Raw genomic sequence first — 115,343 nt, 5'->3', positions numbered from 1 at the left:
GCCAATTTGATTTTTTAAATGGCCTAAATCAACTCCTGTTTTTCCGCCAACTGATGCATCAACCATAGACAATAGCGTAGTTGGTACATTAATAAAAGTAATACCTCTCTTAAAAGTACAAGCAACAAAACCGCCTAAATCTGTAATAACACCACCTCCAATATTAATCATTAAACTTTTTCTGTCGGCATCTAATTCTGATAGAGTGTTCCAAACGCCTACACAAGTATCTATTGTTTTATTTATTTCGCCAGATTCAATTTCAATAATTTCAATTGTTAGTTCGGTTTCCAGCTTTTCTAAAAAAATTGGTAAACAATATTGATGTGTATTTTCATCAACAAGAATGAAAATCTTTGAAAAATTATTTTTATCAATATGCTGATTTAAAGAAGTATAACAATTATTATTAAAATGAATAATACTATTGTTAGCTTTAATGGAATCCATAAATGAATTATTTTTTTTAAGGCTGTGAAATTAAGGAGTTTTTATATAAAATGATAACTTCGCTATAATTATCTTTGAATAAATTTTTCAATTAATGAATACAGATTTAATTTTTGACAATACCGAAATCGCATTTTCGTTAAAAACCGATTCTGAATTAGAACGAGCGTACTTCTTGTTTAAAATGATTTCAATTGAGCCTTTGGTTCGTATTGGAACAGTTGCCACTAACTTCGCCATAAAAGCGCATTTACCCATTGAAGGTCTAATAAGATCTACCGTTTTCGATCATTTTTGCGGTGGTGTGAATGAAGAAGACTGCTTATCTGTGATTGATAAAATGTATGATAAAGGTGTGAGTTCTGTTTTGGATTATTCTGTTGAAGGAAAGGAAAATGAAAAGGAATTTGACTCTGCAAAAGATAAAATATTAAAAATTATTGACTTTGCTAAAGAACTTAACGCGATACCAATCGCTGTATTTAAGCCGACAGGGTTTGGACGTTTGTCGTTATATGAGAAGATAACAAAAGGGGATAAGTTAACTGTTAAAGAACAGAGTGAATGGGAAAATGTTGTTAATAGATTTGATGCGGTTTGCAGAAAAGCCAAAGCCAATGATGTTGCAGTTTTGATTGATGCAGAAGAAAGCTGGATGCAAGGTGCCGCAGATAGTTTAGTTACGCAAATGATGGAGAAGTATAATACTGAGAAGCCAATAGTATACAATACTTTACAGATGTACCGACATGATAGATTAGATTTTTTAAAGGTAGAACATAAAAAAGCTAAAATTGGTAAATATTTTCTAGGGTATAAACTGGTAAGGGGCGCATATATGGAGAAGGAGAATGAAAGGGCTGAAGAAAAAGGTTATAAATCGCCTATTTGTAAAAGTAAAGCTCTAACTGATGAAAATTTTAACGCTGGTCTTCGTTATATTTTAGATAATTTAGATTGCATGTCTGTTTTTGCAGGTACGCATAATGAAGACAGTTCGTATTTATTAATGAATCTCATGAAAGAAAAAGGTCTTCTTAATAACGACCCTAGAATTTGGTTTGGGCAATTATATGGCATGAGTGATCATATAAGTTTTAATTTAGCTAATAAAGGCTATAATGTGGCAAAATATATCCCATTTGGACCAGTAAAGGATGTTATGCCTTATTTAATAAGACGTGCTGAAGAGAATACATCGGTGGCAGGACAAACTGGTAGGGAATTAGCATTGTTAACCAAAGAAAAAAAGAGAAGAAAAACACTTTGATGTTAGAGGTACGATTTTAAAATACTTTTCACATCTATACTAGATGTTTCATAGTTGATTTCTAATAATCCAGAAAAATTAATATTTTTAGGCTGAATGGTTTTTTTTTGTTTTACTCCAAGAATTTCAGGGTGCTCTGTTTTAAAAAGTTCTTCATCTATAGAAATAATTTCTTCATGAAGTTTTTCACCTGGTCTTAATCCAATAATTTTTAATTCATGTGTTTTTGCTTCACTGTTGCAAATCAAATACATTCTTTCAATTAAATCTGATATTTTAACAGGATTACCCATATTGAAAGTATATAAATTGTAATCGAATTTTTCTAATGTGGCTAATTTTAAAATTAGGTTGCAAGCTTTTTGTTTACAGATAAAATATCGGGTTACATTAATATCAGTTAGTGTAATTGGTAGGCCTAACTCTATTTGTTTTTTTAATAATGGAACTATAGAGCCATTGGACCCTAGAATGTTGCCAAATCTTGTTGATACGAAAACCGTGTTAGTTTTAGAATTTAATAAGTTTAAATAATTTTCTGCTATTCTTTTTGTTAGGCCCATTATACTAATAGGATTTACAGCTTTATCAGTAGAAATAAAAAGGAATTTTTTAACTTTAAACTCACAGCTTAAATCTGCTAATAATTTTGTACCAAAAATATTCAATTCCAATGCCTTAATTGGGTTGCTCTCCATTAATGGCACATGCTTGTATGCTGCTGTGTGAAAAATAAGTGTAGGTTTATATTTTTCAAAAACTTGAGTAATCGAATTTTGGTTTGTAATATCAATTAATATAAATTCTACTTTGGATGTATCTTTGAACTCTAATGATTTAATGAGCTCATATAATGGTGATTCGGCATTATCAATTAAAATGAGTTTTTTGAATTTGCAATGAATCAGTTGTTTTGATAATCCACTACCAATCGAACCAGCAGCACCAGTAATTATAATAGTTTCATTAGTAAAATCGTAACTGGAAGAATTGGAATATTGCTTAGTTTTATCAGGAAAGAGATCAGAATCATATAATAATTTATCAATATAATTAGCCATTTCTTTATTCATATAAACCAGTAAAAGTTTTCAAGTAGAAATTAAGTTCGTTATTTAATCTATATGCAAATTATGAATAATAATGTTTAGCCACAAATTGACTATTCAATCCATTATTTAGTTATTACTTGAATTATTGTAAGACCAATAAGTTTTAAATCAAAAAAGAAATTTTGTCTTTTAATATATTCCTTATTATACTTTAATTTATCAGGGATAATAGTTTTTATGAAAAATTCTTCAGGATCATTCGCAGCTTTTAAAAGCTCAACTTCATTCCTATATTTAAGAGAAGCTAAACCCGTAATACCTGGTCTAACCTTAAATATAGTCATATCATCCTGAGAATAGAAATTAACATAATATCGTAACTCTGGTCTAGGACCCACAAAACTCATATCTCCTTTAAGGATATTAAGTAGTTGTGGAAACTCGTCTATTTTGTAACGTCTTAAAAAATATCCGATTTTGGTTATTCTAGAGTCGTGATTTCCTAATGTAAGTAATCCTTTTTTATCAGATTGAACCCGCATGGTTCTAAATTTATAAATATTGAAGTCTGTATTGTTTTTACCAACACGACCTTGAATAAAAAAAACAGGTCCTTTTGAATCTATTTTTATCAAAAGAGCGATTAGTAAAAGAAAAGGAAATAATACAATTAATCCAATAATTGAAAAAACAACATCAAAAAGTCGCTTTATCATTTTACTGAAGTGTTTTAAAGTCTAAAACCGTTGCAATACTATCACAGTTTTCAACAGTTAACAAAACGTCATTATCATTATAAGTACCTTCTACAACATATATTCCACAAGGTTCTTGTCTTGGATTACTTTCAGAAAAGTTTATATCTCCTTTTTTTAGAACGAAATTAATGCCAGTAGAATCTATTGTTTTGTTGATTAAAAGATTGGATAGTGTTTCACTATACTTTATTTTTTTAGAATTTATATTTTTTAAAACTCTTGCGTCAGGACCATAACTACATGATGTTTTTTTTCCATTTAGAAAGAAAGCTAAAATAATAAGTCCTAAAGAAAATCCTCCAAGATAATATCCAATTCGTTGAATAAGTTTCATTTAAAAATGTTTAATGAGGCAGAAAATAGATTTTAAAATATAAGTAAGTTTACATCACTATAATTTAAATCAAACCATTCGCCAACAGATTTACTGGTTAAAATACCGTGGTAAAAGTACAATCCATTTTTTAAACCTTTATCAAATCTTAAAGAATTTTCAATCCCGCCATCTTCGGCAATTTTCAACAAATATGGAGTAAAAATATTACTAATAGAAACAGTTGCTGTTCTAGGATATCTTGCCGGAATATTTGGTACGCAATAATGCACCACATCATGTTTTATAAAAGTAGGCTGCTTATGCGATGTAACTTCACTAGTTTCAAAGCATCCACCCATATCAATACTTACATCTATTATAATTGCTCCCTTTTTCATGGATTGAACCATAGCGTCTGAAACTACAATTGGTGATCTGTTAGAGCCTCTTACCGCACCAATAACAACATCGCAGCGTTTTAACGCTTTTAATAAGTTTTTAGGTTGAATGGTTGATGTAAATAAAGGCCTGCCAAGTTGCGATTGAATGCTTCTTAACTTTGTTATCGAATTATCAAACACTTTAACACCTGCTCCAAGGCCTATAGCACTTCTCGCAGCAAATTCGCCTACTGTGCCAGCACCTAAAATGACAACTTCTATTGGTGGTACGCCGCTAATATTTCCAAACATTAAGCCATTACCAGCGTTAGAGTTTGAAAGTAATTCTGAAGCAATTAAAACTGAAGCGGTTCCAGCAATTTCACTTAACGATTTTACGGCAGGATAACTGCCATCAGTATCTCTTATAAACTCAAAAGCTAAGGCTGTAATTCTTTTGGATGCTAAAGCTTCAAAATATTTTTTAGTTTGTGTTTTAATCTGAAGTGCTGAGATTAAAATAGTTTGCGGATTTAAAAGTTTTATTTGCTCTAGGGTAGGAGGTTCTACTTTCAATATCATGGGGCATGAAAATACTTTTGCGGTATCTTTTGTGATTTCGGCCCCAGCCTCACTATAATCTTTGTCGCTAAAATTGGCGCCTTTTCCGGCCCCAGATTCTATTAAAACGCGATGTCCATTATTTACTAAAGCGTAAACAGCATCAGGTGTTAAACATATTCGTTTTTCTTGAAAAGCGGTTTCTTTTGGAACTCCTATAAAAAGCTCTCCCTTTTTCTTAAATATTTCAAGGGTTTCTTCCTGTGGAAGTAGTTGTTGTTTTGTAAAAGGCGAAAGAGGTTGTTTCGACATGGTTAGGTTTAATTATAAAATTTCAAATTACAAATAAAAATTTTAATCATAATAAATTACGAAAGATAAATCCATTTGAAATTTTAAATATGTTTACTACCAATTTGCATGTTAAATATAAAAACAACTTTATATCTGCAAATTTGATGTGTAAATAAATTATTATAAGTTTGTTTTCATAAATTTGAGTATGCTTAGAAAATTTCTTCCCCACATTTTTATATTTTTCACTTCTTTATGCTTTGCTCAACAGTTTAATATTAGCGGTAACGTTGTTGAAACAAGTAATTTACCTGTTGCATTTGCTAATGTGGTACTATTCAATGCTGAAAACCCTGATTTTATAAAAGGTACAACAACAGATGATGATGGAGCTTTTAGGATTGATAATATAAGTGTCGGGACATACACTTTAAAAATTAGTTTTTTAGGATTTGAAGACTATTTGAAAGAAATAAACCTCAATGAAGATTTACATCTAAATCTTATTGTACTTAACGAATTAGTACAAAAACTTGATGATGTTACAATAGTTGCTAAAAGACCTACAGTAAAGAGAATGGTTGACAGGTTGGTGTTTAATGTTGAGAATTCAACCCTTTCTAATAATAATGTATTAGATGTTTTAAAGCATGCACCAGGTGTTTTGGTAAATAACGACAAAATTACCGTAAAGCAATCTACACCTACAATTTATATCAATGACAGGAGGGTGCATTTATCCTCTAGCGAAGTGCAACAACTTCTGGAAGGCACCTCAGCAAGTAATATAAAGTCTATTGAAGTTATTACGAGTCCTCCAGCAAAATACGAAGCCGAAGGTGGTTCGGTTTTAAATATAATTACATCAAAAAATATTGTTACTGGATATAATGGTAGTGTATTTGGAAATTATAAGAAAGGCATTGAATATCCAAAATATTCATTTGGAACAAGTCATTTTTTTAAAGCTAAAAAGCTAAATACATATTTAAATTATAATATTAGTCCAAGAAAAGATTATAGAAATGATGACGAGTTTGTAAATTTTATTGATGGAAACGACGACATAACTTCTAGTTGGGTAACCGATTTTAAACGAACTCGTGAAACATCAAACCATAATATTAATGCAAATATTGATTATGATTTAAATAAGAATAACAGTTTGGGGTTTTCAACAAATATCCTTATCTCACCAAGGGAGAACACGCAAACTGATGTGAATTCTATAACAGATGTTTTTAATAGTAATAAAGTTTTAGATTCTACATTTATAACTGATAATCGAAAAGTAGATGAAACGTTCAATCTGGCATTCACTTTAGATTATTTGCACAGGTTTAAAAAGCAAGGGGAGAAGCTTGCAGTAAGTGCCCATCATACCAATTACGATTTTTCAAGTTTTCAAAATGTCGATACAGATTATTTTTTTCCTGATGCGTCATTAATTAGAAATAATAGATTTCAAACTTTTGCAAGTCAAGAAATTAAGCTTTATACCGGTCAGTTAGATTATGAATTGCCTGCTGGCGATGGTGGTTTGTTTTTAGCAGGTATGAAAATCTCGAATATAAACTCTAAAAGTATTTTAACGCAATTCAATTTTGAAGATGATATTAGAGAACAAGATTTGCAAAATTCTGATACATTTTTTTATGATGAAACAAATTACGCCGTTTACTTTAGTTTCGCTCAAGATTGGGAATCTTGGAGTTTAAAATTGGGTTTGAGAACGGAACTGACAGATATCAAATCTAATTCTATTTCTACAAATACAAATAATGATAATGAATACGGAAAGTTTTTCCCGTCGCTTTATATTTTGCATAATTTAAATGAAAACAACGAAGTTTATTTTAATTATAACAGACGAATTTTCAGACCAAGATATAGTCAGTTAAACCCATTTAAATATTTTTTAAATGATAACACGTACATAACTGGAGACCCAAATTTGCAGCCTCAAATAGATGATGTTTTTACTTTAGGTTATACCTTTAACCAAAAATATACTTTTGAAGCTTATTATCGTTATGAAAGTAATCCAGCAATAGAAATATTGTTTCAGGATAACGACAATAATTTATTAAAGATTATAAATACGAATATTGATAGAAGTATTTCTTATGGATTAGATTTTACAACGTATACTTCAATTACTAATAATTGGGATTTATATTTATTATCCTCGCTATTCTACTATGATAATCAATTTTTTGCTATTGAAAGCGATAACGTGTTATCAAGTACTGATCAATGGAGTTTATATTCGCAAATTGTTAATTACTTATCTTTTTTAAGTGATAAAAGTTTGACCGCCGATATAGCGTATTTATACATTTCACCATTGGTAGAAGGCGCTTCTAGTTTTAATGAAAGATCTAGCCTTGATATTAATATTAAAAAAGCACTATGGAATAATAGGGCATCTGTGAGTGTTGGTGTAACAGATTTATTTAACACATTAAATGTTAATCAAACTACTAAATACTTGAATCAAGATCTTTTGTTAAAATCGAGGTTAGAAAACAGATTAATAACCTTTGGTTTTAATTATAAGTTTGGGAATTTTAGATTGAGTAATAATAAAAAAGAAATAGACCTTAATGAGCGAGAGCGCTTAGAATAACTTTTTTAAAAATAAGCTTTAATTTTTTCCCAAAAGTTTTTAGGTGATATTTTAAATTCTGCTTCTAGTTCTTCCAAGGATTTATTGGCATCATTTATTTTGTTGAAAATTCTAGCTCTAATCAGGTATATTGATGGAATAACAATAGCCATTACTGGAATTAAATATACCATTTGTAATTCATCCACATAAGATAAATCATCATTTAATATATTCATAATTTGAAATACATACATGGCAATAGGCACAAGTAATACATGGTACCACCAGTGTCTGCATGTAAAAAACCAAATAAATAATAAGTAAACAGGAACTAATTTACCTGTTAAAATCCAAACTGCAGTTTTAGCGTTTTCGTAGAAATTACTATTAAAAGTAAATAAAAAAGTGTCCCAAATTTGATTATCTGGAACACTTTCATATAAATAAAACAAGTAAGGAGTCACAGCAATTAAAGTTGCTACAACAGTACCTGTAACTAAGCTTCTTTTATCCTCTGGGAGCAAGCTTAATTTTACTTCTTTCGATTTTTGCGGTTGCTTGTGCATCAACATTATATGTGTTTGCAGCTTGAGCTAAAAATAACACGCCTCCGAAAATTGCAATTGCAACTAGATACTTTTTAGTCTTCATATTTATAAGGGATTTAATTAATTAATAACCCAAATGTAAATAAAGACTATCTTGAAGTTAATCACCAAATGTTAAAATTATGTTAAAAACATTGATTTTTAAAATTCGTGATGTGGGTTTCCCGTAAAACTTCAAAATCTAAAGGAAATATGCTATTTATGAGCCATATGCTAGTGGTTTATTTGGTTGTTTTCTATTATTTTAAACTTATAATTCTGTTGTTATTGTCGTCTAAAATTATTTCAATTTTATCCGCATCTTGGTGTAAAATGGCTTCTATTTTTTCAGGCCATTCAATGAGTTTCCAATGCTCGGAATCTAAATAATCTTCTATACCAAAATTATAAGCTTCTTCAATATCATTTATTCTATATAAATCAAAATGAAATATTTTTCCATCTTGCAATTTATATTCATTTATAATTGAAAATGTTGGGCTACTTACATCATCATTACTTCCTAAAACTTTTACTAAGGCTTTTATTAGGGTAGTTTTGCCAACGCCCATATGCCCATAGAATAATATCGTTTTTGTTTTTGTATTCTTTAAGAGGTTTTTAGCTACTTGTTCAACCTCATTTATGCCGTAGCTAATTTTCAATTGCTATTAAATTTATTGGCAATATTAATTAAAATAAATAAGATATCCTAAAAAAAATTGCATTTCATCGGTAATATATGCTTTTTATAGATTATTTTGGATTATAAACTACAAATGGAATTATCATTTCTTCAAGTGAGACACCTCCATGTTGATAGGTGTTTCTGTAATAACTAACATAATGATTATAGTTGTTAGGATACGCAAAAAACAAATCGCTTTTCGCAAATATATACGAGCTACTCATGTTTATAGAGGGTAGGTGAAGTTCTTTAGGATCTTTAGCGAATAGTACGTCTTTACTGTCATAGGTAAGACTTCTTCCAGTTTTATAACGTAGATTTAGGCTAGTTTCTCTATCGCCAATTACTTTTGATGGATTTTTCACATTTATAGTGCCATGATCGGTAGTTAAAATCAATTTAAACCCTAATTGTTGAGCTTGTTGTATCATTTCCAATAGTGGTGAATTTTTAAACCAACTTAATGTTAAAGATCTATACGCTTTATCATTCGATGCCAATTCTTTAACAACTTCCATTTCGGTTTTAGAATGCGAAAGCATATCAACAAAATTGTAAACCACAACGGTAAGATCATTATTTTTTAAAGACTTGAAATTCTCTGCTAATTTCTTACCCGTTTTCAGATTTGTAATTTTGTGATATTCATAAGATAAATCAGTTAAACCTAATCGTTTCATTTGACTGTTTAAAAAATCGGCTTCGTGCAAGTTTTTGCCACCATCATCAGTATCGTTTTTCCAATATTCAGGAAATAACTTTTCCATATCACTTGGCATGAGTCCAGAAAAAATAGCATTTCTTGCATATTGAGTTGCCGTTGGAAGAATACTAAAAAAGGCATCTTCTTTGTCTTTCTTAAAGTAATTATTAACTATCGGTTCAAAAACTTTCCATTGGTCGTAACGCAAATTATCTATTACCACCAAAAGTGTTGGTTGTTCCTTGCTTATTTCGGGTACTATTTTTTCTTTAAATAATGTATGCGACATTATAGGCGCATCGGTATTTGGCTTAAACCAATTGGCATAATTTTTTTCAATAAATTTTCCGAATTGAATGTTGGCTTCATTTTTTTGAGATTCTAAAATCTCAAACATGCCTGCATCTTCAATATCTTCTAGTTGAATTTCCCAATAAATTAATTTTTGATAAAGGCTAACCCATTCTTCATAGCTATTTACCATAGATAAATCCATGGCTATTTTTCTAAATTCTTGCTGGTAATTTGAAGTCGTTTTCTCTGAAACCAATCTAGAATGATCTAAATTCTTTTTTAAACTTAAAAGGATTTGGTTTGGGTTTACTGGTTTAATTAAATAATCGGCAATTTTGTTACCTATGGCCTCTTCCATTATATATTCTTCCTCACTTTTTGTGATCATAACTACAGGAAGATTGTCTTTTTTCTCTTTAATTTCATTCAATGTTTCAAGTCCTGTTAAACCTGGCATGTTTTCATCTAAAAATACAATGTCAAAACTATTTTCATCTAAAACGTCAATAGCTTCAGAGCCACTATTGCATGTAGTAACGTGATAGTTTTTCTTTTCTAGAAATAAAATATGAGGTTTTAGTAAATCTATTTCATCATCAACCCAAAGTATTTTTATCATATTCTTTTATTTATATTGTTAAGTCCATTATAGGCTCTTATGTTTATATTTGTATTGTAAAAAGTAAAAAGTTAAAGTTTGAACAAACTTAAAATATTAAACGACCCAATTTACGGATTTATTACTATTCCAAATTCGCTAATTTTCGATTTAATACAGCACAAATATTTTCAACGGTTACGTAGAATTACACAAATGGGCATGTCTTATTTGGTTTATCCAGGTGCTCATCATACAAGATTCCATCATGCTATAGGTTGCGTGCATTTAATGCAGCAAGCTGTTAATGTACTTCGTTTTAAGGGAGTTACGATTTCTGAAGAGGAGGAAACGGGACTTTACGTTGCTATTTTGTTGCATGATATTGGTCATGGTCCATTCTCTCATGCCATGGAACATTCTATAGTCAATAATGTATCTCATGAAGAAATTTCGTTGCTTTTTATGGAACAATTAAATGAAGAATTTAACGGAAGTTTAACGCTTGCAATCGAAATATTTAAAGGGATATATCCAAGAAAATTTATGTGTCAACTAATTTCGGGACAATTAGATATGGATCGGGCCGATTATTTAAAACGCGATAGTTTTTACACTGGTGTAGCCGAAGGTAATATAAATAGCGAACGCTTAATAACCATGTTGAATGTGGTTAATGACGAATTGGTTGTTGAGGAAAAAGGTATTTACAGCGTTGAAAAATTTATTATAGCAAGACGATTAATGTATTGGCAAGTGTACTTGCATAAAACAGGATTGGTTGCAGAACAATTATTAATTAGGGTGTTACAGCGAGCCAATGAGTTGCATGATTTGGGTTATAAACTCAATGCAAGTGATGCTTTAATTTATTTCTTAAAAAACGATGTTACTTTAGAAGAGTTTAATAGTGAAACGTTAAATATTTTTTCACAATTAGATGATTTCGATATTATTTCAGCCATGAAAGATTGGCAATATCATGAAGATTTTGTTTTAAGAAATTTGTGTGAAATGATTATAAATAGAAATCTGCTTAAAATTAAAATAAAGAATAATATCATTAAAGAAAATAGTTTAAAAAAGCATATTGATGCGATAATTAAAACTTACAACATATCAGAGCATGAAGCTAAATATTTTGTTTTTACTGGTAGTATTTCAAACCAAGCCTACCAGTTAGATACTAAACAAATTAATATTCTTCACAAGTCTGGAAAAATAGAAGATATTGTAAAAGCTTCAGACCAATTGAATCTTAAGGCTTTATCAAAACCAGTTACAAAACATTATATATGTTATCCAAAGGCTAAACTTTAGTACATTTTTCCTATTTTTGCGTCATTCAAACAAAAAACAACATCAAACTATCAAAGTGTGAAATTTACAGCACAACAAATAGCAGGAATATTAGAAGGTGATGTGGTTGGAAATCCAGATGTTGAAGTATCAAAACTTTCCAAAATCGAAGAAGGGTTTGAAGGGTCTTTAACATTTCTTGCAAATCCTAAATACACAAACTATATTTATACTACTAACGCTTCAGTTACTATTGTAAATAAATCGTTTGTTGCCGAAAACGAAATAAAAACGACTTTAATAAAAGTTGAAGATGCCTATGAGGCGTTTTCGAAACTATTGGAGTATTATAATCAAGTAAAGAATAATAAGGAAGGTATTGAGAGTCCTGTATATATTTCAGATTCCGCAAGGTATGGTGAATCAATTTATCTAGGTGCATTTGCTTACATAGGTGAGAACGTGGTTATTGGAGATCATGTGAAAATTTTTCCAAATGCCTACATAGGAGACAATGTGACTATAGACGACAATACTTCGGTTTTTTCAGGGGCTAAAATTTACTCTGAAACCATCATAGGTAAAAACTGTGTTATACATTCTGGAGCCATAATAGGAGCAGACGGTTTCGGTTTTGCGCCTAACGGCAATGGAGTATATAAAAAAGTACCACAAATAGGTAATGTTATTTTAGAAGATTTTGTAGATGTTGGCGCTGCAACAACTATTGATAGAGCTACTCTTGGATCAACTATTATAAGAAAAGGTGTAAAGCTTGATAATCAAATTCAAATTGCTCATAATGTTGAAATTGGTAAGAATACTGTAATTGCTGCTCAAACAGGAATTGCTGGCTCTACTAAAATAGGAGAGAATTGCCAAATTGGAGGACAAGTGGGTATTGTTGGTCATATTACAATAGGGAATAATGTTAAAATTCAGGCTCAATCAGGAATAGGAAGACATGTAAAAGACAATGAAGTACTTCAAGGTTCTCCTGCAATACCTTACGGAGACTATAATAAGTCTTATGTGCATTTTAAAAATTTGCCAACTATAGTTAAAAATATTAATGATTTAGAAAAGAACAAATGGGAATAGTTAATACTGAAATCAAGCAGAAAACTATAAAAAAAGAAGTTTCTCTTACAGGAGTAGGATTGCATACTGGTAAAGATGTAACCTTAACTTTTAAGCCTGCACCGGCAAACTCAGGATATACGTTTAAAAGAGTTGATTTAGAAGGTGAGCCTTCTATAGAAGCAGATGCTAATTATGTTACTAACACACAACGCGGTACTTGTTTAGAGAAAAACGGGGTATCTATTCAAACATCCGAGCACGTTTTAGCAGCTTTAGTTGGAATGGATATTGATAATGCTATTATTGAACTTAACGCTTCTGAACCTCCAATAATGGATGGGTCTTCTAAGTTTTTTGTGGAAGCCATTGAAAAAGCGGGTGTTGTTGAACTTGATGCGTTTAGAGAAGAGTTTGTAGTTACAGATATTGTGTCCTATGTTGATGAAGAATCTGGTAGCGAAATCTTAGTAATGCCTGCTAAGGAATATCAAATTACTACTATGGTAGATTTTGGAACCAAAGTTTTAGGGACTCAAAATGCAACTTTAAATCAGGTTTCAGATTTTAAAAAAGATATCGCCAACTCACGTACATTTAGTTTCTTGCATGAAATTGAAATGCTTTTAGAGCACGGTTTAATAAAAGGAGGCGATTTAAACAATGCTATTGTTTACGTTGATAAGGCATTATCTCCAGAAACCATGGAAAAACTAAGAGGAGCTTTCAAAAAAGATTCTATAAAAGTTAAACCAAACGGTATTCTAGATAATTTGACTTTACACCATCCAAATGAAGCTGCAAGACATAAGTTATTAGATGTTTTAGGAGATTTAGCTTTAGTAAGAACTAGGATTAGAGGTAAAGTTATAGCTAACAAACCAGGGCATTTTGTAAATACTCAATTTGCGAAAAAACTATCAAAAATTATTAAGAATGAGCGTCGTAATAACGTTCCAAATATAGATTTGAATCAACCTCCATTAATGGATGTTGTTCAAATTATGGATATGTTACCTCACAGACAACCATTCTTGCTAATAGATAAAGTATTTGAGCTTTCAGACCACCACGTTGTTGCAACAAAAAGTGTGACTATGAACGAGGAATTTTTTAAAGGCCATTTTCCGGGAGCTCCAGTAATGCCGGGTGTTTTAATTGTTGAAGCTATGGCTCAAACGGGAGGTGTTTTAGTTTTAAATACGGTTCCAGATCCTGAAAACTATTTAACGTTTTTCATGAAAATGGATAATGTAAAGTTTAAACAAAAAGTAATGCCTGGTGATACGTTAATATTTAATTGTTCGTTAATCACTCCAATACGTCGTGGAATTTGTCATATGCAAGGTTATGCGTATGCTAATGGTAAATTATGTGCCGAGGCGGAATTAATGGCTCAAATCTCTAAAGTAAAATAATTATGAACCAACCACTTGCTTATGTGCACCCAGGTGCGAAAATTGCAAAAAATGTAGTCATTGAACCATTTACAACCATACATAACAATGTAAAAATTGGGGAGGGTACATGGATTGGTAGTAATGTTACCATTATGGAAGGCGCTCGAATTGGTAAAAACTGTAATATATTTCCAGGGGCTGTAATTTCTGCGGTTCCTCAAGATTTGAAATATAACGACGAAGATACCACTGTTGAAATTGGCGATAACGTGACCATTAGAGAATGTGTGACTATAAATAGGGGAACAACCGACAGAATGAAAACCGTTATTGGTGATAATTGTTTGATTATGGCTTATTGCCATATCGCTCACGATTGTATTGTTGGAAATAATTGTATATTTTCAAATAACAGTACTTTGGCAGGGCATATTACTATTGGAGATTATGTAGTATTAGCTGGTATGACTGCTGTTCATCAATTTGTTTCGGTAGGAAATCATGCTTTTGTGACAGGTGGATCTCTTGTTAGAAAAGATGTGCCACCTTTTGTAAAAGCTGCAAGAGAACCTTTGTCATATGTTGGCATTAACTCCGTAGGATTAAGAAGAAGAGGCTTTTCAACAGAAAAAATCAGAGAAATTCAAGATATTTTCAGAATATTATATCAAAAAAATTACAATAATACCCAAGCAGCAGAAATTATCGAAGCTGAAATGGAAGCAACTCCAGAACGTGATGAAATTCTTCAGTTTATAAAAAATTCACATAGAGGTATTATGAAAGGTTATTTTAAATCAAACTAACCAAACAAACAAAAATAATTATTCAATAAGTAGTATTATGGCAAGCACAAGTGATATTAGAAACGGATTATGTATTAGATATAATCACGATATTTTTAAAATAATAGAGTTTTTACATGTAAAACCGGGTAAAGGACCGGCCTTTGTTAGAACTAAACTTAAAAGTGTAACAACAGGAAAAGTAATTGATAATACCTTTTCTGCAGGTCATAAAATTGAAGATGTTCGTGTTGAAACACACAAATTTCAGTATTTGTATAATGATGGTGAATTTTATCATTTTATGAATGAAGCTGATTATACGCAGATAAGACTTTTAGAAGCTGCTTTGGATAGACCAGATTTAATGAAAGAAGGGGAAGTGGTTACAGTATTAATCAATACTGAAGATAATATGCCACTTTCTGTTGAAATGCCAGCAAGTGTTATTTTAGAAGTCACTCATACCGAGCCTGGGGTTAAAGGTAATACCGCTACTAATGCAACAAAACCAGCAACGGTTGAAACTGGTGCTGAAGTAAATGTACCGTTGTTTATTAATGAAGGTGATAAAATAAAAATTGAAACTGAAAAAGGGACTTACAAAGAACGTATCAAAGACTAAGATTGAAATTTCCAAAACCACATACATTAAAGGAAGTAGCAGAATTAATAGACTGTAAGTTTGTTGGTGATGCTAATTTTCAGGTGCTTGGAATGAATGAAATTCATGTAGTAGAACGTGGAGATATAGTTTTTGTAGATCATCCTAAATATTACGATAAAGCCTTAAATTCAGCAGCCACCATAGTTTTAATTAACAAAGAAGTTGATTGTCCTGAAGGGAAAGCATTATTAGTTAGCGATGATCCTTTTAGAGATTTTAATAAACTTACAGACCATTTTAAACCCTTCCAGAGTTCAAGCAATTCAATTTCAGCCACTGCGAAAATTGGTGAGGGTACGGTTGTTCAACCTAATTGCTTTATTGGTCATAATGTGACTTTAGGAAAAAATTGCATTATTCATTCTAATGTTAGTATTTATGATGATGCAGTAATTGGTAATAATGTAACCATTCATTCAGGAACGGTTTTAGGAGCCAATGCTTTTTATTACAAAAATAGACCAGATGGCTATGATCGATTAAAGTCAGGCGGACGTGTTGTTATTGAAGATTATGTGGATATCGGTGCTTCGTGTACAATAGACAGAGGAGTTTCAGGAGATACAATTATTGGTGAAGGCTCAAAACTTGATAATTTAATTCAAGTTGGCCACGACACCGTAATTGGTAAAAAATGCTTAATAGCATCGCAAGTTGGTATTGCTGGCTGTGTGGTAATTGAAGATGAAGTTACACTATGGGGTCAAGTTGGTACTACAAGTGGTATTACCATTGGTAAAAAAGCAGTTGTTCAAGGACAATCAGGCGTTACTAAATCTATTGAGGGAGGAAAGGTATATTGGGGCACACCAGCCCAAGAAGTGCGTGCCCATCTTAAAGAAATGGCTTCAATAAAGCAAATTCCAAATATTTTAAAACAATTAAAAAATTAATATAATTAAGTGGTTACAAAAAATTATATTTGTGCAACAATATTCAAATAATATAAAATGAGCGTATTAGTTAATAAAGATTCAAAAATAATTGTTCAAGGTTTTACAGGTAGTGAAGGTACTTTTCACGCTAGTCAAATGATTGAATATGGTACCAACGTTGTAGGAGGTGTTACACCAGGTAAAGGTGGACAAACGCATTTAGATAAACCTGTTTTTAATACGGTTTTAGAAGCTGTTGAAAAAGTTGGTGCAGATACCACTATTATTTTTGTTCCACCAGCATTTGCTGCCGATGCAATTATGGAGGCTGCTGATGCAGGTATTAAAGTTATTATTACTATAACGGAAGGTATTCCTGTAGCAGACATGATTACAGCGTCTAGTTACATTAAAAATAAAGGATGTCGTTTAATTGGTCCTAACTGCCCTGGTGTTATTACACCTGGAGAAGCAAAAGTTGGAATTATGCCAGGTTTTGTATTCAAAAAAGGGAAGGTTGGTATCGTTTCAAAATCTGGTACTTTAACTTATGAAGCTGCAGATCAAGTTGTAAAACAGGGGTTAGGTATTACAACAGCTATTGGTATAGGTGGTGATCCAATTATTGGAACAACTACAAAGGAAGCTGTTGAGTTATTAATAAACGATCCAGAAACAGAAGCTGTTGTTATGATTGGTGAAATTGGCGGTCAGTTAGAAGCTGATGCAGCTAATTGGTATAAAACGAGTGGAAGTAAAAAGCCTATAGTTGGTTTCATAGCTGGAGAAACTGCACCTGCTGGACGTACCATGGGTCATGCTGGAGCTATTGTTGGAGGTAGTGACGATACTGCACAAGCTAAAAAGAAAATAATGAAAGCATGTGGTATTCACGTTGTGGATTCACCTGCGGAAATAGGAAAAAAGGTAGCAGAAGTTTTAGCTTAATTCTTAATACATATTTAAAAAAACCTTGCAATCTTGTGAGGTTTTTTTATTGGTTACCATTAGTATTTGTTATATTTGAAATACTATGATTATTAATAACTAACCAAACTTTATAAATGAAACTATTAGAAGGTAAAACAGCCATAGTTACTGGTGCTAGTCGTGGAATTGGAAAAGGAATTGCACAAGTTTTTGCTCAACAAGGTGCTAATGTAGCCTTTACATATAGCTCTTCTGTTGAAGCAGCAAACGAATTGGAAAAAGAACTTAATGCCTTGGGTGTAAAAGCCAAAGGTTTTAAAAGTAACGCGGCGAGCTTTGAAGAAGCTCAAAAGCTTGCTGAAGATGTTGCTGCAGAATTTGGAAGTATCGATATACTTGTTAATAATGCTGGAATCACTAAGGATAATTTATTAATGCGTATTACTGAAGAAGATTTTGATACGGTAATAGAAGTAAATCTAAAGTCGGTTTTCAATATGACCAAAGCTGTTCAAAGAACCATGCTAAAACAACGTAAAGGGTCTATTATTAATATGAGTTCTGTTGTTGGGGTTAAAGGTAACGCAGGACAAACTAATTATGCAGCATCAAAGGCTGGGATTATTGGTTTTTCTAAATCAGTGGCATTAGAATTAGGTTCAAGAAACATAAGAAGTAATGTAGTTGCTCCTGGTTTTATCGAAACAGAAATGACAGCTAAATTAGATGAAGAAGTTGTTAAAGGCTGGCGCGCAGGAATTCCTTTAAAACGTGGAGGTACTCCAGAAGATATTGCCAATGTTTGCGTGTTTTTAGCGAGTGATATGAGCGCATACATTACCGGACAAACTATAAATGTTGATGGCGGTATGTTAACATAATCGAAATGTTACCTTGAGCGTAGGCTCAAGGCTTATAAATGCAAACAGAAACTTTATTATACATTATACTTGCTGGAATTATAGCACTAAGTTTAGCGCTTTTTCAGTATTTCACAAATAGAAAAAGCATGTCTAAATTGAACATGCTTTTTTCTTTTTTAAGGTTTTTATCAGTCTTTGCTGTGTTACTACTAATTATTAATCCTAGTTTTAATCAAGTAAAAACATCTATTGAGAAACCAAATTTAGTTGTTGCTCTTGATAATTCATGTTCTATTGAACATTTAAAACAAGATAGTAATGTCAAAGATTTTATTGAAAAACTAAATAGCAATAAAGAAATTCAAGAAAAATTTAATTTGAGTGTTTATACCTTTGGTAAAGGTTTAAACCCACTAGACTCAATTTCTTTTTCAGAAACGCAAACTAATATCTCAAAAACTTTTCAGCAATTAGCTGAGGTATATAAATCTTCTACATCACCAACACTTATAATTACAGATGGAAATCAAACCTACGGCAACGATTATCAATTTTCATATAGAAATTATAAACAGCCTATTTTTCCAATAATTTTAGGGGATACTATTACGTACACTGATTTAAAAATTCAGCAATTCAACGTTAATAAGTACGCCTTTTTAAAAAATAAATTCCCAGTAGAAGCTATTTTGGTGTATAACGGAAACCAAACTGTAAATTCTAATTTTATTGTAAAAAATGGTAACGCTACGGTATTTTCAAAAGCAGTCAACTTTTCAAAAGCTGATAATTCAAAGGTTATCAATTTCACACTTCCAGCAAATAGAGTTGGCGTAAATAATTATATAGCAACTTTGGTACCTTTAGAAAATGAAAAAAATAAGGTTAATAATAATAAGAATTTTGCCGTTGAGGTGATAAATCAAAAAACAAAAATAGCTTTAGTTACTAATATGCTTCATCCCGACATAGGTGTCATCAAAAAAAGTATTGAAAGTAATGAGCAACGATCAGTTTCAATACTAAACTCATCCAATGTTATAAATCAAATAAATGATTTTCAATTATTTATAATATATCAGCCTAATAAAAACTTTAAGGATTTATATGGTATTTTAGTTTCAAAAAATCTAAATAAATTTGTAATAATAGGACCTAAAACAGACTTGAATTTTATAAATCAAGTGGCTCAAAATTATTCGCATGATGTCACCGAACAAACTGAATATTATATAGGCGAATTAAATATAAATTATTCGCCATTCATTATTGAAGATTTAGATTTTGAATCATTTCCACCTCTAATTTCGAATTATGGAGAGGTGAACTTCACAGTTCCTTTTCAATCTATATTAAATAAATCGGTAGGTGGTTTTTCAACTAACCTACCTCTTTTGGCTACGTTTGAGACAAACGGAAGGCGAGAAGCAGTCTTGTTTGGTGAAAATTTATGGCAGTGGCGTGCACAAAGTTATTTAAACGAAAAATCATTTCAAGCTTTTGATAATTTCTTTGGAAAAATCACTCAATACTTATCAAGTAATAAACAAAAAAGTAGGTTGAATATAGATTATGAATCGTTTTATAATGGAAGCAGTAATATAGTCATAAAAGCAGAGTACTTCGATAAAAATTATGTTTTTGATTCTCGTGAATCTCTTAATATTACTATAATTGATAAAGCTACAGATGTTAAAAAAACATTTCCTTTAATATTAAAAAACAATAATTATCAAGTAGATTTAAGTAGTTTACCGCCTTCAGAGTATAGTTTTGTTGTAAGTACTTCTAAAGAAAACTTGTCAAGATCGGGCAGTTTCCAAATTTTAAAATTTGATGTAGAACAGCAGTTTTTAAATGCTGATGTAACAAAACTGCAGCAATTAGCTACTAACAGTGGAGGGTCAAGTTATTTTATTGATGATGCTGAAAAGATTTTTGAAGATTTACTAGAAGACAAAAGATTTCTACCAATTCAAAAAAGCAGTAAAAATACCATACCTTTGATAGATTGGAAATATCTGCTCGCAATAATGGCTTTAAGCCTTGGTTTGGAGTGGTTTTTAAGAAAATATAACGGATTAATTTAAACAAAAAATAGAAATGGAAAGATTACCAAAAGTGGCTGTGCCAATAATTATTAGTGTATTTGTATTAATTGTGTTGCTTGCAAAATCTGCAGTAACCATAGGGTCTGGTGAAGCAGGTGTGCTTTTTGAAACCTTTGGAGATGGGGTTGTAGTAGATGAACCGCCTATGGGTGAAGGGTTTCATATCGTGGCACCTTGGAATAAGGTTTACATTTATGAAGTGCGTCAGCAAGAGTTGTTTGAAAAAATGAAAGTATTATCATCTAACGGATTAGAAATTCAAATTGATGCATCAGCATGGTACGAGCCTGTTTATAAGGATTTAGGGAATTTACACCAATCACTTGGTCAAAATTACCTGCAACGTGTTATTCAACCTGCTATTCGCAGTGCAGCTCGTAGTGTGGTAGGTCGTTACACGCCTGAGCAACTATATTCTAGTAAACGAGATGCGATTCAAGACGAAATTTTTGCTGAGACTAAAAAAATTCTTGACAAACAGTATGTACAATTAAATGAAGTACTTGTTAGAGACGTGACCTTACCAAATACTATTAAAGAAGCTATTGAACGTAAATTGCGTCAAGAACAAGAGTCTTTAGAGTACGAATTTAGATTAGTTACAGCAGCAAAAGAAGCTGAGAAAGTAATTATTGAAGCCAAAGGTAAAGCTGAGTCTAATAGAATTTTAAGTGCTTCATTAACTGATAAAATACTACAGGATAAAGGAATTGAAGCAACAGTAAAGCTCTCTGAATCTCCAAATAGTAAAGTAATTGTAATTGGTTCAGGTGATTCTGGAATGCCTATTATTCTAGGGAATCAGTAATATCTAAATAAAATAATTCAGCATTTATATCAATATTTTATAAAATATTAATTTTTTTATTGATAATTATTGATATTGTTTAATTGTTAGAATATTTACATTTATAATTTGGATTTAATCAGATAAAATGTAGATATTTGTACAAGTAAAAAAAAGACATGACTTTTATTCAAACACATCATCATTTTCATATTTGCTCTCAGGCGAAGTGAAAATGTATTGAGTAAAATCAACATATATTTTAAACCCGTTTGAGACAATCAAGCGGGTTTTTTAATTATGCCAACTAAAAGATTGTTTCAAACTCATATAAAAACAACAAAATGAGTAAACTAAGAATTGCAGTGCAGAAATCGGGTCGACTAAACGAAGACTCAATGAGTATTTTAAAAGATATTGGTATTTCCATTGATAACGGTAAAGACCAATTAAAAGCTTCAGCAAGAAATTTTCCTGTGGAAGTATTCTATCTAAGAAATGGCGACATCCCACAATATTTAAAGGATGGTGTGGTAGATGCAGCTATTATTGGCGAGAATGTATTAATAGAAAAAGGTCAAGGCATTAATATTGTTGAAAAACTTGGGTTTTCTTCATGTAGAGTATGTATTGCGGTACCAAAATCTGCCAAATACGGAAGTGTTAAAGATTTAGAAGGTAAGCGTATTGCTACATCTTACCCGAATACGGTTCAAATGTTTTTAGATAAAAATGGAGTTGAAGCCAACTTGCACATCATTAATGGTTCGGTTGAAATTGCACCAAACATTGGATTAGCCGATGCTATCTGCGACATTGTTTCTAGTGGAAGTACATTGTTTAAAAATAACTTGAAAGAGGTAGATACCATTTTAAAATCTGAAGCTGTTTTAGCTGTTTCTCCTGTTTTATCTGAGGAAAAACAAAAAATATTAGACACAATTCAGTTTAGAATTCAATCTGTTTTAAAAGGTAGAAATTCAAAGTATGTACTGTTGAATGCGCCTAACGATAAAATTCAAGACATCATTAACGTGCTGCCGGGAATGAAAAGTCCAACGGTTTTGCCACTTGCGGAAGAGGGTTGGAGCTCTGTGCATTCTGTAATTAGTAAAAACGAATTTTGGGATGTCATTGATGAACTAAAAGCCAACGGCGCTCAAGGTATTTTGGTGTGTCCAATCGAAAAAATGGTACTTTAACAACTTCTGTCATGCAAATTATAAATAGCCCAAAAAGAGGAGACTGGACGAATGTTTTAAAGCGCCCTACTCAAACGGTAGGCGATATCGAGGAGACGGTTAATAAAATATTCTCGGAGGTATCTGAAACTGGAGATCAAGCTATTAAGGACTATACTGCTAAGTTTGATGGTGTGACTTTAGATTCTAATAGTGTTTCCGTTGAAGAAATAGAGCTAGCGGCTAAAGAGGTGCCAGAAAAACTTCAAAAGGCCATTAAGTTGGCGAAACAAAATATTGAAGCGTTTCATAAGGCACAAAAAACAGATAAAGTAGTAATAGAGACTGTTAATGGTGTTTCGTGCTGGCAAGAAAAAAGACCAATTGAAAAGGTAGGTCTTTATATACCAGGAGGAACTGCGCCGCTTTTTTCAACAGTTTTAATGTTAGCAATTCCTGCACAAATTGCGGGTTGTAAAGAAATAGTGTTATGTTCACCACCTAATAAAGCTGGAAATTTAGCTCCTGAAATTTTGTTTGCAGCACAACTTTGTGGGGTTACTAAAATTATTAAAGTAGGAGGGATTCAGGCCATTGCAGGATTAACTTTTGGTACAGAAACCATTCCTCAAGTGTATAAGATTTTCGGACCAGGAAATCAATATGTTACTGTAGCGAAACAAATTGCTACAAAATATGGTGTTGCCATTGATATGCCTGCGGGACCTAGTGAATTGTTGGTAGTTGCTGATGATTATGCAAATGCATCTTATGTGGCATCAGATTTATTAAGTCAAGCAGAGCACGGTACCGATAGTCAAGTAATTTTGGTATCGACATCAAAACGTTTGATTGATGAAGTTTCAGATGAAGTTGAAAAGCAGTTGGAGGTGCTTCCGCGTAAAGCGATAGCAGAAAAAGCCATTGCGAATTCGAAGTTAATTTACATGGAAAATGACAATTTAGCTTTAGAATTAATAAACGATTACGGACCAGAACACTTTATAATTTGCTCTAAAAACGAAGATTTATATATTAATGGCATAACAAATGCAGGTTCTGTTTTTATAGGTGATTTCACTCCAGAGAGTGCGGGCGATTATGCTTCTGGAACCAATCATACCTTGCCAACTAATGGTTTTTCTAAAGCCTATTCTGGGGTTAATTTAGATAGCTTTTTGAAGAGTATGACCTTTCAGAAAATATCTAAAGAAGGCCTTTTAAATTTAGGACTGTCTATAGAATTGATGGCCGAAGCCGAAGGTTTACAAGCACATAAAAATGCCGTGAGTATACGTTTAAAGGATTTGAAAAAATGAGTATTCAAAAGTTAATAAGGCCAACAATAAAGGCACTCAAACCGTATTCATCTGCGAGAGATGAATTTCAAGGTAATAGTGATGATATGGTGTTTTTGGACGCGAATGAAAATCCGTTTGAAAATGGTGTCAATCGTTATCCAGACCCGCAACAGCGTTCGGTAAAGTCTTTGCTTTCAGAAATTAAAAATATTCCCGAAAACAATATACTATTAGGGAATGGAAGTGATGAAGTACTAGATCTTATTTTTAGAGCTTTCTGTGAGCCTAATCAAGATAACATCATTACTTTACCACCAACTTATGGCATGTACAGTGTTTTGGCCAATATTAATGCAGTAGAGATTAAAAGTGTTCAATTAGACGATAATTTCCAGCCAAAAGTTGATGAGATTTTAGAGGTGTCAAATGATAATTCGAAATTATTGTTTTTGTGTTCACCTAATAATCCAACAGGCAATAGTTTTGAGGCTAAATCAATTGAAGAATTAATTAAAAAATTTCAAGGTATCGTTGTGATTGACGAAGCCTATATCGATTTTTCAAATGAAGAAAGCTGGATAAGTAAATTGAGTGAGTTTCCTAATTTAATTGTGACGCAAACGCTTTCAAAAGCCTACGGAATGGCAGGAATCCGATTGGGTATATGTTATGCATCAAGTGAAATAATATCGGTTTTAAATAGAATTAAGCCGCCTTATAACGTTAATGAGTTAACGCAACAACGTGCAATTCAGCAATTAAAATTAAACGACTTGACTAAAAAACAAGTTGAAGATATATTATTAGAGCGCAAGAATTTAATCAATCAGTTAAATACAGTAAGTTATATCTCGAAAATATACCCAACCGATGCTAATTTTGTGTTAGTTGAAGTTGATGATGCCACAAAGCGTTATAACCAACTTATCGAGAAAGGTATTGTAATTAGGAACAGAACAACACAACCTGGTTGCGAAAACTGTGTACGACTTACAGTCGGGACTGCTAATGAGAATAAGAAACTAATAAAAGTAATGAAAGAAATATAGTTATTGCCTTTCGCTCATAACGAAATGTCAATAGCTAAAAGCTAGATTATGAAAAAAGTACTATTTATAGACCGAGACGGAACCTTAGTATTAGAGCCGCCAGTAGATTATCAATTAGATAGTTTAGAGAAGTTAGAGTTCTATCCAAAAGTGTTTCAATACATGGCTAAAATTGCCAATGAATTGGATTTTGAATTGGTAATGGTTACCAATCAAGATGGGTTGGGTACGGATTCTTTCCCAGAAGACACCTTTTGGCCCGCTCAAAATAAAATTATTAATGCTTTTGAAAAGGAAGGCGTGAAGTTTCAAGCAATCCATATTGATAAAACCTTTCCGCATGAAAATGCCGAAACTCGCAAACCTAGAACAGGTTTATTAACCAAGTACTTTTCTGAAGAATATGATTTAGCAAATTCTTTTGTTTTAGGAGATAGAATCACCGACATGGAACTAGCAAAAAATTTAGGAGCTAAGGGTATTTATTTATCTGAAGACCCTGAATTAGGTGCTGATGAAATTGAAACTTCGAAACAAGAAATTTTAGATGTTATAGCCTTGACAAGTACAGATTGGGCAGAAATTTATGAGTTTTTAAAACTTAAAGATAGAGTTGAAAAGATTACTCGTAATACTAATGAAACACAGATATATATAAAATTAAATTTAGATGGTTCTGGTAAGAACGATATCAATACTGGTCTGTCGTTTTTCGATCATATGTTAGATCAAATTGGTAGGCACGGCGCTATGGATTTAACCATTAAGGTAAATGGCGATTTAGAAGTTGATGAACACCATACCATCGAAGATACCATGATAGCTTTAGGCGAATTATTCAACAAAGCATTAGGTAATAAACTCGGGATTGAACGTTATGGTTTCTGCTTGCCAATGGACGATTGTTTAGCACAAGTTGCAGTAGATTTTGGAGGAAGAAACTGGCTAGAGTGGGATGCTGAGTTTAAACGTGAAAAAATCGGTGATATGCCAACAGAAATGTTTTATCATTTATTCAAATCGTTTACTGATGGTGCAAAATGTAATTTAAATATAAAAGCAGAAGGAGTAAACGAACATCATAAAATAGAAGGGATTTTTAAAGCCTTTGCAAAAGCAATGAAAATGGCTGTAAAAAGAGATGCTAATAAGATGTTTTTGCCATCAACAAAAGGAATGTTATAAATAAAGGCCATAGTTAAAAGCTTAAGAATGAAATTAATTATTATAAATTATGGCGCTGGTAACATTAAAAGCATTCAATTTGCTTTTAGACGTTTGGGTGTAGAGGCTATTTTGTCAAGTAATCCTGATGAAATTAAAAGCGCGGATAAAATTATATTCCCTGGTGTTGGAGAAGCAAGTTCAGCAATGAAAATGCTCAAGGAAAGTGGCTTAGATACGTTGATTCCAAATTTAAAACAACCTGTTTTGGGTATATGTTTAGGCATGCAATTGCTTTGTAAGTCTACTGAAGAAGGGAATACTAAAGGAATCGGTATCTTTCAAACAGATGTGAAACGATTTGCGAATGATGTGAAAGTGCCTCAAATGGGATGGAATGTTATAAAAGACTTGAAGTCTGATTTATTCAAAGGCATTAAAGAAAACGAATATATGTATTTAGTGCACAGTTATTATGCTGAACATTGCAATGAAACCATTGCGAAAACAGATTACGGTATTAATTATGCATCGGCATTACAACATGAAAATTTTTACGGGGTTCAGTTTCACCCTGAAAAAAGTAGTACAGCAGGAGCTAAAATATTACAGAACTTTTTAGAATTATAAGATGAGAATAATACCAGCAATAGATATTATAGACGGAAAATGTGTTAGGCTAACTAAAGGTGATTATGATACTAAAAAAGTATATAATGAAAACCCATTAGAAGTGGCCAAAATGTTCGAGGCTTCAGGTATTGAGTATTTGCATTTGGTAGACTTAGATGGTGCCAAAGCACAACATATTGTCAATTACAAAGTACTTGAACAAATCGCTTCAAAAACGAAATTAAAAATAGATTTTGGAGGCGGTTTAAAAACCAACGAAGACCTTCATATAGCCTTCAATTCTGGAGCCAGACAAATTACCGGGGGTAGTATTGCAGTAAAAGACCCTGAAACCTTTGAAGGCTGGATTAATAAATACGGTAGTGAAAAAATCATTCTTGGTGCCGATAGTAACAACGGAAAGATAGCCATTAGCGGTTGGTTAGAAGATAGTGTAGAAGAGGTTATTCCGTTTATAAAAGCCTACCAAAAAAAGAGTATCAAATATGTAATTTGTACCGATATCTCTAAAGATGGTATGCTTGAAGGTCCTTCATTTGATTTGTATAAAAAAATTATTGAGGAGTGTTCAAATAGTAGTAGCGGTCAATCCATAAAATTAATTGCCTCTGGTGGTATTTCGGAAATTGATGAATTACCTAAATTACAGGCCTTAGGTTGCGAAGGTGTAATAATCGGAAAGGCTATTTATGAGAATAGAATTAGTCTTCATCAACTTGAAAAATTCGTATAATGCTAACAAAAAGAATCATTCCTTGTTTAGATATTAAAAACGGACGCACAGTTAAAGGTGTTAATTTTGTGGATTTAAGAGATGCAGGAGACCCTGTAGAGCTCGCAAAACAATATGCCGATTATGGTGCTGATGAGCTTGTGTTTTTGGATATCTCTGCAACTTTAGAAGGACGAGCCACAACTTTAGATATGGTGTTGCATGTAGCAGAACAAGTAAATATACCATTTACTGTGGGCGGTGGAATATCTTCGGTTGAAGATGTTGATGCGCTCTTACAATGCGGTGCCGATAAAGTGTCTATAAACTCATCAGCAGTAAAACGACCAGAATTGGTTAATGAATTGGCAGATAAGTTTGGAAGTCAGTGCGTGGTTGTTGCTATTGATGCTAAAAAGATTGGAGACCATTGGAAAGTGCATTTGGCTGGTGGAAGTATTCCAACAGAAATCGATTTATTTGAATGGGCAAAAGAAGTGGAAGCTCGTGGTGCTGGTGAAATATTATTTACATCCATGAATCATGATGGCACAAAAAACGGATTTGCAAACGAAGCTTTGGCTAAATTATCGAGCGAATTAAATATTCCTATAATTGCATCTGGAGGCGCCGGTAATATCCAGCATTTTATTGACACTTTTAAAGAAGGGAAATCTGATGCGGCTTTGGCAGCAAGTGTTTTTCATTTTGGTGAAATTCCTATTCCAGTGCTGAAGAAAGCATTAAAAGAAAATAATATAGAAGTGCGTTTATAAAACGAACTAAAGTAATGCCGAATGTGTTTCGGCTTCATACAACATAAGAATATGAAAATAAAATACGACTCAAACGGATTAGTGCCTGCCATTATTCAAGATGCGACTACTAAAAATGTGTTGATGTTAGGCTATATGAATGAAGAGGCTTATCATAAAACAATAGAAACCAAACAAGTCACTTTTTTTAGTAGATCAAAACAACGATTATGGACAAAAGGCGAAGAAAGTGGTAATGTCTTAAACTTGGTTGATGTAAAAAACGATTGCGATAATGATACGTTGCTCATTCAGGTAAATCCTGTTGGTCCAACATGCCATAAAGGAACAGACAACTGTTGGGGTGAAGCAAATGAATCGTCTTATGGTTTCTTTTCTACCTTAGAAAATGTGATTACCGAACGTGTTGCCCATAAAGACACTAACAAATCTTATGTAGCTAGTTTATTTTCAAAAGGCATCAATAAAGTAGCGCAAAAAGTAGGAGAGGAGGCTATAGAAACTGTTATAGAGGCTATGGATAATAATGATGAACTCTTTTTGTATGAATCTGCAGATTTATTATTTCACTATTTAATGTTACTTCAAGCAAAAGGGTTTACTTTAAAAGATATTGAGGCAGAATTAAAATCAAGACACAAATAAAAATTAAAAAAGGCGTTAGAAATTAAACTAATGCCTTTTTTAATTACTTGTTTTATTTGTTTATGATAGCCATCCTTTAGCTTCAGACATTCTAGAAAACCACACAAAAAGGAAGGCAAATACAATTATCATAATGGTCATACCTAAACTGGATGCGTAGCCATTAATTAAAAGGTAGCCCATCTGTATGATAACTGCAATTAAAGAAAGTAGCCATAACTTAGACGACCAAGATTTTCTGAGTAACAATCCAATAGCGGCTAAAGCACCAGAAAAAACGGCTATAGCAAAAGCAGCGGTTACCCACATAGGCATGTTGGCTGCAATTTCTAATTGTTCTGCGCTATACATAGCACGGTAGCTTTCCGTATTGTAAGCTTGTTGTAAATATTGATTTACGCCCATGCCATTCCAAATAAGGGCTATAATGCTTATAATCCAGAACCAAATTGGTGGTTTGTTAGTTAAAACATTTGTCATAATTTTAAGTTTTTAGTTAGTTTATAAGCTACAATTTATAATTTTTTTGCCACAAATAATAAATTAAAGTAATTTCCCAGCCTTTAAAAATTCGAAATGAAGAAATATTTCTATGTCATTACCATTCAATATTTAGGGTATCGATTTCACGGTTGGCAAAAGCAACCTGATGTAAAAACCTTGCATTTAATGGTAGATAGAACCTTAAATTATATACTTGAAGGTAAATATTTCAAAAGTTTAAGTTCTGGACGAACTGATGCGATGGTTTCTGCTGAAAATGCAGCTTTCGAATTGTTTTTAAACGAACCATTAGAAGACCAAAATGCGTTTCTGGAATTATTTAATTATAATCTGCCGCAAGATATTCGTGCACTAAGTATCAAAGAAGTAGATGCTAAATTCAACATCATAAATAATTCAAAAATTAAAGAATACCTTTATTTGTTTACCTATGGTGATAAATGCCATCCCTTTTGTGCACCTATTATGACAACAATTCTGGATGATTTAGATATTGAACTCATGAAACATGGCGCTAAACTATTTGAAGGTGAACATTTTTTAAAGTCCTATTGTTTTAAACCCACCGATAATGGTATTTATACTCGAACCATATTAACTTGTGAAATTGTAGAGAACACGATTTATACTGCCAATTACTTTCCGAAGCAATCATATATTCTAAGAGTTAAGAGCGAAGGATTTATGAGAAATCAAATTAGATTAATGATGGGAACACTCATCGATTTAGGAAAAGGCAAACTAACTTTAGACGATATTCGTAATAGCTTGTTGCCGGAAAGCACCGTAAAAATGGATTATATAGCACCCGCATCTGGCTTAATTCTTAATAAAATAGACTTTCTGTAATAAAATGTATTACCCAAAAGCTGTTAATTATTTTAACAAAGCTCTAACATGTTAACATAATTTTATGTTAATACTTTGTGCTCAGGGTTAAAACCTGTTAAAGCCCTTGACATTTTTCATATATCACCTAGTTTATATAGTGTAATCAATAAAAAAAACAAAATATGAACTATTTAAATATGAATGATGAAGATGTACTACCTGTGGTGATGGAACTAAATATTTTGTTAGCTGATTACCACGTGTATTACCAAAAATTAAGAAGTAATCATTGGAATGTTAAGGGGAAAAATTTCTTCGACTTACACGAAAAATTTGAAACCTTATACAATGATGCTAAAGTGAAAATCGATGAAATTGCAGAACGCATTTTAACTTTAAGATTTCACCCCATGAGTAAAATGGAAGATTATCTTAAAACTGCAACCATCAGCGAAAATCAACCTATTAAATCTGATGAAGACATGGTAAACGATACTTTAAACGACCATAAACTTTTAATTAAGCAAATGGCAAAAGTTATTGAAAAAGCTACTGAAATCTCAGACGAAGGAACCATTGATTTAATTGGAGCATATGTTCGAGAGTTAGAAAAATCTAGCTGGATGCTCAATGCTTGGACTAAAAATTCTACAAAAAATATAAGTCCTGAAATGGCAAATGTTAAATAATGCTTTTTAATTAAATCGATTAGTTAGAATCATTATTAACCATTAAAGCCATAAAAAAAAATGAAAAATACATTAGGAACAGCATTTAACCAACTTATAGATAAGTTAGAAGGTTGGGTATCTGCAATAATTCAAAACATCCCAAATCTTATTTTAGCAATATTAGTTATGATAGCCTCATATTTTATTGCTAAATACATCAACAAAATTGTATCTAAAATAGTTGAAAAGCGCGTTAGCCAAAAGTCAATTAGTAACATGATAGCTAGAATATCTGCAGTTGTAGTCGTTGTAGCTGGATTATTTTTGGCCCTCGGGATTCTAAACCTAAGTAAAATGTTAACCTCTTTATTAGCCGGTGCTGGTGTAGCAGGTTTAGCCATAGGTTTAGCATTACAAGGTACATTATCTAATACGTTTGCTGGTGTGGTATTATCCTTTAGAAAGAAAATTCAAATAGGAAACTGGATTGAAACTAATGGATACTCAGGTGAAGTTATAGATATCAATTTGAAAGATTTTACCTTAAAGGAAGCCGATAATAACATGGTGGTGATACCCAATAAATTAATATTGGAAAATCCTTTAAAAAACTACTCTTTGACTACAAAAATGAGAATCGCTCTTACTTGTGGTGTTGGATATGAATCTGACTTAGAAGAAGTAGAAAAATTAACAAAAGAAACCATTGCAAACACATTCGATCAAGTTGAATCGATGGATGATGTTGAGTTTTATTTCACCGAATTTGGCGATAGCTCTATCAATTACTTATGCCGCTTCTGGATAGATGCAGAAAGTATGCTTGAGAAATTAAGAGCTAAGAACAAAGCCATTATTGAAATTAAAAAAGCTTATGATAAGGCTGGAATTAATATTCCTTTCCCTATCAGAACACTTCAATTCGACAATAAATTGAAGTTAGACAAAACATCTATAGACAAGCAATTCTCTAACAACTAGAGTAGATTTATCATCCTTGATAAATTATTAATTCAAACCTTAAAAATTTAAAACTATGTTACGTTGGACAATCACATTTGTAATAATCGCATTAATAGCTGGAGTATTAGGCTTCGGCGGAATAGCAGGGGCATCTGCAGGAATAGCTAAAATATTATTTTTCATATTCCTAGTATTATTTGTGCTCTCATTATTAAAAGGATTATTAAAGAAATAACAAGAAACCACATTAACTTAAAAACTAAAATTATGAAAAAAATCATATTAGCATTAGTCTTTTTATTTTCAATATCTGTAGCTTTTACAGGTTGTAGAGAAGAGAAAAGTACAGGAGATAAAATTGAAGAAGCAGTTGAAGAAGTAGGAGATGGTGCTGAAGATGCTGCCGATGAAATTGAAGACGAGTTTTAAGAAACAGTTGAAATCTATTTTATTAACCTTAAAAATTTAAAACGATGAAAAAATTAGTATTAGTATTAACCATGTTGTTTGCATTTACAATTGCTTTTACAAGCTGCAGGGACGAAAAGAAAACGCCTGAAGATAAAATTGAAGCGGCAATTGAAGATGTGAAAACAGAGATAAAAGAAAGCTCTGAAGAGATATCAGATGATGTTGAAGATGCATTAGAAGATGTTGAAGACGAAATTGAAGAAATAAAAGAAGAAGCTAAAAAGGACAAATAATCCTATTTAGGTCTTGCTTATAAAACGAATAATTAATCTTAAAAATTTAAATAAAACAATGAAAAATATAATCTATCTGCTTGCTGTTTTTATATGTACCACAGCAATGACACAAGAAAAAGCAACAGAAATAAAACAAGAAACAAAAGTTAAAACTGTAAAGTATAAAAACGCTGATAGCGTAAAAGAGGATAAGGTAAAAGTAATTACCCGCGAAACTTCTAATGTCGAATTAGATGAAAAAGACAAAAACAAAGTGAATCAAGATCGTGTAGATGCTACTAAAAAAGTAGAGAAAATGGTAATGATTGATAATGATGCCGATAACGATTACGATATACTATCTAAAGAAACCTATTTTATAATTGGCGAACAAAACTATAAGTTCACACCGAATGACAATGGTTTTGATATGGCTTTCGATAATAACAACAATAAGTTTGTTGGCGTTGGAAATGCTTGGAAATCGCTTAATGCCGGAAGTTATGTAGTTAAAGGCGACAATTATAACGGTATTGGTTTCTTTAATAAAAATGGAGATTTTGTAGTTCAATACTATGATGAAGCTTCAGGAAGTTTAAAAACCATAACATTTGAAGAAAACAAAGAAGTTTTAAAATAAAAGTTGATTAAGAAAAATTTAAAAGTCCCGATTCATTCGGGACTTTTTGTATTTTAGAGTTTTAATAAATAATCCAATATTATGAGTGTTATTGTACCAAATGCTGTTTTTACGTTTCTTTCAAAATTAGAAAAAAATAACAATCGCGATTGGTTTAACGAGCACAAGACAGAGTTTAAAGCTATTGAAAAAGAGGTAAAAGCATTTTACAATTCAGTTTTTGAAAACCTTAATAAACACGACGATATTGATAAAGTAAAGCTGTTTCGAATTTATCGGGATGTACGATTTTCTAAAAATAAATTGCCTTACAAAACACATTTTGGAGGTTCGTTTCACAGAACAAAACCAAGATTAAGAGGCGGTTATTATTTGCATATGCAACCTAATAATGAAAGTTTTATTGCTACTGGCTTTTGGGAACCTGCTCCTGCGGATTTGTTGCGAATTCGTAAAGAATTCGAAATGGACGATTCAGAGATTCGAGATATACTTGCAGATAAAAAATTTAACAAGGTTTGGGGAAACACCTTTGTAGGTGATGAAGTAAAAACAGCGCCAAAAGGATTCAGTAAAGATCATAAGGCAATCGATTTAATCAAAAAGAAACAATATATATTCACTAAGAAATTTACAGATAAAGAGGTGCAAAGTGATCAGTTTATCAACGAAATTGATGCTGCATTTAAAGCGGTTCGCCCATATTTTAATTACATGAGCGACGTCTTAACCACAGACCTCAATGGGGTTTCTTTAGTTGATTAAATTTATACAGCTTGCATCAATTCTGGTTTTTCAAGAAGTTGAATATGGCTAAGTATTCGTTCTTTAGTAATATTCATCATACGCTTATTTAATGCTGAAGAATTTTCAATATAGATAAGATACTCTTCCACAGTAAAACAACCTATAATCATGCCCTTCATTGAATTACGAAGTTTCATATCTTTTTGGATGGCATTTTCAATATACAAAAGGCGTTTTTCTAAAGATAAATCATAAAATACAGATTTGTGTTTCCTGATGTAGTTTCTAAAAACTTCAAGTAATAAATCATTTTGAAATTTAATAATTGGTCGCAGTACCAAATTCTGAAACCGCTCGTCGGCACTCATGTTATCGTTAATTGTAGCACTGGAAATTTCTGGGCGAATGTTCTTTAAATCGAACTGTCGTGTGTTCATAGGAGTAGATTTTGAATAAAAATATTGAATTAAGTAGCCCTTTTTATTTCTTGACTTTATAATTGTTAACGAGGTTATTAACAGTTACGATTTTTCTATCTTTATCTAGTATTTAATTTCGCCTTTTATTTCATCAAATTTCAGATGAATTAATTTAAAAATGATTAAAAACCTTAAATTTTAAATATTATACTTTACCAATGAGATTTCATACCAGAAAATGGATAAAACCAGAAGATTTAAATGCTAACGGCACATTATTTGGCGGCCGATTATTAGAGTGGATAGACGAAGAAGCTGCCCTTTATAGTATTGTTCAATTAGAAAACCAGAAAGTAGTAACAAAGTACATCAGCGAAATAGATTTTAAATCGTCTGCTAAACAAGGTGATGTTATCGAAATTGGCATTAAAGCCATAAAATTTGGTAAAGCTTCTTTAACATTATCTTGCGAAGTTAGAAACATGCGAACCCGAGAAACCATAATTACAATTTCAAATATTGTCATGGTAAATATTGGTCCAGATGGTAAGGTTTTACCGCATGGAAAAACAGAAGTAGAATATGTAAAAGATAGATTATAGCCCATTATAATAAAATGTCTTTAAAAATTACAATCAAATTTTTGATTTTGTTGCATAAAATGCAAATTATAAAGCATCCATTGTATTTTTTATAAAAATAAAATAACAATGTGCTTTAAAGTTCCGATTAACTGTAATAAAAATTAACTTTGTAACCCTTTTAAAAATTAAATTATTTATGAGTAAGACATTGTTTGACAAAGTATGGGATTCGCATGTGGTGCGTAAGATTAAAGGCGGACCAGATGTATTTTTTATAGATCGTCATTTTATACATGAAGTAACAAGTCCGGTGGCATTTGTTGGATTAAAAGAACGAGGAATTGGTGTAATGTATCCAGAGCGCACATTTGCAACTGCAGATCATAATACACCAACTTGGAATCAGCATTTACCAGTGGCAGATCCTTTATCGGCTAATCAGCTGGAAGCTTTAGCTAATAACGCTGCAGAATATGGTATTTCGCATTGGGGATTAGGTCATAGAAATAATGGTATCGTTCATATTGTGGGTCCAGAAAACGGAATCACATTACCAGGAGCTACTATTGTTTGTGGCGATTCGCACACTTCTACGCACGGTGCCTTTGGTGCTATTGCTTTTGGTATTGGGACTTCGGAAGTTGAAATGGTATTGTCTACACAATGTATTATGCAGCCTAAACCTAAGAAAATGCGTATTAACGTGAATGGTAAATTAGGTTTTGGAGTAACGCCTAAAGATGTGGCGCTTTATATTATATCTAAACAAACCACTTCTGGGGCTACAGGATATTTTGTAGAATATGCCGGTGATGTTTTTGAAAACATGACTATGGAAGGCCGTATGACGGTTTGTAACTTATCAATAGAGATGGGTGCTCGTGGAGGTATGATTGCTCCAGATGAAAAAACATTTGAATACATAAAAGGAAGAAAGCATACGCCAAAAGGTGCCGATTGGGATACAGCCATGGCTTATTGGAAAACGTTGAAAACTGATGATGACGCTGAGTTTGATGTAGAGTTTAACTACGATGCTGCCGATATAGAACCAATGATTACTTACGGAACAAATCCAGGAATGGGTATGGGCGTAACCAAATCAATTCCTTTAGCTGAAGATGTTCAAGGTGGAATTGCTACATACAAAAAATCATTAGGCTACATGAAGTTTAATGAAGGTGATGACATGATTGGAAAACAAGTTGATTATGTGTTTTTAGGATCTTGTACTAATGGGCGTATTGAAGATTTTAGAGCGTTCTGTTCTATAATTGAAGGCAGACAAAAAGCAGATAATATTACCGCTTGGTTGGTACCAGGATCTCATAAAGTTGTAGATCAAATAAAAGCAGAAGGATTAGATAAAATAATTGAAGCAGCTGGTTTTGTACTAAGAGAACCAGGATGTTCGGCTTGTTTGGCTATGAACGATGATAAGGTGCCTGCTGGAAAATTAGCAGTGTCTACGTCTAATCGTAATTTTGAAGGTCGTCAAGGACCAGGGTCAAGAACATTATTAGCATCGCCATTAGTGGCAGCTGCTACTGCTGTAACCGGAGTTGTTAGCGATCCTAGAGAACTTTTACAAGCTGCAAGCGTATAATTCAATAAATTAAAAAATTGCCAAAAGCGTTAGCTAATGGCCAAAAGTAAAATATATTATGGCTTACGATAAATTTGAAGTATTAACAAGCACCGCATATCCATTACCAATTGAGAATGTAGATACCGATCAAATTATACCAGCACGTTTCTTAAAAGCAACGAAGCGTGAAGGATTTGGAGATAACTTTTTCCGTGATTGGAGATACGATTCTGAAGGCAATCCAATTGCAGATTTCCCTTTAAATGATGCGAAGTACGCAGGATCTAAAATTTTAGTAGGAGGGAAGAACTTTGGTTCGGGATCTTCTAGAGAGCACGCCGCTTGGTCTGTTTACGATTTTGGTTTACGTTGTGTTATTTCATCATTTTTTGCTGATATTTTTAGAAACAACTGTTTGAATGTTGGTGTGTTGCCAGTGCAAGTTTCGGCTGATTTTGCTCAAAAGATATTTGATGCTATTGAAGCAGATCCGAAAACAGAAATTAAAGTAGATTTACCTAACCAGAAAGTAACTTTGGTAGCAACAGGAGAGTCTGAATCGTTTGAAATTAACGATTATAAAAAAGACAATATGCTTAATGGTTTTGATGATATTGATTATTTACAAAACATGAAAGATGAAGTGCTTGCTTTTGGGGAAACAAGACCGTTTTAAATAATCATTGGTGTTTAAAGTCAATTTTAACATATAGATTTAAAATGTAAAGAAGCATTTCATAATTAAATGAAATGCTTTTTGCGAATTATAATATGAGTAAAAGAAGAATAGAAATAATGGATACCACGTTACGTGACGGTGAACAAACATCGACCGTATCGTTTTCTGCTTCAGAGAAATTAACTATTGCTAAACTTTTACTTGAAGAATTAAAAGTAGATCGTATTGAAATTGCTTCGGCTAGAGTTTCCGAAGGTGAATTTCAAGCGGTAAAAGACATCACCGATTGGGCTGCTGAGCATGGTTATTTAAACCAGGTAGAAGTACTCACTTTTGTTGATAAAGGAGTTTCTATAGATTGGATGATTGAGGCCGGTGCTAAGGTTCAAAACCTACTCACAAAGGGTTCATTAAATCATTTAACTCATCAACTCAAAAAGACTTCTAGTCAGCATTTTAGTGATGTATCAGAGGCTATAAAATTAGCAACAGAAAAAGGCATTATAACCAATGTGTATTTGGAAGATTGGAGTAACGGAATGCGAAATTCTAAAGCTTATGTTTACGAGTTTTTAGACTTTTTAAAAACGCAAAATGTGGCTCGTATTATGCTTCCCGATACTTTAGGCGTATTGACTCCTCGTGAGTCTTACGATTTTATAAAAGAAATAAAAGATAAGTATCCAGATTTACATATTGATTTTCATGCGCACAACGATTACGATTTAGGCGTATCGAATGCTATGGAAGGATTAAGAGCTGGAGCTGATGGTTTACACTTAACGGTAAACGGCATGGGTGAACGTGCAGGAAATGCACCTATGTCTAGTACGATTGCCGTAATTAACGATTTTATGCCAGATGTTGAAATTGGTGTGAATGAAAAAGTATTATACACAGTAAGTAAATTGGTTGAGAATTTTTCTGGCGTGATGATTCCTGCGAATAAACCAATAATTGGCGCCAATGTTTTTACACAAACGGCCGGCATTCATGCGGATGGCGACAATAAAAAGAACCTGTATTTTAGTGATTTGATGCCAGAGCGTTTTGGTAGAACACGCCAATATGCCTTAGGGAAAGCCTCTGGAAAAGCCAATATACAGAAGAATTTACAGCAATTAGGATTGCAGTTGAATGATGAAGACCTAAAGAAGGTAACCCAGCGTATTATTGAATTAGGTGATAAGAAGCAGGTGGTTACCAAAGAGGACTTGCCGTACATTATTTCGGATGTATTAGATAGAACTTACGAAGAGAAGGTAACGGTTAATGCTTATGTATTAACACACTCGAAAGGTTTAAAGCCTTCTACAACGGTTTCTATTACTATTGAAGATGAAACTTTTGAAGAGCAGGCACAGGGCGACGGACAGTTCGATGCCTTTATGAATGCTTTGAAAAATATATTTAAAAAGAAAAAAGTAATCTTGCCTAACTTGATTGATTATGCAGTAAGAATACCTCCAGGAAGTAACTCGGATGCGTTATGCGAAACAATTATTACTTGGAAAAATGACGAAAAAGAGTTTAAAACAAGAGGTTTAGATAGCGACCAAACAGTTTCGGCAATAAAAGCCACTGAGAAGATGCTGAATATTATTGTGAGTTAAATAAACCCGCGTTAGGGATTGCAGTGAAACATTTATGTTCATGAATTCATTTATTTAAAATAGAAAAGCATGAATAAAAGCCCGACCCTTGTGGAAACTTGCCTACCGGCAGACAGGCGCCCAAAACGATTTAAAACTGAATATTAAATACATTAAAATACATAAAGAATGAAATTAAATATAGCGCTTTTAGCGGGAGATGGTATTGGACCAGAAGTTATTGATCAGGCAGTGAAAGTGAGTGATGCTGTGGCTGCGAAATTTGGACATGAAATTACGTGGAAGCCAGCTTTAACTGGTGCTGCGGCCATTGATGCTGTTGGTGAACCTTACCCAGATGAAACGCATGAGATTTGTAAAAATAGTGATGCGGTATTGTTTGGTGCTATTGGGCACCCACGTTTTGATAACGACCCGTCTGCAAAAGTGCGCCCAGAGCAAGGTTTATTAAAAATGCGTAAGGCTTTAGGTTTATTTGCTAATGTGAGACCGACGTTTACATTCCCATCGTTATTAGATAAATCGCCTTTGAAAAAAGAGCGTATTGAAGGTACCGATTTGGTGTTTTTACGTGAGTTAACTGGTGGTATTTACTTTGGTGAAAAGGGTAGAAGAGACGACGGTGAAACGGCTTATGATAACTGTGTGTATACCAGAGCAGAAGTGCAGCGTTTAGCTAAAAAAGGTTTTGAATTAGCCATGACACGTGGTAAAAAATTATGTTGTGTAGATAAAGCGAATGTATTGGAAACCTCTAGATTATGGAGAGAAACGGTTCAGGCTATGGAAAAGGATTATCCTGAGGTTGAAGTAAGTTACGAGTTTGTTGATGCTGTGGCGATGCGTTTGGTGCAATGGCCAAATAGCTACGATGTATTGATAACGGAAAACTTATTTGGCGATATTTTAACGGATGAAGCTTCAGTGATTTCAGGATCGATGGGATTAATGCCATCGGCATCTTTAGGATCTGATATTGGGTTGTTTGAGCCTATTCACGGGTCGTACCCACAGGCTACAGGATTAAATATTGCAAACCCTATGGCAACGGTTTTATCGGCAGCTATGATGTTTGAGAACTTTGGTTTGCTAGATGAAGGTAAAGCGATAAGAACCGTTGTAAACGAGGCTTTAAATAAAGGTATAGTTACTGAAGATTTAGCCGACGGAGGTAAAGCTTACGGTACAAAAGAGGTTGGAGATTGGCTTGCTGCTAATATCTAATCTGAATTATAGATATTTAAAAAGCCTGAAGCATTTGTATCAGGCTTTTTTATTTATGTATTTCTGAATATGATTCAGAATTAATAATAGTTATTTTTTTGAATTTGCCACGAAACTAGTACTACTCGGTAATTCGAAAATCTCCAAATCGAAATAGGGAAGTGCCGCTATTAAATGATCGAAGATATCGGACATGATATACTCGTAATTTTCCCAACGTTTATCGCTACTGAAGGCGTAAATCTCTAAAGGAATACCGTGCGTTGTTGGTGCTAGTTGGCGCGCCATTATCATCATATCTTTATTGATGGCCGAATGTTTTTGCAAGTAGCTATCAATATATTTTCTGAAAACACCAAGGTTAGTTAGGTTCCTTCCGTTAAGAAGCAATTCTTTATTGATGTTGTTAGACGTGTTATACTCTTTAATATCTTGCTGTCTGGTTTCTAAATAAGCTGTGATGAGCTGAATGTCTTTGAGTTTATTCACTTCAGATTCGCTCAAGTATTTTACACCGTCTTGTTTGATATATAGCGCGCGTTTAATACGTCGACCATCAGAATTCGTCATACCGCGCCAGTTCTTAAAAGAATCTGAAATTAAGGCGTAAGTTGGAATGGTAGTAATGGTTTTATCGAAATTCTGAACTTTAACCGTGGCTAATGTAATTTCGGTAACATCACCATCGGCACCATATTTCTCGAAGGTTATCCAATCGCCAATGCGTACCATATCGTTGATAGACACTTGAATGCTCGCTACAAAGCCCATAATAGTATCTTTAAATACTAAAATAATGACCGCAGAAATAGCTCCAAGTCCTGTAACAAACGACCAAAACGGAATGCCTGTAATTATGGCTATAGCCGACATAAAGCCTCCAACCCAAGCAAAAATCATAAATACTTGTATGTAGCTGGATATCGGTTTGTCTTTAAAACGCGGTAAGGTTTTTAAATGATCTCGAAGCGTGTTTAGTAAACTTCTAACCACCCAAAGTGTAAGTACGATTGCAAATACGATTAGTCCTTTTTCAATGATGTTTTCAAAATTGTAAAAATCGATAAATACATCTGGCACAAACTCAATAGCGATAAGCAATGGAATGATATGCGCTATGTTTCTCGGGACTTTATTAGCTATTAATAGGTCGTCGAAATTTGTTTTAGTCTGTGATGCAAATTGAGCAAAAGCACCAATTAGTATTTTCCTGATAATAAGGTCTACAATCACAATAATAATCAGTAAACCTATCAGTAAAATAAGCATATTCAGGTATTCTGCCACTTGACTGGACAACCCTTTATTAACTAAAAAATCGTAAACTAAATGTTTAAATTGATCCATTATTAATGACTTGGTTTAAGGTATTTTCTATCGATATAAAACGTTCCGAAAGGTATGATAGAGGCTAATAACACGATTAATAAGGTGTTATTAGACCAAGAGAATTCTTTTTTGAACAATAGCGCTAATGCCACATAAGCAACGAACAACAAACCATGCGGCATGCCTAATAGTTTGACGTATTGTGGCTCTTGTAATAGATATTTGATAGGTGTTGCTATAAATAATAATAGGATATATGAAACACCCTCTAAAAGGGCTACAAGTCTAAATATATTTAATGAAGAAAACATATGCGTTAATTTTTGTGCAAAAGTAGTTCACACAGCCATAATAACGGTACGTTTTAAGTTTTTTTTATAAGACGTTGAAAATAATGAGTCCGTAGATGGCAAAACGCACCAAACGCAGTGATCCGTACAACATCACATTTTTAAACGGAAACTCTATAATACCAGCGGCAATACAAGAAATTGAAAAGGGCAGTGGCAATAAAGCACCAACCACAATTAAAAATCCGCCCCATTTTTTAGAGTTTTTAAGCTGTTTTTCCATTTTGGTTTCTAGGTAATTGTGTACCGCAGGCATTTTGGTAATGCTGCGTCCCATCCAATACGATACTAAACCGCCACCATAAGATAATATGGCTAAAAGGCTCAAATAAAACCACGGACTGTACATTTTTCCTGCCCAGGCAATGAAAATTTCTGGTGGAATTAATCCTAAAAGTGTTTCTGAAACAAAAAAGAAACTCAAAACACCATAAGAAGGCAATATTTCGGTTAAACGAATTAAGGCATTATTGATGTCCCAAAAATGATTAAGCGTATATACAGCAATAACAATAGCAATGATATATGGTAAAGCTTTTTTAACGGCTTGCCAAACAAAATTGTAAAATCCGGTATAGGAATAATATTGGTGTAATAGCTGCCAACGTGTTTTTGCAGCTTTTGGCTTAGATTTTTGTTTCATATGTCATAACAGATAAAGGGACGCAAATATAACATAAGAATTTTAGTATGAGAAGGAATTAAGAATTTTTAACATGGTGTTAAATGAAATGATTTAAAATCGATTTATTTCAAGCAGAGGGAAGTAATGCATGTTTTTAGAATTTCTATTTTACATAATATAAATTATAGTACATTTTACAACAATTAGCGTAATAGCCATTTTTATGGCTATTTGACATAATTACTGATATAATGTCTTTAGACTTATATCTATCGTAATTATGTACAAGCAAATTGTGTCAATGAATATTTATACATTATTGAGTTGTTATAAATTGAATATCTTGAACCATTGTACAGAAATATTTAAATACGCGATTCTCCGCAGTTGGCTTTTATTTTGAAACTGAAATTATTAAGTAATTGTATTTTAAAAATTGATACTCAATCAATTCTTTAAAATAATGTCTTGAAACAAAAGAAAAAAAAATACAAGTTAGGTATTCTCAATATTGATACTCAATCAATATCTCAAATAGTATATAATTTTGGAAACAATTACGGCTCATTCGCTATATTTGAGACTATTTGGCGTTAAGAAAATGTACCCAAAGTACATTTTTAGCTAAATACTATTTGAAACGAGCTTTAGTTAAGTATTGTATCCAAATACAATCATCCACTGGATAATTGCATTTGTATAGCCTAAAATATGGACGCTCACTTCACCTTATTGTTTTGCCAAAATTTTATGAGGCCAAGTTTAACATTAAGATTCTATTTTACATAAAAATTAATTATCAACCTGTCTATTTTATTATTTTAAAATATCCATTTGAAACAGTGTATTTCAATTCATGTTCTTCCGTATCATCGTTATATTCAGAAACTGTAAAACTAAAATTTCCTTCAATTTCACTTTCTCGAATGGATGTAATATTTAAAATTTGCGAATCAATACCTTCAACGGCTTTTTTTATAGCAGTAGTTCTATTCTGCCCAACGCTTATGGATAATGATAATACACTACCTGTGTTAAATGAGTATGATCCAAGGGCAAACTCATAGGGTTGTGATCTATCTCCGAGATCTAAATTAACTTGGGCAACACTGCCAATAGCTGCATAGTTGATTCTACCATATATCGCCTGAGAATAACTGATAACATTGTTTAAGTGGCTTTGCGAAGAACTAATGCTACCAATTTCTGCTTCCCATAAATTGCCATTTATGGTAGCTGTAAAAACACTGCTACACTCATCAACATTATTGCTTTTTAGTCTATAACATTTATTGACAATTGCCTCATCGGTAAACCATTGGAATGCCGCAACGGAATAATTACCTGTAAACCCGATAATTCCTATATACCTTAGCCAACTAATTTTTTTATTAATTGACTCTAAATAGTCGGTAACAGAATCACTTGGTGGAGTGCAACCAAAGAAAACTGTTTTAGATGAAGAAATGAAAGCCTGTATTTTGTTATACACAAATGTAAGTAAGTCTTGAACCGAATTAATATTTTTAAAGTCGTCCACACTACCTAAAAATGTGCTGAAGTCTCTTACAATAGTTTGGGCACAAGACGCTGTTGACCCTTTCTCAAAAGATAGTAAATCAAGAAAAATATCCATTGCGATATTTTTAATATTAGCTGCAAGTGCAAGTCCAGCTTCATGATTCCCGTCAAGACTAAATTCTCGCCCAGTTCTAATTCTAATTTCATAATCACCCTCTTCATTTGGCAGGGTATAACTTTGTTCAACGATATCTACATTGCCAGAAACGTTATTGTTAGCAAACGTAATTATTTCCAATATGGAAGTTGGTACAAAATTTACCCTATCAATTAGAAAGGATTCTAGTCTTTGGTTATTCTTATATACGCCAACATAAGATGCATAAGACTTACCAGGATTCTGAAAAATAAACTCTTTACCTTGTTGATATATTTGAACTGGTTGATCACTTTTATTATTTAAACTTCTTTTATTTGTATTTTCACTAAAAAAAGAAACTAGGTTCATAGCAAAATCGTCCTGTTCTGTACTTACAGGCGAAATGCCTAGTTTGATTATTTCTTCAAGTTGATTTTTGAGAGATCCAAATTGTGGGTCTTTTTTAAAAGAGTTTATTAAATTGATTTTTCCTTCAATAGATAAAGATTGAGAACCAGGTAGGGACATTAACAAGGTAATTAAAGTTGATTCAGAGTTAATGGTAAAGTCGGTTTGAGTAGGATAATTATATCCCATGAGAATAATTTTGCCATTTTGATCTGCGACGTAAATATTGCTGGTTCTATCCTCAAGATACTTTAGACTATACACATTTTCATCAATACCACTGGAACCAAATAGTGATTGAACAGTCAAAGCGTTTAAATCAATCGGAGTACCCTTTGGTAATTGAACAAACCCGCTACCTAAAGGAAATATCGAATTCTCTTCTTCTTGTTCTTCTTCTTCAATTTCAATGAAATCATCAGGTTCTAGAGCCCCATCATCTTTACCACCGCAGGCTAAGATTAAAATTATAATTAGAAAACAAAATGCTATTTTTTTCATTAGACTGATTTATTGGTGTTTACAAATTTAAAATAAATTAATAACCTTATCAATACCTACTTATGGGCATTTGACGAGTATTATTGCCTTTTAACCATTTCACACATATTACGCTTCCCTCCTACGTCGTCGCATAATAAGTGTTTACTCGCACCTTTCCTATTTGATAAATAGGTGCTCTTGAACTGCAAGCAGTTTCATTAACATCGCAGAAGAAACATTTGAGAACACACTTTAACGGTTCTTATTTTTACGCAATATCTTTACCACACGACTATGTGTTATTTGTAACAAATTCCATTGATAGCCTTCAAAATCGGTGGTATTCATAAATTGTACAACAACTGCATCTATATCTTTATGGTATTCTGCTAGACATTGGTAACCTGGAGCTAATCCGCCATGGTTAAATTCATAAAGCGAGCTGTAGATTTCCATTTCTTTTTCGTTAAGTAATGACCCATCATTTAAAGCCCTTAAAAAGATGCCAACATCTTGTGCGGTAGCTATCATCATGCCACTATTCTCATTTTTGAAGTCTTTTTCAATACCTACATAATAACCGCTCATAACATCGTCTAGATTGACCTCATCAATTGAGCCATAAGTGTTTTTCAACCCAAGAGGTATTAAAATTTCTTTTTTGAAATAGTCTTGTCGAGGACCTCCTGTAACTTGTTCAATAACTCTTGAAAGCAATAAATAATTCGTGTTTGAATATCCATAATCCTTGTTGGGCTGGAAGTTAGCCGGTAAATCGAGTGCATATTCAAGTACATCTGTATTGGTGTTGGGTTGGTTTTTCCAAAACTCAGGATTGTCTGTAAAATTTGGAATACCGCTTCTGTGTTGCACTAGCATGCGTAAGGTGATGTCATCGGCATTTTCTATTCTTCCTGCAAGTTCAGGAAAGTAATCAGTTACAGTTTTATCTAAAGACAATTGCTTGTTATGCGCTAATTTAGTGATAGCAACTGCCACATAAAGCTTGCTGATACTTGCAATTTTGAATAATGCGTTTGGTTTAGCTGGTATTTTTTCTTCTTTATTATGATAACCTGCTGTATAGAAAGCTGGTGGTTTGCCGGCTTCGTCTACATAGACAATAACACCATCAAAGCCATAGCTTAACGTTTGGTCCACTTGCTCTTGTACTGTATCTGGTAAAGGTAATATCCATGCTTTTACCAGAATCCAAGGTACAAACCATAAGGAAATAAAAGTTCCAGCAAATAATATGATTCTGAAAATTTGCTTCCCTTTACTGATTTTATGCTTAGTAGTTTTCATTTATCTGTACAATAAATTAAAGTTTATGATACAAATATATTTTAGATGGTCATAATAATGAATTTCGAATTACTGAACTGTTATTTGTTAGGTATGAATTGGTTTTTATATCCTAAATTTATTTTATGGCACTCCAATTATAAAAAATATCGCAGATACATTTAGTAATAAAAGAATACGCTATGGTATTGTTTTAAGAATGACGGGACTTTGAGAGCCTTTGTTAATCTCGATTCTGAAATATAATGACTATATTTATAGATATTCGAAAATCTCAATTAAATCCATACTAATCCCATGAAAATTAGATCTTGTCTTATTATAGTCTTTTGTTTTACAGTTCTTTCAATGAGTGCACAACGTGATACCATTAGAAGTGTAAATGATGTTCCCAGATTCACATATAAAATAGATAATCTTGCATCTGTTGTCTATAAAGATCACGATCAATTTAGGAAGCTTTATCTAGAAGTAGAAAAAAACTACTTATCGCTTAAAGATAGTTACGTTATAGAAGATCTTACTTTAAAGAAAAGTATTTTATCTACATTAAAATCTATTGACTTTTTTGAGAATAAGTTTAACGAAGGAAGAGCTAAAATTGAAATGATTAAATCTTTACAGATTAAACCATCACAAAAACAAACTTCTGGGATTTTATCTTTTGCGTTTTTAAATACTATGGAAAAGCATAATACAACTGATGCAAACGAATTTAATAGCGCTTATGAAACTGAATTACAGCAATTAGTGAATCCTCTAGATTATGAGATTGTAGGAGATGATATAAAATCTAGTAAATCGTCCATGCAGATATTTTCTGAAAACCTAATAGAAGGATTGATTGTTGAAAATATTGATATTGCATCTCAAAATGGTGAGTTAAGTGGTGATTTTGCTGACCTTTTGATTAATTACAAATACCTGTCAAGTTATATTTTACCATATAAAGATATTGTTGCCAGCGTTTTTAAAACCTATTTAGATGCTAACCATATTGAAAAAAAGGATATATGGAAAGAACGCAATGTAGATTTATCAAATCGTAATAATTTAAGCCCTGTAACAATTGCAATTTGGGACAGTGGTATAGACGACACTCTATTTCCTGATAATATGTATATAAATAAATTGGAAAAAATAGATAATATTGATAATGATGGTAATGGGTATGTTGATGATGTTAATGGTATTGCTCATGATTTACATTCCAATAAAATAACTGGTAACTTGATACAGCTTACTGATGAACAGAAAGTTGCTGTACCACAAACATTACAACTATACAAAGGGTTAAAAGATTTACAATCTAATATTGAAAGTGAAGAAGCGGATAGATTAAAACAAATAATGTCAGAGTTAAAGCCTGATGAAGTGAAACCTTTTATTGAAAACCTTAATTTTTTCGGGAATTTTGCTCACGGAACACATGTTGCTGGAATTGCTGTTCTTGATAACCCCGCAGTAGATTTATTAGTAGCTCGAATAACTTTTGGATATAAATTAATGCCTGAACTGCCAACCATCGAGAAGGCTAAAAAAGGTGCAAAGGAGACCATTGAAACCATTAATTATTTTAAAACCAATGGGGTTCGTATAGTAAACATGAGTTTTGGCGGTTCACCTCAAGGTATTGAAACCGCTTTAGAAAAGCATGGTGTTGGTGAGGATAGTGAAGAACGAAAAAAAATGGCTCTAGAAATATTTAATATTGGAAAAACAGCTTTCTATAATGCTATTAAAGATGCTGAAGATATTTTGTTTATTACGTCTTCAGGGAACTCTGATGAAGACAGTGAATTTTATGAGGCCATTCCCTCCTCTTTTGATTTACCCAATATACTTACCGTAGGTGCTGTAGATCAAACTGGTGAAGAAACAAGTTTTTCTAGCTTTGGAAAAAATGTAGATGTGCATGCTAATGGTTTTGATGTAGAAAGTTATGTACCTGGAGGTGAAAGGTTAAAAATGTCAGGAACATCTATGTCATCTCCTAATACAGCAAATTTGGCTGGAAAAATATGGGCAATAAACCCAGATTTAAGTGTTGAAGATGTAAAAAACTATATTATTTCTTATAGCGATGTTAGTGAAGATGGACGTATTATATTAATGAATCCTAAAGCATCAATAGATGCCGTTGATAATAAAAAGCCTCCTATTAGAAAGTCGATTAAAATGAAAAAAGTAAAAGGCTAACTCGAGGTTTCAAGTAATTTATAAGTTTTTTTAAGTACTAAATTTATACATTCTCTGCAATTGTCGGAATTGTGCTCACGGGCAATATTTGTTATAACTGTAGATATAATGACACCCTTTTTTTATATCGATAATTGTTATGTCTATTTTTAAGTTTCGCCAGAAGTAAACATTCTAAATAACTCTTTTTAATATCTTGTTTTTCAAATAGATACACTATAAATTTGAGGTTTAAAACTCGGAAAATTCCTAAAAAAAACGTATCTTTAGAATGATCCATATTCATCGCTACATCTAATATTAAGTGGTTTAGTAAACAACTTAGAATAATATGGGGATGAAAGCAATTAATAGTCATTCTGAATGGGTTTAAAGCCTTTTCAATTGAGTAATCATTATAAATTTTAATAGATATATTATGAACAGGTTAGTCTTAATAGGTATAATTTTTGGGCTGTTTCTATTTGGTGGTATTCGAATTGTATTTGAATATAAAAGAGCTCTTAAATTTAGATTTGGAAAATATATAAAAACTTTGAAGCCTGGTTTTCGTTGGATTATTCCATTTATAGAAACGATTCAAGTAGTTGATATAAGAGTAATTACTTTCAATATTGATTCACAAGAAGTTATGACTGAAGATAACGTACCATGTAGTATAGATGGTGTTGTTTTTTTTAGAATTGATAATCCAGAAAAAGCAGTTTTAGAAGTCGAAGAATACAAATTTGCAATAACGCAACTTGCACAAGCAGCGCTAAGGGATGTTTGTGGAAAAGTAGAGTTAGATACCATTCTTTCAAAGCGGGAAGAAATGGGTAAAAACATTAAAGAAATTGTTGAAGAAGAAACTAAAGAATGGGGTATAATAATTAATGATGTTAAGATAAAAGATATACAATTACCGGAGAATATGCGCCGAATGATGGCTAATCAAGCAGAGGCTGAACGTTCTCGTAGAGCAAGAATTATACTGGCCTTAGCAGAAGAGCAAGCAGCAAGTAAATTACTTGAGGCAGGAAAACTTATCGATCAGTCGCCATCTGCCATAAAATTGCGTTTATATCAAACCTTATCTAATATAGCGGCAGAAAAAAATTCAACCATACTTTTCCCTTTCCCAGAAGAAGTACTTCCTGTGAAAAAAAGAAAATCGAAAAAAACGAAAAAAATAATTCAATAATATTGAAATATTACAAATTTGAAACTAACAATATAATGGAAAGTATACTAATTAACCTTGACGCTTTTATGTTTGAATTCATTAAAGACAATAATTTTTTGTATTTCAAATCATGAACAAATATCTAAAAAGTTTGCGTATAAATTGTTTTTTAAAATAAAAGAGTTGTGAGTTGAAATAAACTAATTTCCTATGCTGTCATATAAAAAGGACTATGATAACTTATAAAAAGAAATTTCTAGTGTTAAACACTCTATCGTTTTAAAGTAAAATGACCGTTCATTTGCTTGCCATTCTTCAATTTAATGATGTACCAATAATCGTTTACAGGCATCAACTCGTTATTAAAAAGTCCGTTCCAACCTTGTTGTATTTGGTTTAGTGTTTTAAGGAGTTTGCCATATCGGTTATAGATAGAAACAACTTCAATTTCATTTAGCGGGTCGTTAATAAACCAAGTATCATTTTGTCCGTCATTATTTGGGGTAAAGAATTTTGGAACCGTTAGTGATTCGACATTAGCAGTTGTGGTAAAGCTTTCTTCAATACAACCCATGCTATTCTCGGTGTCGTTATACGGAACTACAGTTACAAAAATCATTGTATTTTCAGGTAAATTCTCGGTTAATGTATAAGTGGTTTTATCGGTAACATCTATTTGGTTTGCAATATCTGTTGCTCCCGGAGTTGTGCCAATACTTATTTTATATCCGGCGGCCCCAAATACAGATTCCCAGCTAAAAATAGTATTTACAGGAACATTGGTTGTATTATTACGAGGTTGCAGAAGATGAGTGCATCCAAGGGGAATGTTTACCGTGGAAAAGCTTTCTTCTATACAGCAGGTCGCTTGAACATTATTTGAATAAGGTTTTATTTTTACGAATATGGTGCTGTCCTCTGGTAGTGCATTTGGCAAATTGTAAGTTGTGACATTGCCAACATCTACATTATAGGCTATTTGAGCACCTTCGGGTGATGTGCCTATGGAAATTAAATAACCTGTGGCAGCAGGTATGGCATTCCAAGTTATATCAGTGTTCAAATCTACATCAATATCACCAGCTAATGGTTGTGTTAAACTGGTGCACGATATACCCTGAAACGCTGTGCAATTGGAAGTTTCTATTTCTGCTTCAGATTCACAACCAGCTAAATTATTTGATATGTTTGTAAGTCCAGTTACGCCATTTGAAGACAACAATTGACATAAAGCATTACAATCTGATAATTGCGGATTATTTAGAACCTCAAGCACCACTATTGTTTCGTAACCTGTTGAAGCTATTGTAGTTAAATTTTGAAGGCCGTTTAAAGAAGATAATGCGTCATTATTTCTAATGGTTACTATTTGGTCTACAAGTTCTAAATTAGACAAACCTATAATGCTTTCCAATAATGGGTTATCTTGAATTAACAAATCGAATGCAATACGTTCTAAACAATTAAACCCTGAAATAGTTATTAAATTTTGATTGTTGGAAATGTTTAAACCCAACGTCGGATTGATGCCTCCTCCTATGGTGGTTAAGTTATCAAAGCCTGTAATTTCAGATAATCCTGTATTGTAAAATTGAATAAACCAGTTCATTAAAATGATATTATTAAAGCTTGGGATACTGTTTAAAACAGGACTGTCGTTTATAGCCATGGCGTTGTGAATAGCGGCTAATCGGGTAAAGCCAGAAATAGTTTCCAATGCCGTATTACCGTTTAATATGAAATTTCCAAAAACATCGGTTGCTCTATTAAAGCCATCTAGGATAACCAACCTGGGGTTGTTTTCGACGCTAAACAAAAAACTTAAATCTAATAACCTGTTAAAACCAATAATTTCAGTTAGTCTCGCATTATCTGAAATTTCAATGTTATTTAAAACGGCATTTAAATTGTTGAAATTTGATATCGTAACGAGCTGTGTGTTGTTTATTATTAAACTTCCTTCAATTGATCGAATATTATTTAAGGAGGCTAAATTGTTCACTGAACCCGTAATTATAAAATCACCGCTGATACTGTTGCAATCGGGATAATTAGAAAGAAACTGTTCAACATCTCCCTGCGAATTAAACGTAACATCTCCATCAGGGCATTGACTATAAAGACATGTTGTGAATAAAAGGCAAAAAAATAATGTCGTTTTCAATTCTCTAAATAGTTTGTCAATTAAAATATCTATTCGTTTTTCATGGATTTCATCTGTTGAAATAATTCCTTAAATAATCCGCGGGCAATTAGTATTTTCATGATTTCATTAGTACCCGCATAAATTCTGGCAACTCTGTTATCTGCATACATGCGTGCAATAGGATAATCCCACATATAGCCATACCCTCCAAAGAGTTGCAGACATTCGTCCACGACTTTACCGTGCATTTCTGTTGCGGAATATTTGGAGATTGAGGCGCTTTCGGTAGTGAGTTGATGTGTTGCTAACAATTGTGTACAGCGGTCTAAAAAAGCTTGGTGAAGCTGTAATTGTGAAGCACATTCTGCCAGTTTAAATTGTGTGTTTTGAAAATTGGCAATGGGTTGTTTAAAAGCGGTTCTGGAGGAGGTATAGGCAATGGTTTTTTCAATAGCTCCTTCTGCCCCACCAATAGCGTTGAGTGCAACAGTTAAGCGTTCTCTTGCCAATTCTGTCATCATTATTTTGAAACCCAGACCCTCTTCGCCCAATAAATTTTCTTTCGGCACTTTTACATTATCGAAAAATAATTCGCAGGTGTCTTGGGCTTTCATGCCGACTTTTTGAAAAGGAACTCCTTTTTCGAAACCTTCAGATTCACTTTCCATTATTAGTAATGACACCCCTTCATTTTCGGTGCCCACATTGGTTTTTACTGCAACAATAGACATATCACTCATATATCCATTGGTAATAAAGGTTTTTTGTCCGTTTACCACATAATGGTCGCCTTTGTCGGTTGCTGATGTTTTTATGGCTTTAAGATCACTACCACAGTTGGGCTCGGTCATACCCAGAGATGTAATTATTTCTCCGGTTGCCATTTTAGGCAAATACTTTTGTTTTTGTTCCTCTGTGCCATACTTTAAAAGATAAGGAGCTACAATATCTGAGTGCAATGAAAATCCTGGTCCGTTAATGCCCTCTTTAGCCAATTCTTCAATAAACAAAGCACTAAAGCTAAAATCTAAACCACTGCCGCCGTATTGTTCTGGCATATCAATGCACAATAACCCTAAGGCTCCGGCGCGTTCCCAAATGTCGCGACTTACCATCCCTTTTTTTTCCCATGCTTCTATGTTATCGATAATTTCATTTTTAATGAAATCCTGAATCATGTCGCGCATCATTTGGTGTTCTTCTGATGCATATATTTCGCGTTTTATTAAAACATCTTGTAACATAAACTTGGATTTTTGATGTATTCCGATTGAAATACTAAAGATAACTATAAATCCTAAGCTTCATCAAGAAGGTGTTATGAAGTTGTTTATATTTTTCTATTAATAATGTCTTAAAGATAATGGTGATAAGTGGTGTTTTAAAGCATTAATTTTTATTTTCAATTTGCTTCATTAATTCATTAAATACAACGTTATTTTTTAAGACATTTTCCATTCTATCTGATAGCATTAAATGAAAATTATGATTGGTTTCTATAATTACTGGGCCATCTGGATGAATAGCAACATCCCAACCCAACAATGGGAAATTCAATAGTTTAGTAGCTTTAGTTACTATTTGTTTTACTTGTTGGTAATGAGGGATTTGTATACCTTCGAAAACCACTCCTGAGTCGGGGTGTTTATAAAATATCCCTCCACCATTATCTATTAACTGTAAGCCTTCTGAACGTATTTCACCTGTTTCTTTGTTTAGGGCTATAACTATGCCTCCGGCATGGGCATTATCTACAATTGCTCCTTTTCTTCCAATTCGAATAAAGCCTGATAAAATTTCTACCTTGTTTGATTTTGTTTTGTAGGTAACAATTCGCAACGTATTTAAACTAGTATCATTAATTTTTTTTAAGACTTCATGTTGTAAAATTAATTCCTGAAATATAAAGGATTTGGAAATAAATAAATGAATTAAATTATCATCTAAATCACAGAGGTTGAGTTTGTCTAAAATGAAAATATTTTTACCCAACCCTGAATCAATTGGTTTGCAAAGAATGTGCGATATATTTTCGGCAATAAATATGTTTTCAAAGAATACTAATAAGTCATTTTTAGAATTTATTTGAAAAACATCATTATTATATGTGAATTCTGTTTTGGAGTTATGACAATATATTTTGGGTGTGGGAATGTTATTTTTTATAAGAAACTCTCCAAACAGTAATTTATTTTGCACAAGGTTAATTTGCGAATTGGCTTGCGATTGAGACCAAATGAGCAATTTTCTATTTTCTTTAAAGCTTAGATACTTTTTATAGTTATGAACGTTTTTGCGGTAAAGCAAATTAGTAATGTAATATTTTGGAAGTTCTTTTTTAGAAAATAAGAGCATTATAAATTCTCTTATAATGACAATCCAACTTTTTTTGTTTGGGTCTTTGATTAAAAAGAGTAGAATTTGTTTATCTCTATTTAAATTCATAGCCTAAAAATTTCGCTTTTTACCCACCAATTAATTCTTTATAGTCTAAATATAAAGGAAATTATTGTTTGTTTCTTATTCAGTCGAAGATTTACAAGGCCAAATCAAGTTTACAACTGTTGTTATTTAGCATTTGTTCCAGTTTAAAAAAGCTCTTAAAAAATTCTCTTTTTTACGCGAAGATACTGGTATTTTTTTGCCATTTTTAAGATAAATGACTCCAGACTTGTCGTATTTATCTATGAATTTAAGGTTGACCATAAACGATTGATGCGGACGAATAAAGGTAGCATTGGTAAGTCGTTCTTCGAATTCCTTTAATGTTTTAGAAACCATATATTTCTTATTTTCCAAACAGTAAAATGTAGTGTAACCTTTATCAGACTCACAATAAATAAGCTCATTTAAATCTACCACCTGAAAACTGTCATGCAGCGATAGAATTAAATTCGAGTCTTCCTCTTTCCAAACTTTTTTTACGGTATTAATATGTTGTTTATGTTCGCTTAAAGGCGTGTTAACTACTTTTTGAAGCGCCACTTCAAGATCGTTAATATCAACAGGTTTTAACAAATAATCTACCGCGCCAATTTTTAAAGCTTTTAGTGCATATTCTTCATAGGCGGTAATGAAAATAATCTTAAAATCGAGCTGTTCTGTTTGTTCTAAAAAATCAAAAGCATTACCGTCGGTAAGATTAATATCTAAAAAAACCAGTTCAGGTTTACAGGCTTTTGTGACGATTACCGCTTCTTTTACAGATTCACATTCGCCAATAATGTCTACTTCAAAATCAATTAATTGTAATAAATTAATTAAACCTTGCCTGATATATGCTTTATCTTCTACTATTAAGACTTTCATGTACTTAAATTATTTTATGCGGAATTTGAAGCGTTACTATGGTTCCTTGTTCACCATAAACTTGTCGGTCTTCAACCATTACAAAACCTTCCATTTTTAAATCTTTTGAAAGTATTTTTAATCGTTCTGAAGTTATGGTTGTTGCTAAAGACTTTTTGTCTTTGCGTTTATTACCATTTTCATAGTTACATCCAACACCATTATCACTAATTGTGCAAATTAGTTTATCACCTGTAAATGATAAGTGAATATTGATTTTTCTGTTCTTTTTTTGATTGATGAAAGCATGTTCAATGGCGTTTTCAACAAAAGGCTGAATAAGCATGGGTGGGATTTCAAAAGCTTCGGTATTAATGTTTTCGTCTACTAAAACTGAATATTGATAAGCTTCATTTTCTAAATTCTGAAGTGCTAAATAGTTTTCTATGGCCAGTAATTCTTGAGAAAGTAATACGAGTTTGTCTCTTGAGTTTTCTAAGGTTATTCGCATTAATTTTGAAAACTTAGATAGATAACTAATCGATTTTTTATCTTCTTTATTTAATATCATGCCTTGTAAGACCGATAAGGAGTTAAATATAAAATGTGGAGTCATTTGGCTACGTAATAATTTTTGTTCTGTGGTAATATTTTGGGTTCTAGCTTTTGCATTCTTTAATTTTTGATAGAAAATTATTGAACCCAATAACATAGAAATCAGGAGAACCCCAATAATAGCCCATAAATAGTTTCGTTGTGTTTTTACTAAGTCTTTATTGGTTGCTGTAACAGTTTTTGTTAATTGCAACTCTCTTATACTTGCAGAATCTAGTGCTTTTTGATATTTGAATTCATATTCTAATTCTGCCATTTTCTGAATATTTTCAATATTGTACAGGCTATCGTGCAAAATTTTGAATTGTTCGTGGCTAGATAAAGCTTTACTGTACTGACCTGTATTTCTATAAATCTTTGAAAGTAATTGTTCAGCACTTTTTTGATAATTTAAAAGCCCTAATTCATCAGATATTTCTTTACTTTTTAAAACATTAACTAGCGCCCTATTATATTTCTGTTGCTGAACATAACAATCTGCAAGACCTAAATACGAATAACTTAGGCTTTTTTTATTTTTAATTTTTTGATTAATATTTTTTGACTCTGTAAAGTATGTGAAGGCGGCAGTATAGTTTTTAATTTTAAAATGAATGTTTCCAAGGTTATTGAGATAGTCAGCAATATCATTCTCAGCTTTAATTTGCCTACCTATGGTTAAAGCTTCTTCAAAAAGCTTAATAGCAGAATCATAGTCTTTTTTGTATTTATATAAATTACCTATGCTAATTTTTACTTTAGCGATGTTTTTCTTGTTTTTTTTGATCTCTTGGATTGATAGCGCCTTTTTAAAATACTCTAAAGCCTCGTCATCCCGCGACTGACTCCTGAGTATATTTCCCAAACCGGAATATGCCCTAGCTATTCCTATGGAATCATTTATTTTCTCATATATAGATAGTGATTTTTGGTAATTTTCTAATGCACTTGGGTAATTACCCAAATCTTTATATACATTGGCAATGCTGTTCAATACATTTCCTTCAGCTTTTTTATCATTGTTTTCTCTATATAATTTTAAGGTTTCATTATAATTGATGAGCCCTTCTTTGTACTTGCCCATTGCCACATAAACAGTACCTATGTTGTAGGTATTGGTAATTATATTCTTTTTAATCCCCCATTTTTCATCAATTTGCTGTGCTTTTATGTAGTTTATTAAAGTTTTCTCATTATATCCTTGATAATAATAAACAATGCCTAATGCCATGTAACATACACCTATGTCATTCATATAATTAATATCTAAATATATTTGTATAGCACTTTCTAAATGTTGAATAGCCTCGTTATAGTTTGATTGCATTAATTCAGCAACACCTCTCACGTAAAAGCTCCTCGCCTTGCCTTTTTGAAAATTTATAATATTGGTAATACTGTCTGATTCTTTTAAATAATCTAAAGTTTTACTTAAATCTTTTCTACGATAACTGAAGGCTATCTTGTTTAATAGGTTAACTCTTGTGGAATCTATTTCTTTGTGTTTCAGCAACTCCATTTTAAGGCTATCTATGTCTTTAACCTGACCTAAAACAGAAACTGTAATGAACAAGAAAAAGATAAAAATAGAATAAGTAGTTTTGATGATTTTCATATAAATAATGACAGATTCTTAATGTTAAAAAACAACTTATAAAGTTTCTATTAAAATCTACTCGCAAAAAATATTACAAGTATAATCATATAATTAACAACAAACCGCAAGTGTTTTCATTAAAAAACGCTTACGGTTTGTTCAAAAAATAAATGGTTTATATATTTTAATTAAGCAATTGTAAAAGCATTATTTACTTCGCAAACTTTTTTAAAAGTTTACCTTCATCAAAATTTAGTTCTAATATATATATACCATTTGAAAAATTATCAATAGCTATAATACTTTCTTTACCATCTTTTATTTTAGCACCAGTAATTGCGTAAATGTTGTATCTCTTAAGTTTTACATTTCCTGAAGATATAACTCTTAGTTCATCTTTAGTATTAATAACTTTTATATTATTAGTTAACTCAAAATCAGTAACGCCTAATGATGCATCTTCAGTAACGGGATTAAATCCTGTCCATAAAGCACCAGAGTCTGTAACATAAGCTCCCATAGTGCCAGCAGGTATGTGAAGGTGGATATCGCTACGGTCATTATTAAAAGAATCTATAACAACTGGGAAATCAGATGAAGTTGTAATAGTTGGAGGTACATTCGCCAATGAAGTTACATCTGTTAATGGGTTACTAACAAACGCCCTTTCACCAATAAATGTAACATTTTCAGGTATAGTAACAGCTGTTAATTGATTCAACCGAAAAGCTAGAATTCCAATACTTGTAACACTATTTGGGATTGTAACATTAGTTATAACATTTTGTGAAAAAGCGCCAAGTTCAAGTGTTGTAACGCCATCAGGAATAGTAACAGTAGCAAAATTATTACTTCTAAAAGCATTTTCACCAATAACGGTAACAGTGCTTGGTATTGTTATACTAGATAAGCTATTAAAATCAAAAGTTCCTTCAGGTATTGTAGTTAAACTATTTGGAAGAGTAGCATTAGAAATATTATTGTTTGCAAACGCATAAATTCCAATACTTGAAACAGTATCAGGAATATTTATACTTGTTAAATTATTAAAACGAAAAGCATAGCTTCCAATACTTGTAATATTACTTGGAATAGTGACACTAGTTATGTTATTGCTTACAAAAGTACCATCTTCAATAGTAACCATACTAGTTGGGATATTGACACTATTTAGAGCACAATTATTAAATGCATTATGCCCAATACTAGTAATGCCATTATGCAATGGTGCACTTGTTAAATTAGCATTGTTTGCAAAAGCTTGAAATCCAATACTTGTAACACTAGTAGGTATAGTAACACTGGTTAAATTATTCTGAGCAAAAGAATTTACTCCAATTTCTGTAACACTATATGTAGTACAAGCTCTTGTAACTGTTGAAGGTATATTAACAACCGTTCCACCTGCAGTATTGTAGTCTGAGGTTTTTACAGTATTATTTGTAGTTGATGTAACTTGATACGTTATATGATCAACCACAAAATTACTAGAAAATCCTTCAGCAACGCTATTAAAGCCTGTCCATGTTTCAGCAGCATAAGCAGTTGCTGTACCTAATGGTATGGTTAAATTGATATTGCTTCGGCTTCCTCCAAAAGAATCAGTTGTAGAGCCTGAAGCAATTGTGGCAGGTGTGGTGCCTTCTGATATTACACATGTTAAAGGATTATTACTAAACACACTATTCCCAATAGCTGTGATACTACTCGGAATTGTAACAGTACTTAAATTATTATTAGCAAAAGTAGCCAGACCAAGACTTGAAAGGCTATTTGAGATCGTTACACTAGTTAAAGCATTGCTATCAAAAGCACTATCTCCCAAACTAGTTACACTATCTGGTATAATAACACTTGTAATAGAATTGACCCCAAAAGCAGCGTACCCAATACTTGATACACTATTGGGAATTGTAATACTTGTTAAAGCGTTATTTGTAAATGCCGTATCATCTATATTTACTAAACTGTTTGGAAGTGTGACAGACGTTAAATTTTTACTAGCAAAAGTTTGGGTACCTATACTAGTAACGGTATATGTATTACCACTATTTATAACTGAAGCGGGAACATTAACTATAGGTCCACCAGACACAACATACCCTATGGTTTTAACCTCATTAGGTGTAAGTGAAGTAATTTCGAAGGTTATAAAATTATCAAAGAAGGTATCTCCAACGCTTTGCGAATACCCTATTACAGACATAAATAAGGTAAATAAAATAAGTAATGTTTTTTTCATGATTTTGGGTTTATTAGGTTAAATAAAACACCAAAATAGAGACATTAGTTACAGCTGAAAATAGAGAATCTTTTTTTGCTACGTTTCAAGTTATATCCGTTGGGTTTGACTCAAAATGCGTCAATACATAGAAAAAATTAAATCTGAAATATGATTATTTTGAAAGTCAAATATTAATGAGGAATCTGCTGACTCAAACAATGTAAGGTCCCGAAGCCCCAAATAAGATCGATAGCGCTTATGCCTATAACTTCTTTGTCTGGGAAGCATTCAGCTAAAGTATTTAAAGCTATTCTATCAGAAACATCATTAAATGTTGGCACTAAAACAACTTTGTTTGTAATAAGAAAATTGACATAACTTGATGGTAACGTTAAATTGTCGAATACGATGTCTTTTGGCATAGGAACAGTTACAATGTTTAACGCTTTTCCGTTCTCGAGCTTTGCTTGTTGCAAACGCTTTAAATTGTCCTGAAGGGGTTTGTAGTTTTTATGTTTTTTATCGGTTTCAATAATGGTAACCACGGTATCAGCATTTACAAAACGACATAAATCATCAATATGCCCGTGAGTGTCATCGCCAATAATACCATCACCTAACCAAATGGTATTTGTGACTCCTAAATATTCTTTAAAAACAGCCTCATAATCATCTTTTGTGAAAAGAGCATTGCGCACTTGAATTGTTGGATGTAACAGACATTCTTCAGTAGTTATAAGCGTACCTTTACCGTTAACTTCTAAAGCACCACCTTCTAAAACCACTGGTTTGCCTTTATATTGCACTTGGGTTAATGGCACGTTTAAAGTTTTTGCTACAACTTCTGGAGTATTTTTATCGAGTTGGTAATTTTTATATTTAGCCCAAGCGTTGAAATTGAAATTTAGGGCTTCCCTCCTGCTTCCGTTTTTAACGATTATAGGTCCAGAGTCGCGCATCCAACTGCGGTTGGTTTTGTGAATAATAAAACGAACGTTTTGAATATTTACAGTAGCCGTTTTAAGCATATCGCTCACTTTGGCTTGCTGTTTTGAATTGACAACAATTAAAAATACAGTTTCGTAGGTTGCAATTTTTTTTATGAATTCGACAAATGCCCATTGAATAGCCTGAAATTTCCCTGGCCAATCTTTACCGTTATGCGGGAAACATAATAAAATACCTTCTTGTTTTTCCCATTCTGCCGGAAATCGTCTCATCATTAATCGATTGCGCGTTTGGTTAAATCATGAAAAGCATCAATACGTCGGTCTCTGAAAAATGGCCAATTCTGACGTACATTTTCTTGTAAATTTAAATCTACTTCAGCCATTATAATTTCTTCTTTATCATGAGAAGCTTGTGCTAAAATTTCACCTTGAGGACCTGCAATAAATGAAGCGCCCCAGAATTCAATACCAGCCGTATTAGGAACATATTTTTCTAAACCAATGCGGTTTGCTGCAGCGACATAAATGCCATTAGCTACAGCATGACCTTTCATAACATTCATCCATGCGCCATATTGATTTTTACCATATTCTGCTTTTTCAGCTGGATGCCAACCAATTGCCGTAGGGTAAAATAGCACTTCAGATCCTTTTAAAGCAGTAAGTCTTGCAGCTTCAGGATACCATTGATCCCAACAGATTAAAGTACCTATGTTTCCTTTTTTAGTGACGTTGTTTTTAAATCCCAAATCACCAGGCGTGAAATAGAATTTTTCGTAAAAATGCGGATCGTCTGGAATATGCATTTTTCTATACAAACCTGCTTCAGTACCGTCGGTATCGATGATGTAGGCGCTATTATGATAAATACCAGCCATACGTTTTTCAAAGAATGGTACGATAATAACAACTCCAAGTTCTTTAGCTAAGGCACTAAACGCTGTAAATGAAGTACTGTATAAAGGTTCTGCTATTGAAAAATTTTCAACATCTTCGGTTTGGCAGAAATAATGACTGCTATAAAGCTCTGGTAAGCAAATAACTTCTGCGCCTTTTTGGGCAGCTTCACGTACCCAATGCAAACACTTTTTTAGGTTGTTTGCCGCAATATCATTAAGATTGAGCTGAATTACAGCGATATTATATTTTCTCATTGTTTTATTAAAAAATGCGCGATAAAAGTACTAAATAAATTAAAACACAAAGGATTCCTTAATTAAATAATCATTGAATACTTTTTTTAGATTTTTTAAAATTAAAAAGAGGTTGACTAGTTGTATTCAACCTCTTAATTTGAGTAAAGAAACGTAGTTATTTCTTAAACTTTAAAATTCTATCATTTTTGAAAATTTAATTTGAATTAATGGTCTGATAAAATCAATTTTGTAGATTCCAAAAGGTTTTCAATTTTTAGTTGATCATAAGCATCTGGATGTGCATTTCTGTAAATACCTTTATCATTGTCAAAATAATGCCCAGATTTATCGACATGACTTGAATGCATCGCTAATGCATATAAAATCTCGACACCTTTTTCTGCAGGGGACCAATGCTGTCCATAAGCTTCGTTAGCCATTTTAGTATTTAATAACGATCCTGGATTTACAGCTATTATGGTAATATTTGGCTCTTGTTTTGCTAAATCGAAACTCCACATGGTTAATGCTAATTTACTTTGTGCATAAGCTTCGCTAGAGTTAACCGCAGTTGCACCGATTAAAACACCTTTTTTAACTGCAGACTGTGCAGCAGAACTCAAATTAATAATTCTAGGAGATTCTGTGTTTTTTAAATTTGAAAGTAGTGCATTAGTTAATATAAACGGGGCCAAATAATTCACTGCTATTCTATAATCCAATTTGTTTTTTGCAAAAGTGTCTTTGGTTTTGAATATTCCTGCATTATTGATTAAAATATCTAATTTAGGAATGTCGTTTTTTACACGTTCGGCCATTATTTTAACAGCGTTTAAATCTGAAAAATCCGCAACATATCCTTTTATATTTGGGTTTTTTGAAACTTCTTTAAACTCTGAAACAACAGCGTTTAGTTTTGCTTCATTTCTTCCATGTAAATACATAAAATGGCCTTCTTTAGCCAGTTTTAAAGCGGTTAAATTGCCTATACCATCTGTACTTCCTGTAATTAAAATATGTTTATGCATGGTGTTTTATATTTTGTGTATTATTATGAAATTCTGGCAAAACATGTTTTGCAATAAGTTCTAAAGAATCATTTATATCCTTTGAATTAAATCGAAGGTTTAAAGCTAAATGATTCACCCCTATGCTTCTTAATTTATCTAAATAATCAGCTAGATAATTAATGCCTAATCTAAATCCTAATTGAATGGGTTGTGGCTTTGCATTTGGGTCTTCCGTTAAATCTATATACATAGGTTGCATAAAAGGCTTGTTATATTTCGAGGATTCTGCCACTAATTCTCTGTATTGCCTAATGGTGTTATTTTGGTTGTATAAATCTCTAGGATAATTCATCCAACCATCCGCATGTAGTGCATTCCATTCTAAACTTTGCCTGCTACTTCCTGTCATAAGCATCGGAATTTTGCCTGAAGTTGGTTTTGGCAACATATCAATATTACCTTGTAATCTTCCAAAGTTTTTAGTTTCAAACGTTGGGAAATTATTTTGAGCATTTCTAATATAATTGAATGACTCTCTAAACAATTCACTTCGGTTTTCATAATCAATTCCCATGGCTGGATATTCATCAAATCTATCTCCAGATGCCACACCTAAAAGCAATCTTCCACCAGATAATTGGTCGATACTTGTAGCTGCTTTAGCAACGTTTAAAGGATGGTGTAAAGGTAACGCAATACTAGAAACACCTAAAGCTATTTCTGAAGTTTGACCAGCCAAAAAGCCTAAATATGTAAACGGATCGAAAGTCTGACCAGCATCACCAAAATTTGGTACATTAAACGGAATGTCTCGAATCCATATCGATTTAAAACCTAAATTTTCAACTTGTTGTACACGTTTTACATGATCTTGCATTGTTGGTATAGGGCCAGTTGCGTACCTTTCAATGGGCACTACCACCCCAACGCTTAATTCGTTTGGTTTAAAAACAGAATTGTATGCTTTATTTATATTTTCGAATGGTTTCATACTTATAATTCTTTTAATTGAAGAAGCTACTCTTTGAACAATTTACGTTCGGGAGCTTTTTCTGCTATAAATCAATCAATCAAAATAAACTTTAAAACAATTGCGTTTAAAGTATTTTACACTATTTATTTTACTTTAAAATCGCCATTAGAACGAATGTAAATAATCGTATCGATAGTTGTATTTAGGTGTATTGAAGCATTTTCTTTTAACCCAAAATATGAACCTGGTTCTAATTGGTGTTTTATGCCTGTTTTAGAAAATTGATGTGTTACACCACCAGATATAACCACAACTCTAAAATTTGTACTTAAATTTTTTAATTCACCTTTAAAATTAGCAGGTAGTTTTAAAAGTGATGCGCGTAATTGTCCGTCTTCAAGTGTTCCCCATAAAAATGCAGTTTCTACATTACTATTACTCGAAACCCAACTAATATCTTCAGGGTTTAACCAAACCAAATTCGAAGTGTCCAAATTCAATGGGCGTTCCTCACTATCAAAAGCATCTGTGGTTGGCTTTACCAAATACGGGCCTTTTTGAATTTCTATATAGGCTAAATTATCTTCTCCTAAAGCCGCAGTGATGTGCACCTCGCCTGCTGGTTGTTGCCAAAAAGAACCTGTGGGTAACCATTGTTTTTTTGCATTTTCATCGTCGTTATGCAACAAACCTTTTATAACTACACCTCGATAGGTTACATTATGAATATGTGGTGGTGAGGAAAATCCTTTTTTAAATTTTACTAAAAACCCTGAAGCTAAAGTATCCGTTCGGTCTCCCCAAAGTTGTCCAGCCGCAGGACTTTTATCACCACGCAAGGGATTTAACCAACCCCATTTCACATCGCTTGCAACTACCACTTCATTTTTAGAAATAGTATTGTCCGTTGTAAGTGTTTGTGCAATGACAAACTCGTTAAATACAATTACAACAAGAAATAATACTAGCTTTTTCATATTAATTTATTTCCAGGTGACAATCTCTTCAAAAGCTCTTCTAGATTTCGGGAATTCTGGATCTGCTTTTCTGTAACCAAAAGCCACCATAAATGACAATCCGTATTTATCAGTATCTACTCCAAATTTTTCTCTAAGCAAAGCTTCTGCTTGTTCTTGATGAAATCCTTCAATCGGGCAAGAATCAATACCTGCCAAGGCTGCTGAAGTCATCATATTACCTAAGGCAATGTAAGTTTGTTTAGATGACCAATCGAATAATTTTTTGTCTGTATCTAAATTAAAATCGCGCTCTTGAAACTCTCTATAAAATTTAGAGTACATTTCAATTACATCTGAAGGCATTTGCTTTACATCTTTCAACATATGCTCTATGTATTTAGCATCATGTTTTACCATAGGCGCTTTCATACTTAAACCTAACACAAAATGACTTGCGGTATCGAGTTTCAAAGGTGCGCCCCAAGCTACTGGTTTTAATAATTCGCGTAGTTCTTGATCTTGAACAATTACAAAATGCCAAGGTTCAAAACCAAAAGAACTTGGTGAAAGATTTGCTGTTTTTAGGATGAAATTAATATCGTCTTCCGTTAATTTTTTAGTCGCATCAAACTCTTTAGTTGCATGTCTAAAATTAAATGCTTCAATAATGTCCTCTCTTGAGATGGTTTCGGTATTCATATTTTAATTTTTTATTATTATTAATTCTACTATCAAAAGTATAGTGCAAAAGTAAAGGTAGTTTATGAATCTCACAATAACGGTCAAATATGATAGTATGTAATTTTGATAAAAATTTTCTTTTATTATATTGATTATCAGTATAATAAAAAATAGTAAATATACTATAAAAAGTATAGTTGTATAATAAATGATAGTGTTGTACCTTTGCATGGTATTATAAATGAATTATGGAAATTGAACATAAAAAGCGATTAATAAAGTATAACGACAAAATGTTTTCTTGCACTACGAGTATTGCCATGGAACTCATTGGTGGAAAATGGAAAAGTGTAATTCTTATATACCTTGTTGACGGCAAAAAAAGATATAATGAATTGTATAAATTAATTTCAACCATTACCGAACGTACTTTAAGTTTACAACTAAAGCAATTGGAAAGTGATGGATTAATTACAAGGAAGGTTTACACCAAAAAACCACCTTTAAAAGTAGAATATGCCTTAACGCCTTTTGGTGAAAGTTTAGCGCCTGTATTGATGGCAATTGCTAATTGGGGGAAAATTGTTGCTGAAGAAAAAGGTGAAATTATAGAATAGTTAGTTTAACTTTTTAATCGCAATTCGATATCTGACCATATTGTTCTTGATATACCAGGCGTTGCCTTTACTTATTAAAAAAAAGACATGCTTAAAAATAAACATGTCTCATTTATATAATTTTTTATGTGTTTAAAACGAAGGTTCTCCTTCTTGACCCAATACAATATCTCTTGTGGCTTCAAATAAGCCTTCTTTTTTGTTCAGTTTAAGAATTCGGTTAGGATTTGTTTCCTCAACTTTGGTTCTACATTTTCCAGTTAATAACGGATCGTCATCAAACAGAAAGGTTTCAATTTTATATTCAGGTTTATTAGGCTCTTTAACAATAGGTAATATTTGTTTTAGCTCGTTACTGTAAATATAATTCCCTGGAATAAAAGTGTAAAAGGTGTATTTGCCATCAGCATCTGTTTTTACCCAGCCTCTGTGGTGTACGTAGCGTTTTTTATTTTGTCTTTTTAATTCGAAATTTCCATTTTCATCGGTATGATGAATGAATAAAAGCACATTTTTTGCAGGTGTTACGCCATCACTTTCATAAATCGTACCTGTAATTTTTAACTTCTGAGATTTAGCTTCAAAATCTGGAATGGTATCTACATTGTTCAGCTTTTTTTCTGAATAATCGTAAATCGGACTTCGCTTTTTGAAATTTTCTGGAAGATTAGCGGTTTCTTGCGCTTGCAGTAGGCTAAAAGCGGCAAAAGTAAGTAGTGTTATTAATTTTTTCATTTGGGGAAATTTTTAATCTCCTCAAAACTAAATGACTACAGGTGGTTTTAAACAAAAAACTCGATTGAACTATAAAATTTTACGATGAATAGATGAAACGCATGCATTTTTAACACCGAATGAGCTTTTATGGGTTTATGGCTTCTACGCGGCCAGAATAAGCAATTGGAAACCTGGATGAACTCTGTATGCGCAAAGCACTTTTTAAATTTGGGAATATCAGAATGATCACATTAAAGCGCTCCGTTTTACTTTTAGCATCGAATTTAACGATGTAATTATTTCGCTTTCCTTTTGAGACTTCATAGTTTTCAATTAAACCTTGCAACTCAATAGCACCAGAATCACCATAAGCGGCACCCATTTGGCGCTCTCCAAAATAAGGCAAATACGATGTGACACTGTCATTTTTAATAGTTAAATGATTGGGGTTTCCTATTAAACTAATAGCATTTGGGGAGCTACCACGTTGCATGAGCCCAGAGTTTAAAACCTGTTGCATGGCATAGGTAACTTGCGGATTTGCCCAATCGGACTCTATTGTATAATGTTTACTTTCAATTAAAGTTTCTAAGGCGTTTATTTCGGCATCTGTGAATTTAGATTTTGATGATTTACATGAAAATGCCAAAACAAGAAAAGCACAAATAACCAACCAATAATTTTTCATAGCTCAAGGAATAAAGATTCCTTCTAAATTATAAAAATTTAAGATAATTGTAACTTAAAAACCTGTTAAAATACAGCGTGTTAGCCTTTTAAATGAAATTTACTATAATAAGATTTAGGAGTATCTAATTTTTCGTGACTTATTTGTAATTAATTAAACAGCTACTGCAAGTATTTATGAATGTAACATAGAAATAATAGTGTTTTAAATAATTGTTAGGTTTAGGTAAAAAGCTAAAATCAATGGGTTTAGATATGTGAATTTATACAAATTCTTAAAAGATTAAGAATGTTGTGGATTTTTAACTTTTAAAGCAGCGATAATTAAAAATATAAGAAACCCTAAAGTAATATAAGTTATATAACTATAAGAGCCAAAAGTAGTAAAACAATAGCTAAACAAACTAGGTGCAATAGCACTAGCTATAACTATAAAACTCATTACTTTACCTGTGATGGAACCTAAATATTTTCTTCCATAATATCGAGGCCATGTTACCGCATTTACAACAGCAAACAAACCACTAAGTAAACCTAATCCTATTATTAAAAGGTAAATCCCAATAGTATGCGACAAAAACAACAACCCAAATGAGGCCAAAATCCCACTAATAATCATAATGTAAATGTATATTTTGTGTTGAATATAGTCGCTTAAAACATTACATAATGTAGATACTGCAATCGCTATAATAGATATGGGTAAAAACACTGCAATAGCTTGCGATTTGGTGTAATCCTGACTAGCAAAAATAGAAACCACATGAAATGTAAAACCTGTTATAAAAAAACTATTAAATGCTAAAATAAATCCTATCATCCAAAAAGCTCGGGTTTGTTTTGCTTCTTGTAGAGTAAAACTTGTTTCTTCTTTTTTAACCTCAAAGATTTTGATTTTATCATCAAAACCATCAGGCTTCAAATTAAAATCTTCTGGCTTATTTCTATAAAACTGCAGGATACAAAAACTAAAAATAAACAAACAAATGGCTATAATTTGCCAGCTAATTTCCCACCCATGATTGTCTATAAGTTTATTTATAAAAATTGGTGAACTAGAAAACCCTAGCGATACACCTATACTACTTATGGAGTTTACTTTACCTCTATTTTTATCAAACCAAATCATTATCATATTACGTGATGACATGGTCAGCACACCTTGACCGCAGAACCTAATGAAAAAAAATAATATGGAGATAAGTGCAAAGGGCACTACCCAAGAATCCATTTGTAAAAATTGTTTTATATTATTGCTAATAGTAACTGCAATTGAAAATAAAAGTAACGATATCCCTAAAAAAATGGCAGCGAAAAAGGCAACAAATCTGGCGCCGTATCTATCAAATAATACCCCTGCTCTGGTAACGAAAAAAGCACTTAATAACGTGCCAATCATATACGCATTGCTAAATTGATTTCTTGTTAAACCTAGTGCATCTTTAACAGGATCTGTAAAAACCGACACTCCAACGGTTTGACCTGGTATACTTGCTAAAACGCCTATACTTCCAACAACCAGCACAACATAACCATAGAAAAAAGGAAATTTATTTGGATTAATAAACGAATACTGGTTATGTTTTGACATGAATTAAATTAACTATAAGAGGTCTTAATTAAGAATGTTACCAATAGCCTTAAACCAATCATCAATGTTGGTTTCATTCGTATTAAGCGCTACACTATCATTACCATAAGAACCATAGATTTTGGTATTGGTTCTGGAGAAAAATCCAACCACGGGGACTAAAGAGGCGCTGGCTAAATGCATCACGCCGTTATCGGCAGAAATAAAAATACTGGTATTTCTAATAATGGCACCCATTTCGCGAATATCCTGACTGTAAAAATGTGGCGCTTTAAAATTTATCTTCGAAATGTTTTCTATTGGTAACATTTCTATGATGTTATAATCCGGATATTCTTTTAATAATCGAGAATATACATTCTCCCACCATGCTTCAGAATAACATTTGTTTCCCGTTGCATTGGTGTAAATACAGATGGTTTTCTTACCGTTATTCTTAATAATATCGTTTAGTATGGTTTTGCCATTCGCAATTTCTTCATCGCTCAATTTTATATCTAAAACAGGCATTTCAGCTTCTGGTTTATCTAAACCTAGTTTGGTTAAATAAAATCTTAAGTTGTAAACGGGATATTTAGAAATATGCTCGTGGTCTGCATAAGTTTCTTTAATGCTTTCATCAATATCGCCAAAAACTTTAATTTTTGCCTTAGCTAGTTGGGTTAGTAATTTCCCTGAAGACGAATTCCTATCGGCATTAATAACCAAATCGTAAGATTGCTTTTTAATAGACAACCAGCTTTTAGCATACTTAAAAACATTATCAAAAGGCTTTCGAGGTAATTTTATGATGTTATTGATTTGCGTGTAATTTTCAAACACCGGATGCGCAACTCCGCCTTTTACAAATAAATCGATAGTACAGCCTTCAAAAGTGTTAATTACTTCTTGAACCAATGGTGTTAATAACAACTGATTTCCTAAACGATGATTAGGCCTAATGATAAGTACCGATTTAATTTCTGAAACAGCTATATCACCCTTTTTTGGTTCAGAATAAGAACTTCCAATGTTTTTGGTAATGCTTCGCATAATGCTTCGCCTTACTTTATTTACGCGGGTTTTAAATTTCATTAAGCAGCTGTTTAAATTTTAATCGGTGCAAAATTACAAAATAAGATAGCATAATTAAACTATGATTTACTTGGTTTTCCTTTATACACGGCATTAAGTACCAAACCTGAAATTATTAAGGCAATAGCTAAAAGACTGTATAGAGTATATACTTCGCTAAACAGTATCACACCTAATAAAAGCGTAAAAATCACTTCTAGATATTTTAATGGTGCTACTTGGTTGGTTGCTGCAATTTGAAAAGCCTTCGTCATGTAAACCTGTCCGAAATACCCAAAAAGACCTAAACCAATAAGCATCAACCATTCAATTCCCACCGGGTTTATCCAATTGTTTATTGAAAACGCGAGACCTACAATGGTAGATATCACCATAAAATAATTCACCACCACAACTGGATGATCGCCTTTCCCTATTTTACTAATTACAATGTAAACTAAGCCACTAAAAATAGCCGACACAATGATTAATAGTAATCCGTAGCTATCTAATTCGGTATCAAAACCTTTCAAAATTAAAACCCCGGCAAATGCCATAAAGAAGAATATCCATTGCATTGGTTTTATCCGTTCTTTTAAAAAGTAAATCGCAAATACGGCCGCAAAAATAGGCGCCATATAACGTAAAGATACCGCGGTGCCTATAGGTAAATATTTGGTAGACATAAAAAACAGACTCATAGAAATAACACCAACAATACCTCTTAAAACTAAAAGTTTACGGTTATTACCAAGAATAGGAATCTTATTTTTTATTAAAAAACCAAAGGTAAAAAACAATGAACTTACCGATCTGAAAAATACAATTTGGAAGGCGCCAATATCGGTTAAATGTTTCACAATGGCATTCATACAAGCAAAGGCCAAGGTGCTAATTATCATGAATTTTATAGCTTGTTTAACGTCCAATATATCGTGGTTTAAATTTGCGTTTCGTATTAATAAAATAAACGCCAGTTAGTAAAATAACAGCTGCAATTATCGATTGCATAGTAATGACTTCGTTGAGTATCCACCAACCTAAAATTAAAGCTATAATCGGGTTTACATAGGTTGAGGTGGCTACTTTATCTGGAGATACTTCTTTTAGCAAATAATTAAAAGCTGTAAAGGCTATAATACTTCCAAATAAAATAAGCCCAAACATAGACCACTGCACATCGGCTTGCCAATCTTGAGGCATAGACCAAGGCTCATTCAGCACCAAACTGGTTAATCCCAATAAAATGCCTCCAGTAAGCATCTGGTAGCCTGTGTTTACAAAATGGTTTTTAGGTAATTCGGCATTGCCAACAAATAAGCTGGCATAAGCCCAACATAGCATACAGGCAAAAATTAAAACCATACCTAAAACTTGACCTTCTTTAGTAATTAATTCTTTTTGGCTTACCAGTAAAAATATCCCAATAAAACCCAGAACCACACCAATGTAAGACATCAGTTGAATGCGTTTCCCTTGTAAAACCCGCATCATAATAAGTACCACAAGAGGTTGTGCCGATATTTCTAACGCCGCAAAGCCACTATCAATATACTTTAATGCTAAAACCGCAAGCCCGTTACCTAAGGTTAAAAACAACAAGCCTGCAATGGTGGTATTTAAAAGTTGTTTTTTCGAAATAGCAAGACTAATCCCTAAAACCTTGGCAATAATAAAAATAATGATACTGGCTGTAAGAAACCGTATAGACGCTAAAAAGAATGGTGGTAATTGCGAAACCGCAATTTTATTAAGTAAGTAAGTAGAACCCCAAATAACATAAATAGCAAAAAAGGCTAAAATGATAAGAATCGTTTTTCGCGATGCACTCATACTGGCCTTTCTTGTTAAAAGTTATTAAGTATTTAAAAAGTAATTAGATTTTCTTAACCCTAACGGCATTCATGCCCTTTTGTCCACGCTCTAATTCGTAAGTTACCTTATCGTTTTCCTCAATAGGCTCAAGCGTACCGCTTACATGCACAAAATATTTCTCTTGGTTAATGCTGTCTATAATAAAACCAAAACCTTTAGAGTGGTCAAAGAAAGACACTTTACCCTCTTTTGCGGCAGGTTCTTCCTCTTCTCTATCCTCTTTTTTAGGAATTCCAAGTTCTATACTTTCAGCTTCAATTTTTTCTCGCAATGCAGGATCTGGTGGCGTATCGGTTAAATTTCCATTAAAATCAACATAAGCAAACTGGATGCCCTGTGGGTTTTCCTTAGCTTCAGCTCTTCTAGCTTCTTTCTTTTTTTGCTTTTCCTCTCTCTTCTTTAAACGTTTTTTCTCTTTTTCAATTTTGTTAAATGTAACTTGCGATTTTGCCATAGTTTAATACTCCTACTCGGTTTTAAAATTTATAAGTTGTAAAGATACGCTTAAAATTCCTGATGCTATAATATTCAGCCCATTAATAGTTTATTCACTTAATAATCAGTTATACCGTATCGTTAAGTGTTTTTTAGGTCGCCTGTCTGCCGGCAGGCAGGTTACCGCAAGGGTCGGGCTTTCACTACTCGCTTCCTCCTGCGTCGGTGAGCTCAAACAAGCCGTTCAATCCCTAACGCGGATGCCAGATGTATTTTTTAAGAATTATAAATTATTGACACAAGTTATCACTCAAACCGCTATAACTTACAAATAATGTTAATTGTAACTATTTTTTGGTTTCATTTTCTATATCAATCATCTGCAATTCTTTATGGTATTTTTCCATTCTTGCATATGCTGTTCCGTCAATTAATAAGATTACAATTAACATGGCAATTGTTGTAATGCTAATGGCTCTCCATGTTATTGAATTAAAAAATAGAATGAGTAAAGCTGCTACAATAATTAAAATAGGAATAACCTTAAATACAACGGTGTATTCCTTTAAAGTGCTTTCTGTACGTTCAATTTCAGACTGGTAAAAAGCAGGTACATCAGTATTATAGTCTTTTTCAAATTGTTTCACTCTTTGAATATTCGTGTAGTTTAAACCGCTACCAATAATTAAAAGTAATATACCAGCCACCAATGTAGGTATGATGTATGCTTTTGCTAAATCCGTTTTTCCTAACTGCCAAAATCCAATGCTAGCGATTATAAATATAATGGCAAAAAGGATAAAAAAACGTGTTGAGAAGACTTCCGCTTTTGCCCATTCTGTGGCTAATTTCAATAGTTCCATAGTTAATTTAATTTATATTTTTCTCTGTATTCGGTTGGGCTTATACCTGCTTTCTTTTTAAATAATCTCGAAAAATATTGTGGATATTCAAACCCTAATTCATAAGCCACTTCAGATATGCTCTTATTTGGTTGTAATAATATATTTTTTGCTTCATCAACTAAAAGCAATTGTAAATGCTCTGATGTGGTTTTACCAGTTTCTTTTTTCAAAGTATCACTTAAGTAACGTTTAGAAATAGACATGTTATCAGCGATTTTTTCAATACTCGGAATGCCTTTTTCTTGCAATTGTCCCGATTCAAAGTACTCTGTTATATACCCATTAAATTGCTCTAACAAGTCGTTAGATAGTTCTTTCCTATTTAAAAACTGTCTTTCGTAAAACCGATTGGCATATTTCAGCAAGGTATCCAATTGAGAAATGATAATATCCTTACTAAATTCATCTTGGTTATTCTGATATTCGATTTCAATATTTTCTACAATAGACTCCATTTGCTTCTCTTCTTTAGGCGAAAGATGTAACGCCTCATTTACAGAATATGAAAAGAAACCGTATTTCTTTATTTGTTGGGCTAATGCTGTTCCTTTTAGGAAATCTTCATGAAAGTTTATTGAGAATCCTTTTTGTTCAAAAACGATACTACTGTCCCATTGTAACACTTGTTTTGGAGCAATAAAAATCAAAGCACCATTGGTAAAATCATATTTTGTACGTCCGTAGTTTAAATTTCCCTTTACATATTTTTTAAAACTAATGGAATAACAATCATTTGTAATTGGTGGTGAACTTTCTCTTGGACATGGCAAAAAGCCATCTTCTTTTGAGTTGAAAATGCTTAACATAGGATGCTCTGGTCGAGGTAGCCCTAAATAATCTAAATATGATGATAATGTTTTAAAATGTTGCATATTTTAATCGTTTATAACAGTTTGGTTAATGTCACTTCCAGACAAAATTTTCATTTGTTGCTGATTATTGATTAATTCTATCATGGCTTTTCCCAATTTTTCTGTTGTTGTTACTGACTTCATTTTTTGTAATAAAGGAAATATTGGACGCGTAATCAGATAGAAAACATTGTACAATTTAGTTTTAGATGTAATGCCGCGTTTTGGTAAAATAACTCCTGGCCTGAACATGTAAGCATCTTTAAAACCTTTATTTAAAATTAAATTTTCTGTTTTACCTTTTACTCTTGCCCACATAGATTTACCTTTTTCAGTGCTGTCCGTTCCTTCCCCTGAAACATAAATAAAAATTGAATTAGGGTTGGTATTGTAAACGGCATTAACTAAAGCTTCCGTAATGGTATAAGTAAATTTATAATATTGTTCTTCTGTTATTCCTACTGAAGAAACTCCCATACAGTGAAAACAAGCGTTATACTCTTTAAATTCCTGTTGAACTGAGCTAAAATCTGTAAAGTCTTGATGAATAATTTCTTTTATTTTCGGATGCTTAAGGTCAATATCAGATCTATTAATAAGAAGAATTTGTTCAATTCTATCATCATCTAAACATTCTAATAAAACACCTTTGCCTACCATTCCGGTGGCACCTGTTATGATTACTTTCATTTAATTTGTTCTAAATGTTCCATGTTACTCCTGTTTCTTTTTCTGAAAGTTCCCAAAGTTTTTTAGCTACAGTTTCGTCTTTGGCGTGAGGCTCTAATTTATGTGCTCCAACCGGACCAGTCCAATTACTTCTACCTGTAGGACCATAAAAACCACTTTGGTCTAAATTTGGTTCTGTGGCACACATCAATTGCGGATAAGCCCCTTTTTCTGCCGATTGTACTAATGGCGACAATTTCATCAGTTGCCAAACAAAGCGAGTCATTAAACTACCACTGGTTTTAATCAATGAAGTTCTAGAAGCTCCTGGATGACAAGCATATGCTTTTACATCTGACTTATTTGCTTCATTTAGACGATCTTGCAATTCGTAAACACACATGATTTGTGCTAACTTACTTTGGCTATATACACCGTTTGGATTGTAGTTTTTATCCCAGTTCAAATCGTCAAACTGTATGGTTTTAATACCCATATTATAACCCATACTTCCTACGGTTACTATGCGTCCTTTAGATTTTTCTATCAATGGAAATAATAATCCTTGAAGCGTGAAATTTCCGAAGTGGTTCGTCCCCATTTGGCTTTCCCAGCCATCTTCAGTAAGCGTTTGTTTAGGTACCTGGGCAATTGCAGCATTACAGATAAGTGCATCAATTTTTGGCACAGTTTTAATAACTTCTTCAGCAGCTTTTTTTACTGAATTTTGTACTGCTAAATCCATTTGTATGGATGATACTTCAATATCATTTCCGAGTTCTAGTTTTAAAGCAGTAATAGTGTCTGCAGATTTTTTAGGATTTCTATTCAACATAACCACTTTTGCTCCCTTTGATAACAATATTTTTGATGCTTCAAAACCTGTTCCGCTTGTTGTTCCGGTTATAACATATGTTTTGCCATTCAGATTTTCAATTCTATCAGGTGTCCAACCGTTTTTACCAAATTGATTTATATTCATTGTGTCTATTTTTTATTATTTAAAAGAATAAGACAAAGGTCGGACATAAATAGGCAGAAGTCCTTATACAGAATTTCGAAAGTTGTATACTTTTTGACTGGATTTAATTTCATAGATTTCAAGTGCATATGAAAATGATATCATGTTTTATTTCCGTCGTTATTTAAATAACGATTAACTAAGTAAACAAATTTAGTAGATTTTACATCACTTGGTTGAGAATTTATGTATTAGATTTATGTTTATTAATAATAAATTAAACAACAAACATTTTTTTATCTTGGATAAGTTGTTCATCAATAATTCGAAAACGAAACCATGAAAAAACCGTTCATAATTTTAGCTATCCTGCTCCCCTTTTTTATTTTTGCTCAAAATGCCAATTATCAAATAAGTTCATATTTAAGTGAAGGTATTAAAGCCCCAAACACACATCATATTGGTGATGCTTGGTTGAATTTTTTAGTAGAAGGGGACGACGATTTCAATCAAAATATTACACAAGCTACTTTTAGCGCCAACTCCACTTTAGATTGGCACAAACACACAACAACCCAAATTATTATTGTTGTTGATGGTGTAGGTTACTATCAAGAAAAGGGTAAAGAACCCATTATCATAAAAAAAGGCGATGTGGTAAACTGTAAGAAAGATACCGAACATTGGCATACAGCTTCAGCCAAAAATTCTGTTTCCTATATCGCAATTTATGGTAAGCAACCAACCATATGGACCGAGAAACTAACCCAAGACTATTACGATAGTGTTGCCCTGAGATTGGAGGGTGAATGAAAATAAAATTCAGGAAACCTTAATCTTCTGGTGGATAACCATGAATTTGTTCAAAAACTTCATCGAAGTTTGAACGTAAATACGAGTTGAGTTTCTTGCGGTAATCGCCTTTTAGCCATTCCACAAAGTTAAATGTACTTTTACTAATACACTTGGTATAACGCTGGATTCTAAAGTCGATATCGTCGCCCAACTGTTTCGCTAAGGCAATAGCATCGTAAACGTCTTCGCTGTTTTCAATACATATTTTACCATGTTGCTCAATAGAACGTTCCAACACTACTTTTGATGATTCACCGGCTCTAATAGAATCGACATACACTTTCTGGATATCAAAATGTACGTCTTCAGATTTTGCGAACTGTGCACGCAACTCATCGGGCATTTCATATCTAAAATTGCTTTCTAACTCTTCATCACTTAAAATAGCATCTAAGTAATAGTTAGGCGATTTAAAGATGCGTTGCCAATCCAGATTATCGCCCCAAGGCCCAAACCTATGGAAATTGTTTCCTAAATCGACAACCGTAAACGATTTTTTATCTTTTAAAATACGCGACCCACGACCAATCATTTGGTAATACAAGGTTAACGATTTGGTTGCTCGGTTTAAAATGATACTTTCAACAGTTGGTTCATCAAAACCAGTGGTTAAAATACTAACCGATGTTAAAATGGCATCTGGGGTTTTCTTAAACCATTTTAGTATCATGGCGCGCTCTTTTTTAGTATTGGTATTATCTAAATGCGCTACAGGATAACCTGCTCTTCTAAAGGTATCGTAAACATGTAAAGAGGTGTTGATACCGTTATTAAATATTAATGTTTTTTTACCTTTCGAACGTTCTTCATAAGCTTGTAACAACTTGGATAGCATGTCGTTATCGGTATACAAGTCTTCCGATGATTTAACGGTGTAATCACCATTGGCTCCAACAACTAAAGAAGTTAATCCCACGTTATAAGTGTACATTTCGGCGCGTGCTAAAAAGCCATTTTCAATCAACGATTCTATGCTTTCACCAACAATTAACTCATCGTAATTATCGGTCATTGGCAATTCAATACTCGAACTTAAAGGTGTTGCAGTAACTCCTAAAATAAACGACTGACTAAAAAACTTAAAGAGTTTGGTAAATGAATTGTAGTGTGCCTCATCAATAATAACCAATCCAATATCAGAAATATCAAGCTTATCATCATTCAATCGGTTGTTTAAGGTTTCTACCATAGCCACAAAACAACTGTAATCTGCTTGATCGCTTAAATCGGCTTTACTATCTACAACCTTGTTATGTACACCAAATTCTGTGAGCATGTTTGAGGTTTGCTTACACAATTCTATACGATGTGTCATCACCAATACTTTCTTTTGATGATGCTTTAAATATTGTCTAACGATTTCTGAAAAAATTACCGTTTTACCACCACCTGTTGGTAATTGATACAGTAAGTGATAATCTTCTGGTGATTCTTCAAAAGCGGTAAAAATTTTATCAATGGCACCTTTTTGGTAGCTGTATAAACTTTTGCCTTCTGCTCTTTCTTCTAATTCTAATTCTGCTTTCGTTATCGACATACTTAATTTTTTGCAACGTGCAAAAATAACACCTTTTAAGCGTTTATTGAGCATGTTTAACGGGAAATTATCAAACTAATGTTAACAGTTATTGATTTTTTGTATTCAATTTTTTAAAAGTTTTTTTAATATAATTGGGCTAAACTATTGACGTACAATTCGTTTTAGATTTATCTTGTAGAACTCATAAAAATCTTTAGGCTTTAAAAAAGGAATTAATACATTTGTTTAAATTAAATCGATAGGCATGCAAAATCAAGACAAATCTCAAGAAAATAGCTATGTAGCTAATGAAAGCAGATACGATACTATGACGTACAAACGTACTGGAAAAAGTGGTGTACTTTTACCTGCTATTTCGCTTGGTTTATGGCATAACTTTGGTTTTGTGGATGATATTGAAAATGGAAGAGACATTTTAAGAACCGCTTTCGATTTAGGTATCACGCATATTGATTTAGCCAATAACTACGGTCCGCCTCCAGGATCTGCCGAAACTAATTTTGGAACCATTTTAAAGCAAGATTTTAAAGCATATCGCGATGAATTGTTTATAGCCACAAAAGCTGGTTATGGTATGTGGTCTGGGCCTTATGGCGATTTCGGGTCTAGAAAATATTTAATTTCGAGTTTAGACCAAAGTTTAAAACGCATGGGATTAGATTATGTTGATGTGTTCTATCATCACCGTTACGATCCTGATACACCACTAGAGGAATCTATGGGTGCGCTTGCTGATATTGTGCGACAAGGAAAAGCGTTGTACGCGGGTATTTCTAATTATGGTCTTGATGAAACCCAACGAGCTGCAAAGCTTTTAAAGGACATGAATGTGCCATTTATTTTAAATCAAGCCAGATACTCCATGTTTGACCGTTGGGTTGAAGACGGACTTCTAGATACGTTAAACACGCATGGTGTTGGTTGCATTGCGTATTCGCCTTTAGCACAAGGGATGCTTACTGATAAGTACTTAAACGGGATACCTAAAAACTCTCGTGCAGGAAATGATTCTATCTTTTTGAATGCTGATATTGTGCAATCTAACCTTAGTAAAATTCAAAGTCTGAATGAAATCGCTCAAAAACGCGGACAAAAATTATCGCAAATGGCCATTGCTTGGATTTTAAGACAACCTGAAGTTGCTTCGGTATTAGTGGGCGCAAGTTCTTCAAAACAATTGAAAGAAAATGTAAAATCTTTAGACTGTTTAGACTTTTCTCAAGAAGAATTGCAAAAGATTGAAGAGATCGTTACATAGTAACTATTATTCCTTTATAATTCGAATAGTCACTTTAACGCCTGCAGAAAGCGGCCATATTTTACCTGTGATAAGGTTTCTCTTATCATCGATAATTTTATACTCAGCAGTATTAGGTATTGAAAATCCCTCATTAATGGCTAAAAACTGAATTTTATTAACGCCTTGGTTTAATTTAAGCTTAAAACCTTGAAAACCTGAAGTAAGTAAAACTCTAGGTTTGTAAAAATCGCCATCAATTAAAATACCTATAACATCAGCATCTTCGGCACCCCAATCTCGGTAATAGATTTCAATAAAATCAGAATCTGTTCTGTAATCTCCCCAATTCGCATCTTCATTTAAGCCTGCATAAAGTCCGTGACCTTCGGGCTTTACTTCATTTTCAATTTTTTTAAGATTTTTAGAGTACAATTCCCCAGGATTACCAAATTCTTCTTTCGGGAACATCGAAAATTCCTTTTTAGGCATATCGAGCGTTGGAGATACTTTTGGATTGTTCATCCCTAAAGTCGTATTGTTTTCTATGGGTTTTGATGGTGTTAATGGACTCGCATCTGTAGAATCTTTTTCAGCTTCAATAGCAGGTATGGCAATAGATTTTTTTCTAGAATCTATTTGAGCCTGCACAGCTATTGAAAAAAATAGCATAACAATACATAAAACATAAGGTTTCATCAATGGTAAAATATTTAATCTGTTGTTCATGCCGCTTCAAAGATATTATTAATCTTTTACGAATTACTTGATACATTCAATTTTCTAAATCGGTAAAAGCAAAAACTATTCCTAAATGACTTTAGATGCAAAAATATTAAATTACTTGTGCCCTATTTCTTTGTAAAAACGTTAAATCTTGTTAATTTATTACTTTGTTATACATAGTACTGTAACAAAATAATATTATGCTCGTCTACTTGGTATAATCATTAAAATAATTATTCATCAATTAAAAATCAAAAATCATGAGAACTTTAAACAACAATCAAATTACAGGAACATTACAAGGATCAAAAAGCCACGAATGGAACACAAAAAGACGTTACAGATAAGTAACGTCTTTTTAAACCAAAGACCTTCATCAGCATGTGCTGAACCTGTTTCAGTATTAATTATTAAAATCAATCCAATGAAAACTTTAGTAAAAATATCTAGAAGATTAAATGCCTTGACTCAGCAAGACTTAATGCGTGGTAAAAAGATTGAAGACTTTCAGTCGTATTATTCGGGCATCTGGAAAGGTACCAAGCGGTATGCACATTAACTAAGGAGCTCATAATTACGGTATTATTATTGTGATTCATTTTTCACATTAACATTTAATTCTATAATCATGAGACACTCAAAATTAGTACCTGAAGTAAATGCGGGGTCTATGGCAGACATCGCATTTTTATTGCTTATTTTCTTTTTAGTTACTGCTACAATCTCTTCAGATGAAGGTATTAACAGACTTTTGCCTAGAGAATGTCCTCCGGGAATGGATTGTTCATCAGACATTAACGAGCGTAATATTTTACGAATTCTAGTTAATAATAGCGATGATATTATGATTGAAAATCAGATAGTTCCTATTGAAAACCTGAAAGACCTCACCAAGATTTTTTTAGATAATAATGGCGATGGTAGCTGTAACTATTGCCAAGGCTTAAAAAACATTACCCTTTCAGATAATCCTAAAACAGCTGTGGTTTCGTTGCTAAACGGACAACGAACAACTTATAAAACTTATGTTGCTGTACAGAATGAATTAACAAAAGCCTACTACGAATTAAGGAAAGATTACAGCATGAAGGTATTTAGAAAGCCTGCAGATAAACTAACTAAGACGGAACTACAACAAGTAAAAGAGGCTTATCCTTTTATTTTGTCGGAAGCTGAATCGAAGTAAGTACAGTTGCTTTAGGAATGCCATATTCAATACAAACCCGTTTTTTGCCCCATTGTTTGGCAGCTTTCACGTCTACGCCCATATATATATCAATGCGTTTTTGCCATTTTGAATGCATTTTATCTTTAACTAAATATATTCCATCAAGACCATCAATCTTGATTGGGGTATTGTGTTTTAAACCCATTTTAAGTAAGTCTCTAGAAACAGCAATGTATTTTAATCCAGGTTTTAAACTATCTCCAAATGCGGTGATATTTGGATTTGAATTGGTTTGATAAGCTAAAGAGTTGTATGCGGTTGCGGTAACATGAATGGCATCCCAAATGTATTCATCATCAGCAGAAGTTTCAGATTTTTTACAACTGAAACACATTAAAACACAAAGAAATACAAGAATTCTCATGGCTTATCAGTATCGTTTTATTAAAGATAGGTAATTAAATTTAAAAAGCTAAAAGAGCCTTCAATTCGGCTTCAAATCTGTTTTTCGGTAAATATTGATCTTCAAGCTGTTTTGCAAAAGGAATAGGGGTTTCAATGCTAGCCACACGTTTTACAGGGGCATCCAAATACTCAAAGCAATTTTCCATAATACCTGCTGAAATATCACTTGCAATGCCTCCAAAAAGAGAGTCTTCTTGAAGCATTATGGCACGTCCTGTTTTCTTCACAGAATCATAAATGGTTTGCGTATCTAAAGGCTGAAGCGTTCTTAAATCGATAAGGTCTGCTGAAATTTCTGGATTGTTACTTAAAGTTTCTAAAGCCCAATGAATCGCTCCACCATAAGAAATAATGGTTACATCTTGCCCCGTTTTTATAACAGAAGCTTTACCAAAAGGCAATGTGTAGTAGTCGACAGGAACTTCTTGACGAATGCTTCTATACAAGCCTTTGTGCTCGAAAAATAATATAGGGTTAGGGTCATTAATTGCAGTATTTAGCAAGCCTTTGGCATCATATGGAAAGGCAGGATATACTACTTTTAAACCTGGTGTTTTAGTAAACCAAGCTTCGTTAGTTTGTGAATGAAACGGACCTGCAGCAACACCGCCACCGCAAGGCATTCTTATAACAACATCAGCTTCTTGTTGCCAGCGATAAAAAGATTTTGCCAAATAGTTGACTATCGGATTGAAACCAGAACTTACAAAATCTGCAAATTGCATTTCAACAATGCTTTTAATCCCAGCTATGGATAATCCCATCGCAGTCTCAACAATTGCCGATTCGCAAATGGGTGTATTTCTCACTCTATCCTTTCCAAAAAGATTTATAAAGCCTTCGGTAATTTTAAATGCACCTCCATATTCTGCAATATCTTGACCCATAATGACTAGGTCTTCATGACGTTCCATGTTCTGTTTTAAACTATCGGAAATGGCATCAATAAAGCGTATTTCTTTTAACTCTGAATTTTCATTATCTACTTGGTAATCAAAAGGTTTATAAACATCATTTAATTCATTGGTTTCATCAGGAATAATAGCTTCTTCATTAAACGCAACATCCAAATGTTCATTTATTTCATGTACAATAGTTTCCTTTATTTTTACTTCCTCAGTTTCGCTTAAAATCTTTTGTTCTTTTAAAAACGCTTGAAAATTTAAGATGGGGTCTTTTGCTGCCCAAGTATCCATAAGCTCCTGTGGCACATATTTGGTACCACTCGCCTCTTCGTGTCCGCGCATTCTAAACGTTTTAAATTCTATTAAAACAGGTCTTGGATTTTGTCTTACAGAAGCGTTTATTTCACACATTTTAGTATAGACTTCAACAATATTGTTGCCGTCTATAATATGTGATTCCATGCCGTAGCCTAAACCTCTATCCGCAATATCTTTACAATTATACTGTTCGTTTGTGGGTGTTGATAATCCATAACCGTTATTTTCAACACAAAATAAAACGGGCAATTGCCATACCGAAGCCACATTTAAAGCTTCATGGAAATCGCCTTCGCTGGTGGCGCCTTCACCCGTGAAAACAGCTGTAACTTGATTTTTGTTTTTTAATTTTGAGGCTAATGCTATTCCATCGGCAACACCTAACTGCGGACCCAAATGCGAAATCATACCCACAATTTTGTATTGCTGAGTCCCAAAATGAAAAGAGCGATCTCTCCCCTTTGTGAACCCTGAAGCTTTTCCTTGCCATTGGGCAAATAATCGGTATAATGGAATGCCTCTGGTTGTAAAAACACCTAAATTTCGATGCATTGGTAAAATATATTCATCTTCTTCCATCGCCATAGTTACACCTACAGCTATGGCTTCCTGCCCTATACCTGAAAACCACTTACTTATTTTACCTTGCCTTAACAGAATCAACATTTTTTCTTCTATCAATCTGGGTTTCAGCATATTTTTATATAATGCTAAAAGCAAATGGGCATCAAGTTTTCCTTTTTTGTAATTGATTTGCGATGTAGATTTTATCACTTTCATAAAAAAATGCTTAATTCACTATCAAATATACCATAATTCAACATTAATAATTCAAAAAATTGCACATTACTCAGTATCTATAACTTTGAATGTTTTTGTACATTTGTGTATATCACATTTTAAAATCACATTTTATGAATATCATCCCAAGTGTTAATTTAAAAGATTTTTTGTCTGACGACCCCGTTAAAAAACAAAACTTTGTGGACGCCATTGGTAAAGCCTACGAAGAAATTGGCTTTGTAGCGCTAAAAGGTCATTTTTTAGACGAAGCTTTAGTAGAAAATCTTTATAAAGAGGTTAAAAACTTTTTTAGTTTACCAACAGAAACCAAACAGAAATACGAAATTCCTGGAATTGGAGGACAGCGCGGGTATGTGTCTTTTGGAAAAGAAAGTGCAAAAGGCAAGAAAGAAGGCGATTTAAAAGAATTTTGGCATTTTGGACAGTATGTTGAAAATAACGATAAGTTAAAAGAGGAATACCCAGATAACGTTTATGTTAAGGAGCTGCCAGAATTCAATAAAGTTGGTAAGGAAACCTATAAAATGCTTGAAAAAACAGCAAAATTTGTGTTAAGAGCATTGGCATTACACTTAGGACTTGAAGAAAATTATTTTGATGAGTATATCTATAATGGTAATTCTATTTTAAGACCAATACATTATCCACCAATTACCGAAGAACCTAAAGAAGCGGTTAGAGCTGCAGCACATGGTGATATTAACTTAATCACGCTATTAATGGGTGCTCAAGGAAGAGGGTTACAAGTGCAAAACCATAAAGGTGAATGGATTGATGCCATTGCTGAGCCTGATGAGTTGATGATTAACGTTGGCGATATGCTTTCGAGACATACCAACAATAAACTGAAATCGACTATACACCGCGTAATTAACCCACCAAAAGAGCTTTGGGGTACTTCACGTTACTCTATTCCGTTTTTTATGCACCCTATTAGCGAAATGAAACTTGATGTTTTACCTGGTTGTATTGATGAAAATAATCCTAAAGCCTTTGATGATATTACTGCTGGCGAGTTTTTAACGGAACGATTAATTGAATTAGGGCTGATAAAAAAATAGCCTAAATAATCCTAAGTTAGGAATACTTTTTGTTCGCTTAAACTGAGGATAATTACTTAAAATAATGGATTTACAAGACCAGCTAAAAAACTTATTTCCCGAGCATATTCAAGAAGAACAGACTTCTGAAAACAAAGCTAGTGATATTTGGATGCAAGACGATCCCATAATATGCAAATACGAAAAGCGAAAAGGCAAACCTATTACCATTCTTGAAGGTTATACTGGAGCTACCGAAGATTTTAAAAAATTAGCCAAAGAAATTAAAACAAAGCTGAGTGTTGGTGGAAGTTTTAAAGATGATAAAATTATTATTCAAGGCGATTATCGCGATAAAATCATGCAAATGTTAAAAGACAAGGGTTTTAATGTTAAGCGTGTTGGAGGATAAATTATGAAAAATAAACCTTTGCATATCACCAATGGTAGTAGTTTAACTAACTTCCTTAACGAATTAAATGTTGAAGGTGAAAAATTAACATGGCAAGAAATGTTATGTGAAGGCCCGACGACAAGAAAAGTGGTTTCAGAATTATTTATAAATGAACGCATCAAATTTTTTAGTGAGTTTTATGATATTGATTTAGACCTTGATCAAATAAACGCTGAAATAGATAAACTAAATAACCCTGAAAACTATTCAGAAATTATTCTTTGGTTTGAGTATGATTTGTTTTGCCATTTAAATATGGTTGCTGTAATTAGTTTACTTCAGCAAAGAAAAATAGACTTGCCTATTTACTTAGTTTGTAGCGGTCGTATTGAAGGGAGTAAGAGTCTAAAAGGACTTCCAGAACTAACTCCAGAGCAGCTTATGGACCATTATAATAATAAAGTTCTTCTCAACAAGGAAGATATCGAAATGGCAACTACCGTTTGGGGTATTTATTGCGGTATTGATCATAATTTATTAAAACCATTTATTGTAAAAAGTTCGTCTTTCAAATATCTAAGTAATTGTTTAAAAGCGCATTTAAAGCGTTTTCCAGATTCTATAACTGGTTTGAATATTCTAGAAACCAATATTCTTAAAATTATTAATGAACAAAATATCACATCTAAAAATCATCTATTAGGTTATGCCTTAAATTATCAAGGGTACTATGGTTATGGTGATATACAATTTGAAAGAATTATTGAATATTTAAGCATCTTTTATACCGTTTCTGAACATAAAATAGAATTGAATCGAAAAGGTCACGAAGCCTTACTAGGACAGAAAAATTTCGCTGCTAATATTAATGATCGCATGATTTTTGGTGGCGTTGAAAAAAATAGTTTTCAGTTTAATATCGCTGAAAATAAACTTGTAAAATCTATATTAAATGCCAATTAAAGAGTCTGAGCTCATTTTAAACCCAGATGGAAGTGTTTATCATTTAAATTTAAAACCAGAGCATGTTGCCCATACCGTCATTTTTGTTGGCGATCAAAATAGAGTAAGTAGAATATCAAAGTATTTTGACTCCATTGAATTTGAAACACAAAAGCGAGAATTCAAAACCCATACCGGATATTATAAAAAGAAGCGTATAACGGTAATTTCAACCGGCATAGGTCCTGATAATATTGATATTGTTTTAAATGAACTGGACGCACTAGTGAATATCGATTTTAAAACAAGACAAATAAAAGACAAGCTTACAAGTCTTAAAATTGTACGAGTTGGAACTTCAGGTGCATTGCAAGATGATATTCCAGTAGATTCGATTGTTTTAAGTACCCATGGATTAGACCTAAACGGGATGCTCCACGCTTATAAGATTGATGGTATTAGGTCTCCCGATATTGAAAAAGCCTTTGTAGAACAGACCAATTGGCATTCAGAAAAAGCAAGTCCAATTGTTGTAAAAGGCAGCGAGTCTCTTCAAAAAACTTTAGATAGCGACACTATATATAAAGGTTTAACAGCAACAGCTGGAGGTTTTTATGGTCCGCAAGGGCGTGTATTGCGTCTAGCCGTTCAAGATGCAGAGTTGAATTCTAAAATGGATAATTTCAATTTTAATGGTACCAAAATCACTAATCTAGAAATGGAAACATCGGCAATTTATGGCTTGTCAAAATTATTAGGTCATGATGCAATCTCGTTAAACGCCATTATTGCCAATAGGGTTTTAGGTACTTTTAGTAAAGACCCAGGAGCGGCAGTCGAAAATTTAATAACATATACACTTAATAAACTTACAGAGTAAACCCAATTGATTTCATGAAGCAAGTAAATATTGGCGGCGTGCCAGAACATTTTAATTTGGCCTGGTATTTAACGCTAAAAGATGGCGAATATAAGGAACAAGGTATCAATTTACGTTGGCAAGATTACTATGGCGGTACTGGTGCGATGTGTAAAGGTTTAAGAAATGGTGATATTGATATTGCTGTGATTTTAACCGAAGGTATTATAAAAGATATTATTGACGGAAACCCAAGCAAAATTGTGCAAACTTTTGTGCAAACGCCACTTAATTGGGGTATTCATGTGGCTAACGATTCTAAATATCAGACTATTGAAGATTTAAAAGGAACCAAAGCAGCTATTAGTCGATATGGTTCGGGCTCTCATTTAATGGCTTACATCAATGCTGAGAACAACAATTGGGATTTAGAGAAAGACCTAAATTTTGAGGTTATCAAAAACCTAGATGGTGCCGTTGAAGGTTTAACCAATGGCGTTGCCGATTATTTTTTATGGGAAAAATTTACAACGAAACCCATTGTAGATGATGGCGTTTTTAGACGAATTGGCAACTGCCCATCACCATGGCCTTGTTTTGTAATAGCTGTAAGAGAAGAGTTTATAGAACATCATGCCGAAGACTTAAAAACAATTCTGAACATTATCAATAACACCACTGAAGATTTTAAAAACATACCAAGCATCGATAAAACGATTGCCAACCGTTATGAGCAAAAGTTAGACGATGTACAGGAATGGTTAAGTATTACAGAATGGTCTCAAGAATTAATTGACAAAAAAACCGTTATGAATGTGCAAAAGGAATTGTTTGCACTAAATATTATTCCAGAAATTGTTGAATACGAATCATTGATTTATAAAATTTAAATATAGAACTTTTAAAAAATCATATTTAGGGTCAAGTACATTTATACTTGTTTTAAAATGTTAATGTTTAACAAAATAAAGTGAATAGGCTGTGTATTTTCCTATTTTTGAACCTCAAATAATATAACACATGAAAAAACTACTTTTTATTGCTTTTGCAATAGCCATTATCGGATGTAAAAAAGAAGATAAGTCAGGTATTGCGATAATTTCTGGTGAAATAACTAACAGACCTGTTGGAGAGTTAACCATTAATAGTGAAGACCGTTCGTTTAAAGAAACTATAGCGGTATCTCCAGTTGGAGCCTTTACAGATACACTGAGTACTGATATTAATTCTTATGTGTTATACGACGGTTCAAATCCTATTTTTTTAAATATCGAATCTGGATATAATCTACATATCACATATGATGCGAACGATTTTGATAACACAATTAAAATTACAGGTGTTGGCTCTGAAATAAACAACTATTTAGTTGCTAAAAGAAAGCAAGAAAAAGAGATGTTTAAAAATAATAAAGAAGTGTATTCTTTGGATGAAGCCCAGTATAAAGAGCGCATGCTAGCCTTTAAAAATACGCAAGAAGAATTATTAAATAATACTGAAGGTGTATCAAGTGAATTTGCTTCAAAAGAGAAAAAAAACCTATTTTATGGTTATTTAGGAAGTTTAAATAATTACGAGAGAGCCCATAAATACTTCACAAAAAAAGAAAATTTTAAAGTTTCTGAAGATTTCTTAAATGAGCTAAAAGAAGTGGATTATAATAATGCCGAAGATTTCAATTTCTCAAGCAATTACAAGGATATTGTAAATGATTATTATGGTGATAAGGCACAAAAATTAAAGGAAAAAGATTCTATTCGATACGATATGGCTTTTTTAAAGACCGTTGGTGCGATTGATAACGAAAACATTAAAAATGCTTTGCTTTTCGATTTTGCTAGCTTTAATATAACGTATTCAGAAGATATTGATGCGTTTTACAATACGTTTATAAAAAATTCTACTGACGAGAAGAACAACCAAATTATTAAAGATAAATACAACGAATTAATGAGGTTAACCGAAGGAAAACCTTCACCAAAATTTGTTGATTATGAAAATCATGCAGGAGGTAAAACCTCTTTAGAAGATTTAAAAGGTAAATACGTTTATGTAGATGTTTGGGCAACTTGGTGTGGACCTTGTGTTCGTGAAATCCCTTTCTTAAAGGAGGTTGAAGCACAATATCATGACAAAAATATCGAATTCGTGAGTATCTCTATTGATAAACTAAGAGACCATGAAAAATGGAAAACCATGGTTAATGATAGAGAGTTAGGTGGTGTGCAGTTATTTGCAGATAACGATTGGAATTCGGCTTTTGTAAAAGCTTATCAAATTGAGGGTATTCCAAGATTTATTTTAATTGATGACGAAGGAAATATTGTAACCGCCAATGCACCGCGTCCGTCTAGTAAAAAGTTAATAGAGTTGTTTGACGCTCAAGAATTATAAAATTAATATAGTGATAAAAAAAAGCCGCTTTTTGCGGCTTTTTTTATGTTTGATTTTGTTCTTGAGCTTCACCTTCTTCTTGCGATGCTTCTTGTTGCGGAGGTTGTTCAGGTTGCTTAAATAAATCTATAAACGCTTCACCTAAATACTCAATAACATGACTCGCAATTAAACTTTGGTAGCCAAAATCTTCAACAGCAATATCAGCAGACCTTCCGTGTAAATACACGCCAATTATGGTTGCTACTAAAGGGTTGTAACCTTGGGAAATTAACCCTACAATAATTCCTGTTAATACATCACCACTACCGGCAGTTGAAAGTCCAGGATTTCCGGTGGTATTTATATATAATTTGTCTTCAAAAACAGTTATGGTGTTAGCACCTTTTATAACAACTATTACTTGATGCTTTTTTGTAAAGGCTTTAACTTTATCAAGTTTATCAAAATCATCTTTCCATTTCCCAATCAAACGTTCTAGCTCCTTTGGATGCGGTGTTAATACCGTCATTTCTGGTAATAACTTCAAAAGTGTTTTCTTTTTAGATAGCATATTCAATCCATCAGCATCTATTACTAATGGTACTTTATTCGTTTTTAGAAATGCTTCAAATGCTTTGGCAGTTTTAGTTTCAGTACCTGCTCCAATTCCAAAGCCTATAACTGTAGGTTCTATATCAAATGAAATGGCTGTTATTATTTCGTCATCCACATCGGTAATCACCATTGCTTCAGGAAAAGAGGCTTGTACGGCATGATAGCCACATTTTGGCATATAGGCTGTAACCAATCCTGCTCCTGCTGTTAATGTCGCTCTACTGGCTAGTGTAACCGCTCCTATTTTACCATAACTTCCGCCAATAATTAAAGCATGGCCAAATTGTCCTTTATGCGAATATTTTTCTCGAGGCACGTAATTGGGTAGCACTTCATTTTTACCAATCAATACAACATGAGTTTCAGTGGTGTATAAAAATTCAGGATCTAATCCAATATCTAAAACTTCCCATTGTACCGTAAATTTTGCGGTTTCGGGTAAAAAGAACACCAATTTTGGAGAAGCAAAACTTAAAGTAAATCCAGCCCAAACTACGGCATCTTCATCTTTAACTGGTTGGTCTGGATATAACCCTGACGGAATATCTATAGCTAGAGTAAAAGCTTTACTTTTTCTAAAATGTATAAAAAGTTGTTTGACCCATAGATCAATTGGTCTATTTAATCCTATGCCAAAAACTGCATCAACAATGATGTCTTCCGGAGCAATCTCGGGAAAATCTTGAGCACAATTTAATAGCACCGGCCACTTTTTAGTCACATTTTTTATGCGGTCGTAATTAATTAAAAAATCTTTCGATCGTTTGTCGCTACAATTAATAATATAGGTGAATACATTATAGCCATGAGTTATTAAATGCCTCGATAAAACTAGACCATCTCCCCCATTATTTCCAATACCACAAAACACATGAATAGGCACTTGAGCCCCTTGTATGCGCATATGCATCCAATTAAAAATTTGAGTACCTGCACGCTCCATTAAGTCGGTAGAGGTAATGTTTTGTCTTTCTGCAGTTAGCTTATCGCCTTCGTAAATTTGTTCTTTAGAAAATAGCTTCATCTATATGTAATTATCATTTTTTCATTTCTTATAACAATTAGTCGTTTTTTTTAAACGAATACCGATTGAAGATAAGAATATTGTAAAAAAAATATTTTAGTTTTTTTATTAGGTTAAATGTAATACTTTTGGAGGGTATTATATAACAATAATGAATCATTTCAGCCAGAATACGCTTACTTTAGTTTCTTTTTTCGCAAAAGGAACAACGTGTGCTTTTGGTACAACTACAAATATTACAACCCTTTGGGGTTGCTAGTTATATATATTCCGCAGACTCATTTTGTAATTTCAAAAAATTACAACATTTCAAGCATTATTTTTAATTATCAAGACATTAAAACATGAAGGTTTTAAAATTCGGTGGAACTTCAGTGGGTTCTTCACAAAATATAAATAACGTCATCAATATTTTAGTTAACCACAGCAAAACGGATACTTTGGTTTGTGTGGTTTCGGCAGTTGGTGGCATTACAGACAAATTACTTTTAGCTGGAAAGCAAGCGCAAAATAAGGAGGAAGCATTTATAGAAACCTTCAATACCATAAAAACACGTCATTTTGAAATCGTTAAGGAATTAAATCCAAACAAAAGTGATAACATTTTAAGTTTTGTAGAAGATAAATTAAACGCTCTAAGAAGTTTATTAGATGGCATTTTTTTAATCAATGAATTATCGCCAAAAACATCTGATAAACTGGTAAGTTTTGGTGAGTTATTATCATCCTTTATCATTGCTGAAACAATGAAAAATAGAGGGCTTTCCGCAGATGTTAAAAATTCGCAGGAGCTTATTGTTACCAATTCAAATTTCACGAAAGCGGAAGTGGATTACAGTATTACGAATCAAAATATTCGCGATTATTTTAAATCGGCTAAACAAAAAATAACCATACTTCCTGGATTTATTTCTAAATCTAGAATAGGTGAAATTACAACGCTTGGTCGTGGTGGTTCAGATTTTACAGCTGCTATTGTTGCCGCAGCCTTACATGTTGAGACCTTAGAGATATGGACCGACGTTAGTGGTATGTATACCACGAATCCTAAATTGGTAAAACAGGCCTACCCTATTGAAAGAATCTCGTATCAGGAGGCAATGGAATTATCGCATTTTGGTGCGAAGGTTTTATATCCACCTACGGTGCAACCTGTTTTGAGTTTAGATATTCCAATTCACATTAAAAACACCTTAGAACCTGATGCTTTTGGAACCGTAATTTCTAATGAAGAAATTAAATCGACCTCTCCAGTAAGAGGGATTAGTAACATCGGCAATATTGCATTATTGACATTAGAAGGTAGTGGAATGGTTGGGATTCCAGGATTTTCAAAACGCTTGTTTGAAACGTTATCACAAGAGAAAATTAATGTGATTATGATTACGCAAGCCTCGTCTGAACATTCTATTTGTCTGGGAATTGAAGATAAAGAAGCAGAAAATGCAAAAGCGGCAATTGATGTCGTTTTTGAAAATGAAATTGCTTTAGGTAAAATTGAGCCTATCATTATTGAAACAGGATTGTCAATTATTGCCTTAGTAGGAGATAATATGAAGAACCACCAAGGTATTAGTGGTAAAATGTTTAGTAGTTTAGGTAAAAATAACATCAATATAAGAGCCATTGCGCAGGGTGCTTCAGAAAAGAATATTACTGCCGTTATTGATGAAAAGGATGTTAAAAAAGCATTAAACACGCTTCACGAGCAGTTTTTTGAGACAAAAACTAAACAAATAAATGTTTTTATTACAGGTGTTGGAAATGTTGGCGAACGCTTAGTTGAACAAATAAAACAACAAAAGAAATACTTAAAGGACAATCTTAAGATTAAATTACGTGTTGTTGGATTATCAAATTCTAGGCACATGATTTTTGATGAAGACGGTATCGGTTTAAATAACTGGAAAGAACAATTGGCATCTGGAGAAAAGGCAAGCTTACAAGGCTTCTTTGAAAAAACAAAAGCACTCAATTTACGCAACAGCATTTTTGTTGATGTTACAGCAAATAAAGATGTTGCCGATTTATATGCACAGTATTTAAGACAAAGTATTGCCATTGTAGCGTGTAATAAAATAGCTTGTTCTAGTGATTACAATAATTATAAAGACTTAAAACGATTATCATTGAAGTACAACGCGCCTTTCTTGTTTGAAACTAACGTCGGTGCGGGATTACCAATAATTGATACTTTAGGAAATTTAATTGCTTCCGGCGATAAGGTAAACTCCATTCAAGCAGTTTTATCTGGGAGTTTAAATTTTGTTTTTAATAATTTCAATGATAAAACCAAGTTCTATGATGTTGTAAAACAAGCTGGTGCTGAGGGTTATACTGAACCAGACCCGAGAATAGATTTAAGCGGTGTTGATGTAGCGCGTAAAATTTTAATTCTGGCCAGAGAAAGTGGTGTAGCATTGAATTTAGAAGATATAGATAATACATCGTTTCTTTCAGAAGCTGGTTTAAAAAGTGATTCGGTTGATGATTTCTATCAAACGTTAATTGCAGACGAAGCACATTATCAAAGTTTATACGCTTCCGCGAAAGCGAACAACTGTCAATTAAAATATGTTGCTAAATTTGAAAATGGAAAAGCCAGTGTAGGGTTGCAAGAAATACCCGAAGGACATCCGTTTTATAATTTAGAGGGAAGCGACAATATCGTTATGTTTTATACCGAGCGTTATCCTCAACAACCTATGATAATAAAAGGTGCTGGGGCTGGTGCAGATGTGACTGCTTCTGGTCTATTTGCTGATATTATTAGACTAGGAAACGATTAATTTGAACAGTGGCAGTTTACAGACACTGAAAGCTAATAATGATTTTTGTCCGTTCGAGCGCAATCAAGAACTATTAAAAAAAAGATGAACGAAATAAAAATATTTTCTCCAGCAACCGTTGCGAATGTCGCCTGTGGGTTCGATGTGTTAGGGTTTTGTTTGGATAGCGTTGGAGATGACATGGTAATTAGAAAAACTGCTAAAAAAGGCATTCATATTGCCAATATAGAAGGATTCGATTTGCCTTACGAAGCAGAATTAAATGTTGCCGGTGTTTCGGCATTGGCGATGTATGAGGCTATAGATGTCGATTTTGGTTTTGAAATTGAAATCTATAAAAACATAAAACCAGGAAGCGGCATTGGTAGTAGTGCAGCAAGTGCAGTTGGAAGCGTTTTTGGAATGAATGAATTGTTAGGAAAACCATTTAATAAAACAGAGCTTACTGCCTTTGCCATAAAAGGTGAAGCTTTAGCTAGTAAATGCGAACATGCCGATAACCTCGCTCCTGCACTTTTTGGCGGATTTACGCTGGTGAAAAGTTTATCGCCATTGAAGATATTAGAAATACCAACGCCTAATGATTTGTACGCTACTATTGTTCATCCTCAAATAGAAATTAAGACTTCAGAGTCTCGGGCTTTACTTCCAAAAGAAGTGCCTTTAAGCGATGCTATTACACAATGGGCAAATTTAGGAAGTTTGGTACACGCTTTACATACAAATGATTACGAGTTAATTGGAAAATCCTTAAATGATGTGATTGTTGAACCTTACAGAAGTCAATTGATTCCTTATTTTAATGAAGTGAAACAAGCGGCTTTAAAAGCCAATGCTTTAGGTGTTGGTATTTCAGGATCAGGACCTTCAATTTTCACGTTATGTAAAGGTTCAGAAACAGCCAATAAAATAAAACAAGCCATACAAGATGTATATTCAAAAACAGGAATCGATTTTGAAATACATGTGACTAAAATAAACACTGAAGGTGTTAAAATAATTGAATAAATAATGAATTACTATTCACTCAATCATAAAGCTCCAAATACAACATTCGAAAATGCAGTGGTTAAAGGTTTAGCGCCTGATAAAGGTTTGTATTTTCCAGAAAGTATCACACCTTTACCTCAATCTTTTTGGGATAATTTTGATAATCTGACTTATTCTGAAATCGCTTTTGAAGCCATAAAACAATTTGTGTCTCCTGAAATCCCTGAAGCAATTTTAAAAACAATTGTTGAAGAAACACTTTCTTTTGATTTTCCTGTTGTTAACTTAAATGAAAATATTTCTACCTTGGAATTATTTCACGGTCCTACCATGGCATTTAAAGATGTAGGAGCTCGTTTTATGGCACGTTGCTTAGGGTATTTCAATCAAAATAATACGAATGAAGTCACTGTGTTAGTAGCTACTTCAGGCGATACTGGCGGTGCCGTGGCGAATGGTTTTTTAGGCGTAAAAGGCGTTAATGTGGTTATACTTTACCCTAGCGGGAAAGTGAGCGATATTCAAGAAATGCAACTTACAACTTTAGGTCAGAATATTAAAGCATTAGAAGTTAATGGTACGTTTGACGATTGTCAAGCCATGGTAAAAACCGCTTTTTTAGATGAAAGTTTAACAAGCAAAATGCAATTAACCTCTGCCAACTCAATCAATGTAGCGCGGTGGTTGCCACAGTTATTTTATTTTATGTTTGCTTATAAGCAATTAAATAATAAGTATAAAGACATTGTGTTCTCTGTTCCGAGTGGAAATTTTGGAAATATTTGCGCTGGTATGATGGCACAACAATTGGGTTTACCAGTTAAACATTTTGTGGCTTCAAACAACGCTAATAATGTTGTGACTAGGTATTTAATTTCGAAGCTTTACGAACCAAAACCTTCGGTTCAAACCATTTCGAACGCTATGGATGTTGGTGCGCCAAGTAATTTTATTCGTATTCAAGAAATTTATAAGAATCAATTTGAGGACTTAAAAAACAATCTGTCTTCTTTTAGTTTTTCTGACGATGAAACTAAAGAAGCTATGTTAGAAATTTATAACAAGTATAACTACGTTGCAGACCCACATGGGGCTGTTGGTTATTTGGGATGTAAATCTTATTTGAATAACCATCCAAACGCGCATTGTGTGTTTTTAGAAACGGCGCATCCAACTAAGTTTTTAGATGTTGTTGAAGATGTAATTAAAGAAAAACAACCGTTACCTGAACAAATACAATCGGTTATGGGTAAAGAAAAAGAAGCAGTTGTAATATCGACATATAACGAACTGAAGGATTTTCTTTTAAAATAAAATTGTTTATCTGAAGTCATTAGGCATCCAATTTAAACTAAATATGTATTATGAGTGTAGCAGATTGGATTGGGTTTTTAGGTGTTTCTCAAATATTATTGGCTTACGCATTGAGCGTTTTGGGGAAGATATCCCCAAATAGTTTACTTTTTATACTGCTTAATATTATAGGTGCCGCTATGGCTTGTTTAGCATCTGTTCTTATCAATTATTGGCCATTTATTATCTTGGAAGCTGTTTGGACTTTGGTGTCGGTGTATTCGTTACTAAAGTTTAGTAAGCATTCTATTTGACTTTATTATAAAAACAGAAGCTTTTCATCAATCTCTGATTAGCATAACTTTAAATGCTTTTTTCTCCAATTCTATTTAGGGTAACTTTATACAGGACACCTCATGATGGTTTTCATTATTACTTTTATGAAATTGCACTCAGAAAAAATCTTAGCGATGAAAAAAACGGCCTTCTCAACAATTTACCTAATTGTAATTTCAATGTTTTCATTTCCATTATTTGCTCAAACAGCAGAATGTGATGGAACGCTCCCTTTTGAAGAACAAAATGGATACGTAACTATCGAAATGGAATCTGGTAATTTACCCGCTGGCACTAATTGGCAAACAGGCAGTGAAGCTGATCCTAATTTACCAGGGTCAACCATTAATTATATCTATTGGGATGGTCCAGAGTCATTTAACGCTTTAACAGGTGCTTCTATAACTTATAATATAAAAATAAATAATCCTGGTACATACAGGTTAGTTTGGCGAGGTCGCATTGGTACTGGCACCTCTGGAGGCGAGCATAACGATGCTTGGTTACGTATTGTTGCCGATGATTTTTATGCTACAAAACAAAGTAGTTTTACTTCTACCGAAGCGTTAGAGCCAAGACCTGATTGTAATAGTAACCCAAATAGAGACTGTCCTGTAGGATCTAGCGTTGGTGGTTTTTTTAAGGCATTTATGAATAGACACCCTGTAAACCTGCCTGTAGATCAGCGTTGGGGTTTTGTTACTAATACAAATGATGGAAATTCTTTTCGATTTATATGGGCCACTTTTAATACAGCCGGCCTCTATTCTGTTATTGTTGATGCAAGATCTAGCTTTTTTTTTATGGATAAAATGGTTTTATATAGAAATGATGTGAGCAGTAGTACAGCTTTAGATCTTTCTAATAGCGAATCAATGTGCGCTACCTTATCAATTAATAAGCATAATAAATTCAATGGTTTTGACCTATTTCCTAACCCTTCTAATGGGCAAATTAAGCTGAATAATTTATTACCAAACGGAAAACTGTTTATAAAGAATATACATGGCGTAACGGTGCGTGTAATAAATTATAATTTATCTCAAAAAACCATAGATGTTTCAGATTTAAAAAGTGGCGTCTATTTTATTTCAAATTCAGATAATTATAATGCTTTTGTGAAAAAGTTAGTTAAAATTTAAGTTTAGTAACAAAACTTAAAATTTGTATTAAGCTATACTTTCATATTTCTCAAGATTCACATTTTTTCATATCTTAAAATCTTTAACTAAAAGTTAATACTAATTTTCTATACATTTGTTTTCGTTATTATGGAAGACATATTAGTTGGAATATTGAAATTTTTAGCTAATATTATTGATAGTTTTTCAAGCTATTTTAATATTCGAACATCATTGATGATTACCTATTCCATCTTAATTATTAGCTTAATAATAGTTTATATTTTAATTAAAGATTTCTAAATGAAAAACACAGCCTTATCAGAAACTCATAGTGCTTTAGGTGCAAAAATGGTCCCTTTTGCTGGGTATAATATGCCTGTACAATACGAGGGAGTAAATGTTGAACATGAAACCGTACGAAACGCAGTTGGCGTGTTTGATGTTTCACATATGGGTGAGTTTTTAATTGAAGGTGAGCATGCATTAGAACTTGTACAAAAAGTGACAAGTAACGATGCTTCTAAACTCATAATAGGTAAAGCACAATACAGTTGCTTACCTAATGATGACGGTGGTATTGTAGACGATTTAATTGTATATCGTGTCAAAGAAGACACCTATTTATTGGTTGTAAATGCGAGTAATATTGAAAAAGATTGGAATTGGATTCAATCAAAAAATGATGTTGGCGCCACAATGCGCGATTTAAGTGAAGACTACTCATTATTGGCTATTCAAGGACCAAAAGCGATTGAAGCGATGCAAAGTTTAACCAGCGAAGATTTATCGGCTATAAAATTCTACAATTTTGTGGTTGGTGATTTTGCAGGTATAGAGCATGTTATTATTTCGGCAACAGGTTACACTGGCAGTGGCGGCTTTGAAATATATTGTAAAAACACGGAGGTAAAACAAATTTGGGATAAGGTTTTAGAAGCTGGTGCAGATTACGGGATTAAACCCATTGGCCTTGCAGCCCGTGATACTTTGCGTTTAGAAATGGGTTATTGCCTATACGGAAATGATATTGATGACACTACTTCGCCTATTGAAGCTGGCTTAGGATGGATAACAAAATTCACCAAAGACTTTACTAATTCTGAAGCTTTAAAAGCTGAAAAAGAACGCGGACCAGAACGTAAACTCATTGCTTTTGAGTTGGACGAAAGAGGGATTCCACGCCACGGATATGATATTGTGGATGGAAATGGAAATAAAATTGGTGTGGTGACTTCAGGAACAATGAGTCCGTCGCTTGGTAAAGGTATTGGCTTAGGCTATGTTCCGCCTGTTTTCGCAGATGTTAACAGTAAAATAAATATTCAAATTCGTAAAAATGCGATACCAGCAACAGTCGTAAAATTACCGTTTTACAAAGGTTAATATGTTAGACTTTCAAGCTATTTTAAATGCTATATATAACAAAGGAATTGCGGCTAAGAACAAAGGTATAATTGCGACGTACATTCCTGAATTGGCAGAAGTAGATATCAATAATTTTGGCATTCATTTAAGAACTGCGCAAGGTGAAGAATTTGGTGTTGGCGATGATAATAAATTATTTTCCATACAAAGTATCTCTAAAGTATTGGCTTTGTCTAAAGCTATGGCGTTAATTGGTGAAGACATTTGGAAACGTGTAGATGTTGAGCCTAGTGGCGATCCTTTCAACCATTTATCGCAATTAGAATTAGAGAATGGCATTCCTAGAAACCCACTAATCAATTCGGGTGCAATTGTTATTTCAGATATATTAATTTCTAATTTAAAGAACCCAAAAGAAGATTTTCTATCTTATATAAGGGATCTTGCAGGCGATGAAAGTATCCAATATAATTTAGATGTTGCCAACTCCGAAAAAGCAACAGGGTTTAAAAATTATGCAGCTGCATATCTTTTAAAATCATTTAAAAATTTACAGAATCCTGTTGAAGAGGTTTTAGATTTCTATTTCCATCAATGTGCCATCGAAATGACCTGTAGTCAATTAACCAAAACTTTTTTCTTTTTATCGAATCAAGGCAAATGTATTTTAAATAAAGTGCATTTAAGAAAATCGCAAGCAAAACGAATTAACGCCATTATGCTTACTTGCGGTTTTTATGATGAAGCTGGTGAGTTTGCCTTTGAAGTGGGATTACCCGGTAAATCTGGTGTTGGTGGTGGTATTGTGGCACTTTTACCTGATCAATTTGTAATTACCTGCTGGTCGCCTGGATTGAACGCCAAAGGAAATTCGAAATTAGGGATGTTGGCCTTGGAGGAATTCACAACACAAACGAAACTTTCAATTTTTTAATATGATCCTTTTTAAGAAGTGTGAACTATGAGAAAAATGGAAGGCAAACATAGAATTTTAATTTTAGGCGCAAGTGGTTTCTTAGGAAACGCTATTTATAAAGAACTTTGCCCCTACTTTAAAACATACGGAACCTATATGGTTTCTAATAAATCGTTTGAAAAAAACAATCACTTTTTTCAGTACAACATTGAAGAAGATGATATTTTTGAAATTCTAGATATTGTAAAACCAACCATCATCATTTCTGCTTTGCGCGGTGATTTTTCAAAACAAGTATTAGCACATCAACATTTAACAGAATACGTTTTTGCAAAAAAAATTAAGATCCTTTTTATATCATCGGCCAATGTTTTTGATGGTTATATAAAATACCCTAGTTACGAGCAAGATAAAACCTATAGTAATAGTGTTTACGGACATTTTAAGATAAAAATTGAAAACATGCTGTTGCGCTTACCTAAGCAGCAAGTAGCTGTTTTAAGATTACCAATGGTGTTTGGAGCACAATCGCCTCGAGTTCAAGAATTAATTCAGTTTATTAATGATAAAGAACCCATTGAAGTGTTTCCAAATTTAATAATGAATGTTACCACCGATTCTAAAGTTACCCAACAAATTCATTACATTATCAACCGAAACAAATACGGTATTTTTCATCTTGGAAGCGACGATTTGGTGCATCATGATGATTTTATAAAAGAAATAATATCCACTCTAGAATTAAAAAACCAGCCAATCTATAAACGTGTTTATACAACAAACGACGATCGTTATTTGGCTGTACTTTCAAAATTTAATAAACTTCCTAAACACCTTCAATTACTAAGTCAGGATATATTAACAGAGTTAAAAATATAGTTGACATTAAGCCTTTAAATCCTTAATTTCATAAAAAAATAATCATGGGTAAATTAACAGAACAAGAAATTGAAGCGAAACTGCTTCGTTTCCCAGATTGGGAATACTACGACAATGCCATTCATGCCGAATTTGAATTCGAAAATTTTAAAGATTGTTTTAGTGCCATGAGCAGAATTGCTTTTGAGTGCGAAGCTTTAAATCACCATCCAAATTGGAGTAATGTGTACAATGTACTTTCTATTTCATTATCCACACATGATGACGGAGGTGTTACAAACAAAGACTTTAAATTGGCCGAAGCTATTGAATTTATTGTAGAACCAGATGAGGAATAATTCTTGTTAAATTAAGTAAACAAGAGGTATTCAGATTGACAGAATTTTATAAATTTGCTAGCAATAGAAAATGTTAACTAAAATGTTCCGTTTTCGCGGAAATAAAAAATAACTATTCAATTATGGGAAGAGCTTTTGAGTTTAGAAAAGCAAGAAAAATGAAACGTTGGTCTGCCATGAGTAAAGCCTTTACACGTATTGGTAAAGATATTGTAATGGCAGTAAAAGAAGGTGGTCCAGACCCAGACAGTAATGCGCGCCTTAGAGCCGTAATACAAAATGCCAAGTCTGTAAACATGCCCAAAGACAACGTTGAGAGAGCCATAAAAAGAGCTAGCGATAAAAACCAAGGCGATTATAAAGAAGTTATTTTTGAAGGCTATGCACCTCACGGAATTGCCATTTTAGTAGAAACAGCAACCGATAATAATACCAGAACAGTAGCGAATGTACGCAGTTATTTTAATAAATGCGATGGTAGTTTAGGCACTTCGGGCTCTGTGGTATTTATGTTCGATCATACCTGTAATTTCAGAATAAATGGCGAAGGTTTAGACCCAGAAGAATTAGAATTAGAATTTATTGATTTTGGTGCAGAAGAAGTTTTTGTTGATGATGACGGTATTCTAATCTACGCTCCTTTTGAAAGTTTTGGAGCCATTCAAGCAGAATTAGAACGTCGCGAGATTGAAATTTTATCATCAGGATTCGAGCGTATTCCGCAGGTTACAAAAAATCTAACGCCAGAACAAGCTGCTGATGTTGAGAAGCTTCTAGAAAAATTAGAAGAAGATGATGATGTACAAAACGTATATCACACCATGGAAGAAACTGAAGATTAAAAAGAGTATAACATATTAAAAGAGAGCCTTTGGTTCTCTTTTTTCGTTTAAAGAAACATTGAGAATAATGAATTGGGGTTTTATTGGTTGTGGCAGTGTTACCGAGATAAAAAGCGGACCAGCATATCAACTAACAGACGGTTTTAATGTTGTTGCTGTTATGCGTCGCGATGTAGATAAACTAAAAGATTATGCGAAACGCCATAATATTCAAACCACATATACCTGTGCAGACGATTTAATAAACGATGCAAATGTAGATGCCGTTTATATTGCAACACCTCCAGATACGCATAAATATTACGCATTAAAAGTAGCCCAAGCCGGAAAACCCTGTTGTATAGAAAAACCACTTTCACCAAGTTATTCAGAGAGTTTAGATATTGTAAATGCCTTTAAAGCCAAAAACATCCCTTTATTTGTGGCATATTACAGACGCTCACTGCCTCGTTTTCAAAAAGTAAAAGAATGGCTAGAACAAGGCTATATTGGCGATATAAGACACATAAGTACACATTTAAACAAACCAGCTAGCGATTTAGATATTTCTAAAAGCCATAACTGGCGAACCGATGCCAACATTGCACCTGCAGGATATTTTGACGATCTAGCAAGTCACGGCTTAGATTTGTTCACCTTCTTTTTAGGCGATATCTCACATGCTACAGGCTTCAGTTTAAATCAACAAGGTCTTTATACAGCACACGATGCCGCAACCGCTTCTTGGTTGCATCAAAATGGAATTACTGGCAATGGAACCTGGAATTTTGGCTGCCACGGTCATAAAGACGAAACCATCATATATGGAAACAAAGGCAGCATCCAATTTTCGGTTTTTCACGACAACCCCATCATCCTAAAAAGCGACACTAACAACGAAGTACTTTTTATTGAAAACCCAAAGCATATTCAACAATATCACGTTCAAAATATGCGCAATTATTTCCAAAATCAAATCCCACATCCTTCCACAGGTCAAACGGCATTGCATACCAGTTGGGTCATGTCAAAAATATTAGGTGAAATTTAATTTAGGGCGCAACCCAAAAAGGTCGGGCTTTTTCGCTCATAGTTTTGGCTCGATGCACGCCTCGCCAAAAGCTGCCGCTTCAATCCCTTGCGCGGGTTCAAACGACTTGGAAAATTCACAAATTACTCTTTGTTTTTTACGTAAATTAACTTAAAACGTCCGTTAGTTTGGTCGCGTTGCTCCATTTCAAACTGTGGTAACGATTTAAAAAGTGGTGTTAATTTTTGAAACCCGAAGTTCCTAGAATCAAAATTAGGTTGTTTCTTAATAATTAATGATCCAACATCACCCAGAAATGCCCAACCATCTTCATCGGCAGCATCAGCAACCGAGTTTTTAAGAAGTTTAATCACCTTCGGTGTGATGTTGTATAAATTGGTTTTCTTCGTTTTCTTGCCTTGTTCGTCTTTGGTATTTTCATCATCATCGTTCGCCAGAATTTCCAAATAAATAAACTTATCGCAAGCTACAATAAACGGATTTGGAGTTTTCTTCTCACCCATGCCATAAACAACCATAGCTGCTTCGCGTAATCGGGTTGCTAATTTTGTAAAATCACTATCAGAAGAAACCAAACAGAAACTATTCACTTTTTCAGAATATAAAATATCCATAGCGTCAATAATCATTGCCGAATCTGTAGCATTTTTACCAGTAGTATAACCGTATTGTTGTATTGGTGTTATTGCGTTTTCAAGTAGTATATTTTTCCATTTAGATAAGTGTGGCTTGGTCCAATCCCCATAAATACGCTTTATGGTTGGCGTACCATACTTGGTAATCTCCTCCATCATTTCAGAAATATACTTCGATGGAATGTTATCACCATCAATTAAAACCGCAATTTTTGTGTCTTTTATCATATTCGTTAAAGATAAAAAATTAAACCGACCACAACATATTTTAACTTTTATTTAGACACTTATCCTTCTTTTTATTTCTACATTTAACCGACTAATTTAAAAACTGGGATTTTTATCCTAAAATAATTGTATTGAAAATGATTGTATCAAAAAATGTATTCAGGCGCTCCTGCGCCTTTATTGTTTTGTTTCTTATTTTAATTCCTCAAAATTTTGAAGCTCAAAACACTAAAAAAGGAAAGAGAAAGAAAAAAACAGAAGTAGTTGCACAAGTAAAAAAAGCTCCTAAAAAAACCATTGCAAGCTTAACCAAATCAAGCAAAAAAATAGATGGTCTTTTTACTATTTATCAAGACACACTAACAGGTGTTATGCAAATGGTAATTAAAGAAGATCAACTCAATCAAGAATATATTCATTTTGCTCAAATAGCCGATGGTGTATTGGATGCTGGCCGAATCAATAGGGGCTCTTATCAAGGTTCAAAAGTGTTTAAAATTGAAAAGTTTTTTGATAAAATAGATTTTATAATTCAAAATACTTCGTTTTATTTCGACCCTGATAATCCGCTTGCAAGATCTAAAGACGCTAACATTAGTAATGGTGTTTTAATGAGTTTAAAAATTGAATTGCATGACGATAAAGAAGGGTTATATCTCATAAAAGCGAACGATTTGTTTCTTAAAGAAACATTCAATCAAATAAAACCTGTGCGTCAACCTGGAAGTTCACCAACAGCATTTAAACTGGGTAGTTTAGATAAAACGAAAAGCAAAATCAGATCGATTAAAAACTACCCTGAAAACACAAATATTCAAGTTGAATATGTGTATTCTTCGCCATCGGTTTTAAATATTGGTTCTAATGCCGTATCAGATGGAAGAAATGTCAGTATAAAAGTATTTCACAGTTTAATTAAAATTCCAGAAAATAATTATGAAATTAGGTTAGACGACCCACGTGTTGGATTTTTTATTACAGAAGTTAATGATCAAACGTCTACTTCTTCGGCACCATACAGAGATTTAGTTAATAGATGGCATTTGGAAAAGAAAAATCCTAACGAAGCTATTTCAGAACCCGTAGAACCCATAACGTGGTGGATTGAAAATTCTACGCCATTGGAATGGAGAGAAACTATAAAAGAAGCTGTTTTACAATGGAATGTCGCTTTTGAGCAAGCTGGATTTAAAAATGCCATGCAGGTTAAAATACAACCCGATGATGCCAATTGGGATGCTGGTGATATTCGCTATAACGTTTTACGATGGACCTCTTCACCCACTCCACCATTTGGAGGTTATGGCCCAAGGTTAGTCAATCCTAAAACAGGACAAATTTTAGGTTCCGATATCATGCTTGAATATGCACATTTTACCAATCGTGTGTTTTATGATAAATTATATTCTTTAGCGACTTTAGAAGCACCATTTGATGAAAACGATACAAATCTAAATTCACATGAAACGTGCACGTTCGGGAAAACAATGCATCAAGATATTATGTTTGCACATGCCGTAGCGAGTGTTTCAGGAGCATCAGATTTAGAGATGGAGCGCATAAAAAAGGAATCCATGACCGCATTGATTATGCATGAAGTTGGACATACCCTTGGTTTAAATCATAACATGAAAGCAAGTCAATTATTTTCTCCAGAAGAATTAGCAAACCCAGAATTTATTAAAGGTAAATGTTTAACGGCATCGGTTATGGATTATGCCACTTTAAATATTACCAAAGACAGAAGCAAACAAGGCCAATATGATGATGTAACCGTTGGTCCATACGATATTTGGGCGATCCAATTTGGATATACACCTTTCAAAACAGGTAAAGAACGTTATGATTTATTAAATCAATCCACAAAACCAGAACTTATTTTTGGTAATGATGCTGATGATATGCGCTCTCCTGGAAAAGCAATTGACCCTAGAGTTATGACAGGTGATCAATCAAACGATGCCATTCAATATGCGATAGATAGGATAGAATTATCGAACAATTTAATGAATTCCGTTAAAGATAAGTTTATTAAGAATGATGACACATATCAAGAATTAAGAAGAGCGTATTATGTTTTAAGCGGACAACAAGCATCGGCAGCTAATATCATTTCTAGATATATAGGTGGTGTTTACGTAAATAGAGCTGTGGCAGGTCAAGAAGGCGGAAAACAACCCTATACTCCTGTAAGTTACGAAGACCAAAAACGTGCAATGAATGCACTAAAAAGGTATGTGTTCGCACCAAATGCTTTCGATGCGCCAAATGATTTATATAATTATTTAGCAATGCAGCGTCGTGGTTTTAATTTCTTTTCGGGTACTGAAGACCCTAAAATTCATGCTCAAGTACTCACCTATCAAAAGAATGTTTTAAACCACATTTTGCATTATAATACCTTACAGCGTATTACAGATTCAGAGTTATACGGAAATACGTATAGTTTATCTACTTTCATGACCGATTTGAATCATGCTATTTTTAAAGCAGATATTTACAGTTCTGTAAACTCCTTTAGACAAAATTTGCAGTTAGAATATACTAATATGCTTATTGATATGATTACTGGAAAACAAAGTAGTCGATACACGAACAATGCAAAATCTATGGCGCTTTATAATTTAAAAGCCGTTAGGACAATGGCTGCACCTTCCGGAAATATTTCTTCTAGAGCACATAAACAGCATTTAAGAACTTTAATTGATAATGCTTTAAAGGAAATTAAATAATGATTAATAGGATGTAAAATATAAAAAAAAGCTACTTCAATAATCGGAGTAGCTTTTTATTATTTGTTAGCTCATGTTTCTTTTTAGGAACAAATAATTGTTTACTTTATGTTTCATGCGCTTGTATTTTAAGAAATACAATTTTTATGCCAAAATCTGGAACGTATTTATGAATATGCCGCAACCTTACCTTTCACGCCTTTATAAAAATCATACATGTACTCAAAATCGGCTTCCATATCATCTGTAGGATAAAAAGGTTCTGATACTTTATTTTGTTTGTTCTCAAAGTCAAGCGTAAACATAATAATAGGCACATTGGCTTGTTTTGCAATAAAATAGAAACCCGTTCTCCATGAAGTTACTTTTTTTCTGGTCCCTTCTGGGGCTAAAGTCATTCGAAACTCGTCATGCTGATTAAATAATTTGGCAATAGCATCAACCTTGTTTTCATTGGATTGTCTATTGATTGGAGCGCCGCCTAGTTTTCTAAAAAACCACCCTAACGGAAAAACAAATAATTCTTTCTTTCCGATAAAGTTTGTTTTAACACCAACAACTGCGCGTAACAATATGCCAATATAGAAATCGTGCCAACTGGTATGAGGAGCAGCAATTATTACCGCTTTTTTTATAGTGTCTTTTGAAAAATTAGTATTACCAATAATTCGCCAACCAATAATTTTAAAATAAATAAATTTGGCTAGCCTTTTCATATTACATTTTTTGGTATAAAGCTTTTAATTTGGCTCTAGTAATTGTTTTTTTCCATGATTTCCCTAGAGCATTTTCCCAAAGTGGTTCAAGGCTAAAAGCTACATTTATCATGGTATCGAAATCTTTATCACTCAAATCTGCACAAATGCCTTGTGGCAATTCTATATTGTGTTTTGCTTTCATTTTCTTAAAAAGCTTCACGCCTTCTGGATAATAATCTTCTAAATGATCGAAAACAATACAGTTGCCAATTCCGTGTTTGGTTCCTAATAGATAAGATAAACCGTAACTCATAGCATGCGCAATTCCCACCTGCGAATAGGCTATACTCATACCTCCGTGCCACGAGGCCATCATTAGTTTTTCTTGCATCTCTTCATCAGAAAGATTATCCTCCATGAAAATTTCTTTGCATAAATCTAATGCCATAGTACCATAGGTTTCGCTAAAGGTATTTAAATAAGTTCCTGTTAGTGACTCAATACAGTGGATATAACAGTCCATACCCGTATAAAACCATTGATTTTGTGGTACATCCTTAGTGAGTTCAGAATCTAATATCACTTGATCAAATGGGGTAAAATCAGAATTAATACCTAATTTTTTTTCGGGTCCGGTAAGTACCGTGGTTCTAGAAACTTCGGCACCAGTACCGGAGATTGTTGGAATACCTACATGATAAATGGCTGGGTTTTTTACTAAATCCCATCCTTGATAATCTTTGGCTTCACCTTCATTGGTTAACATAATAGAAACTGCCTTAGCTAAATCTAGCAAAGTACCCCCACCAATACCAATAATACCAGATGGCAATGCTTTAGATTCTAAGATGATATTTTCAACAAGTTGATCCACTTGTGAAGTTTTAGGCTCTTCTTTTGCTGAAACAAAAACAATTCTATCCTCATAAGACAATGAAATTCTAGATAATAGCCATGTATTATTTTTAAACACATCATCAATAAAATAAATAAATGGAGCATTGATGCTTAAGCGCTTTGGGGCTAAAACTTCATTAATTTGATTGAAACTACCTCTGCCAAAAATGACTCTTGGCACCATTGGAAAGTTCTTATAACTCATTTAATATGTTTTCTTTTACAAAATGTAAAAATAGTTTAAATAAAATTTTATGCGTTTAAAAATTCTTGGAATTTTTCCGAGAACAAACTTATATGATAACCGTCTACTAATGCGTGATTTACCTGAATGGCCACATTCATTTGTAAACTATTATTTGATTTCACTGCTTTTGAAAAAGCAAATTTTGGCACCGAATCCACACTCCCCGACTTTGGCTCCTTTTGGCTAGAAAAATTAAGCCATGGCATTGCAGAACAATGTATACAATCTAATCCATTCACAGGTGGGTATAAATCTTTAGAATTCTGAATTCTTTCTTTTTCATTATTTATATTTTGAATAAAGGTGCTTAAATCCTCATCAAAATGTATAAACGAAAACCCAAAGGTATTGTCACTTCTCATTATAGTTGATGATGCATGAATGACATCGTATTCAACTATGCCATCATTTTCAATTCGAAATCTTAAATTTTCAACACTGTTAATAGCCTTCATACAATCGTGTAAATACTTAGCAAAAAAACTAATATTATTGGCTTTTGCAAAAGTATAAGCCTTGGTAACATCAAAAGGAATGGTAACAGCAAACGACGGGTCTTCTAAAGCCATAAAATGCTCATAATGCTGTTTTCTATTCCATGAATTTATATTAATTTCTTTCACTTTATTTTACCAAGTTTAAAACTTCTTTTAACGATGTAATCGTTTTATACATTTTACCATTTGTTTCTTCCTCACTTACTTGTTCGTGCGCCCAAGTGGTATGAAATGGAACATGTATGGCATTTGCTTTGATGTTGACTAAAGGCAAAACATCAGATTTTAGTGAGTTGCCTATCATTAAAAATTCAGAAGGGTTGATATCTAGATGATTTAATAATTTTGAATAATTGGCTTCTTTCTTATCACTTAACACCTCAATATGATGAAAAAAGTCTGTCAGTCCAGATTTTTCTAATTTTCGTTCTTGATCTAGTAAATCGCCTTTAGTAGCCAGTATTAATCGGTATTTTTTTGAGAGTGTTTTTAATACTTCTTCGACACCATCAAGCAATTCAACAGGTTTACTCAACATGTTTTTACCTATGTTTAATATAGATTCTATAGTTTTTGTTGAAATATTATAATTTGACAGTTCTAAAGCAGATTCTACCATTGATAAGGTAAATGCTTTAATGCCATAACCGTAGAGCTCTAAGTTATCCATTTCCATTCTAAAAAGCTCTTGGTCAATCTTATTAGCAGTTTCGTATTTAGATAGTAATTTTGCAAATGCTAATTCCGCATCTCTAAAGTAGGTTTCATTAACCCATAGTGTATCATCAGCATCAAAACCAATTACCTTTATGTTTTTGTAATTTATTTCCATAATTTCTTAGCGCGCTCTAAATCTTCAGGTGTATCAATTTCAACACCTTGCACATCAGTTTCAACCATTTTTATACGTTTACCATATTCTAAATACCTTAATTGTTCTAGCTTTTCAGCAGCTTCTAAAGTAAGCATTGGCAATCGATGGAAATCTAAAATGGCTTGTTTTCTAAAGGCATAAACCCCTTTATGTTTATAGTATTTTACAGCAACACTTTTATCTCTTAAATAAGGGATTGGACTTCGAGAAAAGTAGAGTGCAAAATTCTGATTATCTAAAATTACTTTGACAGTATTTGGGTTTTTTATTTCATCTTCATCTGTGATATGAACCATTAAAGAGGCTAAGTCAATTGAATTATCTGAATCATTTTTAAATACTTCTATGAGTTTCTTTAAGGATTCGGCATCTGTAAAAGGTTCATCGCCTTGAACATTAATAACAATGTCAATATCCATATCCTCAACAGCTTCGGCAATTCTATCGCTACCGCTGTTGTGTTCTTTTTTGCTCATTATTGCATTTCCGCCATTATTTACAATTTCATTATAAATAATTTCACTGTCGGTAACTACGAAAACATCATCAAATAACTTGGTTGCCACCGTGGCCTCATATGTTCTTAAAATAACTGTTTTACCACCCAAATCTTGCATAAGTTTTGCAGGAAAACGAGATGCAGCATAACGCGCGGGAATCATTGAAATTATTTTCATATGCTTTAAATAGCTGTTTTTAATTTAACTGAACAAACCCATTTAACAATTTTTCAATATGGTTATCATAGCTTTTCATTAAATTTACTGATGTATAAAGTATGATTTGAACAGTACCGTTTTCGTTTGAATAATAATACCCTTTATATCCAAATTTAATTCCAGACATTGTGCCGCTCATTTCTAACATTAAAACTTTTAAGCCATTAACTGTACGGTATTCTTGATTATTTAATTTAGTATCTGGGGCTACTTCTCGTGCATTAGATAATGCAATATCTCTTAGTGTTACCAAAGGGATTTCAACTTTTTCAGTTATTACAGAACCATATAAATCCTCTTTTTTAAGTTCTAATTCAAATTCGGCATCTTCGTTACTTGAAGCCTTCTTAAATTTCCAATCTTTTGTATTTAACCAAATCCCTACGTTAAATGTTGAACTTTTAATTAGGAAATCGGAATCTTCATCTTTTTCGAAAATTGTAGCATTTATAGGAATTTCTACTTTCTCTTCAACTTGCTCACCCACTTGTTGCCAGGTACCATCGTCATATAATACTACTTGGTCGCCATATTCTGTAACAGCATTGGTTTGAGAAAATATTAAATAAGGAAAACAAAAAACAAGACAAAAGGTAATTTTAATATTCATAATAAAGATAAAGGTTTAGAATTTCAAAAATATAATATTTATATCATAATTATTGCCTACTCCTTTTAAACTTTTTATATAATCTAAAAATTGTAAAAATGATAAATATGGCTATAATTGCTGCTAGTATGGGAAGAAAAATAGAAATAACAGACATGACAATCGAGGTTCCTGTTTCTATGGTTGAAACCAAAGGATTTGCAATACCTCCTGTAGTAGCAGTAGAAGCTAATCGTGTTGTACTCGAGCTTCCTGCAACTGCCGCAGCTGTCCCGCCTCCAGCTATAATAGCTAAAGACCAAGTTACAACAGGACTTAAATCTGCAATTGTAGAAAGCATGATGGCGGTTCCTGCCAAGGCAGCTAGTGGCACTGCGATACTATCTAATAAATTATCAATATATGGTATAAAATACGCAACAATTTCGACTATAGTAGCAGCACCTAAAGTTATGAGAGCTCCAGTACTTCCTATCCATTCCCAAGATTCGTTAAGTTGCCAAACATCAAAAAAAGCAGCAAGGCTTAAAGCAAATAAGGGTAAAAACACTCTAAATCCTACCGAGGCCGATAAACCAACACCTAGACAAATACTTAATATCGTTTCAAAAGTCATCTTTAATTTTAATTAATTATTCTTCAAAGAAATCGTCTTTAAAGCCAATAAGGTACAATTTTTCTTTCGCTCTTGTTATCGCAGTGTATAACCACCTTAAATAATCTTTATCTATACCGTTTGGTAAATACGGTTGTTCTACAAAAACAGTGTTCCATTGCCCTCCTTGTGATTTATGGCAGGTGATGGCATAAGAAAATTTAACTTGAAGCGCATTAAAATGTTTGTTGTTTTTTACCTTTAAGAATTTTTTGTAATTACTCGTTTCACTTTCAAAATCTTTCATCACTTCTTGATACAATTTATTCGAATCTTCATAGGCCAGAGAAGGCGTTTCAGCATCAATAGTATCTAATAATAACACGGTTTCAAAAGGTCTCATTTTGGGGTAATCAACCATTCTAATTTTTACTTCAGCGAAGCGAAAGCCATACAATTCTTGTAAACTGAATATTTCCAGAACTTCAATAATATCACCATTTGCAATAAATCCAGCTTCGGTAGTTGGTTTTATCCAGAAATAGTTATTCTTTACAACCATTAAATAATCTCCTGCGGATAATTCGCTTTCATTAAAAAGAATTCTGTTTCTTATTTGTTGATTGTATAGGTTTGCGCGTTTATTGCTTCTTACAATAATAGCAGTGTCTTCTTTCCCTAAATCGCTATAAGAATCGTTAATGGCATCCATTATTTCATAACCATCAACAAGCCTAATAATATCTTTAAAATCGGCTAATTCAAACTTAAAAAAATCATAAGTCGTTCCAGATAATGCTTCTCGTAATATGGTGGCATTAGCTAATATGCCTGAGTTTTCTTCTTGCCTTACAACTTCATCAAGTTCCATTTTGGTAACTTCTTTGTTGTAATTAAGTGCTAAGGTATTCGGGTCTAATGCAGGGCTTAAATCTAATTTCACTGGTGGTAATTGAGCAGTATCACCTATTAATAGCAACTTACAATGATGCCCAGAATAAACATATTGCATTAAGTCGTCTAGTAACGAACCATTTTCCATAAGTTTTGATTCGCTGGGTGTATCTGGAATCATGGAAGCTTCATCAACAATAAAAATTGTATTTCTGTGCTTATTAGGCTGCAAAACAAACTTTACACCTCCACCTTTATCTTTTTTAGGGAAATATATTTTTTTATGAATGGTAAATGCTTCCTTATTAGAATAATTCGATATCACTTTGGCGGCTCTACCCGTTGGTGCCATGAGTACAGCACTCATTTTTGCCTTCCATAAATTACTCACAATAGCGCCAACAATAGTTGTCTTTCCTGTTCCGGCATACCCTTTTAGTAGATATAAGGAATCTTTATTTTTTGAAAAAATGAACTCTGCAAGTTGTTGTAAAACAATATTTTGTTTCATTGTAGGTTGAAACGGAAATTGTTGTTTTATGAGAGAATAAAATTCGTTGGAAGTCATTATAGATTTCAAGGGTTTTGTAAATTATTCAAATATAGAAATGATTTTTATGCAGTTTGGTTTTAACGATTAAAAAAAAATTGTAGATTTGCTAAATACCTTTTATTAAACTTTAAATTAAATAACATACTATGTTAAATTTTATTCTTGTTGCAGTTGCGGTTATTTTAGTTACAATTGGCTTGGTTAAGTTAGTTGATAAATTTATACCGGCGAAGTTTAAACCGTTATTAAATATTGCACTTTGGTTATTGATTGCTTTTTTAGGTTACAAAACTTATGTTTCCATTTATGAACCTATCCAGTTTAATAAAGTAAAAAATAAGCGATATGCTCAAGTAATTGAAAGTTTAAAGGATATTAGAGACTCTCAGCTGGCTCACAGGCAAGTTATAGGTGTTTTTGCAAAAGACTTTGATAATTTAATCAAATTTGTTGATACTGCACAATACACTATTACCCAACGAAGAGATTCAAGTATTATTGATGTAGAAATGACGAAAAGATATGGTGTAGATACTTTTAAAGATATTATTATAGTTGATACCTTAGGATTTGTTTCTGTAAAAGATTCATTATTTAAATCTTCAACACGTTATAAAACGATGATGAATGTTCCTGTTGGTGAAGAAGGAGCTAAATTTAAAATGGATGCTGGGTTTATCGAGCAAAACAATATTAAGATTCCTGTTTTTGAAGCATCAGTTAAAAAGAACGTGATTTTATACGACCAGAATAAAGATTTACTAGTTCAAGAAAATCAGGTAGTATCAGTGGATGGTGTTAATGGTGATGCATTAAAAGTAGGTTCTATGGATGAAGTTAACACAAACGGAAACTGGCCAAAAACATATGGCTCAAACGAATAAAACGACTAACAAACTAACTAATATAGATCTGTCCATTCAAATAAGTTTGAGTGGACTTTCTTTTTGTATACTGAATACAGATACCAATACGGTAATAGAGTTGCGAGAAGTCATCTTCGAGAAACGTTTAAACCCACTTGAAGCTTTAGATGAATTAAAATCGTTGTTCACAAAAGAAAATGCATTACAAAGTAATTTTAAAAATGTAATTATTATTCATGATAACGACTTAGCAACTTTAGTACCAAAGTCATTATTCAATAAAAACCACCTCGCAGAGTATTTAAAATTTAATTCTAAAATACTTAAGTCTGATTTTATAGCTTACGATCCAATTCAAGAAAACACTAGCGTAAACGTTTATATTCCTTATGTCAATTTTAATAATTTTATTTATGAGAAGTTTGGAGCCTTTGTTTACAAGCACGTTTCTACCGTTTTAATTGAAAATATTTTACAAATAGAAAAAGAATCAGAAACACCAAAAGTATTTGTGAATATAAGCACCAATCACTTTGAGATTTTAGTTACTGAAAAAGAGCAATTAAACTTGTACAATTCCTTTAGTTACAGCACGAAAGAAGATTTTATCTATTACATTCTTTTTACAGCAGAACAACTTAATTTGGACCCAGAGTCCTTCCAACTTGTCCTATTGGGAGATGTAGATGAAAATAACGAATTATACGAGATTGCTTATAAATACATTAGGAATATAAGTTTTGGAAAACGAAATAGCCAATATAAATACATAGCAAAGCCAAAATCTGAATATTCTAATTTTGCACTTTTAAATAGTTTTTAATGAGAATTATATCAGGTCTTTATAAAAGTAGAAAAATTGTGGCGCCAAAAAACCTACCTGTCCGCCCCACTACTGATATGGCTAAAGAATCGCTATTTAATATCATTAATAATTTATACTATTTTGAAGACATAACTGTATTAGACTTATTCGCGGGCACTGGCAATATAAGTTATGAGTTTGCTTCTAGAGGTGTTGAGCAAATTACTAGTGTAGATCAGGATTTCGGATGCATTAAGTTTATAAATCAGACTGCTGAGAATTTTGAAATGCCAATTCAAACCATAAAAAGTGATGTTTTTAAGTTTCTAGAAAAATCAACACTTCAAACTGATATTATTTTTGCAGATCCACCTTATAGTTTCTCTGATGAACAATTTGCTAAAATACCAGAGCTTGTTTTTCAAAATAACTTGTTACTACCTGAAGGCTTACTCATAGTCGAGCATTCTAAACATACTAACTTATCAGAAATTAAACATTTTAGTTACTCCAAAAACTATGGTGGAAGTGTTTTTAGTTTTTTTGAAAAGCCAGAATAAATTTCCACAACTCATTTTTTTTCAGTACTTTAGAGTTCTCCTTAAGAGTCCCAGACTCTATTCATTGCATGTATCTCTCAGGGAAATACATTCTTATTCTATTCGTGCGTATGGTTTAAAATTATTATCAACCAATTAAACCATAAATTCAAATGAAAAAAATTTTTCTAGTTGCTTTTGCAGTAATGTTATTTACTGCTTGCCAAAACAAACCACAACGTTATTTTGCAGAATCTGCAGAAATAAACACGTTAAAAGCCGGTATAGAAGCTTACGAAGCTGGAGATTGGGCTAAGTGGAAAAGCCATTTTGCCGATACCGCTAAAATTTACGTAAACTCAATAGAAC

At 32.9% G+C, this 115,343-nt stretch carries 114 protein-coding genes (2 of these 114 cut by a window edge); 62 read left to right on the top strand and 52 right to left on the bottom strand.

The genetic code is table 11. The annotated features are described in order from the left end of the window. A protein-coding gene (gene aroB / locus O5O44_RS09585; protein ID WP_289194152.1) for a 3-dehydroquinate synthase crosses the window boundary here: on the bottom strand, positions 1 to 450 show its start. Its footprint begins 618 nt before the window's first position; 450 of the gene's 1,068 nt are visible here — the first part of the coding sequence; its start codon is at positions 448 to 450; its stop codon lies beyond the left edge, outside the window. A 94-nt stretch (positions 451 to 544) separates the two neighbouring features. Here aroB and O5O44_RS09580 point away from each other — a divergent pair, with 94 nt between their 5' ends. After that, positions 545 to 1,720 (top strand): proline dehydrogenase family protein, encoded by a 1,176-nt coding sequence (locus O5O44_RS09580; protein WP_289194151.1) that lies wholly within the window; start codon positions 545 to 547, stop codon positions 1,718 to 1,720. Positions 1,721 to 1,722: 2 nt separating this feature from the next. On the opposite strand, the gene O5O44_RS09575 is transcribed toward O5O44_RS09580, so the two are convergent. The 4 genes from O5O44_RS09575 to O5O44_RS09560 form a co-directional block, all read right to left on the bottom strand. After that, positions 1,723 to 2,793, bottom strand: coding sequence for an SDR family NAD(P)-dependent oxidoreductase (locus O5O44_RS09575; protein WP_289194150.1), 1,071 nt, complete (start codon positions 2,791 to 2,793; stop codon positions 1,723 to 1,725). A 101-nt stretch (positions 2,794 to 2,894) separates the two neighbouring features. Next, positions 2,895 to 3,488, bottom strand: coding sequence for a sugar transferase (locus O5O44_RS09570; protein WP_289194149.1), 594 nt, complete (start codon positions 3,486 to 3,488; stop codon positions 2,895 to 2,897). A 1-nt stretch (position 3,489) separates the two neighbouring features. Next, positions 3,490 to 3,864: a hypothetical protein gene (locus O5O44_RS09565; RefSeq protein WP_289194148.1), complete on the bottom strand. Its 375-nt coding sequence runs from the start codon at positions 3,862 to 3,864 to the stop codon at positions 3,490 to 3,492. A 32-nt stretch (positions 3,865 to 3,896) separates the two neighbouring features. After that, positions 3,897 to 5,099 carry an alanine dehydrogenase gene (locus O5O44_RS09560; protein WP_289194147.1) on the bottom strand — a complete coding sequence of 401 codons (1,203 nt, stop codon included), beginning with the start codon at positions 5,097 to 5,099 and terminating at the stop codon, positions 3,897 to 3,899. Positions 5,100 to 5,289: 190 nt separating this feature from the next. On the opposite strand from O5O44_RS09560, the gene O5O44_RS09555 reads away from it, so the two are divergent. After that, positions 5,290 to 7,710, top strand: a complete 2,421-nt coding sequence (locus tag O5O44_RS09555; protein ID WP_289194146.1) for a TonB-dependent receptor domain-containing protein — start codon at positions 5,290 to 5,292, stop codon at positions 7,708 to 7,710. Positions 7,711 to 7,715: 5 nt separating this feature from the next. Here O5O44_RS09555 and O5O44_RS09550 read toward each other — a convergent pair whose 3' ends face one another. From O5O44_RS09550 to porX, 3 genes are all read right to left on the bottom strand, one after another. Next, a complete protein-coding gene (locus tag O5O44_RS09550) occupies positions 7,716 to 8,258 on the bottom strand; it encodes a hypothetical protein (RefSeq protein ID WP_289194145.1) in 543 nt (180 codons plus the stop codon). A gap of 281 nt (positions 8,259 to 8,539) precedes the next feature. Further along, positions 8,540 to 8,944: a tRNA (adenosine(37)-N6)-threonylcarbamoyltransferase complex ATPase subunit type 1 TsaE gene (gene tsaE / locus O5O44_RS09545; protein WP_289194144.1), complete on the bottom strand. Its 405-nt coding sequence runs from the start codon at positions 8,942 to 8,944 to the stop codon at positions 8,540 to 8,542. Positions 8,945 to 9,035: 91 nt separating this feature from the next. Continuing rightward, on the bottom strand, positions 9,036 to 10,583 hold the full coding sequence (gene porX / locus O5O44_RS09540; protein ID WP_289194143.1) for a T9SS response regulator signal transducer PorX: 1,548 nt from the start codon (positions 10,581 to 10,583) through the stop codon (positions 9,036 to 9,038). Positions 10,584 to 10,661: 78 nt separating this feature from the next. On the opposite strand from porX, the gene O5O44_RS09535 reads away from it, so the two are divergent. The 18 genes from O5O44_RS09535 (at position 10,662) to hisIE (ending at position 28,820) form a co-directional block, all read left to right on the top strand. Continuing rightward, the gene (locus tag O5O44_RS09535; RefSeq protein WP_289194142.1) at positions 10,662 to 11,882 is read left to right on the top strand and encodes an HD domain-containing protein; all 1,221 of its coding nucleotides are present in this window, start codon (positions 10,662 to 10,664) and stop codon (positions 11,880 to 11,882) included. Between the two features lie 57 nt (positions 11,883 to 11,939). Further along, entirely contained in the window at positions 11,940 to 12,962 is a 1,023-nt protein-coding gene (gene lpxD, locus O5O44_RS09530; RefSeq protein ID WP_019388632.1) for a UDP-3-O-(3-hydroxymyristoyl)glucosamine N-acyltransferase, read from the top strand. Continuing rightward, a complete protein-coding gene (locus O5O44_RS09525; protein WP_289194141.1) occupies positions 12,953 to 14,359 on the top strand; it encodes a bifunctional UDP-3-O-[3-hydroxymyristoyl] N-acetylglucosamine deacetylase/3-hydroxyacyl-ACP dehydratase in 1,407 nt (468 codons plus the stop codon). The genes lpxD and O5O44_RS09525 overlap by 10 nt, the downstream gene beginning before the upstream one ends. A gap of 2 nt (positions 14,360 to 14,361) precedes the next feature. Next, positions 14,362 to 15,147, top strand: a complete 786-nt coding sequence (gene lpxA / locus O5O44_RS09520) for an acyl-ACP--UDP-N-acetylglucosamine O-acyltransferase (RefSeq protein WP_019388630.1) — start codon at positions 14,362 to 14,364, stop codon at positions 15,145 to 15,147. 37 nt (positions 15,148 to 15,184) lie between these two features. Then, positions 15,185 to 15,751, top strand: a complete 567-nt coding sequence (gene efp / locus O5O44_RS09515; protein ID WP_289194140.1) for an elongation factor P — start codon at positions 15,185 to 15,187, stop codon at positions 15,749 to 15,751. 2 nt (positions 15,752 to 15,753) lie between these two features. Continuing rightward, the gene (locus tag O5O44_RS09510) at positions 15,754 to 16,686 is read left to right on the top strand and encodes a UDP-3-O-(3-hydroxymyristoyl)glucosamine N-acyltransferase (protein ID WP_289194139.1); all 933 of its coding nucleotides are present in this window, start codon (positions 15,754 to 15,756) and stop codon (positions 16,684 to 16,686) included. Between the two features lie 57 nt (positions 16,687 to 16,743). After that, complete coding sequence (gene sucD / locus O5O44_RS09505; RefSeq protein ID WP_019388627.1) at positions 16,744 to 17,616, top strand: succinate--CoA ligase subunit alpha; 873 nt, start codon at positions 16,744 to 16,746, stop codon at positions 17,614 to 17,616. 116 nt (positions 17,617 to 17,732) lie between these two features. Continuing rightward, positions 17,733 to 18,479 carry a 3-oxoacyl-[acyl-carrier-protein] reductase gene (gene fabG, locus O5O44_RS09500; protein ID WP_289194138.1) on the top strand — a complete coding sequence of 249 codons (747 nt, stop codon included), beginning with the start codon at positions 17,733 to 17,735 and terminating at the stop codon, positions 18,477 to 18,479. A 38-nt stretch (positions 18,480 to 18,517) separates the two neighbouring features. Next, a complete protein-coding gene (locus O5O44_RS09495) occupies positions 18,518 to 20,551 on the top strand; it encodes a VWA domain-containing protein (RefSeq protein ID WP_289194137.1) in 2,034 nt (677 codons plus the stop codon). 13 nt (positions 20,552 to 20,564) lie between these two features. Beyond that, positions 20,565 to 21,380, top strand: a complete 816-nt coding sequence (locus O5O44_RS09490) for a prohibitin family protein (protein ID WP_289194136.1) — start codon at positions 20,565 to 20,567, stop codon at positions 21,378 to 21,380. Between the two features lie 323 nt (positions 21,381 to 21,703). Further along, positions 21,704 to 22,561 carry an ATP phosphoribosyltransferase gene (gene hisG, locus O5O44_RS09485; RefSeq protein WP_289194135.1) on the top strand — a complete coding sequence of 286 codons (858 nt, stop codon included), beginning with the start codon at positions 21,704 to 21,706 and terminating at the stop codon, positions 22,559 to 22,561. An 11-nt stretch (positions 22,562 to 22,572) separates the two neighbouring features. Next, positions 22,573 to 23,859, top strand: coding sequence for a histidinol dehydrogenase (gene hisD, locus O5O44_RS09480; RefSeq protein ID WP_289194134.1), 1,287 nt, complete (start codon positions 22,573 to 22,575; stop codon positions 23,857 to 23,859). Beyond that, on the top strand, positions 23,856 to 24,890 hold the full coding sequence (gene hisC, locus O5O44_RS09475; protein ID WP_289194133.1) for a histidinol-phosphate transaminase: 1,035 nt from the start codon (positions 23,856 to 23,858) through the stop codon (positions 24,888 to 24,890). The genes hisD and hisC overlap by 4 nt, the downstream gene beginning before the upstream one ends. Before the next feature lie 48 nt (positions 24,891 to 24,938). Beyond that, positions 24,939 to 26,075, top strand: coding sequence for a bifunctional histidinol-phosphatase/imidazoleglycerol-phosphate dehydratase HisB (hisB, locus tag O5O44_RS09470; RefSeq protein ID WP_289194132.1), 1,137 nt, complete (start codon positions 24,939 to 24,941; stop codon positions 26,073 to 26,075). A gap of 27 nt (positions 26,076 to 26,102) precedes the next feature. Further along, positions 26,103 to 26,684: an imidazole glycerol phosphate synthase subunit HisH gene (hisH, locus tag O5O44_RS09465; RefSeq protein ID WP_289194131.1), complete on the top strand. Its 582-nt coding sequence runs from the start codon at positions 26,103 to 26,105 to the stop codon at positions 26,682 to 26,684. Position 26,685: 1 nt separating this feature from the next. Further along, the gene (gene hisA / locus O5O44_RS09460) at positions 26,686 to 27,420 is read left to right on the top strand and encodes a 1-(5-phosphoribosyl)-5-[(5-phosphoribosylamino)methylideneamino]imidazole-4-carboxamide isomerase (RefSeq protein ID WP_289194130.1); all 735 of its coding nucleotides are present in this window, start codon (positions 26,686 to 26,688) and stop codon (positions 27,418 to 27,420) included. Further along, positions 27,420 to 28,175: an imidazole glycerol phosphate synthase subunit HisF gene (gene hisF, locus O5O44_RS09455; RefSeq protein ID WP_019388617.1), complete on the top strand. Its 756-nt coding sequence runs from the start codon at positions 27,420 to 27,422 to the stop codon at positions 28,173 to 28,175. Before hisA ends, hisF begins: the two co-directional genes overlap by 1 nt. A gap of 51 nt (positions 28,176 to 28,226) precedes the next feature. Next, positions 28,227 to 28,820 carry a bifunctional phosphoribosyl-AMP cyclohydrolase/phosphoribosyl-ATP diphosphatase HisIE gene (gene hisIE, locus O5O44_RS09450; protein WP_289194129.1) on the top strand — a complete coding sequence of 198 codons (594 nt, stop codon included), beginning with the start codon at positions 28,227 to 28,229 and terminating at the stop codon, positions 28,818 to 28,820. A 60-nt stretch (positions 28,821 to 28,880) separates the two neighbouring features. On the opposite strand, the gene O5O44_RS09445 is transcribed toward hisIE, so the two are convergent. After that, the gene (locus O5O44_RS09445; RefSeq protein WP_289194128.1) at positions 28,881 to 29,300 is read right to left on the bottom strand and encodes a hypothetical protein; all 420 of its coding nucleotides are present in this window, start codon (positions 29,298 to 29,300) and stop codon (positions 28,881 to 28,883) included. A 96-nt stretch (positions 29,301 to 29,396) separates the two neighbouring features. Here O5O44_RS09445 and O5O44_RS09440 point away from each other — a divergent pair, with 96 nt between their 5' ends. The 8 genes from O5O44_RS09440 (at position 29,397) to O5O44_RS09405 (ending at position 33,880) form a co-directional block, all read left to right on the top strand. Next, positions 29,397 to 30,173 carry a tRNA pseudouridine synthase A gene (locus tag O5O44_RS09440; RefSeq protein WP_289194127.1) on the top strand — a complete coding sequence of 259 codons (777 nt, stop codon included), beginning with the start codon at positions 29,397 to 29,399 and terminating at the stop codon, positions 30,171 to 30,173. 164 nt (positions 30,174 to 30,337) lie between these two features. Then, the gene (locus tag O5O44_RS09435; RefSeq protein WP_289194126.1) at positions 30,338 to 30,844 is read left to right on the top strand and encodes a Dps family protein; all 507 of its coding nucleotides are present in this window, start codon (positions 30,338 to 30,340) and stop codon (positions 30,842 to 30,844) included. Positions 30,845 to 30,904: 60 nt separating this feature from the next. Continuing rightward, positions 30,905 to 31,807 carry a mechanosensitive ion channel family protein gene (locus O5O44_RS09430; RefSeq protein ID WP_289194125.1) on the top strand — a complete coding sequence of 301 codons (903 nt, stop codon included), beginning with the start codon at positions 30,905 to 30,907 and terminating at the stop codon, positions 31,805 to 31,807. A 55-nt stretch (positions 31,808 to 31,862) separates the two neighbouring features. Continuing rightward, entirely contained in the window at positions 31,863 to 32,024 is a 162-nt protein-coding gene (locus tag O5O44_RS09425; protein WP_019388611.1) for a DUF1328 domain-containing protein, read from the top strand. Between the two features lie 32 nt (positions 32,025 to 32,056). Further along, entirely contained in the window at positions 32,057 to 32,218 is a 162-nt protein-coding gene (locus O5O44_RS09420; protein WP_289194124.1) for a hypothetical protein, read from the top strand. Between the two features lie 44 nt (positions 32,219 to 32,262). Next, a complete protein-coding gene (locus O5O44_RS09415) occupies positions 32,263 to 32,493 on the top strand; it encodes a hypothetical protein (protein WP_019388609.1) in 231 nt (76 codons plus the stop codon). Positions 32,494 to 32,551: 58 nt separating this feature from the next. Then, positions 32,552 to 33,115: a hypothetical protein gene (locus tag O5O44_RS09410; protein WP_289194123.1), complete on the top strand. Its 564-nt coding sequence runs from the start codon at positions 32,552 to 32,554 to the stop codon at positions 33,113 to 33,115. A gap of 81 nt (positions 33,116 to 33,196) precedes the next feature. Further along, positions 33,197 to 33,880 (top strand): DUF2461 domain-containing protein, encoded by a 684-nt coding sequence (locus O5O44_RS09405; protein WP_289194122.1) that lies wholly within the window; start codon positions 33,197 to 33,199, stop codon positions 33,878 to 33,880. 2 nt (positions 33,881 to 33,882) lie between these two features. Here O5O44_RS09405 and O5O44_RS09400 read toward each other — a convergent pair whose 3' ends face one another. Further along, on the bottom strand, positions 33,883 to 34,299 hold the full coding sequence (locus O5O44_RS09400; protein WP_019388606.1) for a hypothetical protein: 417 nt from the start codon (positions 34,297 to 34,299) through the stop codon (positions 33,883 to 33,885). Between the two features lie 200 nt (positions 34,300 to 34,499). On the opposite strand from O5O44_RS09400, the gene O5O44_RS09395 reads away from it, so the two are divergent. The 5 genes from O5O44_RS09395 to leuB all read left to right on the top strand — a co-directional run bounded on the left by O5O44_RS09395 (position 34,500) and on the right by leuB (position 39,969). Further along, positions 34,500 to 34,883 carry an acyl-CoA thioesterase gene (locus O5O44_RS09395; protein ID WP_019388605.1) on the top strand — a complete coding sequence of 128 codons (384 nt, stop codon included), beginning with the start codon at positions 34,500 to 34,502 and terminating at the stop codon, positions 34,881 to 34,883. A gap of 178 nt (positions 34,884 to 35,061) precedes the next feature. Beyond that, positions 35,062 to 36,471 carry a 3-isopropylmalate dehydratase large subunit gene (gene leuC / locus O5O44_RS09390; protein WP_289194121.1) on the top strand — a complete coding sequence of 470 codons (1,410 nt, stop codon included), beginning with the start codon at positions 35,062 to 35,064 and terminating at the stop codon, positions 36,469 to 36,471. 58 nt (positions 36,472 to 36,529) lie between these two features. Continuing rightward, on the top strand, positions 36,530 to 37,129 hold the full coding sequence (gene leuD / locus O5O44_RS09385) for a 3-isopropylmalate dehydratase small subunit (RefSeq protein ID WP_289194120.1): 600 nt from the start codon (positions 36,530 to 36,532) through the stop codon (positions 37,127 to 37,129). Between the two features lie 95 nt (positions 37,130 to 37,224). After that, a complete protein-coding gene (locus O5O44_RS09380; protein WP_289194119.1) occupies positions 37,225 to 38,745 on the top strand; it encodes a hydroxymethylglutaryl-CoA lyase-like TIM-barrel protein in 1,521 nt (506 codons plus the stop codon). Between the two features lie 168 nt (positions 38,746 to 38,913). Next, positions 38,914 to 39,969, top strand: coding sequence for a 3-isopropylmalate dehydrogenase (gene leuB / locus O5O44_RS09375; RefSeq protein ID WP_289194118.1), 1,056 nt, complete (start codon positions 38,914 to 38,916; stop codon positions 39,967 to 39,969). A gap of 90 nt (positions 39,970 to 40,059) precedes the next feature. Here leuB and O5O44_RS09370 read toward each other — a convergent pair whose 3' ends face one another. The 5 genes from O5O44_RS09370 to O5O44_RS09350 form a co-directional block, all read right to left on the bottom strand. Beyond that, complete coding sequence (locus O5O44_RS09370) at positions 40,060 to 41,316, bottom strand: mechanosensitive ion channel family protein (protein ID WP_289194117.1); 1,257 nt, start codon at positions 41,314 to 41,316, stop codon at positions 40,060 to 40,062. A gap of 2 nt (positions 41,317 to 41,318) precedes the next feature. Next, positions 41,319 to 41,609 (bottom strand): DUF3817 domain-containing protein, encoded by a 291-nt coding sequence (locus O5O44_RS09365; protein WP_289194116.1) that lies wholly within the window; start codon positions 41,607 to 41,609, stop codon positions 41,319 to 41,321. Between the two features lie 64 nt (positions 41,610 to 41,673). Then, entirely contained in the window at positions 41,674 to 42,291 is a 618-nt protein-coding gene (locus O5O44_RS09360) for a YqaA family protein (RefSeq protein WP_289194115.1), read from the bottom strand. Positions 42,292 to 43,081: 790 nt separating this feature from the next. Further along, the gene (locus O5O44_RS09355; protein ID WP_289194114.1) at positions 43,082 to 44,842 is read right to left on the bottom strand and encodes a hypothetical protein; all 1,761 of its coding nucleotides are present in this window, start codon (positions 44,840 to 44,842) and stop codon (positions 43,082 to 43,084) included. A 234-nt stretch (positions 44,843 to 45,076) separates the two neighbouring features. Further along, positions 45,077 to 46,132 (bottom strand): serine hydrolase domain-containing protein, encoded by a 1,056-nt coding sequence (locus O5O44_RS09350; RefSeq protein ID WP_289194113.1) that lies wholly within the window; start codon positions 46,130 to 46,132, stop codon positions 45,077 to 45,079. A 348-nt stretch (positions 46,133 to 46,480) separates the two neighbouring features. On the opposite strand from O5O44_RS09350, the gene O5O44_RS09345 reads away from it, so the two are divergent. Both O5O44_RS09345 and O5O44_RS09340 read left to right on the top strand, forming a co-directional pair. Beyond that, positions 46,481 to 48,331, top strand: a complete 1,851-nt coding sequence (locus O5O44_RS09345) for a S8 family serine peptidase (RefSeq protein ID WP_289194112.1) — start codon at positions 46,481 to 46,483, stop codon at positions 48,329 to 48,331. 418 nt (positions 48,332 to 48,749) lie between these two features. After that, positions 48,750 to 49,514: a slipin family protein gene (locus tag O5O44_RS09340; protein WP_289194111.1), complete on the top strand. Its 765-nt coding sequence runs from the start codon at positions 48,750 to 48,752 to the stop codon at positions 49,512 to 49,514. 253 nt (positions 49,515 to 49,767) lie between these two features. Here O5O44_RS09340 and O5O44_RS09335 read toward each other — a convergent pair whose 3' ends face one another. From O5O44_RS09335 to O5O44_RS09280, 12 genes are all read right to left on the bottom strand, one after another. Continuing rightward, a complete protein-coding gene (locus O5O44_RS09335; protein ID WP_289194110.1) occupies positions 49,768 to 51,660 on the bottom strand; it encodes a T9SS type B sorting domain-containing protein in 1,893 nt (630 codons plus the stop codon). 29 nt (positions 51,661 to 51,689) lie between these two features. Beyond that, entirely contained in the window at positions 51,690 to 52,886 is a 1,197-nt protein-coding gene (locus O5O44_RS09330; RefSeq protein ID WP_289194109.1) for an acyl-CoA dehydrogenase family protein, read from the bottom strand. A gap of 145 nt (positions 52,887 to 53,031) precedes the next feature. Then, on the bottom strand, positions 53,032 to 54,087 hold the full coding sequence (locus O5O44_RS09325; RefSeq protein WP_289194108.1) for a sugar-transfer associated ATP-grasp domain-containing protein: 1,056 nt from the start codon (positions 54,085 to 54,087) through the stop codon (positions 53,032 to 53,034). 126 nt (positions 54,088 to 54,213) lie between these two features. Next, positions 54,214 to 54,951 carry a LytR/AlgR family response regulator transcription factor gene (locus O5O44_RS09320; RefSeq protein ID WP_289194107.1) on the bottom strand — a complete coding sequence of 246 codons (738 nt, stop codon included), beginning with the start codon at positions 54,949 to 54,951 and terminating at the stop codon, positions 54,214 to 54,216. Between the two features lie 4 nt (positions 54,952 to 54,955). Then, positions 54,956 to 57,139, bottom strand: a complete 2,184-nt coding sequence (locus O5O44_RS09315) for a tetratricopeptide repeat protein (protein WP_289194106.1) — start codon at positions 57,137 to 57,139, stop codon at positions 54,956 to 54,958. A 193-nt stretch (positions 57,140 to 57,332) separates the two neighbouring features. Continuing rightward, positions 57,333 to 59,363 (bottom strand): leucine-rich repeat domain-containing protein, encoded by a 2,031-nt coding sequence (locus O5O44_RS09310; RefSeq protein ID WP_289194105.1) that lies wholly within the window; start codon positions 59,361 to 59,363, stop codon positions 57,333 to 57,335. Positions 59,364 to 59,536: 173 nt separating this feature from the next. After that, complete coding sequence (locus O5O44_RS09305; protein WP_289194104.1) at positions 59,537 to 60,568, bottom strand: agmatine deiminase family protein; 1,032 nt, start codon at positions 60,566 to 60,568, stop codon at positions 59,537 to 59,539. Next, positions 60,568 to 61,449 carry a carbon-nitrogen hydrolase gene (locus O5O44_RS09300; protein ID WP_289194103.1) on the bottom strand — a complete coding sequence of 294 codons (882 nt, stop codon included), beginning with the start codon at positions 61,447 to 61,449 and terminating at the stop codon, positions 60,568 to 60,570. Before O5O44_RS09300 ends, O5O44_RS09305 begins: the two co-directional genes overlap by 1 nt. A gap of 206 nt (positions 61,450 to 61,655) precedes the next feature. Further along, a complete protein-coding gene (locus tag O5O44_RS09295) occupies positions 61,656 to 62,459 on the bottom strand; it encodes an SDR family NAD(P)-dependent oxidoreductase (protein WP_289194102.1) in 804 nt (267 codons plus the stop codon). Continuing rightward, positions 62,452 to 63,432 (bottom strand): LLM class oxidoreductase, encoded by a 981-nt coding sequence (locus O5O44_RS09290; RefSeq protein ID WP_289194101.1) that lies wholly within the window; start codon positions 63,430 to 63,432, stop codon positions 62,452 to 62,454. Before O5O44_RS09290 ends, O5O44_RS09295 begins: the two co-directional genes overlap by 8 nt. A 125-nt stretch (positions 63,433 to 63,557) precedes the next feature. Then, positions 63,558 to 64,391, bottom strand: a complete 834-nt coding sequence (locus tag O5O44_RS09285) for a DUF4437 domain-containing protein (RefSeq protein WP_289194100.1) — start codon at positions 64,389 to 64,391, stop codon at positions 63,558 to 63,560. A 6-nt stretch (positions 64,392 to 64,397) separates the two neighbouring features. Beyond that, entirely contained in the window at positions 64,398 to 65,072 is a 675-nt protein-coding gene (locus tag O5O44_RS09280) for an NAD(P)H-dependent oxidoreductase (RefSeq protein WP_289194099.1), read from the bottom strand. A 230-nt stretch (positions 65,073 to 65,302) separates the two neighbouring features. Here O5O44_RS09280 and O5O44_RS09275 point away from each other — a divergent pair, with 230 nt between their 5' ends. Next, complete coding sequence (locus tag O5O44_RS09275) at positions 65,303 to 65,671, top strand: winged helix-turn-helix transcriptional regulator (RefSeq protein ID WP_019388579.1); 369 nt, start codon at positions 65,303 to 65,305, stop codon at positions 65,669 to 65,671. 132 nt (positions 65,672 to 65,803) lie between these two features. Here O5O44_RS09275 and O5O44_RS09270 read toward each other — a convergent pair whose 3' ends face one another. The 11 genes from O5O44_RS09270 to O5O44_RS09220 form a co-directional block, all read right to left on the bottom strand. After that, the gene (locus tag O5O44_RS09270; RefSeq protein ID WP_289194098.1) at positions 65,804 to 66,406 is read right to left on the bottom strand and encodes a dioxygenase family protein; all 603 of its coding nucleotides are present in this window, start codon (positions 66,404 to 66,406) and stop codon (positions 65,804 to 65,806) included. A 127-nt stretch (positions 66,407 to 66,533) separates the two neighbouring features. Beyond that, complete coding sequence (locus tag O5O44_RS09265; RefSeq protein ID WP_289194097.1) at positions 66,534 to 67,076, bottom strand: DUF4251 domain-containing protein; 543 nt, start codon at positions 67,074 to 67,076, stop codon at positions 66,534 to 66,536. 282 nt (positions 67,077 to 67,358) lie between these two features. Then, positions 67,359 to 68,666 carry an MFS transporter gene (locus O5O44_RS09260; protein ID WP_289194096.1) on the bottom strand — a complete coding sequence of 436 codons (1,308 nt, stop codon included), beginning with the start codon at positions 68,664 to 68,666 and terminating at the stop codon, positions 67,359 to 67,361. A 24-nt stretch (positions 68,667 to 68,690) separates the two neighbouring features. Continuing rightward, positions 68,691 to 69,740: a glycosyltransferase family 9 protein gene (locus tag O5O44_RS09255; protein ID WP_289194095.1), complete on the bottom strand. Its 1,050-nt coding sequence runs from the start codon at positions 69,738 to 69,740 to the stop codon at positions 68,691 to 68,693. 59 nt (positions 69,741 to 69,799) lie between these two features. Beyond that, positions 69,800 to 70,621 carry a DMT family transporter gene (locus O5O44_RS09250; RefSeq protein ID WP_289194094.1) on the bottom strand — a complete coding sequence of 274 codons (822 nt, stop codon included), beginning with the start codon at positions 70,619 to 70,621 and terminating at the stop codon, positions 69,800 to 69,802. 16 nt (positions 70,622 to 70,637) lie between these two features. Continuing rightward, entirely contained in the window at positions 70,638 to 71,552 is a 915-nt protein-coding gene (locus O5O44_RS09245) for an EamA family transporter (protein WP_289194093.1), read from the bottom strand. Between the two features lie 43 nt (positions 71,553 to 71,595). After that, the gene (locus O5O44_RS09240; protein ID WP_289194092.1) at positions 71,596 to 72,048 is read right to left on the bottom strand and encodes a cold-shock protein; all 453 of its coding nucleotides are present in this window, start codon (positions 72,046 to 72,048) and stop codon (positions 71,596 to 71,598) included. Positions 72,049 to 72,376: 328 nt separating this feature from the next. Continuing rightward, positions 72,377 to 72,892, bottom strand: a complete 516-nt coding sequence (locus tag O5O44_RS09235; RefSeq protein WP_289194091.1) for a hypothetical protein — start codon at positions 72,890 to 72,892, stop codon at positions 72,377 to 72,379. Positions 72,893 to 72,894: 2 nt separating this feature from the next. Continuing rightward, positions 72,895 to 73,806, bottom strand: coding sequence for a helix-turn-helix domain-containing protein (locus O5O44_RS09230; protein WP_289194090.1), 912 nt, complete (start codon positions 73,804 to 73,806; stop codon positions 72,895 to 72,897). A 3-nt stretch (positions 73,807 to 73,809) separates the two neighbouring features. Further along, a complete protein-coding gene (locus O5O44_RS09225; RefSeq protein ID WP_289194089.1) occupies positions 73,810 to 74,475 on the bottom strand; it encodes an NAD-dependent epimerase/dehydratase family protein in 666 nt (221 codons plus the stop codon). Positions 74,476 to 74,485: 10 nt separating this feature from the next. Next, on the bottom strand, positions 74,486 to 75,436 hold the full coding sequence (locus tag O5O44_RS09220) for an SDR family oxidoreductase (protein ID WP_289194088.1): 951 nt from the start codon (positions 75,434 to 75,436) through the stop codon (positions 74,486 to 74,488). A gap of 318 nt (positions 75,437 to 75,754) precedes the next feature. Here O5O44_RS09220 and O5O44_RS09215 point away from each other — a divergent pair, with 318 nt between their 5' ends. Continuing rightward, positions 75,755 to 76,228 (top strand): cupin domain-containing protein, encoded by a 474-nt coding sequence (locus tag O5O44_RS09215; protein ID WP_289194087.1) that lies wholly within the window; start codon positions 75,755 to 75,757, stop codon positions 76,226 to 76,228. A 19-nt stretch (positions 76,229 to 76,247) separates the two neighbouring features. On the opposite strand, the gene O5O44_RS09210 is transcribed toward O5O44_RS09215, so the two are convergent. After that, the gene (locus O5O44_RS09210) at positions 76,248 to 77,807 is read right to left on the bottom strand and encodes a DEAD/DEAH box helicase (RefSeq protein ID WP_026010138.1); all 1,560 of its coding nucleotides are present in this window, start codon (positions 77,805 to 77,807) and stop codon (positions 76,248 to 76,250) included. A gap of 247 nt (positions 77,808 to 78,054) precedes the next feature. Here O5O44_RS09210 and mgrA point away from each other — a divergent pair, with 247 nt between their 5' ends. Further along, entirely contained in the window at positions 78,055 to 79,068 is a 1,014-nt protein-coding gene (gene mgrA, locus O5O44_RS09205; protein ID WP_289194086.1) for an L-glyceraldehyde 3-phosphate reductase, read from the top strand. Between the two features lie 6 nt (positions 79,069 to 79,074). Here the strand turns inward: mgrA and O5O44_RS09200 are convergent, their stop codons facing one another. Continuing rightward, complete coding sequence (locus O5O44_RS09200) at positions 79,075 to 79,776, bottom strand: hypothetical protein (protein ID WP_289194085.1); 702 nt, start codon at positions 79,774 to 79,776, stop codon at positions 79,075 to 79,077. 316 nt (positions 79,777 to 80,092) lie between these two features. Here O5O44_RS09200 and O5O44_RS09195 point away from each other — a divergent pair, with 316 nt between their 5' ends. Next, entirely contained in the window at positions 80,093 to 80,332 is a 240-nt protein-coding gene (locus O5O44_RS09195; RefSeq protein WP_289194084.1) for a hypothetical protein, read from the top strand. A gap of 69 nt (positions 80,333 to 80,401) precedes the next feature. Continuing rightward, complete coding sequence (locus O5O44_RS09190; protein ID WP_289194083.1) at positions 80,402 to 80,959, top strand: ExbD/TolR family protein; 558 nt, start codon at positions 80,402 to 80,404, stop codon at positions 80,957 to 80,959. Here the strand turns inward: O5O44_RS09190 and O5O44_RS09185 are convergent. Both O5O44_RS09185 and O5O44_RS09180 read right to left on the bottom strand, forming a co-directional pair. Further along, positions 80,931 to 81,365, bottom strand: a complete 435-nt coding sequence (locus tag O5O44_RS09185; protein WP_289194082.1) for a 3D domain-containing protein — start codon at positions 81,363 to 81,365, stop codon at positions 80,931 to 80,933. The two genes, O5O44_RS09190 and O5O44_RS09185, sit on opposite strands and share 29 nt — an antisense overlap. A gap of 40 nt (positions 81,366 to 81,405) precedes the next feature. Then, positions 81,406 to 83,409, bottom strand: a complete 2,004-nt coding sequence (locus O5O44_RS09180; protein ID WP_350494430.1) for an alpha-ketoacid dehydrogenase subunit alpha/beta — start codon at positions 83,407 to 83,409, stop codon at positions 81,406 to 81,408. 134 nt (positions 83,410 to 83,543) lie between these two features. Here O5O44_RS09180 and O5O44_RS09175 point away from each other — a divergent pair, with 134 nt between their 5' ends. The 6 genes from O5O44_RS09175 to O5O44_RS09150 all read left to right on the top strand — a co-directional run bounded on the left by O5O44_RS09175 (position 83,544) and on the right by O5O44_RS09150 (position 89,062). Further along, on the top strand, positions 83,544 to 84,494 hold the full coding sequence (locus O5O44_RS09175; protein WP_289194081.1) for an isopenicillin N synthase family dioxygenase: 951 nt from the start codon (positions 83,544 to 83,546) through the stop codon (positions 84,492 to 84,494). Positions 84,495 to 84,558: 64 nt separating this feature from the next. Further along, entirely contained in the window at positions 84,559 to 84,885 is a 327-nt protein-coding gene (locus O5O44_RS09170; RefSeq protein WP_019388562.1) for a translation initiation factor, read from the top strand. Positions 84,886 to 84,888: 3 nt separating this feature from the next. Beyond that, positions 84,889 to 85,830 (top strand): hypothetical protein, encoded by a 942-nt coding sequence (locus O5O44_RS09165; RefSeq protein ID WP_019388561.1) that lies wholly within the window; start codon positions 84,889 to 84,891, stop codon positions 85,828 to 85,830. Then, positions 85,820 to 86,689, top strand: a complete 870-nt coding sequence (locus O5O44_RS09160; protein ID WP_289194080.1) for a nucleoside phosphorylase — start codon at positions 85,820 to 85,822, stop codon at positions 86,687 to 86,689. The genes O5O44_RS09165 and O5O44_RS09160 overlap by 11 nt, the downstream gene beginning before the upstream one ends. Positions 86,690 to 86,703: 14 nt before the next feature. Next, a complete protein-coding gene (locus O5O44_RS09155) occupies positions 86,704 to 87,558 on the top strand; it encodes a substrate-binding domain-containing protein (protein WP_289194078.1) in 855 nt (284 codons plus the stop codon). A 130-nt stretch (positions 87,559 to 87,688) separates the two neighbouring features. Continuing rightward, a complete protein-coding gene (locus tag O5O44_RS09150; RefSeq protein ID WP_289194076.1) occupies positions 87,689 to 89,062 on the top strand; it encodes a TlpA family protein disulfide reductase in 1,374 nt (457 codons plus the stop codon). 43 nt (positions 89,063 to 89,105) lie between these two features. On the opposite strand, the gene O5O44_RS09145 is transcribed toward O5O44_RS09150, so the two are convergent. Next, positions 89,106 to 90,683 carry an NAD(P)H-hydrate dehydratase gene (locus O5O44_RS09145; RefSeq protein ID WP_289194075.1) on the bottom strand — a complete coding sequence of 526 codons (1,578 nt, stop codon included), beginning with the start codon at positions 90,681 to 90,683 and terminating at the stop codon, positions 89,106 to 89,108. 344 nt (positions 90,684 to 91,027) lie between these two features. On the opposite strand from O5O44_RS09145, the gene thrA reads away from it, so the two are divergent. The 11 genes from thrA (at position 91,028) to O5O44_RS09090 (ending at position 102,585) form a co-directional block, all read left to right on the top strand. Then, positions 91,028 to 93,472, top strand: coding sequence for a bifunctional aspartate kinase/homoserine dehydrogenase I (thrA, locus tag O5O44_RS09140; protein ID WP_289194074.1), 2,445 nt, complete (start codon positions 91,028 to 91,030; stop codon positions 93,470 to 93,472). An 84-nt stretch (positions 93,473 to 93,556) separates the two neighbouring features. After that, positions 93,557 to 94,480: a homoserine kinase gene (locus tag O5O44_RS09135; RefSeq protein WP_289194073.1), complete on the top strand. Its 924-nt coding sequence runs from the start codon at positions 93,557 to 93,559 to the stop codon at positions 94,478 to 94,480. Positions 94,481 to 94,483: 3 nt separating this feature from the next. Beyond that, a complete protein-coding gene (gene thrC / locus O5O44_RS09130; protein WP_289194071.1) occupies positions 94,484 to 95,776 on the top strand; it encodes a threonine synthase in 1,293 nt (430 codons plus the stop codon). Positions 95,777 to 95,826: 50 nt separating this feature from the next. Beyond that, positions 95,827 to 96,069, top strand: coding sequence for a CBU_0592 family membrane protein (locus O5O44_RS09125; protein WP_019388553.1), 243 nt, complete (start codon positions 95,827 to 95,829; stop codon positions 96,067 to 96,069). A 156-nt stretch (positions 96,070 to 96,225) separates the two neighbouring features. Beyond that, on the top strand, positions 96,226 to 97,233 hold the full coding sequence (locus O5O44_RS09120; protein WP_289194070.1) for a T9SS type A sorting domain-containing protein: 1,008 nt from the start codon (positions 96,226 to 96,228) through the stop codon (positions 97,231 to 97,233). Between the two features lie 282 nt (positions 97,234 to 97,515). After that, a complete protein-coding gene (gcvT, locus tag O5O44_RS09115; RefSeq protein ID WP_289194069.1) occupies positions 97,516 to 98,598 on the top strand; it encodes a glycine cleavage system aminomethyltransferase GcvT in 1,083 nt (360 codons plus the stop codon). A 1-nt stretch (position 98,599) separates the two neighbouring features. Continuing rightward, positions 98,600 to 99,514, top strand: coding sequence for a glutaminase (locus tag O5O44_RS09110; RefSeq protein WP_289194067.1), 915 nt, complete (start codon positions 98,600 to 98,602; stop codon positions 99,512 to 99,514). 27 nt (positions 99,515 to 99,541) lie between these two features. Continuing rightward, positions 99,542 to 100,375 carry a sugar nucleotide-binding protein gene (locus O5O44_RS09105; protein ID WP_019388549.1) on the top strand — a complete coding sequence of 278 codons (834 nt, stop codon included), beginning with the start codon at positions 99,542 to 99,544 and terminating at the stop codon, positions 100,373 to 100,375. 44 nt (positions 100,376 to 100,419) lie between these two features. Continuing rightward, positions 100,420 to 100,713, top strand: coding sequence for a 4a-hydroxytetrahydrobiopterin dehydratase (locus O5O44_RS09100; RefSeq protein WP_019388548.1), 294 nt, complete (start codon positions 100,420 to 100,422; stop codon positions 100,711 to 100,713). Positions 100,714 to 100,835: 122 nt separating this feature from the next. After that, positions 100,836 to 101,555: a YebC/PmpR family DNA-binding transcriptional regulator gene (locus O5O44_RS09095; RefSeq protein WP_289194065.1), complete on the top strand. Its 720-nt coding sequence runs from the start codon at positions 100,836 to 100,838 to the stop codon at positions 101,553 to 101,555. Between the two features lie 67 nt (positions 101,556 to 101,622). Beyond that, positions 101,623 to 102,585: a Gfo/Idh/MocA family protein gene (locus O5O44_RS09090; protein WP_289194063.1), complete on the top strand. Its 963-nt coding sequence runs from the start codon at positions 101,623 to 101,625 to the stop codon at positions 102,583 to 102,585. A 122-nt stretch (positions 102,586 to 102,707) separates the two neighbouring features. Here O5O44_RS09090 and O5O44_RS09085 read toward each other — a convergent pair whose 3' ends face one another. Further along, a complete protein-coding gene (locus O5O44_RS09085) occupies positions 102,708 to 103,448 on the bottom strand; it encodes an NYN domain-containing protein (protein ID WP_019388545.1) in 741 nt (246 codons plus the stop codon). Positions 103,449 to 103,585: 137 nt separating this feature from the next. Here O5O44_RS09085 and O5O44_RS09080 point away from each other — a divergent pair, with 137 nt between their 5' ends. Continuing rightward, on the top strand, positions 103,586 to 106,180 hold the full coding sequence (locus O5O44_RS09080; RefSeq protein WP_289194062.1) for a zinc-dependent metalloprotease: 2,595 nt from the start codon (positions 103,586 to 103,588) through the stop codon (positions 106,178 to 106,180). A 167-nt stretch (positions 106,181 to 106,347) separates the two neighbouring features. On the opposite strand, the gene O5O44_RS09075 is transcribed toward O5O44_RS09080, so the two are convergent. The 8 genes from O5O44_RS09075 to O5O44_RS09040 are packed head-to-tail and all read right to left on the bottom strand — an operon-like array spanning position 106,348 to position 112,779. Then, positions 106,348 to 106,896, bottom strand: a complete 549-nt coding sequence (locus O5O44_RS09075; protein ID WP_289194061.1) for a 1-acyl-sn-glycerol-3-phosphate acyltransferase — start codon at positions 106,894 to 106,896, stop codon at positions 106,348 to 106,350. Between the two features lies 1 nt (position 106,897). Then, positions 106,898 to 107,980, bottom strand: a complete 1,083-nt coding sequence (locus O5O44_RS09070) for an iron-containing alcohol dehydrogenase family protein (RefSeq protein ID WP_289194060.1) — start codon at positions 107,978 to 107,980, stop codon at positions 106,898 to 106,900. A 47-nt stretch (positions 107,981 to 108,027) separates the two neighbouring features. Beyond that, complete coding sequence (locus O5O44_RS09065) at positions 108,028 to 108,645, bottom strand: CatA-like O-acetyltransferase (RefSeq protein WP_289194059.1); 618 nt, start codon at positions 108,643 to 108,645, stop codon at positions 108,028 to 108,030. A gap of 1 nt (position 108,646) precedes the next feature. Next, the gene (locus O5O44_RS09060) at positions 108,647 to 109,351 is read right to left on the bottom strand and encodes an HAD family hydrolase (RefSeq protein ID WP_289194058.1); all 705 of its coding nucleotides are present in this window, start codon (positions 109,349 to 109,351) and stop codon (positions 108,647 to 108,649) included. Continuing rightward, entirely contained in the window at positions 109,342 to 110,070 is a 729-nt protein-coding gene (kdsB, locus tag O5O44_RS09055; protein WP_289194057.1) for a 3-deoxy-manno-octulosonate cytidylyltransferase, read from the bottom strand. Before kdsB ends, O5O44_RS09060 begins: the two co-directional genes overlap by 10 nt. A 19-nt stretch (positions 110,071 to 110,089) precedes the next feature. After that, entirely contained in the window at positions 110,090 to 110,722 is a 633-nt protein-coding gene (locus tag O5O44_RS09050; protein ID WP_289194056.1) for a hypothetical protein, read from the bottom strand. Positions 110,723 to 110,771: 49 nt separating this feature from the next. Next, positions 110,772 to 111,338: a DUF4126 domain-containing protein gene (locus O5O44_RS09045; protein ID WP_019388537.1), complete on the bottom strand. Its 567-nt coding sequence runs from the start codon at positions 111,336 to 111,338 to the stop codon at positions 110,772 to 110,774. Between the two features lie 16 nt (positions 111,339 to 111,354). Continuing rightward, positions 111,355 to 112,779 carry an ATP-dependent DNA helicase gene (locus O5O44_RS09040; RefSeq protein ID WP_289194055.1) on the bottom strand — a complete coding sequence of 475 codons (1,425 nt, stop codon included), beginning with the start codon at positions 112,777 to 112,779 and terminating at the stop codon, positions 111,355 to 111,357. A 131-nt stretch (positions 112,780 to 112,910) separates the two neighbouring features. Between O5O44_RS09040 and O5O44_RS09035 the strand changes: the two genes are divergently transcribed. The 4 genes from O5O44_RS09035 to O5O44_RS09020 all read left to right on the top strand — a co-directional run. Next, entirely contained in the window at positions 112,911 to 113,648 is a 738-nt protein-coding gene (locus O5O44_RS09035; RefSeq protein WP_289194054.1) for a hypothetical protein, read from the top strand. Then, positions 113,596 to 114,453, top strand: a complete 858-nt coding sequence (locus O5O44_RS09030; protein WP_289194052.1) for a DUF3822 family protein — start codon at positions 113,596 to 113,598, stop codon at positions 114,451 to 114,453. Before O5O44_RS09035 ends, O5O44_RS09030 begins: the two co-directional genes overlap by 53 nt. Further along, a complete protein-coding gene (gene rsmD / locus O5O44_RS09025; RefSeq protein ID WP_289194050.1) occupies positions 114,453 to 114,995 on the top strand; it encodes a 16S rRNA (guanine(966)-N(2))-methyltransferase RsmD in 543 nt (180 codons plus the stop codon). The genes O5O44_RS09030 and rsmD overlap by 1 nt, the downstream gene beginning before the upstream one ends. Positions 114,996 to 115,147: 152 nt before the next feature. Continuing rightward, a protein-coding gene (locus O5O44_RS09020) for a nuclear transport factor 2 family protein (RefSeq protein WP_289194049.1) crosses the window boundary here: on the top strand, positions 115,148 to 115,343 show its 5' portion. 311 nt of this gene lie beyond the right edge of the window; only the first 196 of its 507 coding nucleotides appear in the window; it begins with the start codon at positions 115,148 to 115,150; the stop codon falls past the right edge of the window.

It is taken from the genome of Algibacter luteus, from assembly GCF_030344935.1.
GTDB lineage: Bacteria > Bacteroidota > Bacteroidia > Flavobacteriales > Flavobacteriaceae > Arenitalea > Arenitalea lutea.
This window is presented reverse-complemented; position numbering and strand designations above follow the sequence as displayed.

What these genes read in the sequence shown, in the direction of transcription:
- O5O44_RS09580 (WP_289194151.1), top strand. Translation starts at nt 545, where the DNA reads ATGAATACAGATTTAATTTTTGACAATACCGAAATCGCATTTTCGTTA.
- O5O44_RS09575 (WP_289194150.1), bottom strand. Translation starts at nt 2,793, where the DNA reads ATGAATAAAGAAATGGCTAATTATATTGATAAATTATTATATGATTCT.
- O5O44_RS09570 (WP_289194149.1), bottom strand. Translation starts at nt 3,488, where the DNA reads ATGATAAAGCGACTTTTTGATGTTGTTTTTTCAATTATTGGATTAATT.
- O5O44_RS09565 (WP_289194148.1), bottom strand. Translation starts at nt 3,864, where the DNA reads ATGAAACTTATTCAACGAATTGGATATTATCTTGGAGGATTTTCTTTA.
- O5O44_RS09560 (WP_289194147.1), bottom strand. Translation starts at nt 5,099, where the DNA reads ATGTCGAAACAACCTCTTTCGCCTTTTACAAAACAACAACTACTTCCA.
- O5O44_RS09555 (WP_289194146.1), top strand. Translation starts at nt 5,290, where the DNA reads ATGCTTAGAAAATTTCTTCCCCACATTTTTATATTTTTCACTTCTTTA.
- O5O44_RS09550 (WP_289194145.1), bottom strand. Translation starts at nt 8,258, where the DNA reads ATGCACAAGCAACCGCAAAAATCGAAAGAAGTAAAATTAAGCTTGCTC.
- porX (WP_289194143.1), bottom strand. Translation starts at nt 10,583, where the DNA reads ATGATAAAAATACTTTGGGTTGATGATGAAATAGATTTACTAAAACCT.
- O5O44_RS09525 (WP_289194141.1), top strand. Translation starts at nt 12,953, where the DNA reads ATGGGAATAGTTAATACTGAAATCAAGCAGAAAACTATAAAAAAAGAA.
- lpxA (WP_019388630.1), top strand. Translation starts at nt 14,362, where the DNA reads ATGAACCAACCACTTGCTTATGTGCACCCAGGTGCGAAAATTGCAAAA.
- efp (WP_289194140.1), top strand. Translation starts at nt 15,185, where the DNA reads ATGGCAAGCACAAGTGATATTAGAAACGGATTATGTATTAGATATAAT.
- sucD (WP_019388627.1), top strand. Translation starts at nt 16,744, where the DNA reads ATGAGCGTATTAGTTAATAAAGATTCAAAAATAATTGTTCAAGGTTTT.
- fabG (WP_289194138.1), top strand. Translation starts at nt 17,733, where the DNA reads ATGAAACTATTAGAAGGTAAAACAGCCATAGTTACTGGTGCTAGTCGT.
- O5O44_RS09495 (WP_289194137.1), top strand. Translation starts at nt 18,518, where the DNA reads ATGCAAACAGAAACTTTATTATACATTATACTTGCTGGAATTATAGCA.
- O5O44_RS09490 (WP_289194136.1), top strand. Translation starts at nt 20,565, where the DNA reads ATGGAAAGATTACCAAAAGTGGCTGTGCCAATAATTATTAGTGTATTT.
- hisG (WP_289194135.1), top strand. Translation starts at nt 21,704, where the DNA reads ATGAGTAAACTAAGAATTGCAGTGCAGAAATCGGGTCGACTAAACGAA.
- hisD (WP_289194134.1), top strand. Translation starts at nt 22,573, where the DNA reads ATGCAAATTATAAATAGCCCAAAAAGAGGAGACTGGACGAATGTTTTA.
- hisC (WP_289194133.1), top strand. Translation starts at nt 23,856, where the DNA reads ATGAGTATTCAAAAGTTAATAAGGCCAACAATAAAGGCACTCAAACCG.
- hisB (WP_289194132.1), top strand. Translation starts at nt 24,939, where the DNA reads ATGAAAAAAGTACTATTTATAGACCGAGACGGAACCTTAGTATTAGAG.
- hisH (WP_289194131.1), top strand. Translation starts at nt 26,103, where the DNA reads ATGAAATTAATTATTATAAATTATGGCGCTGGTAACATTAAAAGCATT.
- hisA (WP_289194130.1), top strand. Translation starts at nt 26,686, where the DNA reads ATGAGAATAATACCAGCAATAGATATTATAGACGGAAAATGTGTTAGG.
- hisF (WP_019388617.1), top strand. Translation starts at nt 27,420, where the DNA reads ATGCTAACAAAAAGAATCATTCCTTGTTTAGATATTAAAAACGGACGC.
- hisIE (WP_289194129.1), top strand. Translation starts at nt 28,227, where the DNA reads ATGAAAATAAAATACGACTCAAACGGATTAGTGCCTGCCATTATTCAA.
- O5O44_RS09445 (WP_289194128.1), bottom strand. Translation starts at nt 29,300, where the DNA reads ATGACAAATGTTTTAACTAACAAACCACCAATTTGGTTCTGGATTATA.
- O5O44_RS09440 (WP_289194127.1), top strand. Translation starts at nt 29,397, where the DNA reads ATGAAGAAATATTTCTATGTCATTACCATTCAATATTTAGGGTATCGA.
- O5O44_RS09435 (WP_289194126.1), top strand. Translation starts at nt 30,338, where the DNA reads ATGAACTATTTAAATATGAATGATGAAGATGTACTACCTGTGGTGATG.
- O5O44_RS09430 (WP_289194125.1), top strand. Translation starts at nt 30,905, where the DNA reads ATGAAAAATACATTAGGAACAGCATTTAACCAACTTATAGATAAGTTA.
- O5O44_RS09425 (WP_019388611.1), top strand. Translation starts at nt 31,863, where the DNA reads ATGTTACGTTGGACAATCACATTTGTAATAATCGCATTAATAGCTGGA.
- O5O44_RS09420 (WP_289194124.1), top strand. Translation starts at nt 32,057, where the DNA reads ATGAAAAAAATCATATTAGCATTAGTCTTTTTATTTTCAATATCTGTA.
- O5O44_RS09415 (WP_019388609.1), top strand. Translation starts at nt 32,263, where the DNA reads ATGAAAAAATTAGTATTAGTATTAACCATGTTGTTTGCATTTACAATT.
- O5O44_RS09410 (WP_289194123.1), top strand. Translation starts at nt 32,552, where the DNA reads ATGAAAAATATAATCTATCTGCTTGCTGTTTTTATATGTACCACAGCA.
- O5O44_RS09405 (WP_289194122.1), top strand. Translation starts at nt 33,197, where the DNA reads ATGAGTGTTATTGTACCAAATGCTGTTTTTACGTTTCTTTCAAAATTA.
- O5O44_RS09400 (WP_019388606.1), bottom strand. Translation starts at nt 34,299, where the DNA reads ATGAACACACGACAGTTCGATTTAAAGAACATTCGCCCAGAAATTTCC.
- O5O44_RS09395 (WP_019388605.1), top strand. Translation starts at nt 34,500, where the DNA reads ATGAGATTTCATACCAGAAAATGGATAAAACCAGAAGATTTAAATGCT.
- leuC (WP_289194121.1), top strand. Translation starts at nt 35,062, where the DNA reads ATGAGTAAGACATTGTTTGACAAAGTATGGGATTCGCATGTGGTGCGT.
- leuD (WP_289194120.1), top strand. Translation starts at nt 36,530, where the DNA reads ATGGCTTACGATAAATTTGAAGTATTAACAAGCACCGCATATCCATTA.
- O5O44_RS09380 (WP_289194119.1), top strand. Translation starts at nt 37,225, where the DNA reads ATGAGTAAAAGAAGAATAGAAATAATGGATACCACGTTACGTGACGGT.
- leuB (WP_289194118.1), top strand. Translation starts at nt 38,914, where the DNA reads ATGAAATTAAATATAGCGCTTTTAGCGGGAGATGGTATTGGACCAGAA.
- O5O44_RS09370 (WP_289194117.1), bottom strand. Translation starts at nt 41,316, where the DNA reads ATGGATCAATTTAAACATTTAGTTTACGATTTTTTAGTTAATAAAGGG.
- O5O44_RS09365 (WP_289194116.1), bottom strand. Translation starts at nt 41,609, where the DNA reads ATGTTTTCTTCATTAAATATATTTAGACTTGTAGCCCTTTTAGAGGGT.
- O5O44_RS09360 (WP_289194115.1), bottom strand. Translation starts at nt 42,291, where the DNA reads ATGAAACAAAAATCTAAGCCAAAAGCTGCAAAAACACGTTGGCAGCTA.
- O5O44_RS09355 (WP_289194114.1), bottom strand. Translation starts at nt 44,842, where the DNA reads ATGAAAAAAATAGCATTTTGTTTTCTAATTATAATTTTAATCTTAGCC.
- O5O44_RS09350 (WP_289194113.1), bottom strand. Translation starts at nt 46,132, where the DNA reads ATGAAAACTACTAAGCATAAAATCAGTAAAGGGAAGCAAATTTTCAGA.
- O5O44_RS09345 (WP_289194112.1), top strand. Translation starts at nt 46,481, where the DNA reads ATGAGTGCACAACGTGATACCATTAGAAGTGTAAATGATGTTCCCAGA.
- O5O44_RS09340 (WP_289194111.1), top strand. Translation starts at nt 48,750, where the DNA reads ATGAACAGGTTAGTCTTAATAGGTATAATTTTTGGGCTGTTTCTATTT.
- O5O44_RS09330 (WP_289194109.1), bottom strand. Translation starts at nt 52,886, where the DNA reads ATGTTACAAGATGTTTTAATAAAACGCGAAATATATGCATCAGAAGAA.
- O5O44_RS09325 (WP_289194108.1), bottom strand. Translation starts at nt 54,087, where the DNA reads ATGAATTTAAATAGAGATAAACAAATTCTACTCTTTTTAATCAAAGAC.
- O5O44_RS09320 (WP_289194107.1), bottom strand. Translation starts at nt 54,951, where the DNA reads ATGAAAGTCTTAATAGTAGAAGATAAAGCATATATCAGGCAAGGTTTA.
- O5O44_RS09315 (WP_289194106.1), bottom strand. Translation starts at nt 57,139, where the DNA reads ATGAAAATCATCAAAACTACTTATTCTATTTTTATCTTTTTCTTGTTC.
- O5O44_RS09310 (WP_289194105.1), bottom strand. Translation starts at nt 59,363, where the DNA reads ATGAAAAAAACATTACTTATTTTATTTACCTTATTTATGTCTGTAATA.
- O5O44_RS09305 (WP_289194104.1), bottom strand. Translation starts at nt 60,568, where the DNA reads ATGATGAGACGATTTCCGGCAGAATGGGAAAAACAAGAAGGTATTTTA.
- O5O44_RS09300 (WP_289194103.1), bottom strand. Translation starts at nt 61,449, where the DNA reads ATGAGAAAATATAATATCGCTGTAATTCAGCTCAATCTTAATGATATT.
- O5O44_RS09295 (WP_289194102.1), bottom strand. Translation starts at nt 62,459, where the DNA reads ATGCATAAACATATTTTAATTACAGGAAGTACAGATGGTATAGGCAAT.
- O5O44_RS09290 (WP_289194101.1), bottom strand. Translation starts at nt 63,432, where the DNA reads ATGAAACCATTCGAAAATATAAATAAAGCATACAATTCTGTTTTTAAA.
- O5O44_RS09285 (WP_289194100.1), bottom strand. Translation starts at nt 64,391, where the DNA reads ATGAAAAAGCTAGTATTATTTCTTGTTGTAATTGTATTTAACGAGTTT.
- O5O44_RS09280 (WP_289194099.1), bottom strand. Translation starts at nt 65,072, where the DNA reads ATGAATACCGAAACCATCTCAAGAGAGGACATTATTGAAGCATTTAAT.
- O5O44_RS09275 (WP_019388579.1), top strand. Translation starts at nt 65,303, where the DNA reads ATGGAAATTGAACATAAAAAGCGATTAATAAAGTATAACGACAAAATG.
- O5O44_RS09270 (WP_289194098.1), bottom strand. Translation starts at nt 66,406, where the DNA reads ATGAAAAAATTAATAACACTACTTACTTTTGCCGCTTTTAGCCTACTG.
- O5O44_RS09265 (WP_289194097.1), bottom strand. Translation starts at nt 67,076, where the DNA reads ATGAAAAATTATTGGTTGGTTATTTGTGCTTTTCTTGTTTTGGCATTT.
- O5O44_RS09260 (WP_289194096.1), bottom strand. Translation starts at nt 68,666, where the DNA reads ATGTCAAAACATAACCAGTATTCGTTTATTAATCCAAATAAATTTCCT.
- O5O44_RS09255 (WP_289194095.1), bottom strand. Translation starts at nt 69,740, where the DNA reads ATGAAATTTAAAACCCGCGTAAATAAAGTAAGGCGAAGCATTATGCGA.
- O5O44_RS09250 (WP_289194094.1), bottom strand. Translation starts at nt 70,621, where the DNA reads ATGATAATTAGCACCTTGGCCTTTGCTTGTATGAATGCCATTGTGAAA.
- O5O44_RS09245 (WP_289194093.1), bottom strand. Translation starts at nt 71,552, where the DNA reads ATGAGTGCATCGCGAAAAACGATTCTTATCATTTTAGCCTTTTTTGCT.
- O5O44_RS09240 (WP_289194092.1), bottom strand. Translation starts at nt 72,048, where the DNA reads ATGGCAAAATCGCAAGTTACATTTAACAAAATTGAAAAAGAGAAAAAA.
- O5O44_RS09235 (WP_289194091.1), bottom strand. Translation starts at nt 72,892, where the DNA reads ATGGAACTATTGAAATTAGCCACAGAATGGGCAAAAGCGGAAGTCTTC.
- O5O44_RS09230 (WP_289194090.1), bottom strand. Translation starts at nt 73,806, where the DNA reads ATGCAACATTTTAAAACATTATCATCATATTTAGATTATTTAGGGCTA.
- O5O44_RS09225 (WP_289194089.1), bottom strand. Translation starts at nt 74,475, where the DNA reads ATGAAAGTAATCATAACAGGTGCCACCGGAATGGTAGGCAAAGGTGTT.
- O5O44_RS09220 (WP_289194088.1), bottom strand. Translation starts at nt 75,436, where the DNA reads ATGAATATAAATCAATTTGGTAAAAACGGTTGGACACCTGATAGAATT.
- O5O44_RS09215 (WP_289194087.1), top strand. Translation starts at nt 75,755, where the DNA reads ATGAAAAAACCGTTCATAATTTTAGCTATCCTGCTCCCCTTTTTTATT.
- O5O44_RS09210 (WP_026010138.1), bottom strand. Translation starts at nt 77,807, where the DNA reads ATGTCGATAACGAAAGCAGAATTAGAATTAGAAGAAAGAGCAGAAGGC.
- mgrA (WP_289194086.1), top strand. Translation starts at nt 78,055, where the DNA reads ATGCAAAATCAAGACAAATCTCAAGAAAATAGCTATGTAGCTAATGAA.
- O5O44_RS09200 (WP_289194085.1), bottom strand. Translation starts at nt 79,776, where the DNA reads ATGAACAACAGATTAAATATTTTACCATTGATGAAACCTTATGTTTTA.
- O5O44_RS09195 (WP_289194084.1), top strand. Translation starts at nt 80,093, where the DNA reads ATGGAACACAAAAAGACGTTACAGATAAGTAACGTCTTTTTAAACCAA.
- O5O44_RS09190 (WP_289194083.1), top strand. Translation starts at nt 80,402, where the DNA reads ATGAGACACTCAAAATTAGTACCTGAAGTAAATGCGGGGTCTATGGCA.
- O5O44_RS09185 (WP_289194082.1), bottom strand. Translation starts at nt 81,365, where the DNA reads ATGAGAATTCTTGTATTTCTTTGTGTTTTAATGTGTTTCAGTTGTAAA.
- O5O44_RS09180 (WP_350494430.1), bottom strand. Translation starts at nt 83,409, where the DNA reads ATGAAAGTGATAAAATCTACATCGCAAATCAATTACAAAAAAGGAAAA.
- O5O44_RS09175 (WP_289194081.1), top strand. Translation starts at nt 83,544, where the DNA reads ATGAATATCATCCCAAGTGTTAATTTAAAAGATTTTTTGTCTGACGAC.
- O5O44_RS09170 (WP_019388562.1), top strand. Translation starts at nt 84,559, where the DNA reads ATGGATTTACAAGACCAGCTAAAAAACTTATTTCCCGAGCATATTCAA.
- O5O44_RS09165 (WP_019388561.1), top strand. Translation starts at nt 84,889, where the DNA reads ATGAAAAATAAACCTTTGCATATCACCAATGGTAGTAGTTTAACTAAC.
- O5O44_RS09160 (WP_289194080.1), top strand. Translation starts at nt 85,820, where the DNA reads ATGCCAATTAAAGAGTCTGAGCTCATTTTAAACCCAGATGGAAGTGTT.
- O5O44_RS09155 (WP_289194078.1), top strand. Translation starts at nt 86,704, where the DNA reads ATGAAGCAAGTAAATATTGGCGGCGTGCCAGAACATTTTAATTTGGCC.
- O5O44_RS09150 (WP_289194076.1), top strand. Translation starts at nt 87,689, where the DNA reads ATGAAAAAACTACTTTTTATTGCTTTTGCAATAGCCATTATCGGATGT.
- O5O44_RS09145 (WP_289194075.1), bottom strand. Translation starts at nt 90,683, where the DNA reads ATGAAGCTATTTTCTAAAGAACAAATTTACGAAGGCGATAAGCTAACT.
- thrA (WP_289194074.1), top strand. Translation starts at nt 91,028, where the DNA reads ATGAAGGTTTTAAAATTCGGTGGAACTTCAGTGGGTTCTTCACAAAAT.
- O5O44_RS09135 (WP_289194073.1), top strand. Translation starts at nt 93,557, where the DNA reads ATGAACGAAATAAAAATATTTTCTCCAGCAACCGTTGCGAATGTCGCC.
- thrC (WP_289194071.1), top strand. Translation starts at nt 94,484, where the DNA reads ATGAATTACTATTCACTCAATCATAAAGCTCCAAATACAACATTCGAA.
- O5O44_RS09125 (WP_019388553.1), top strand. Translation starts at nt 95,827, where the DNA reads ATGAGTGTAGCAGATTGGATTGGGTTTTTAGGTGTTTCTCAAATATTA.
- O5O44_RS09120 (WP_289194070.1), top strand. Translation starts at nt 96,226, where the DNA reads ATGAAAAAAACGGCCTTCTCAACAATTTACCTAATTGTAATTTCAATG.
- gcvT (WP_289194069.1), top strand. Translation starts at nt 97,516, where the DNA reads ATGAAAAACACAGCCTTATCAGAAACTCATAGTGCTTTAGGTGCAAAA.
- O5O44_RS09110 (WP_289194067.1), top strand. Translation starts at nt 98,600, where the DNA reads ATGTTAGACTTTCAAGCTATTTTAAATGCTATATATAACAAAGGAATT.
- O5O44_RS09105 (WP_019388549.1), top strand. Translation starts at nt 99,542, where the DNA reads ATGAGAAAAATGGAAGGCAAACATAGAATTTTAATTTTAGGCGCAAGT.
- O5O44_RS09100 (WP_019388548.1), top strand. Translation starts at nt 100,420, where the DNA reads ATGGGTAAATTAACAGAACAAGAAATTGAAGCGAAACTGCTTCGTTTC.
- O5O44_RS09095 (WP_289194065.1), top strand. Translation starts at nt 100,836, where the DNA reads ATGGGAAGAGCTTTTGAGTTTAGAAAAGCAAGAAAAATGAAACGTTGG.
- O5O44_RS09090 (WP_289194063.1), top strand. Translation starts at nt 101,623, where the DNA reads ATGAATTGGGGTTTTATTGGTTGTGGCAGTGTTACCGAGATAAAAAGC.
- O5O44_RS09085 (WP_019388545.1), bottom strand. Translation starts at nt 103,448, where the DNA reads ATGATAAAAGACACAAAAATTGCGGTTTTAATTGATGGTGATAACATT.
- O5O44_RS09080 (WP_289194062.1), top strand. Translation starts at nt 103,586, where the DNA reads ATGATTGTATCAAAAAATGTATTCAGGCGCTCCTGCGCCTTTATTGTT.
- O5O44_RS09075 (WP_289194061.1), bottom strand. Translation starts at nt 106,896, where the DNA reads ATGAAAAGGCTAGCCAAATTTATTTATTTTAAAATTATTGGTTGGCGA.
- O5O44_RS09070 (WP_289194060.1), bottom strand. Translation starts at nt 107,980, where the DNA reads ATGAGTTATAAGAACTTTCCAATGGTGCCAAGAGTCATTTTTGGCAGA.
- O5O44_RS09060 (WP_289194058.1), bottom strand. Translation starts at nt 109,351, where the DNA reads ATGGAAATAAATTACAAAAACATAAAGGTAATTGGTTTTGATGCTGAT.
- kdsB (WP_289194057.1), bottom strand. Translation starts at nt 110,070, where the DNA reads ATGAAAATAATTTCAATGATTCCCGCGCGTTATGCTGCATCTCGTTTT.
- O5O44_RS09050 (WP_289194056.1), bottom strand. Translation starts at nt 110,722, where the DNA reads ATGAATATTAAAATTACCTTTTGTCTTGTTTTTTGTTTTCCTTATTTA.
- O5O44_RS09045 (WP_019388537.1), bottom strand. Translation starts at nt 111,338, where the DNA reads ATGACTTTTGAAACGATATTAAGTATTTGTCTAGGTGTTGGTTTATCG.
- O5O44_RS09040 (WP_289194055.1), bottom strand. Translation starts at nt 112,779, where the DNA reads ATGACTTCCAACGAATTTTATTCTCTCATAAAACAACAATTTCCGTTT.
- O5O44_RS09035 (WP_289194054.1), top strand. Translation starts at nt 112,911, where the DNA reads ATGTTAAATTTTATTCTTGTTGCAGTTGCGGTTATTTTAGTTACAATT.
- O5O44_RS09030 (WP_289194052.1), top strand. Translation starts at nt 113,596, where the DNA reads ATGAAGTTAACACAAACGGAAACTGGCCAAAAACATATGGCTCAAACG.
- rsmD (WP_289194050.1), top strand. Translation starts at nt 114,453, where the DNA reads ATGAGAATTATATCAGGTCTTTATAAAAGTAGAAAAATTGTGGCGCCA.